Below are 92400 nucleotides of genomic sequence, written 5' to 3'. Positions count from 1 at the left end.
CCGCTTCTCGCTTTTCTTTTCCTTTTGTTTCAGCCGCCGCTTTTCGTCGGGGGTCAGGAGAGTAGTTCAGCTCTGATTTCGTGCAACTGTATTTTCATCTTTTTTTCATTTTTCCTGATTATGCACTGAAACGACCCACCTCTGAGACCCTCAAAACGGCCGCTGAAACCATCAAATCATCGCCATCTGAGCATGTGTTGATGTGATGATATGAGTGAAACAACACTGGATCCACGGGGTGATTAACACCGCTTGTACGTAGGGGAATCAACATCATAAGGACATGTGCTGACTGGCGTTCATCTCATAAGAGCTTTTGCGCACGGGTGATTACCACCTGCCGATTGCAGCGCCATCTGCATGAATGACCGCACTCATCACGCAGAAACCCTTCACATCTCATGCAGCATCATGAATGAGGCTGGTGGCAGGCCTGCTCTCGCCAGCTTTTATAGACTGCTTCTGCTCCTCGCGCTGTTTGCACACTCGGAAGCAGCGGCTCTCCAAACTGCCAACCGCACATGATGGTCTGTTTTACAGATAGCGGCACCTCTCCCAGCTCTAAGCTCAAATATAAGCACCATTCAGCTTTCCAGGCTCAGAGTGCCTATGGGAGGTCAATATCGGGCAGGCTGCCGGCCTAGCCGACCTCCGGAGGGGAAGAAGCCCGCCCAGATGCGACTGTGGCCAAAAAAATGCTGTCATTCGTGCCACGCCTGCTATTTCCTTGGCCTGCTACCCATCCCAATGAACACCCCGCATACCTTCACCACTGGCTCCGGAACTCCCGGCAAGTATTATTCCCTCCCTGCACTTGAAGCAGCCGGCATCGGCAAAGTCTCCCGTCTTCCGGTCTCCATCCGCATCGTGCTGGAGTCTCTGCTGCGCAATCTGGATGGCAAGAAGGTCACCGAGGCAGATGTGAAGAACCTCGCCAACTGGAATGCCAAGGCTCCTGGCGAATATGAGATCCCCTTCACCGTCGCCCGCATCGTGCTGCAGGACTTCACTGGCGTGCCTCTTTTGGTCGATCTGGCTGCCATGCGCTCCAAAGTGAAGCAGCTGGGCAAGAACCCCAAGATGGTCGAGCCCCTCGTGCCCGTGGACCTCGTGGTGGACCACAGCGTGCAGGTGGACTACGCCGGAACCCAGAATGCGCTGAACCAAAACCTGGCGCTGGAATTTGAGCGCAATAAAGAGCGCTATCAGTTCCTCAAGTGGGGCGAGCAGGCCTTCAACACCTTCAAGGTGGTGCCTCCGGGCATCGGCATCGTGCATCAGGTGAACCTCGAATACCTCGCCAAGGGCGTGCTGGAGAAAGACGGCGTCTATTACCCAGACTCCCTCGTCGGCACCGACTCTCATACGACCATGATCAACGGCCTCGGCGTTGTTGGCTGGGGCGTGGGCGGCATCGAGGCTGAAGCAGGCATGCTCGGCCAGCCGGTGACCTTCCTCGTCCCTGAAGTCGTCGGCGTTTATCTCACAGGCGCGCTCAAGGAAGGCGTGACCGCCACGGACCTCGTGCTCGAAGTGACCCAGAAGCTGCGCAAGCTGGGCGTGGTGGGCAAGTTCGTGGAATTCTACGGCCCGGGTGCTGTCAGCCTGCCCGTCACCGACCGTGCCACCATCGCCAACATGGCTCCTGAATACGGCGCCACGATGGGCTTCTTCGGTGTGGACGAAGAAACCATCGCCTACCTGCGCGGCACCGGCCGCAGCGAAGAGCTCTGCACCACCGTCACCAATTACTACAAGGCCCAGGGCATGTGGGGCATCCCCACGGAGAAAGGCGCGCTCGATTTCACCACCGAGATGGAGATGGATCTCAGCACGGTCGTCCCCTGCGTCTCCGGCCCGAAACGCCCGCAGGACCGCATCGAAGTGCCCACCTTGAAGGGCAAATTCCGCGACCTCCTCGGCTCGGAAGTGAAGGCAGGCGGCTTCGGCAAGGCCGACAGCTTCAAGCCCGCTGAAGTCGTGGTGAACAGCAAGGCCGATGTGAAGGACACCATCACCGACGGCAGCGTGCTCATCGCCGCCATCACCAGCTGCACCAACACCAGCAACCCAAACGTCATGCTGGCCGCCGGCCTCCTGGCCAAGAAGGCGAACGCCAAGGGCCTGACCGTGAAGCCCTCTGTCAAAACCAGCCTCGGCCCAGGCAGCCGCGTGGTGACTGATTACCTCAACAAGACCGGCCTTCAGGTCGAGCTGGACAAGCTGGGCTTCCAGACCGTCGGCTACGGCTGCACCACCTGCATCGGCAACTCCGGCCCTCTCGACGCCGGCATTGAAGACGTGGTGAAGAGCAAGGATGTCGTGGCCGCCAGCGTGCTGTCCGGCAACCGCAACTTCGAAGCCCGCGTGCATCAGAGCATCAAGGCCAACTTCCTCATGAGCCCCCCGCTCGTGGTCGCCTACGCGATCGCTGGCACGGTTGATATTGACCTGAGCAAGGACGAGATCGTCGCAGGCAGCGGCGTGTATCTGAAGGATATCTGGCCCACCCTCGCGGAAGTGCGTGATGCCATGGCCTCCGCTCTTTCCCCCGAGGTCTTCCGCAAGCTCTACACCGACTTCGCTTCGCAGAATCCGAAGTGGAATGAAATCCAGGGCAGCGTGGGTGACGTGTTTGAGTGGGACGGCAAGTCCACCTACATCCAGCATCCGCCATTCTTTGCTGACTTCAGCATGACCCCCGGCGACATCACCGAGATCAAAGGCGCACGCCCTCTCGGCATCTTCGGCGATTCCGTCACCACCGACCACATCAGCCCTGCGGGCGCGATCAAGAAGGCCAGCCCTGCCGGCCGTTTCCTGCTCGAAAACGGTGTCACCCAGGCCGACTTCAACAGCTACGGCAGCCGTCGTGGCAATGACCTCGTGATGACCCGCGGCACCTTTGCCAACGTACGCATCAAGAACCTCATGCTCGGCGGCAAGGAAGGTGGCGACACCCTCCTGCAGCCTGCCGGCACCGAAATGAGCATCTACGACGCTGCCGAGGCCTACAAGGCCGCTGGCACGCCCACGATCGTCATCGGTGCGGAAGACTACGGCATGGGATCCAGCCGCGACTGGGCTGCCAAAGGAACACGTTTGCTCGGCGTCAAAGCCGTCATCACCAAGTCCTTCGAGCGTATCCACCGCAGCAACCTCGTCGGCATGGGTGTCCTGCCCTGCAACTTCAAGGACAAGGCTGACTACGACAAGGTGAAGGACCTCAGCGATGCCACCTTCGACCTCCTGGGCCTGAGCAATGACTTCAAGCCCATGAGCGAAGCCACTCTCCGCGTCCACAAGGCCGACGGAAGCAGCTTCGACATCCCGGTCATCGTCCGCATCGACACCCCTGTGGAGATCGACTACTACCGCGCCGGTGGCATCCTGCCCTACGTGCTCGCGCAGATCCTGCGTGCGAACGCGTAACGTGTAAGACGAGCTTCCGAGCTCGTTTTGCCCCAGACACGACTTATCCGGCAGCCCACAAGGCTGCCGGATTTTTTGTGCCCATTGCATGTTGCAGCATCGGGATCACACTTTGGAGCATGGACACCTCGATTGTCTTTCCCATCATCCCCGCATCTTCCAAGTCGCTCTGGGTTCTCGCCATCATCGCGCTGGTTCTGATGCTCGGGGCGGCCCTCATGGGCTACCTGGCATGGTCCACGCGTCACGTCACCTGCACCGTCTCCCCGGAAGGCCTCCGCATTCAGGGGGACCTGTACGGCCGCCTGATCCCCCTGCGTGCCCTCCAACTGGACAAGGCCGTGGTGACCAATCTCAAGCAGGACAAGGAGCATCAAGCCAAATGGCGCACCAATGGCACCGGGCTGCCCGGTTATGCCTCCGGCTGGTTCAAGCTGCGCAATGGCGAAAAGGCCCTGCTCTTCATCACTGACCCCACGCGTGTGGCACGCATTCCCACCACAGAGGGCTACAGCGTGATGCTGAGTGTCAGCGAGCCCGCAGCCCTGATAGACGCGCTCAAGCGGCAAAACGGGCCTTAAAGAGGACTGACGGCAGTCACCGTCTCCGCACGTGCGATGAAGCTTCTAGCTTCCTACCCCCCATTCACCACCATGCCGCGCAGGGCGCTGGAGGACATCATGGGCTGCAGCAGCGCCAGACCGGCGCGGAGCTGGGCGGGGGTGGTCTTGGCGGGATTGTTGACGATGATCACATCCGTAGCCAGCGGTGCCAGCGGGGCGACGTTGGCAAAGCTCTTCAGCAGCGGCGAAGCATCCAGAATGATCCAGTCCACCTCCTTTTTGGCACGTTCAATCCAGCTGCGATAGCCGTCCAGAAGCTCGTTGGTCGCGTGAGCAGGCAGGTCACAGCCTGGCAGAAGGAACAGGTTGCTATGGCCGTAGCGCAGCGCCTCAAGATCATGGGCATAAGCACCATACCCCTGCACTGCACGAGGGAACCACTGGTGCAGAGTGGGGGAGGAGGGATTGCACTCCATCATGAACACCCGGCGGCCAAAGTGGCAGAAAGCGGCGGCCAGCACGGCGGAGACGAGCGTCTTCCCCTCTCCAGTGCTGGCGCTGGTGACGAGGATCACGCCCGCCGTGCCGCTGCGCGTGGCGGCCTGCAGCTCCAGCACGCTGGTGAGCTGATGCAGCGCTCCGGAGGCCCCCACGGGTTCCGGCTTCAGCAGCTCTGAGAGCATGGCTTCCGGGGTAGACCCGCCGACATAAGGCAGACGAGCTAGCACGGTGGTTTCCCCGTTGGCAGGTTTGATCACCGGCATCAGAGGACGGCTCTGCACTTGAGGCGGAGCTGGCTGATAAGGCACAGAGGCACGCTGCACCTGTGGAATGACATGTGTCGGTGCCGGAGCAGGTGTGGGTGCAGCGATGGCAAAAGGTGAGGCCTGAGGCGCCGGAGGCGGCTGCGGATAGCCATAACCAAAGGCTGTATGCCGCATCTGTTCATCCGGCGGGGTAGGAGCAGCATCTTTTGGACGGAAAAGCTTCCTCACATGATCGTCAAAGATGCCCCAGCCCACCGGCAGTCCGATCAGGGACAGGCCAAACATCAGCACGGCGGCCACGGCTGCGATGGGCTTGCTCGGCTTTACTGGCTTTTCCGGCACCGTGGCCACATCCGCCACACGCAGCATCCCGCTGTCGCGGAACTGTCCTGTTAGCGCCGCCTGGCTGCGGCGCATCTCGATCTTTTCATACAGCTCCCGGTCCATGCGCACCTGGTCACGCAGCAGGTTTTGCTGCACATTTTTGCCATTGATGTCCAGCGCCACGCCACGCGCCGACTCCAGCTGGCGGCGGTAATCGGCAATCTGCCGCTCCTGAGACTCCACCTCGGCATGGATCATGCCCACCACGCTGTTCACCGCCCGGTCCAGGGAGGCACGCAGTGTTTCGATCTCGTTGGCCAGCGCGATCATGCGCGGGTGCTTCCGACCGCAGGTGGCCTCCAGAGGGGCACGCTCGGCGATCTTGGCATCCAGCTGCTTGCGGATGAAGCTCACGTCTGCGTTGTCGGCAAAGATGCGCAGCTCAGTGAGATCGCGCCCCACCCGCTTGGCATCGGCCACGTCGTTGAGATCGCTCTTGGCCTTGGTCAGTTTCAGGTCAGCCTCGGTGATGGCTGCATTGAGCTGACGCACCTTGTCGCTGGAGACATCCTTGGTGTCCGTGTCTTCCATCAGCCCTTCTTTGCGGCGGTATTCGGCCAGCTTCTGCTCAGACTCACGCAGGTGCTTGAGCAGCTCTTCAGACTTGGCCTCAAGAAAGGTGGAGGCATCCGCGCTCAGCTGCCCTTCCTGGTCTGCCACGTAGTGCGTGTACTGCTCCACATAGTGGTTGGCCAGATCTGCGGCCAGTTGCGGATCACGGTCGCGGATCTGGATCCGCAGCACATGCGATTCCTTCAGCGGCTCAACACGCGCATTGGCGATCATGAGGTTGATAAAGCGCTCGCGCGGATCTCCCAGCTTGCCCGGCTTGTAAAGGCCCACCAGCTTCAGCAGCTCATCCTTGCGCCCGAGCGAGTGCGCCTCACGGTCCAGAAACGCATCACGCTCCTGCGCAGGAAAGTGATCATACAGATAGCTCAGAAAGCGCCGGGAGAGCAGCTCGGCACGATGGTTGTTGATGAGCTGCACGGCGCTCAGCTCTCCGGGGCCGCGGGCCAGCTTGCCGTCGATATCCACCACGCTGCCATCCTGAATGCGCAGCAGCATCTGCGATTCCGCCTCATAAATTTTGGTGCCCATTCCGAGGGCATAGAAAGTCACCGCAGCCAGCAGGGCTCCGAGCACCGCTCCTCGCAGCCAGCGCTTGCGAATGTAGCCGATGACGTCCACCAGGCTGATGAGAGACTGCACCTCAAAGTCCTGCGGATTCATCGGAGGCAGGAAGGCGCGCGGATCAAACACCGGCGACATACCAGGATGAGCGGGTACCGTCATCGAGGGAGCTACGGGGGAAAGACTCCGCTGCGGTGCCAGGGCGAGCATAGCCCCAAAACCGTCCGGCGGTGCGGCGGTTTTGCTGGGTTCTATGCTGTAAGGAATAGCCATGAGTTTATTCAGCAGAAGGGCGGAGAGCATTTTCATGCTCATTCTCGCATCTGCCAGAGGAATTCATCACCTTGCGGCGCGGCAGCCAGCGGCGAAGGGTGCGGAGGGTTTTGAAGGCGGCGGAACGCCAGCTTGTCGGATTAAAGGCTTCCACATCCAGCAGCCAGCGTGCGTCATCGGCCCACTGGCGCTTGTATTCGTAATCGCTGGGCAGCAGGTCATACACTTGCAACCCACGCTGGATACAGCAGTCAATGGCCCAGCGGATAACCAGCTTGCCAGGAGACATTTTGGCCAGCGACTGCTCCCAGCCAGACTGGTATTGGAAAAACTGGTCGCGTTCGATGAAACCGTAAAGTACGGCAATGAACTTGCCATCCATCTCCAGCATGGGCATCAGCGTGCGCTGCTGTGGCAGCCAGCGCTCCGCCAGCCGCTGGTGGAAACGCCAGGCTGTTTCCGTGGTGAAGCTGCTGATGCCGGAGGGCCACTGCATGGCGTGCAGCACCCGCAGCTCCTTCATCGCCTCGGATCGATCCACGCGCTCACCGGCCAGAGTCGCGGTGCCTGCGTGGTCGCTGGTGAACATACGACGGTAACGGCGCAGGCCATAGCGCCATTTGGAACTGTGACGCGTCTCGTACTCATCCCAGGTCGCAGGCAAATTGACGAACCGGCATACCTGCCGGTTCAGCACGCCTGCACCGCTGAAGTCTTTTTTCAGCGCCGCGATGATGTATGGAGTGTTGGGAGATTCCTCCGGCAGATGATTCAGGCGCACATTGTCGCACTCCGGCTTCAACAGCTTGAAAGCGCGGCAGAGCTGCGGCGTCAGTTCGGCCTCCTGCCCTGCGGGCACGATGAAGTCGAGCCGCTCTCCATGTGCCTCTCCAAACCCGGCCAGGAAAGTCAGTGTGAGCAGAGGCCGCCGTGCAGGATCTGCCTCATGCGCGAGCATGAGCGGCGCAATGGCATGCGGCACGCCCTCAGCATCACGCAGCAGCGCGAGCGCGAGCCTGGCGTCCTGGCGGCACTCTTCCCACCACAGGCTGACCCAGTCCCAGCGCATAAATGGCGAGCGCGTAGCCATCTGCTCCACCAGCGCATCCCAGTAGGGCTGCAGAGCGTGGAAGGCGGCTTCATCCCGCACAAAATCCAACGTGAGCTGCCCCCGACGTAGGGTCGTGGTTTCTCGCGCCGCCTCGTTCCGTGGTTTGGTTCTGACCTGGGCCATGCTCATTGCTGCTCTCCTCCCTGCCTCCCGGCTGTTTGCTTGCGGCGCTGTGCGGACTGAATCAGGGCGCCCAGCTGCTGGCGGGCCTCCAGCAGCGCACCAGTGTTGTCATCCCAATCGCCAAAACCACGGACAAACCGTTCCGTGAGGCGACGGGCTTCGTCCTCCAGACCCAGCTGACGGGCCAGCATGAGGTAGTCATAATCCTCCACGGTCTCCCGCAGCCATTTCAGCCGCATGGAGGCCACCGGCGCATGGCGGCCCTGGCGCTCTTCCGTAGCGGGGTAAATGAAAGAGCCATCGCCATTGTACACAGCACCGTCTGGCGCTTTGAAGGTGCCAGCGTCCTTCCAGACATCCACGCCTTCAGCCGCAAAGATGGTGTCCCAGTATTCCAAGCCCGTGATTCCATGCTTGGGAAGCAGCCAGCCCATGATACGGTGCGTCATTGGCGGGTAGTCCACGGCCCACACCGGCGGAAAGCTTTTCACGAGCTTCTCCGGCCTGCCGTGCTGCTGCTCCCAGGCGTCCGGCATCTGCACGAGTGCCGCGTAGGTCCACACCTCATCGCCCGACTGGTGACGCAGGGCGATGTCATGCCTGCCGCCGGCCCATTCCATATCCTTCCATACTTCGCTGAAGTGTGGTCCCCAGATGTCCACGGCACCGACGAGAGAACCCCATTCCGATTTTTCCGGCGAGGGCTGCTCCGTCACATGCAGCGGCACGCGCACGCCGTGCCTCTTTTCCACCTCATTGAAGAACTGGCCCCAGGAGCGCACCGTGTCATAGGCGGCCCGGTCATTGGGTTCATCCAGATCTCCCATGATGACGTATCCGCGCGACTCACAGCGGATCCTGGCCAGCACCTTCATCCACTGCGCCACGTAGCTCATCGCGGCCTCGCGGTCCTGACCCAGCGGATCTTTGAAGGGCCACTTGGGCCAGATTGGCAGGCCGATGGAGTTGCAGTGGCGGTGCAGCAGATGCTTTCTCAGCGCCCGCTCCACCTTCTCTTCATCCAGCTTTCCCGTATCGGCGTCAGGATAGCTGCCATAAATCTGATCCACGCTGAGACGGTGTGCGGCGAGCATGTCATAATAAGCGTCCAGCACACTGGCGTGGGCAGCAGAGGGCGGCTTGTCGTTGTAGTCCAGCCCATGCACCTGGGCCACATGCCGCACTGTGGTCATGATGGAGGTGCGCAGACTGGGCACCACCGGCAGGTCAAAGTCCCACACCTCAAGAGTGTATCCTGCCAGAGCCACCGTGCCGTCGGCAAATTCGAAGCGGACCTGGCCGCCGTAGGCACCAGACGCGGCCGTATAGGGCACAAAGACATCCACCCAGAAAGGCTGATTTACCACCTCCGCACCGCTTATCTCCTGCACTGGCATATCCAGCGGCACCAGAGCGTCAGGATAGTCGCCCGGTGGCAGTGGTGCACGGGGTGTGGAATGTGAAACGCGAACGTAATGCTCTCTCAACACCAGCGGGGCGGGCAGCAGGGCTCCCGAGCCCTCTTTCGCGATACCCGTGGCCTGCACCTTCAGTCCTTTGAGCTGCTCCGGAGTGGCGGTGACGATGATCTGCAGCGGTTCCCATTCGCCACGCGCGGCGTGGACGGTGTAGCCGGACGAAGCTGGCGCAGTCCCATTGCGCGAGATGCGTGTCATCCCATCACAAAAAGACACGCTCAACGGCTGACCGACAGTCAGCGCGGGAATGGCGAGAAACAGCAGAGACAGCGCTTTCATGCTCCCACCTCCACGAGTTCTGCATAGGTTTCTTCATACTGCCGCGCAGCATGCGCGATGGTAAAGCGCTCCAGCACCCGCTGGCGCGACTGCTGCGCCACGGCTTCACGCGCCGCCGCATTCATCTGCAACGTCTGCTCCCAGGCTGTGGCAAGCGCAGCGGGATCTCGCATCGGCACCACGCTGCCCACGCCCTCCAGCAACCGGGCACAGTCTCCCACATCTGAAGTCACACACGGGACACCGCAAGACATTGCCTCAATCACCGTCATCGGGCACGCCTCCGTGCGGGATGAGAGTGAGAACAAACTCAGCGCCGGGTACAAACGCCAGGGATCAGGACGAAAGGAGTCAAACCGCACCTGTTGCGGACTCGGCAGCTGGGCAAGCAGTCCGCGCTCCACCTCTCCCAGCTCCACCTCCACACCGCCGCAGAAGACGAAGTGCGTCTCGGGCACCCTGCTCTGAAGGATGGCGGCGGCACGCAGAAAGGTGGCCAGATCCTTCATCTCATGAAAACGCCCCACGTAGCCGATCACCGGCACGTTTGCCGGCAGTTTCAGTTCCGCCCGGGTGTCCAGACCTGCGTCCGAATCTGGCACAAAACGCTTCGCATTAATACCATTCGGAATCCACCGCATCTTTGCGGCAGGGTAACCCATGGCCGAATGATCCTCGATGGCTGCGGCGGAGCAGGAAACGATGCGTTTGGGGATGAATCGGGAGCTGAAGCCCAGTGCACGACGAAAGAACGCCATCCTCGCATCGCTGTCTCCTGGATTGCGATGGATCTCGCGGCAGTGAATGCCCCACACGACGTGGCGCACGCCACTCAGCCACGCCGTCCAGCCGCCCACTAGGTCAGAGTGGTGCATCCACGTCTGCACGACATCCGGGCGCTCTGCGCGCATCACGGCACGCAACCGCGCCAGCGTGCGGGGATTCAGATAGGATGTGCTTTCGAGGTCATGAACAGACACACCTGCCTCGTGCAGGCGCCTGAGCTGGTGAGTCCATGGACGGGCATTGATAGCCACCACCACACTGCGAAATTTCGCCGGGTCGAGTGACTCCGCCAGATTCATGAGCATGGCCTCAGCGCCCCCGCCACCAATGCTGTAGGTAAAGTGCAGCACCGTGGGCCTCTTGTCGCATGCCGGAGCGGGCAGAAGTTGCTCAGACACAAAAGCACGCACCGTCTGTCGGAGGGGGAGTTGCAACGCCTCACTCGCGTTTAGCGTGATCGTCCTCATAGCATCGCCCTCGCTTTCTGGTACCGCTGACGCCAGTCCTTGAGAGTTTCAAACGCGCCGGACACTGTGGCTTTGGCATCCCATACCGATTCTGGGGAGCCATAGCGCGGCAGTTGCAGCATGGGCACGTTGTCGGGCACACGGCCGGTGATCGTGGTGCAAGCGGCCTTGAATCCGGCCTCCCGCACCAACATCAGAGTTTCCCGGGTAAAGTCATCGCTGCTGCCATTGGGGTAAGCGAACAAGGTCGGCAGCTCGCCTGTCTCGGCATGGATACGATCCCGGCATGTGGCGATCTCCGCACGCATCGCCATGGTGTCGCAACGGGATAGAATGGGGTGTGTGTGTGTGTGCCCGCCAATGTCCACATGGCCGCTGAAGGACATCTCACAGGCCATCTCCCAGGTCATCGGGCGCATGGCAGCTGGCAGGTCGTCAAAGCCGGGCTCGTCCACTCCCAGAGCCGCTTCCAGGCGGGCCACTTCTCCCAGAAGATCGGCGTCCGGCAGCTCTTTGAGTTCCGGCAGCAGCAGTGTGAGCGACTGCTGCCGAAGGGTGTAAGTGCCTAAGTAGAGACGCAGCTTCTTACCGTTGATCTTCCAGTCGAGCAGCTCCTTTTTGGCACGTCCCAGCGCCAGATCGATCCGCTGAAACCAGAACATTTCTTCGCGGTCAAGGAAGCCTGTGGTCACAAAGATCGTAGCATGCAGCCCAAACTCTTTAAGAACGGGAAACGCCAGCTCGTAATTGGAGGCGTAGCCATCATCAAAGGTGATGACCACGGCATTGTCCGGCAGGGATTCCCCCTTGGTGCGTGCCTCGACCAATGCTGAAAGTGAAATGACTTGGTAGTCTTTTGCCAGCATGGCGCAGGTCTGGCGGAAAACTTCGACCGGGAGATAAAGCGAATCGTCAAGAACATGGGGATCCTGCCTACCTTCCCTAAAGCCATGAAATGTGAGTATGGTGGCCTCCTTGGCCCGCCGTGAACGTGCATAACAGGCCAGTCCGCTGCACACGAGGGCAGCAGCTTTGATTGAGCGCGAGATGAAACTGAACGGCATAATCAAAGGATAAGGGCATATTTAGCGCCCAGGCTGGAAACAGCCGGGCGGATTGGTGGTCATGAAGAGTGAGCCATCGCGACGAATCCCTAGAGTTTAGAATGTGATTTATTAACTTCAATAGAATTATCATAAATACCGTATCATTCTTACGCTTTCCTTACTTTTGAATTTTGTTCGCAAAACGAAAAAGCCGGAGGGGTACCCTCCGGCCTCGCCGTGTGCAAAATGACTCTATCGCCCGGATCAGAGCGGTCTGATCCAGATGTTCCTAATGCGAACCGGCGGCTCGTTTTTGTGGTCTTGGATACGGATCGGGGCTTTTTCAGGGAATTCCCCGCTGTAGTCCGTGATGTTCTTGTGCTTGGTGGGGCCCATGATCTTTGTATGGTTCTGCACACAGATGCCGTTCACAAAGGTGGTGATGTAGGCGGGCTCCACGACCTTGCCATTTTCCAGCTTCGGAGCGGTGAAGACGATGTCATAGACCTGCCACTGGCCGGCCGGACGCACCGCGTTCACCAGCGGAGGAGTCTGCCCGTACACGCCGCCGGTCATGCCGTCTGCGTAGGTGGGGTTGTTGTAGCAGTCCAGCATCTGGGACTCATAGCGGTCCATGAAGAACACCCCGGCATTGCCCTTTTTCTGGGAGTTGCCCTTCGTATTGGGCTCGCTCATCCACTCCAGGTGCAGCTGGCAGCTGGCAAACTCCTGCTTCGTCCAGCAGTCGCCGCCGGAAATCAGCATCACGCCGTCCTCGATCTTCCAAGGGCAGGGGATGATCTTTCCGGTTTCCTTACCCTTGGCATCCTTCTCCTTGGCCTGCAGGGCATCAGAGCTCTTGCCGTTGAAGATGATGATGGCATCCGCAGGCGCGTCGCCCGGCTTTTCGCCAGGGGCCACTGCTTCAGGGCGCGGACGGTCGATGTCATGCACCTTCCATTTGGAGCCCGGAATGACGGGCGTGTCGGAGTAGCCGATAGGAGAGGGTTTGTCTGCAGCGGCGGCAGGTTTGGAGTCGGCGGCAAAGGCCGGGAGGCTCGCGAGAGCCAGCAGGAGAGTAGAGGCGATGTTTTTCATGCGGGTAGCAGCAAACGAGAAGCCGCAGGGGATGTTGCAGGTCAAGCAGTGAAGTTCTTGAAATAACAGGTTGCCAATCTGTCAGGAAAGACGACTCTAACGGTCCCAATAAATCGCGGGATGGAGCAGCCCGGTAGCTCGTCAGGCTCATAACCTGAAGGTCGTAGGTTCAAATCCTACTCCCGCAACCAATTTCAAAACCCCTGCAATTCACTGAGTTGCAGGGGTTTTTGGTTTATGAACTCAGTGTGGACGCCAGCAGCACATCCCCTCCGGTCTTGGGAGCTGCGCCCAGGCTCGGGGTGCTGCCAAACCGGCGGTGCAGATACTCAATGAGCATGCGGTGAAATCTGCCACGCGCATCCGCAGTGGAAAAGGTGTGGTCCGCATTGGGGATGAAGTGGCACTGCAACCGGCCCTGCCTGATAAGCTGGTTCGCCTTGCGCCGGGCCTGGTACATCATGAGAAAGTGGCCCGGATCATTGTCCGAGACAAACATGGCCAGCGTACGCCCTGCTGAGGCGATGCGCTGCAGATCTCCCGCCAGATCCTGCCGAGCTGGGTGCCCGCACCCCAGGTACTGCTCCGGCGCAGCCGGACGGGCGGGCTGCAGGCTGGCCACCAGCTTTTTCCCCACTTTCTCGGCCAGCGGCTTGAGATGACTGGAGAAGCGCTTGATCGATCCCACAAAGCCTGTGCGCGTTTTTCCAGTGAGCAGCTTCTTCCAGTGGCTCCACTTGAAGAAGGCCCGTCCATACTCACGCCAGGCCACCAGTTGATCCATGCTGGTGTCATTGATGACCATCCCCTCCTTCCAGAAGAAGACTAGCGGATTGATCAGGATGCTCTCGATGATGGCGGGATCAGGAAGCTGCGCGGCAGATTGGAAGGCCACGTAGGCCCCGGAGCAGAGCCCCATGAGCACGATGGGCCTGCCAGGCTGGCGTGTACGCAGGTAGTCGCAGACCAGGCTCACATCACGAAAGGCAGTGGCGGCATAGGCATCGTTTTCATTCTCAGGATCTGCGGCCACGCTGTCGCCGATGCCATTGATATCGACTCGCAGGCTGGGGTAGCCCAGCTCTGCCAGCTGACGTGCCAGTGGCACATGCAACCGCCCTGGCCCGATGTGGTGAGCCGCTCCCGCATTGGCAATGACCAGCCACGGCAGTGAGGTCTCACGCCCGGCAGGCTCCGCCAGGATGCCAAACAAATCCGGTGCGCTGCTGATGCGGTGAATGCTCTCCCTCACCCCGCCGGTCTGCATGGACGTCACCAGCGCGGAGGGTGAAATGGCAGCGGCAGCGCGCATCGGCGGCACCTTGGCCTTCATCCATTCCGTGATGCTCTTGAGCGCCTCATGCGGCACCACGGTGTCGTGCGGCTCGGCCATCATCTCGTTGTAGCCAGACACCGCCACGGACTCCGCCGCCACTCCCTGCTTTGCCAGATGATCCAGCAGACCGCCATCGCCTGAGATGGGGGCGATCAGCGCATGCTGACAGCGCGGTGTGCAGGAGAGCAGATCAATCTTGCCCAGGTCCGCCGCCATCTCGCGGGTATAAACAAATCCCATCGCCTCGATGCTGCCTGCCTCGGCTTCAGATGCAGCCATCTGCGCGGTCTGCGCCAGCGCGGTGAGTTCGCGCACGTAGCGCCGACCTTTGACCATCGGCGCCCAGAGCACCAAATTTTCCACCTCATGCCGCGCCGAATACTGCACCGCCAGTGCGGCCCCAAAACGCAGGCCCACGAGGCTGATCTTCCGGCACCCTGCCATGCTGCGCAGCCATGCGGCAGCATCTTCCACATTCGTCTGCCATGTGGCCAGCCGCTGCGGATCCTCCACCACGCCTTCGGAATCTCCAGTGCCGAGATAGTCTGGGCGCAGCACCGTGAAACCCGCCGCTGCCAGCCGGTCTGCCAGATGCCGCAGCGTGCGGTGAGCATGCACCTGCTCATGCCCCAGCGGCGGGCAGATCAATACGCCGTGATCACCAGCGCCTGCGGCACGATGCAGCCACGCAAACAAGGACTGCCCTCCGCTCTCAAAATAAAAAGCCGTTCGCTCGATGTGGTCCATCCCTGCCTGCTCCTCCGGCATGCACGGGCATGGATCATCGGCGGCGGGGGTCATACGGGGCTTGGTGGAGAGGGGCTCAGTTCCACCGGAACTTCGCCCATCATGTTCAGGGCTTCAACATAAGCTCTCAGCATGCCAGCTCCGCCGGTGCGAGGCGTGAAAATCACCGCCCTCGGCCGGTTAGGCATGAGATGAAAGTAGTTGTCCGCAGGTAGGTGGCCTTTGGCAGAAAGCCGCACGCTGTGCAGGAAGCGCTCGCATTTCAGCGTCACACGGTAGCGCCCGTTTCCCAGCGCCTCCGCGACGGCCTGCAGCAGGCCCGCAGCCATGGGCTGCGCCTCGGGATCGCGCGCACGCGTGAAGTGGAAGGCCTCGCTCAGCACTTGCCGCTCCGCCGTGTACCACGTGGCGACCACCGCATGATGCACCGGCGGGCCAAAGCGGTACGCATAGTTCACGTCGTAAAACGAGCCCAGGATCTCATCCACGCTGCGTGTCTCCAGCGCACGCGGCCCCACCTTCAGCGCGATCTCATGACAGGCCACGCTGACATTGGGCTCCCGCAGCAGCTGCACCTCCAGAAAGCCCTCCACGCTGTCGGCGCTCTCATTGCTCAGATGCAAATGCAGCCCGTCCAGGCCTTCATCCGTCAGCGTCAGCTGCCGTGTCTGCCACAGGCGCTTGAGCTGGTAGTACGCCGCCTTGGGTGCACCGCTGCTGTCCACGATGCCCCATCCAGCCGCCGGCCAGAGATCCTGGTAGAACCACACCAGCGCACCCGCATTGCGGCTGTGGCCGCTGCGCCACTCCGCAAAGGTGCGCGCCATCATCTCACCGGGTGCCACACGGCTGAGCTCCAGATAGCGCGGCATGTCAAAGCAGCGCAGCGTCACCGGATCCACGCCAAAGACCTCGCGCAGATAATGATCCCGCACGTCTTCAAAATCCCAGCCTGCACCGGTGTCCCGTGGCACGCGCTGCTTCCAGCGCGGGTGGTGCATCACCGGCATGAGCCCGCCCATGATCTCATCTATGGCCTCCGGCTCAGGCACATTGGAGAAGCCCAGGCACTCGCTGGTAAACTTCACATCCGCCTGCCGCAGCTCGCGCAGGGAGCGCAGATACGCGCCGATGCCGTAAAAGTGCGTGATCCCCGTGCGCGTGTGGAAAGGCAAGACTCCGCCGCTGGGCGATGACGGCACATACACCGTGCCCGGATGATGCTGGCCGCACAGCGCAGGCAGCTGCTCGCCAAACCAGACATTGCGCCAGAGCTCGCGCGCCAGGCCCAGCATGGCCGCCTGCTGCTCGATCTCGCTGTTGCCACAATACACGGCCACACAGGGGTGCTGTGCCAGCCGGGCCAGCTGCTGCGTGGCCTCGGTGGTGATGTTCGCATTAAACGCCGCGTCCTCCACCGGGTAGTCCATGTTGGCAAACATTAAGTCCTGCCACACCAGGATGCCCAGTTCATCGCACAGGCGGTAAAAGGCATCGCTTTCGTAATTCATCGTGCCGCCAATGCGCAGCATGTTCATGCCTGCGTCTCGGGCGAGCATGAGCTCATGCATCAGCGACTCTCCGGTGCCGCCAGGGTGGAAGATGTCATGCGTCGTCCAGCACGCGCCACGGCAGTGCACGCGCTCTCCATTCACCTGCAGCGCAAAGCCGGGCTCATGGCTCGCCTCAATCCGGCGGAAACCAATCGCCTCCAGCGGAAACTCATGCGTTCCACTTTCCGTCTCGATCCAAACAGCCGCCGCATGCAGCGCCTGCGCGCCATGTGTGTGCGGCCACCACAGATCAGGCTGCGGCACGCGCAGCTCGCCGCTGATCACATCTTCCTGAATATGCAGCGCCGTTTCATGTCCTCCCACATGCAGCCGGGCTGAGACTATCTTCTGCACCGATGCCACACGCGCCTGAAAACGCACCACGCCATCCACGCCATCCAGCACGGACGTGCGCTTCACTTCACTGAGCCGCACCGGGCGGCACTCCAGACGCACTTCACGCCACGGACCGATGGCAGGCACGGGCGGAGACCAACCGGGAATGCGCCCCAGCAGACCGGTGCGCAGCCAGCGCAGCTGCTGGTTGTTCACCAGATTCGTCTTCCAGCGCGGACGCGGGCGCCGTTTCTTCAAATCAGCCGTCACCGAGCGGAAACAAATCGCCAGCTCGTTCTCCGCTTTCAGCTTCGTTGAGACATCGACCTGGTAGCTGCGGTACATGTTGTCCGCATTCAGAACACACTCGCCATTGAGCCAGACCTCTGCCAGCGTGGCCAGTCCGTCCAAGCACAGCATACAGGGATCCCCCGACGGCATGGCAAAGCTGGTGCGGTACCACCAGTCCTGCGCATCGATGTCCGGCGGGCTTTGGTGGTTCCACTCTCCACGCGCACGCAGTGCCCCGGCCACGGTGCCCGGCACCTGCGCCTCAAACCACGCCCCCTGCACCGCCGCAGGCTCCGGGCTGGCGCCGGGCGTCTGCGCGCAGCAGGTCCACGGGGCAAAAGGCACGGAGTCGGTCATGGCATGTTATGCGGGAAACGCACTCTTAAGCTGCTGCATGGCCTGCGTCCAGCGCTCCGCCATCTGGTCCACCGGAGTGAAGTCGATCGGCTTCTTGCGCGCCATGGCACGGGCCAGCTGAAACTGCAGCGCCTTGGCCGTGGTGGAAAGGCTCATCACATTCTCGATGGCTGCATCCAGCCCCGCCACGCCCTGGCCTTGCAGCCATTTCAGGTAGGTGCCTGCCAGCTCATAGCAGGAGCCAAACTGCCGCAGCGTGGCAAACGAGTATTGGTGAAAGGTGGTGATGGGTTCGTGGATCAGCCACTGCATGTCCGCCTCAAAGCGCGCGCGGAATTTCACAAAGGGGTTCTCCACCGGCAGGCGCTGCAGCTGGCGCTGCAGCAGCACCAGTGAGGCGCTTAGCAGGGCCTCTCCCTGCAGTGCAGGTGTGGGGGCTTTTTTCACCACCTCGCAGTAGGGCGGCAGGATGGCGGGATTTTTTTCCCCACGCAGGTGGAAGATGTTTTCAAAGTCATCTCCCTGCAGCTGGTAGCAGCCCTGTGCATGGAAATACACCAGGCGCTGCTGCTCCATGTCGATCTCCGCCACGGCTACAGTGGTTTTAACGTGCTCCAGCTGGTAGGCGCTGCCGGCGGTGTCCGGGAGGTAAAAGGAGTCCAGCTCCACCAGCAATGTGCGGCCCATGCCCAGCTGCTCCTGGATGTGCGCCGTCAGCGGCCGGTAGAGGGCCAGCTCCTGCACATCCAGCCCGTAGAGGTCATACAGATCCCCCAGCTGGTATTTGAAAAAGGTCCACTGGTCGCCCTCAAAGTCGATGCCCAGCGTGAAGGGCAGCGCCGCGATGGGCTCCAGCCCGAGCGCGTGGAGCACCTCGATCCATACATCCACGTAGCAGTTGGTCTCCGCCCACTCGCGCTCCTGCGTGTGCAGGCGGTGGCGTGTGTAGGTCTGCACGTCCAGCGCTGGAAAAGGCAGGCTCATAGCTCCAGGGCGTTCTTCACATCCGCAGGCCAGCGGTCGGGATCAAAGCCATGATGTTTGAAGAGCGCCAGCGTGATGCGCTCCAGCCCAAAGCCGATGCAGGCCGAGTGCGCGGGCTCTCCATTCGGGAGCTTGATGTCGAAGGCTTTGCCAAAGTAGTCCAGGTGGCAGTTGGTCGAGGCGATGGCCGTCGGCTTCTCCGCCGTGGCCACGGCAAAGGTGAACTCATGCTTGAGATCCTGATCCTTCTGCGAGGCCGCCATCACGCGGCCGCCACGGCCAAAGAAGGGATCATTGGCCAGCACGATGTCCACCTCCAGCCCCACTTCGGCCAGCGTGTCGCGGCCCAGCTCCAGGCAGCGCCTGCGGTGCTCCAGCGCCTGCTCGGCGGTGCCGATGCGCACAAACTCGCGCTGGCGGAAAAACTGCAGACGGCAGGGGTCGATGGAGGGCTCATGGCGGAACACCTGGGAGAGCAGGTCCACGATGCGGCCTTCGCTCGTCAGCGTACCGGTGGCCGTGGGATACAGCGGATAACAGCACGCGGGGGAAAGCATCAGCTCGCTCGGCTTGAGGTCCTGCGTCCAGTCCTCGCCGTTCTCACGCTTGGCCAGCATGGCGATGTGCTCGCGGTCGCGGCCCATGAAGCTGTGCACCGAGCCCATGAGGTCCGGGAAGTTTTCCATGTGACTGGTCTTCAGATAGTGCTCCCGGCTCAGCAGCCCCGGCAGGCGCATGACGTCCGCCTTGAAGCCCGACGCACGTTTGGTCACCAGACGGTCAAAGCCCTGCAGCACGGCGTCAAAGGTGCCGCCGTAGCCATACACGCCGCGCACTCCCAAGGAGATGAGCAGCCCGGCCTCGGTCACCTGGTCCAGAAAGGCCTGATAGGCCTCGGTGAGAGGAAGAGAAGAGGTGGAGGAGCAAGTCATGAGATCAGCCTTCCCGGTGCACCATCAGCATGGTGGCGTTCAGTTTCAGAATGCGGTCGTTGTTCACCATCAGCGCGGCACCGTAGGCATCCCGCAGGTGGCGGGCGATGCTGAATTTGGAGTCGTTGCGATAGCCTGAGATGCCACAGATCAGCATCGCGCGGCCCACGATGTCCACAAACTGCTGCGAGCAGGAGAGCTTCAGGTTGTTCGTGCGGATGGAGAAGCCGAAGTCCTCAAACACACCTGGGCAGTTGCGGCTGCGCAGTTCGTCGTATTCACGCGCCATGGTGGCCACATTGTGTCGCATCACCTGCAGCACCTGGTCCACTTCGCCGAGGCGAATGGCGGAGATGGGCGTCTCTCCCGGCGTCTTGCGCGCCTCGGCACGCACAAAGGCGCGCGCCTGGTTCACCGCATCCATGCAGATGCCGGACCACAGCGCCCCCCACACGATGTGGGAGTAGGGATGCATCGTCTGGCTGAGGATCTCGGTGAAGGATTCTGGAATGACCTGCTCGGCATTCCCTTCGGCGGTGAGTTCAAAGCCCGAGCTGCAGGTGCCGCGAAAGCCCATGGTGTCCCAGGTCGAGATGGGGACCGCCGTGTACTCGCCTTTGCGCACCATCACATGGGACTGCTCGTATGCCGGCGCATCCGGGGCGCGGCGGCAGGTCACCAGAATCTCATCCGCCGCCTCTCCATAAGAGATGACCGGGGCCTTCTTGCTGACCTTGAAACGATCTCCCGTGATCTCCACCGCGCAGATGCTGGAGCGCAGGTCGCCACCCGTGCCGATCTCCGTGGTGGCAGAGGCCATCAGACGCTGCTCCTGCACCAGCTGGCGCAGGTAGCCGCGAAAGTATTCGGACTGCTGCGCGTGGTGCACCACGCAGGCCACCTGGATCTTGTGCATGGCGTAGATCATGGCCGAGGAGCCGCAGTACTGGCCCAGCGCCTCGCAAATCTTGGCGGTCTGCTGCAGGTTCAGTCCCATGCCGCCATATTCCTGCGGCACGTACGCGCTCAGCAGTTTGGCACCACGCATGGCATCGATCGACTCCTGCGGAAACCGCGCCTGCTTGTCCACATCAGAAGCATGCACTCGGAGCACCGATTTGCCGATTGCATGCACCTCCTTGAGAATTTCGTCAAAATTGACGCTGGTCTGGGTAGTCGTGCTCACGGCAGTGGGTGGCAGGGGTGAAGGATGGCGGTTTCGATGAAATCACGCATGGGTTTAGTGGGAGGGAGGTTCAGGCCGCGAGCTGGGTGATCGCTTCCGCGATCGACTCCATGCTCCGGAAGGTGCGGCGGCCAATCATGGTATCGGGAAACTCTACGTTAAACTTGTCCTCCAGCGCCAGCATCACCGCTACAGTGGCCAAGGATGTCAGCCCTGCGTTGTAGAGATCATCGGCCCCGGACAGGTTCTCCACGGGGAACCGGCCGTGCTGGGCCAGGATTTCTTTGATGTCAGGGATGAGGGTGCTGACGGCTGCTTCGCTCATAATGATAAATTTATTGGATCTGAATATTTATAATAAAATTATGTTTCCTGGGATGGTCCAGTGATATTTATCGTTTTTAAAGTGCTCGACGCGACTGCGATAAAGCCTATGCAGAGGCGTCGGCCAATTAACGATTCGTAGGTGTTTTCACAGCGCAACGAGGTATTTATGCTCGTTCCTTTTTCAGAATTACCTCTCTATTTCATTGTAAAACAATACTGTATGAACTAAACAACCTGAAATCATTCTTTCCCGTAATGCCCCCCAGCGGCGATGGAGATTTAGACCGGTTCTCAAAAAGAATGTCATATTCGGGCTGTACATTTTAGAATTATGGTAATGAATAGGCGGTGGTGGCCCGCCCGTGCATCGAGCTCAATGTGGACAACGCGACTCATGATGAAGTGCGCGTTGCCATGGATTGCACCCCCACCAAAAAAGGTTTCCGTCGGCTGCAGGCCCTGCTTTGGCTTTACGAAGGCAAAAGCCGCGAGGAGGTCTCTGCGCTCTCACGCTTCAGCCTGCGGCATGTGCTGCGTTTGATTCAGGCCTTCAACCTCGCCGGTCTTGACGGACTCATCCCCGGGCGCAGCAGCGGACGGCGGCGCATCCTGCCCAAGGCACAGGTGGCCGAGAAGATCGTGCCGCTCATTGAAGATCCCTCCCTGGCCGGGCAGTCACACTGGACAGCGGTCAAGCTCCACGGCTGGATCAAGGAACACCTGCAAACTCAGCTCGGCTACAGCACCACGGTGCGCTATCTTCACGAACAGGACTACAAGCTCAAGGTGCCGCGTCCCTGGCCGCTCAAGCAGGACGAGGAACTGCGCGAGGCCTTCTGCGTCAAGCTGCGCGCTTGGCAGGAGGATCCGCAGACCGACGTGTGGTTTTGCGATGAAAGCGGCTTTGAAGGCGACCCGCGTCCGCGGCGCACTTGGACGAAGATCGGCAAGGTGCGCCTCTCGCCCTACCTAGGCGAACATATCCGCCACAACGTCTTTGGTGCAGTATGTCCTGCGGATGGGCGGCTGACCACGATGCTCTTCAACCTCTGCGACAGCGAAAGCTTCCAGGTGTTCCTCGATGCTCTGGCCCAGGAGAACCCGGCGGTGGAGGGGCGTCGCGCCATTGTGGTGCTCGACAATGCCTCCTGGCACAAGGTCAAGCGGCTCAACTGGTATCACTTTCAGCCAGAGTATCTGCCGGCGCGCTCGCCAGATCTCAACGCCATCGAACGCCTGTGGCTGCGCCTGAAGGCCGACTGGTTCAACGGCTGGATCGCCAAAAACTCCAGACAACTGCAGGACCGGCTTATGGAAGCCCTGCGCTCCATGATCGACCAGCCCTCCATCCTTCAGTCCCAGTGCCGCGCAAAGACCAGTTTATGACATCCTTTCTGAGAACCGGTCTAAGCTTCAAACCTATGATAACAAAAAAGGGTCCAAGCTTGTAGCATGGACCCTAAAGAGAGCAAAAATTCGACTTTTTTAAAATCAGCGAATCGGCGCTTTAGAAATCTTGTAGATCCAGTGCTCCACAACGCCATTGCGGACGCAGGCGTAGGCATCGGTGGTCTGGCGGGAAGCGCTGTAGCGAGAGCGGGAAATACGAGGAAGCGGCCGACCGTCATCGCTCAACTGCTGGTAGGAGGTGTCTCCACCCAAAGTGTAGAACTGCACCGGCACCATCCAGTAAACCTGGCCATTGTATTTGCCAAGCGTGGGGTAGCCGTATCTCTGCACATTGTCTGGAGAAATAGAGTACACGTGTCCGGCGCGCATGCTTTTTAGCAACGCAGGGTAGCGGCCTCGGAAGTCCATGGCGGGGCGCAATCCGGCCAAGGGGTGATTCATATTGACGTCGGTGGCGAAGTCTGAGGCCGTGGCAACGGTGACCGTTCCCATTCCCAGAACCATAAGCAGAGCAATCAGCAGGCTGTAGATTTTTGTTTTCATCGCTCTCTAGCTAAATAGTAATTCTGCCAGGTGCAAACAAAGATTTAAGCACCGTAGGCCCACACCCGAGCATGATTCAGGCCAAGCCCCTTGCCGAATCTTGCGGCTCTCAGCCCTCCTCTTTCGCCTCAAAATAATCGTCTTCGGCGATGTCGGGTATCCCAACCACCAGTACGCGCATCTTGCCACGGGCCCCATGCACCACACCGGGCGGGATATGCACCAGCGAGCCCTTGCTCACAGGCTGCTCCACGCCATCCAGCACCACCGTGCCTCCGCCTTCCAATACATAGTAGAGCTCCGTGGAGCGCTTATGGTAGTGCAGCTTGGCGCCGTCAATGTCCACCGCATGCGCCCACGCGGCGGGGTTTAGCTCCACGTCCTCCCGGCTGATCAGCCGGTCCCGCCAGCCGCAGGTGCTGCGCTCTCGCGGTGTATGGCCTTCGTGGCGGATGAGAAGCGGACCGGTAGCAGACATGTCAGAGAAATGGGCTCAAAAGCCTTCCGGCTTACTTGGGGCGATGGGTTTTGATCTCGTCCGCAAGGTGGCCAAAATCCCCCTTCTCGCAGAGACGCACAAAGCCTTCGGTAAAGCGCTTCAGCTCATCCCACACGCTGCGGATGTGCTCGGCCTCCTTGGCATTGATATGATTGTCCGAGGCCGCATGACTGATGGCGGTGAGCAGGTCGGCAAACTGCTGCACGATCTCCTGAGTGGCAGGCATGAGCTCCATGCCGCGCGGCCCGCCGGTGGTGGGGTTTTGCACGAAGACGCCGTTCGCCTTGTGGCACAGCCACTGAATGAGCTGCGGATCCTGAGTGATCTCATAGAGCTGGCGCACTCGGTCCAGCGGATTGGACGTGCCGCTGCCCTGCTGCTCATCGGGCTGCGACCATTTGTAAGCGAGCGATAAGGAGACACCCATCTGTGCCGCCACCTCTTTGAAGCTGGTCTTCTCGACGGCCTTGCTGATCACTTCATGGGATTCCATGCCTGATTTGTTTCAGCATTCCTCCCCTTTGGCAAGCGGCATCCTCACCGTTTTGCCATGGTAAAAAACCGTACCCTGCGTGCTGTATCGGCGTGCTCAGCCGCTTTTTGGCCCTTCGACGGATTCGGCATGAGTTTTCGTTTGCCGCACCGCGCTGACACCGGAGATTCGGCGGCCATGATTTCCCAGATCCTCGACTTCGTCCTCCATATCGACAAACACCTGCAGACCTTCGCGCAGGATCATGGTGCCATGATTTACGCGCTGCTGTTTGCCATCGTGTTTTGCGAGACTGGTCTGGTGGCCACGCCCTTCCTTCCCGGAGACTCTCTGCTCTTTGCTGTGGGCGCGCTCTCCGCACAGGGCCTCATCCGTATTGAGTTCATCATTCCCCTGCTCATGTGCGCCGCCATCATCGGCGACAACCTCAACTACTGGATCGGCCGCAAGGCGGGCGGCTGGATCGTGAATCAGCGCTGGTTCAAGCGCGACTACCTGGCCAAAACGGAGGCCTTCTTTGTGAAGCATGGTGGCAAGGCCATCATCCTGGCCCGCTTCGTTCCCATCGTGCGCACCTTCGCCCCTTTCACCGCCGGCTTTGGGCGAATGGACTACCGCCGCTTCCTCTGCTACAGCCTCGGCGGCGGCCTGCTCTGGGTGCTCAGCTTCACCATCGCCGGCTACTTCCTCGGCAGCATCCCCATCATCAAGAACAACCTCAAGCTGGTCTTTGTCCTCATCATCGTGGTTTCCCTGCTGCCCATAGTGTTTGAGGTACTCAAGCACAAGGCCGAGGCGAAAAGGGCGCAAGCGGCCAAAGGCGAGGACGTCTGAGTCTCTCTACGGCCCCGGCACCCTCGCCCCCGTGCTCGGATTGATGTAGTAGCCCGCCGCCCCGTTCACGCCGGGCACATACACCGGCTGCGTGGGCAGATTGCCATAGGAGCGCCGGCCTGGCCTGTACCCCGGCACTGCCATGCCGGGGTAAACGGGCATGTTGCCAATCGTCTGATAGCTCTGCACGCCGCCGTAGGCATTGATCACTCCCGTGGAACTGCTGCCGCCAAACGGGCCAGACACATTCTGCTGGTACATGAACTGATTCCCGCCCGGCATGGCCGTGGGCCCCGAGCCCTGAGCGTAGCCTCCACGCGGTACAGGCGCGCCACTGCTGCCCGCCATCTCGGCGATGCTCTTGCTGCGGGGAGCGCTGCCTGTGCCAGACGGTGGCGGACCGCTGGACGGATCGTAGTAGCTCGATCCATGCTGCGTGGGGGTGTCGCATGCCGCCAAGGTGAATGCCAGTAGCACCAGCACGCCGGTTCGTGTTTTCATGCCTGTATGCTAACATGAACGTCATTGCAGGTGGTGGAAAACTTTGCCAGCACCAGCAAACGCGGCACAGTGCTCCGCATGCAGCAGCCTGTCGTCGTCCAGCATCCTCTGGCCCAGTGTCACCTCGCCGCCATCCGTGCCGTGGGCACATCCTCGCACGACTTTCGGCGGCACCTCAATCACCTGGCGCGCATCCTTTTCATCCAGGCCACGAGCGGCCTGCCGGTGCAGCCCACGCAGGTGCAGACCCCGCTGGCCCAGACGCAGGGCGCGCAGCTCGCACGCCCGCTGGTCTGCGTGCCCATCCTGCGCGCCGGACTGGGCCTGCTGGATGGCATTCTGCCGCTGGTACCCGAGGCTGTGGTGGCCCATGTGGGCATCAAACGCAACGAAGAGACCGCCCTGCCCCACGCCTACTACGCCAACCTGCCCGCCAGCCTACCCGAAGCAGATGTCTTCCTGCTGGACCCCATGCTGGCCACCGGCGGCAGCGCCTGCGAGGCAGCACGCCAGCTCAAGGAGGCCGGGGCCGCGCGCATCACGCTCATCTGCGTGGTCAGCTGCCCGGAGGGCCTGGCCGCCATGGCGCGGACGCATCCAGACATCCCGGTCTTCACCGCCGCCATCGACGACGGCCTCAACGAGCGCAGCTACATCGTCCCCGGTCTCGGTGATGCAGGGGATCGCTACTTCGGCACCTGAGCCGCATAACTCATCGCATCCTGCGCGCACAAACCGGCCTCCAGCCTCCGTTTCTTTTCCCCATGCCAATCACCCTGCCACCTCTCTCCCGCCGCAGTTTTTTGCAGCACAGCGCCGCCGCCGTCCTGGGCTCCGCCGCCACGCAGCTCTCCGCCCTGGAGATTCCCGAGCAGATCTGGGTGCTTTTTTCAGACCCCCACATCGCTGCGGACGAGACGCTCAACGCACGCGGTGTCTGCATGGCGGAAAACCTGCGCCGCTGCGCCAACCAGGTGCTCAAGATCGGCCAGAAGCCCTTTGGCCTCATCGTCAATGGCGACTGCGCCTACCTCGACGGCAAGACCGAGGACTACGTGACCTTCACCCACTGCATGCAGGCCCTGCGGGAGCAGTCCATCCAGATCCACTGCACGCTGGGAAACCACGACCACCGCAACAACTTCCTCAACGTCATCGTCGGCCCGCCGCCACCCAATGCCGAGCGCCCCATGAACGTGCCGGACAAGCACGTGGCCACCGTCACCAGCGCGCAGGTGAACTGGGTGCTGCTCGACTCCCTGGACATCGTCAACAAAACCCCGGGCCGCCTCGGCGAGCAGCAGCTCGTATGGATCGAGCGCGAGCTGCGCAACGCGCCCAACAAGCCCACCTTCGTCGTCGCGCACCACAATCCCATGCAGGCCAGCATGCCCGACAATGTGAAAGGGACCTGCCTGCAGGACAGCGATCCCCTCTTTGACCTCATGGCCTCCTACCCCAAGGTCCAGGGCTTCATCTACGGCCACACCCACAATTGGATGAAATCCAAGCACGAGAAGACCGGCCTCCCGCTCATCAACCTGCCCCCCGTGGCCTACACCTTCAATCCCAAGCGCCCCAACGGCTGGGTCATCGTGCGCATCAACTCAGACCGCGCCGAATTCGAGCTCCGCGCCCTGAACCCTGCCCATGAAGAGCACGGGCAGAAGCATGTGATCCGGTTCGTCTGATCCCTCACTCCCGCCGCCCAGGGTCATGGCTTCACGCCCCACCCACCCAGCCATTCAAGGTCGGAGCACCAGCCGTCGATGAGACGGCGCCTGCTTCTTTTCTCCCCATCCAAAACGACCACGCAGTCCAGATCCGACGAGGTCAGCGCAGCCCACTGCGCATCAGGACTGAACTCCAGACACGCGGAAACCCAGTCCCCCTTGGCGTTCAGCACGCTGCCCGCGAGCTCTTTGTCATGGCCAAACCACACCTGGCCAAACGTCGTTTCAAATTTCCCCGCCACCACGCGCTGATCAGCCGTCACCTGCCGCAGATCTGGCTTGGAAGCAGACGACTCGCTGATGGCTGATGTGTCCACGTTGAGCACTTGGCCATTGAAGCTGAAGTTCGTTCCGAACTGCAGGGTATTGCGGCCAAGCCACTCCATCCGGATGCTAGGTGTCGAACTGTCTAGGATAGAGTTTCGCAGATCGACGTCTCTCACCGTTTTAAGGATGGCTTTCTTCTCGCGGCTCATTACCACCAAGTCCCGGCACCCATGAAAATCCTGGTCCATGCGCAGGATCGAAAGCGCAATGTGCCTGGCATCCGGAGACAACAAGAACTTGGCCTCGCAGACCGCCCAGTCCGCCTGCCAGGGCAGCATGTCCGTGATCCTCCCGTGTGTGGTCAGATGCAGAAGACGCGGCTGGGTTTCCGCCGTCACCACCCAGAACCCTTCCTCGTCATGCTGCAATACTGCCTCGATGAACGGCTCCGCCAGCTCGGCTGTTTTCGGTGCATCACCGGCAGTGTAGGCACACAAGCGGTCCCTGGGTCTATACCACTCATCCAGCACCGTCTTTCCATCCAGGGTCTTCAGCCGGTAACCATAGGACTCGCACCGGACGGTCTGCCGCAGAAAGTAAATCGTGTCCCCATCCGTACGCACGAGATCGCTCGGCTCTTCTGCCTTGAGAAGCCGCTCCATCTTTCCAGCCTTCAGGTCCAGCAGCTGCAGCCTGTCGTCATAACGGATCAGCACCACGTGCTGCTTGATGCGGTGGAGAAATCGCGGCGGCGGAGCATCGCAGCGCATCACTCGTTGCGGCGGCCCGGGATCGCCCGCAGTCCAAGCAAAAATGCTCTCTGTGCGCTTTCTCGATCCGCCTCCGAAGGGCTTTCCGTCCCTGTCCTCGGGCCTCACGAAAATCAGGAGTGGACCAACGCCCGTTTCGATCGAGAAGAGTTCCGGCCCTTCACTCGCCTGCAGGCTGAGTGACGTAAACCCGAGAAGCAGGCATATAAGCATCCTCCCCAGCCGAGGGCGGCACGGCTCAGGGGGCAAACCTCCAAGATGAGTTTGAAGATTCATGGCGGAATTCAGCCTGTTCAGTGCTCAAAACCACCGCGGGCCATCCGCTTGACTCGATTTAGAGCCGTCCTCACTCATCCACACCCGCAGCGTCCAGGGTGCGCATCATCGCATCCATGAACTCCTGCGCGGCGTCGATCGGAAGAATGATCGTGTCGCGGCGGCCGCGCACATCTTCCGTGATCTTGATGAACTTGCCCCGGTCGTTTTCTTTGAGATCGAGGAAGAAGATCTTCCGGTCTGTGACAATCTTCTCCGAATGCAGCGGCGGATTTGGCGGGCGCCGCTCGTCTTCAAATTCTGTGTTCCTCATGCCATTGACCTCCACTAACTGACAATACGCGTTTCTGGTTTTTTCGGGTGAATTATGAATCCAATTCTAGGGGTCGCACCGTAGATGTCAATGGCTGTGAGGGTTCATGTCCACGCTCTTTGGTGGGTTATCCCACTCAAGCCTGTCGTTAAATACCCTCTCTGAGTGACAGCCTGCATCCAAGATTTCAGCTTTCATTGGTCCAGAACCTCTTTGGCCGCTTGCAGGGCCTCCAAGGTCCAAACCACGGGATATAGCTGCTCATGATACCAGAGCCGTGCGAAATAAAGGCCGATGGGAGACGGGGGAAAGACGGTGCCGTTTTGTGTGGCGGCCACCAGCCATGAAGATGCAGCTTGCACCTGGGCTCGGACGGCGGCCCCGGCACTGCAAAGAGCCCTCAGGGCCACGGCTGTTTCTTCGATGCTGGGGGGTGATTGAGTATCTCCGCCAAAGGAGCCGTCTGCTTTCTGTGACGTCAGCAGGAATTTCCTGCCGCTCTGGATCAAGCCCTCAAAAAGCGTGCTCAGATGAGTGCTGCCGCTGAGATGATTCACCACCTGCGCCGTGCCATACACGGGGTTGTTCTCGTCGTGAGTGTGTTCGTTACCAAACCAAAGTGGAATCCATGAGCCGTCCGACAACTGCACACGCTTCAGGTAGGCGAGTGCCTGCTGGGTGGCTTTGCCAATGCGCAGCTGCATTTCGGTCGGCAGCTCCTCGTGCCAGCTCCACCAGGCACCCAGCGCATGCGCGGTGATCTCAGGTGTGCTGCGGTCAAATGGCAACGTACCCCAGCCACGGCAGAAGGTGGGGATGCCGCCGTCGCGGTTCTGCAGATTCAGCAGCCAGGTGATTCCCTGCTGGATGGCGGCATCGCAGGGGTGGCCGATCTTTTTGAGGGCGATCAGCGCGCTGGAGGTGTCATCCGCGTCCGGTACGCCGCCGGGCAGATCCGTCCAGGCCCAGCCTCCGGGCGGGGCATTCGTGAAAGGATGAACCACCCGGTACTGCTGCGCCTGCAGCCATGTGCGCAGTTCGGGCTGCACGTCCGGCTGCTCCAGACTCCGCAGAGACAAAGTCGTCCCCCACGTGGCCAGATTGGTGTCGATGGGCCAGCTGCCGTCCTCGCGTTTGGAACGGATGAGGAAATCGACGGCCTGCGGGATGCAGGGATGGTCCAGCTGCCCGCCGCCGGCCAGCGCCATGGTGACAAAACTGGTGAGCGGCGTGGCCTCCAGATAGCCGCCGCTGGAGGGCTGCAGATCCTTCAGCATGGGGCGGATGCGCGGCCAGGCCAGCGCACGCACCCAGCGCAGCGGATTCCACCAAGCAGGCGGGTTGTTTTTAAATCGGGTATAACCGATGGCGATGAGCGCCGGCAGCGCATAGCTGACCACTGGCAGCCCGATGGCGCCAAACCATGTCCTCGGCAGCGCGGCCAGCTCAAACGGCAGCGGCAGCACATGCCGCCATGGCCGCTCTCCCAAGGTGCCGCAGAGGCAGCATAGCATGAGGATTGGCACGGAAAAAGTCTTGTCCTTGCCGTAGCGGGAAATGACGGCCCGGGCGATGACCTCGGGCGCCAGGGAGCCCGTCTGTGTGATGATCCAGCCACTGGCCTGTTGAATGCTCGGTGCCGCGGCCCGACTCTGCTCCTCCGATCCGGCACTCCACAGATGCAGGGCACTCCAGCACAGCAGCGTGGTGGAGAGGTTGCTCTTGCTCAGTGTGGTGTCTCCCCATCCGCCTTGGGCGTTTTGGTGGGTGCAAAGCCACCGCGCGCCAGCAGCGATGGGCGCTGCATGCGCATGGCGATCCACCAAGGTCAGCGCCACGAGAGCCGTGGCGGTGGAGAGTGCGCTGCTGGAAAGACGGCCCTCCCAGTGGCCGTCGGCGGTGCGCAGCGCATCCAGATGCGCCTGCGTGCTGCCGATGGCGCGGTCGAGGGCGTCCATCATGGTGCCGGAGATCAGGCCTCGAGTTTCAGCTCAGGGCGGGCTTCGATGGCCTTCGTCAGAGAGGCCCAGCCGCCTTCGCGCTGCTGCTGGAACATGCTCAGGTAAAGCGCCACCTGCTTGGCAGGGTAGGCGGCCAGGAGGGCGGCCACAGCAGCCTCGGCCTTGTCATCTGCGATCTCTTCAGGCAGTTCGTTCACCTCACCCTTGCCGTCATGGCCGATGCCTGCGGCATCCAGGAAGGTGATGAGCATCTGTGACTGGCCTTTGAGCAGCCAGATTTGGAAAATCTGCGCCGTCACTTCCTCGTTCGACTTGGTGGCCAGCTGCTCCAGCACCCACTCGGCCTGCTTGGCACGGGACTTCTCCAGAATGAAGGCAGGGCGCAGCCTCTTGGCGGGTGCGAGCGAATCAATGACGGCCTTGTAGGCGGCACGCTGGTCGTTCTGCATGTAGGTCATGATCTGCAGGCGCAGCTCGGGGCCGATGGCTTTGAGAAGTTGGTTGGGTCGCATCTGGGTAGGGGGAAGAAACGGGGGGCTCTGCTAGCACCACGGCACCCTGGTCGCAACCGTTTTGCCTCATAGCAGGCGAATCGTCCTCGGGAATAGGCCCCCTGCACTCCTAGGAGCACACGCCCCCCCTACAATGGTCAGCACCACAGTGGCTCCCCAATCGCAAAAAGCAGAGCCACACGTATGAAGATGAAGCAGAGCAGGGAGCTCGGCAGCTCACGTCCCTGGATGTCGAGATAGCTGCTTTCATTCTTCTTGATCAGCCAGACGATGAGAGGCCCCAGAATGGGAAAGCCTGCCAGGCAGAGAGCATGCATCACGATGCCGAGGATTTTTTCATCCTGCGTGACTGCGGAAGGGGAGGTGGCGGTCCATGGCTGCAGGAGACTACCACGGCTCAAAAAGCGGCCAAATACAGACGCGGAGCCAGTCTCCCGGCTCCGCGCGTGATTTGGCAGGACTCGAAAGCCTCTTTCCGTTTAGATTTCCGGCAGCTTGAACTCTTCCACGTAGTTCTCCGTCGCCAGCTTATTGGCCTCTTCGGCAAACTCGCCGACGAACTTCTCGGAGACCGGGTCAAACTCCAGCCAGGGGCCGGCGCTGATCTTGTCCACGTTGAGGTCGATCTTGTTGTCCTCGAGGTTCTTCACGAAGTGCTCGTAGGTTTCCAGACCGGCCTTGTCGTTCTTGAGGCGCTCGCGCACTTCCTCGACGCTCGCGGCCTTGCCCAGGCGGTAGGAAATGTTTGCCAGATGAGCAAGCGAAGCGGCGTGGAAGCCGTGGGCGACATGCAGGTTCGGGTTGATGAGCTTGCCGGCACGCACGGAATTGATGAAGTTCAGCATGTGGTCGGCGCCGTCGTTGAAGTTGTCGAACTTCTTGACGGTGTTGCCCTCGTTGTCATAGGCCTTGGCTTCGATGACGTAGCCGCCTTCGCAGTGGATGACGTTGCCCACGCGTGCCGCAGCGGTCTTGCCGTTCACACGGAAGACAGGCTCCTGCTTCCAGTCCATGTCCTTCAGAGGAAGGCCGCGGTTGTCAAAGAGCAGCGGAGCAGGCTCGTAGGCCCAGAAAGCCATCTGGTTGTTGGCGGTTTCGCCATCATCTTTGTAGCCCCAGCGGCCGCCGAAGCTCATCACGCGCTTGGGCAGCAGTTCAGGATCTCCGAGCGCCCAGCGGCCCACGTCGAGCTGATGCGGTCCTTGGTTGCCGATGTCGCCGTTGCCAAAGGCCCACTGCCAATGCCAGTCATAGTGGAACTGGGTGCGGTGCACCGGCTGCATGCCGCGCGGTCCGGCCCAGAGCTTGTAGTCCACATCCACTTCCTGGGGAGCTCCGGCGGGGTCGGTCTTCACGTTGCGCAGATCATGGAAGGTGCCCTTGATCATGCCGTCCTTGGGGTCGATCGGCGCTCCTGCCAGGCCGGTGGAGATACGGGACTTGTAGTTCACGCCGCGGGAGAGCGTCACCTTGCCGATATGGCCTTCCTTCACCCACGCCGTGGCCTCCGCCCAGCCGGGGCTGGAGCGGCGCTGCATGCCGTGCTGCACCACGATGCCCTTCTTGGCCACCTTCTCAGCGGCATTCACCAGCTGACGGCCTTCCCAGATGTTGTGGCACACGGGCTTTTCCACATAGACGTGCTTGCCATGCTGCATGGCCGTCATGGCAATAAGGGTGTGCGTGTGGTTCGGCGTGGCGATCGTCACCGCGTCCACTTCCGGGTCCAGCATGAGCTTGCGATAGTCGGTATAGGCCGTGACGGTGTTGTTTTTCTTGGCCTGATTGGCCACGCCCTTGGCCAGCACATTGGCATCCACGTCGCAGAGGGCCACGATGCGCACGCCCTTGATTTCCTCCAGGCTCTTGATGTGACCTGCACCACGGCCGTTGAAGCCGATGACGGCGACTCGAACGTCACCATTGGCACCGATCGGTGCGGAGTAGGCTCGGGATGCGACAAGACCGGCGGCGCCGGCCACAGTGCCGCGAATGAAAGTTCGGCGGGTGGTTTGGTTTGGATGGTTTTGCATGGGAATGAGAAGGATGGGGTGTACCACAGCCACGTCCGGATGGGTAGGGCGGGGCTTGGAATTTCGTGAGCCTAGCGAAAACGCCAGACAAAAGGCAACCTTTCCTTCGATTGCCCCTCTCTTTGTGCCCTTTCCCCCGCTGTTTGTGATCTTTCCACACCAAGGCCTCTGAAAATCAGGATGCCTGCGCCTCTCAGAGGTCGTTGCCGCGAATCGCCGCTTCAGCTCAAGGCTGTGGTTTGGGAGCGGGCAGGCGGGCGGTGTCCGGCTCAAAATCCAACACGTCCTGGTGGGTGCGCAGGGCTTTGCGAGCCTTGTCAAAGAAGGAGGAGAGATCCTGAGCGTTCTGCTGCTGCTTGTCGTCGATGTAAGAGTGCAGCTTCTGCAACTGGGCGTCGGCATCCAGATTCACAGAGCCCATGACCTTCTGCGCCTGCTTGTAGGTGGTGGAAAACTTGCCCTGAGCCTGCTCAAAGGCCTCCTTGGCGCCTTCCTGACGCAGGTATTCCTTCTCAGCCTCGCGGAAGTCGCTGCTGAAGAGGCGTTTGAAGAAGCCGCCCTTGGGTTTTTCGAGGTGCTTGGAGGCCTGGGCGTCAAAGTAGTTCGCCAGCTCCTGAAATTCCTGCATGGGCTTTTGATACTGCTTTTTGAGGTAGCTGAGGCCGGTGGTGATGATGGTCAGCTTTTCCACCTCGGCCTTGGAGAGCGTCTGGCCGGCCTTCACCTTGTCCTCCAGCAGGTCGATGTACTGCATGGTGGTCTTGTTTCCCTCGAAAATGTTTTCAAATTCCTTGGCGGCGATGGCCAGGCGCTTGCGCTCTCCCTGGCGCAGCTCGTCGATCTTTTTTTCGTGCTCATCATTCAGCGCGGTGATCATCTTCTGGTGCTGCGCGGCCTGGGTGTCCAGAGTGCGCTGACATTCGGTCTCCTTGGCCTTGAGCTCCTCCAGATGATCCGCCTTCATCTGCTCGATCTGGGCATGGGTAGCCGCTAGATCCGTGCGAGCTTGGAACAGGAACCAGCCGAGCACGCCCGAGGCGAGAAAGCTCAGCACCAGCAATGCGGTAAGATTTTTAATGGCTGTCATGATAAGGGAAAGGATTGGTCAGACTGCAGGGTGCGCAAGTCTATTCAAAGCGCCGCTTTTGCGCCGCAGTATCCGGCACATGCACGCCTTCAGACTGTTCATCAAGCCGGAATCCTGTTAGGGCTGGCTGAATTTCTGCGTCTTGTCTCTCTGATGTCCTCTTCTGCACGCCCCACCGCCGTCCGTCATCAGATCCTCGCCACGGCAACGATCGTGGCTTTTCTCATGTATCTGGACCGCATCTGCCTGGCGGACATCATCGGATCTTCATCCTTCAAGCAGGAGATTCAGCTCAACGCCAACCAATCTGACTGGGTTAAGCTCGTCTTCTTCTGGGCCTATGCACTTTTTCAAGTGCCCGCAGGTTGGCTAAGTGATCGCTTCAGCAGCCGCATGCTTATCACGATCTACATTGCCACGTGGTCGGTCTTCACAGCAGTTACCAGCTTCGCCACCGGATTCTGGACATTGCTCCTTGCCAGACTGTTTTGCGGCCTAGCAGAGGCGGGTTACTATCCGGCTGGCAGCAGCTTGGTCACACGCTGGGCTCACGTCGGGGCGCGTGGATTCGCTAGCAGTGCAATTTCTTGGGGCGGACGCGTTGGCGGCGCTGTAGCACCGGGCTTAACGGCTTCCGTGATCATCATGTCTGGCAACTGGCGCTATGCAGGTTGGCTATACGGAGGTGCTGGCATCCTAGTAGCCTGGTGGTACTGGCGTGTGTTTCGTGACCACCCCCGCGAACACCCGGGTTGCAATGCAGCAGAGATCAACCTGCTTGCAGAAGGTCGTGGCGACTTTCAGCCTGCAAAAAATCCCCCGAAGCGCTTCCCTCTGGCTGCCGCGTGCCGCAGTGTGAACCTCTGGAATGCCAATGCAGTTCAGTTCTTCACGAATATCGGCTGGGCTTTTCTCATTTTATATCTCTCCGATTATTTAAAGGTCGTCATGCACGTGGCTGAAAAAGACGCGAGTTGGATTACCACAGGTGCGCTTTCCATCGGCATTCTGGCCCTGCCGCTGGGGGGGACACTAACGGATGCGCTCTCAAGACGTTTGGGGAAGAGGCTAGGCCGCATGCTGCCAATGTCAGTCACTAAATTCGCAGCTGCAGCCTGCTACCCGTTGGCATTATGGACTGATTCGCCTTGGGGTATGGCCTTCGCCTTTGGTCTTGTCACCTTCTTTGCCGACTTCGGCCTGCCCGCGATGTGGACGACGATGCAGGACATCAGCGGCAAGCATCAGGCACAGCTCTTTGGCTGGTCCAACATGTGGGGCAACGTAGGCGCTGGCCTCATGACTCTGATGTTCCGGCATGTGGTGAACTTGTTCGACACCAACCACGACTACCACGAAGGCGTGTGGATGTGCGCAGGGGCCTTTGTCCTCGCAGGCGTGTTTGCGCTGTTTGTAAACGCAGAAAAACCCGTGATCCGCGAGTCCGCCTAGGAGGGCCAGCTCAACGAATCACGGGTGAAATAGAAAGGGAATCAGGGGCAGGAATTACCAGCCGCCTTCGTCGTCTCCGCCGCCGCCGCGATGACCGCCGCGATCGCCACGGTCATAGCCGCCGCGCTTGCCGCCGCCGCCACCACCGCCGCCGCCGTAGCCACCACGACCACCACCGCCGCCGCCACCGCCGTAGCCACCACGACCGCCGCCGCCACCACCGTAGCCGCCACGGCCACCGCCGCCGCCATAACCACCGCCTGCGGGACGCTCTTCACGGGGACGAGCTTCGTTGATGGCAAGCTTTCGGCCCATGAATTCCTGGCCGTTTTGCGCGTTGATCGCGGCATTCATGGCTTCTGCGGAATCCATGGTAACGAAGGCAAACCCACGTGGGCGGCCGCTCTCGCGGTCCATCGGCAGGAAGACTTCGGTGACGCCACCGTATTGGGAGAACAGCTCACGAACGTCTTGCTCCTGAGCGGCGAAGGGCAGATTGCCCACATACATCTTGGTATTCATATCTTTGTTGGGTGCTTGTCGGCTGCCTCACGATCAAGACCAGCCCGCACAACAAGTTTGATGAACGCCAACGGATTCACAATCACCTGAAGAACGACTGAGCCTGACCCTTAACAGGTGACTTGTGCGGTCTTATCGCCAGAAACGGGCCAAAGGCAAACAAAAGTTTTCTACGGTTATGCCCTGTTGCCTACTACCTGATGGGGGCGATGAATGCCTCCCCTAAGCACCTGACAGGCACAAAGCCTCCTGCTCCATCCTGCTAACATGCAGATGTCTGACTGAGAAGGGGTTAGCCCTTGGGCGACCGCTTTAGCCGCCATTTTTCTTCAGCCTTTCCTCAGCATAGGTCAGGATGCGGCCCACTTTTTCAGCGTCCTGGGCCTCCTTGGCCTCTTCAAAGGCGGATTTGGCCTGCAGCATCTCACGCAGCAGAGGAAGGGAAATGATCGCCTGACCAGCCACCTGCAGCCTTTCGAAGCGCTCCCGCAGCGTTTCTAGATCCGTGCTGCCAGGCTCGAACTTGGAGAAGTCCACCTTTTCGACCTCGGCATCCAGTTCTTTAAAGTGGGAGTCTTTGATCAATTCATCCAGCTTGGCATCTGCCTCGGCTAGCTGGCCGCTTTTGATCAGGCCTTCGATTTCTTCGCCACGATACTTCATGGCTTCAGTAGGCGAGATGCCGAGGGACTCCACCGCAGCACGAAGTTTGTGCGCTTTCTCATCAACTCGTGCTTCCAGTCCTGCGCGTGGAGAAGGCTGCCCAGGCGGGTTGAGTTTCTGTGCCTTGGCCAGCTGTTCAGGCGTCAGGACATCGCGCACGGCGATCAAAGTTCTCAATTGCAGCTGTTTGATGGCCCCCTCGGCTTCCAGCAGCTTGGAAAGCTGCGCTGCGGCTGCCTCGGCAGTACTGGTTCTGTCTTTGAGCAGCTGGTTGAGGGCCTTCTTCTGCTCCTTCACAGCCTGCTCCAGAGGCTCGGCTTGGGCGCGTGCCTCGCTGAGCTGGGCGTTGAGCTTGGACTGCTGCTCTTCAGTCAGCGCCAGCTGGTCACGCACGGAGGTGATCAGGTCCGGGTGGAGCAGGCCGCTCTTGAGCCACTCCTCCACTTGGGCGGCGGGCAGAGCACAGGCGGTCAGGAGAAGCAGGGAGCAGAGGAGTGTTTTCATGGTAGGGAGAGGTTGAAGTGGTCGTTTAGCAGAAAGTCGGAAGGAGCTTCAAAGGACAGAGGAGAGGGTTCCAAACTGGCAAAAAGCTCGCCTGCCGGGGCTTCAAAGAGAGGCGGCAGTGCCTCGCTGAGCTTTGGCTCATGATGGAGGGAGCCACCGAGAAAAACCGCCAGAACGACGGCACAGGCTGCAGCTAGAGCAGCGGGGCTCCAGCTCCAGAGCGCGCTTGAGCGCCGCTGGATCGGGCTCTGCTCCAGCAGCGCCGGGCGCCAGGCGGGCGCATCTTGGCGGTCACAGCGGCGCGCCTGTTCAAAGCGGGCGCGCAGATCGTCATCGGGGTTGGCTTTCATGAGTGGTATCCGGTTGCAGCAGGCTGCGCAGGCGCGCCTTGCCGCGTTCATAATGTTGGCGCACGGAGCCGATGCTCACACGCATCACCTCCGCCGCTTCGGTGAGTGTCAGATCCTGATAGAAGACCAGATGCAGCACCTCCGCCTGCCGTGCAGGCAGCTGAGCCAGGCAGCGCCGCAGTTCCGCCGCGCGCTCGTCCATCTCCATTTTGCGGGAAGGGGAGGGCCGGGGGTCGTGCTCCTGGCCGGAGATCTGCAGCAGCAGCCTGCCCAGCAAGGATTCGCGATAGCGCAGCCGCCGAAACTCCTCGTGCGCAGTGAGGCGTATGACTCCGAACCACCAGGTTTTGAAAGCAGAGCGGCCGTCGTGCCACGCCTGCTCCCGCGCCAGCTTGAGATAGGCGTTTTGCAGCACGTCCTCCGCCCGCGCATGGTTTCCAGCGCAGCAGTGCAGCGCCCAGCCAAAGGCGTCGGGATGCAGAGTTTCGAGCTGGTCGGCGATGGAGCGTTCCATTCATTTCCCGCTGAGTGCCGCGGGCCATCGTGTTGTATGACACCGGCGTGGAAAAAACCAGCCGCATGCTGCCTCACCACTCACTTCAGCAGTGCAGCCAGTCCCAGCAGCAGCGTCAGCGCCAGCAGGCCCCCGGCAGCAGCCCATAGCTGGAAAGTCTGCTGCGGCAGAAACGCCACGGCATACGTCATTCCCACCTGCAGCCAGCTGAAAAGGATGAAGGCGGTGGGGCTCACGGTTTTGGTGTGGGCCTTTTGCGCCTCCTCCATGGTCAGCGGTGCCGCTTCAGAGGTGGCCAGAGCCTTGGCCTGCTGCAGCACCACCGGGCGATGGGCCGGCGCCTCCACATGCAGGATAGTCTTTTGGCCCGGTCTGGCAGCCTCTTCTTTGGGTACCTCCGCCTGCGCTTGTTTGGAAATGATCTTCGGGCCGCTGTCTGCACTCTTGGGGAGAACGGCGGACACTTTGGGCATGACCGACGTACCTGGCATGAAAGGTCTGGCTACTACAGCTTGGGCAGATGCCGCAGCGCTGTTGTTCATGAGGAGCATGCGGCCATTAATGCTCAGGCTCAGCGGAGGCTCCAGCACCGCCTCCTTCTCGCCCGCACGTCCTAGCCAGCCCACAGTAGCGCAATCATCCAATAGCTGAAGCTGCACTTTGCCTCCAGGTGCCGCCCAAAGGGCCAGCAAGCAAGGCGGGCAGCCCGCATCTGAAATCACCAACTGGCATTCTGCGCCAGAACCCACCAGCAGCGGCTCATCCTGACGCAGGATCACCGGCATCTCTCCTTCGGTGAGCCCCTGCACCACCATGGCTCTCTCCTCAGAGGCAACCGCATCCGCCACCGGTCTGGCAGGCCGAATGATTTGCACCTCGGTGCCGCCCAGCGTCGTCTTCCATGGCAGTGGCTGCGCGTAGGGCACGCCGCCATTGACGGGGTACACCACCGCAACCTCGCAGCGGTTCACGAGCTGGGCGGTCAGTTCCACTTCTGCCACAGCCTCTCCGCTCACCTGAATGCTGCAGGCCGCTCCACGGCCGATGCTAATGGTCTCTCCGTCCTGCACCAACAGGCAACGGCGGCGGCCGTTCAGATCATAGGATACGGGGATTTTCATGCAGGCAGGGCTTTCTTACGCTGCATCCACGTGCAAGTCGAACAAACGATCATCCCCTATGCAGGCTACAGGATCAGCCGGAAAAATCCGTCGCCCCAGCCACGTCGCCCCAGCGCTCTGCCTCGCGTGTGAGGGCTGCGGCTTTGTCCCGCATCTTCTTCACCACATACTTGCCCAGCGGCAGGCGTGGCGGGGGCTCGCCATCCAGCACCATTTTCACAATGGCTTGCGCGGCGCGCGCCGGATCGCCGGGCTGCTTGCCGTTCACGGTTTCGAGAAAGGTGGCAAATTTCCGTGCGCTGCCATCATAGTCGGCGATCTGCGTGGCGGCCTTTTCCAAACCGCGTGCGATGAAATCCGTGCGGAACGGCCCCGGCTGCACCTGCGTCACGTGGATGCCCAGAGGCGCCAGCTCCAGCCGCAGGCTCTCGCTCATCATCTCCAGCGCCGCCTTGGCCCCGCCGTAGATGCCGAAGCCCGGGTAGTTCGAAATGGCCGCCGCTGCGCTGATGTTCACGATGTGCCCGCGCTTCTGCACCCGCAGCATCGGGAGCGCTGCGCGGATGACGTTCAGCGGGCCGAAGAAATTCGTCTCCAGACTGCGGCGGATCTGCTCGTCGCTGCATTCCTCCACCGCACCGATCAGGCCATAGCCCGCGTTGTTCACGATGACATCCAGCGCTCCCGCCGCCGCGATCACTTCGCGGATATTCGCCTCATCCGTGATGTCCAGCGCCATGACCTCGCAGCTGCCTGGCTTTTCCAGATCCGCGATGCTGCGCACATCACGCGCTGTGGCGATGACCTTCTGCCCGGCCGCCAGCGCCGCCTCTGCAATCGCCCGGCCAAAGCCGCTCGAACATCCGGTGATCAGCCATTTTTTGGAACTCATGCGCGTTTTGTTTTGGGAGTGTGGTGTGGAAAGTCAGCCAGCAGATACGGCACTCGGTGCTGCGTGGACTCTCCCAAACCTCAGCCGGGGAAAATCTCCCGCATTGCTTTCTCTCGGTGCGCAAAGACGCGCTTGAGCTCCGGTGCCACCAGCCATGGATGCGCCAGCTCTCCCAGCGGGCCGAAAGGCATCACATACGTCACGCGGTCGGTCGTTTGCGTGCGGCCATCGCCGAGGTCCTCAAAGTCATGCTCATGATGCCATACCGCATACGGCCCCACGCGCTGCTCATCCACAAAGCGCCTGCCCTCCACCACATGCGTGATCTCCGTGAGCCATGTCATGGGAATTCCCAGCAGAGGCCGCAGCCGGTGCGTGATCATGAGCCCGGGCCGAATGGCGTCCGGCAGATCTTTCTCTTCCGTGGAGAAGCCCATCCCAGGCGGCGTGATGCGGGAAAGGTTTCGCGGATTGGAAAAAAACGCCCACACCTCCGGCAGCGGCGCGGGGATGATCTGCTGATGAAACAAGGTGTGCACAGCCATGCAGGATCGGGTTACGCGCATGGCTGCCAGGTAGATTCCACAAGGAGCACGCTAGTCCTTTGCCGGTCTCGCCAGCCGGATCGGTCCACGCGCGGCCAGCGGATCCGCAGGCACGCCCTTCTGTGTGCAGACCAGCAGCCCTTCATCCACTAGCACTGCCGCCACCTCGCGCACCGGCTGCATCAGCGGGCGCCAGTCCCGGCTGAGCTGCCGCGCCGCCTCTGAGGGGCAGTAGGTGGCCCCCTCGCCCCGGCCCGCCGCCAGACGCAGCAGGCATTCACGAATGGCGGCCGCATCCACCACCGCAGGCTTTGAGCATGCTTGTGCAGGTTTCATCATGGATTCTCAACCATTCAGCCGCCAGATAGTGACGTTCAGCACCGCAGCAAAGGACACCCACATCAGATACGGCACCAGCAGCCAGCCTGCGGCATTGCGCACGCGATGGAATGCAACCAGCGTGACCGCAATCATGAGCCACAGCGCCACGATCACCGCCACTGAGACTCCCAGCCAGTGGAAGCCGAAGAAGATCGGCGTCCAGGCTGCATTCAGCGCCAGCTGCACAAAGTAAAACAGCAGGGGCTTTGAAAAGCCAGCGCGCTTCCACACCAGCCACGCCGCCACCGCCATCAGCGTGTAGAGCAGCGTCCACGTGGGGCCAAACACCCACGCCGGCGGATTCCATGTGGGTTTGTGCAGCGCCGCATACCAGGCTCCTGGCATGGAGCCCGCAACCACGCTCAGCAGCGGAGCACAGAAGGTGACGACGACGAATCCGGCCAGCGCGAGGCCGGATTGCAGTTTGGAGAGAGGCTTGCTCATGAGTAAATGGCTGCTGCCAGATACGTCTCTGATCGCCGTCCAGAGTGCGGTTGCACGTAAAAATCTCAGGATTATCCAAAGCCAATGCATGCACCCTGCATGTTCAAGCGCGTTGGTTTCAGCATGTTGCGTCTCATGTCGAAATACCTGCTGCCACTCCTCGCCCTCTCGTTTTCCGCTCATGCGGAGCCGGTGAGCTTCAGCCGCGAGGTGCTACCGCTGCTTTCGGACAACTGTCTCTCCTGCCACGGCCAGGACGCGGGCCATCGCAAGGCCGACCTGCGGCTCGACACGGCGGAAGGCGCACGCGAGGTGCTGAAGTCCGGCGACTTCATGGCCCGAATCGTCAGCACCGATCCCGAGGAGATCATGCCGCCGCCCAAGTCACACAAGCCCGCGCTCAAGGCCGAGCAGATCGCGCTGCTAAAACGCTGGATCGCCGAAGGGGCGAAATGGGGCAAGCACTGGTCTCTCGAAAAACCATTGAAGGCCAAGATCGAAGGCCATCCAGTGGACTTCTTCGTCAAAGCCCGCCTCGCGAAAGAAGGCCGTACGCTTTCCCCCAAAGCCCCAGAGTACGTTCTGCGCCGCCGCCTCTCCTTCGACCTCACCGGCCTGCCTCCATCCAGCATCCAGAATCAAGCATCCAGCATCGAGCATCTAGCCGACAGCCTCCTCTCTTCCCCGCATTTCGGCGAGCGCATGGCCATGTGGTGGCTGGATGCCGCACGCTACTCGGACACTGATGGCTTTCAGTCCGACGCCTCGCGCACCAACTGGCCCTGGCGCGACTACGTGGTGGAGTCGTTCAATGCGAACAAGCGATTCGATCAGTTCACGCTCGAGCAGTTTGCCGGCGATCTGCTGCCCAATGCCACACCTGAGCAAAAACTGGCCACCTGCTTTCACCGCAACCACATGACCAACGGTGAAGGCGGCCGTGACAAGGAGGAATCCCGCATCGACTACGTGATCGATCGCGTGAACACCACCGGCACCGTCTGGCTGGGCCTCACGCTCGGCTGCACGCAGTGCCACTCGCACAAGTTTGACCCCATCTCCCAGCACGACTACTACGGCCTCAACGCCTTCTTCAACAGCATCGACGAAGACGGCTCTGCAGGCACCAAGGCGCAGCCGTATTTCAGTTATCAGTCACCGTATGCGAAGCGCGCGGTGGAGGAGTCCCAGAAGCTCGTCGATGCCCGCAAGCCCGTGGAGGCCAGAGCCAGGGCGGATGCGGAGAAGCCCTTCTCCCAATGGCTGACCGAGCGTCAGAAAGAAGTGAAGGACGGTTTCCAGGCCTGGCATGTCATTCACGGTGCGGTGGAGTCCGAGGAAGGCTCCAGGCTGGCTCAAGCGAAAGACGGCATCGTCTCTGCCAGCGGGCCAAATCCCAAACAAGACGACTACCGCCTCATCTCCGTCCTCAAGCTGCCGCGTCTCACCGGCTTGAAGCTCGAAGTGCTGCCGCAAAACGGCGTGCTCTCACGCGGCAAAGATGGCGAATTCATCCTCACCGACATCAAGGTGCAGGTGCGACGCAGAGGCAGCTCCCAGATCCGCGACATCCTCGTTAAAAGCGCCGTGGCCGACACCAAAGTCGAAGGCAAGGCCCGCGAGTATGGCGATGTGAAAGGCACGCTGGATGACGACCCGCGCAATGGCTGGACCACCAAGGGCTTTCCCAAAGACCAGCCGCACACCGCGCTCTACGGCCTCGCCGAACCCCTCGAACTCGAGAGCGATGAGGAGCTGATTTTGGAACTTCGCCAGCGCTCGACGAATGGCGATGCCAACATCGCCAGCTTCCGCGTCTCCGCCACCGACCAACCTGGCCCCGCTGTGCGCGAGCTTGGTCCCACGCCTCTCGAACAGCTTGCCGCTGGCAAAGTCGAAAGCGAGCGCCTGATGGCGCAGTTTCTGGAAGACTACACTCCCTACCAGTTTGCCAAGGCTTCGCTGGATCGCGCCACCGCGCAGCTCAAGGAAGTTCAGGCCGCTGCCGGCAAACTGAATGTCATGGTGCTGGCCGAGCGCAAAGAGCCGCGTGTGACGAACGTGCTCGTGCGCGGTGTCTGGGACAAGAAAGGCGATGTCGTCCAGCGCGATGTGCCCGCCGCTATCGCCCCCTGGCCCGCAGGTCTGGCGCGGGATCGTATTGGCCTCGCGAAGTGGATCACGTCCAAGGACAATCCGCTGACCGCGCGTGTGTTTGTGAACCACATCTGGCAGATGTTCTTTGGGGCTGGTCTTGTGCGCACGCCGGATGACTTTGGTCTGCAAGGCCAGCGCCCCACGCACCCCGAACTGCTCGACTGGCTGGCCGTGGATTTCATGGAAAACGGCTGGGATGTGAAGAAGCTGATCAAGCTCATCGTCACCAGCGCGACCTATCAGCAGTCCTCCGACCGCACAGACGCCTTCGATCCTCAGAACCTCCTGCTCTCACGCGGCCCACGCTTCCGCCTGCCTGCCTGGATGATCCGCGATGCCGCGCTCGCTTCCTCCGGCCTTCTCAATCCCGCCCTCGGCGGACCACCTGTACGCCCCTACCAGCCGGATGGCGTGTGGGAGGAGATCTTCATGGGCCGCTTCACCTACGAGCCCAGCCAGGGCGCGGCTCAGCACCGCCGCACGCTGTATGCCTTCTGGCGCCGCAGCATCGCCCCCACCTTCCTCTTCGACAGCGCCCAGCGCCGCGTGTGCGAGGTGGCCATGACCCGCACCAACACACCGCTGCAGGCACTCACCCTGCTCAATGACGAGACCATGATGGAAGCCTCCCGTGCACTGGCCAAACGCATGCTGGCCGCGAAGACGGAAGACCGCCTGCCGCTTCTCTGCCAGTCCGTCCTGACCCGCCAGCCTACCGCCAAGGAGCTGACCGTACTCGAGCGCGAACTCGACAGCGCACTGGCCCACTACCGCGCCCATCCCGAAGACGCCCGCAAGCTGCAAACCACACCCGAACTCGCCGCGCACACGCTCGTGGCCAGCCTGGTGCTCAACCTCGACGAAGCCATCACCCATGAGTGAATCCTCCCTCAACACCACACGGCGCTACTTCCTCGGCCAGTGCACCGGCATCTCCGTCGGCGCGATGGCGCTGCACGCGCTCGCTGAGCAGCCGGAAGTGCCGGGCCTTCCCTCGCTACCTCATTTCGCACCCAAGGCCAAGCGCGTCATCTTCCTCACGCATTCGGGCGGGCCTTCGCAGCTGGAGCTCTATGATCATAAGCCCGGTCTCATGCGGCTGGCGGGAACGGAGCTGCCGGAATCGGTGCGGCAGGGCCAGCGCCTCACCACCATGACGGCGAACCAGAAGCAGCTCATCCTGCCGGGGCTCACCCAGTTCAGCCGCTGCGGCAAAAGCGGCGCCACCATCAGCGAATGGCTTCCGCACCTGCAGGGCGTGGCGGACGATCTCTGCTTCATCAAGTCGATGACGACAGACCAGATCAACCACGCGCCGGCCATGACGCAATTTCTCACCGGCCACCAACTCCCTGGTCGCCCCAGCATGGGCTCATGGATCAGCTACGGCCTCGGCAGCCTGAACCGCAACCTGCCCGACTACCTCGTGCTCATCTCCAAGATGCAGCGCCCGAGCGACCAGCCGCTCTACGATCATTACTGGGGCAGCGGTTTCCTCCCATCGCGCTATCAGGGTGTGAAGCTGCGCAACTCCAAAGACCCCGTGCTCTATCTCACCGACCCCGAAGGCCTGCCACGCCATCTGCGCCGTGGCATGCTGGATGGTCTCGCGGAGCTGAACCAGATGCGCTTTGAGAAGACGCACGACCCCGAGATCACCACCCGCATCCGCCAGTATGAAATGGCCTACCGCATGCAGAGCAGCGTGCCGGAGCTGACCGACCTCAGCGACGAGCCCGATCACGTCTTTGACATGTACGGCCCCGACTCACGCCGCGCCGGAAGTTATGCGGCCAACTGCATCCTCGCCCGCCGTCTCGCCGAGCGTGGCGTTCGCTTCATCCAGCTTTTCCATCCTGACTGGGACCACCACAGCCGGCTCCCGAGCTGGTGCACCGCCCGCTGCCGCGACACCGACCAGCCCAGCGCGGCACTCATCAAAGACCTCAAGCAGCGCGGCCTTCTCGATGACACCCTCGTGCTCTGGGGCGGCGAATTTGGCCGGGGCGTCGCAGGCCAGGGCAAGTGGGACAGCCCCGAGGCTGGCCGCGATCACCACCCGCGTTGCTTCACCATGTGGATGGCCGGCGGCGGGATCAAGCCTGGCATCACCTACGGTGCTACGGATGACTTCAGCTACAACGTGGCCGAAAATCCCGTCCATGTCCGCGACCTGCACGCGACCGTGATGCACCAGCTCGGCATCGACCACGAGCGCTTCACCTTCCGTGCGCAGGGTCTCGACTTCCGCCTCACCGGCGTCGAGCCCGCGAAGGTGGTGAAGGGCATTCTGGCGTAGCCTATTCGTACTCGTCCTCGATCCTTCAGCTCCGCAAATCACCCCTCTCCACCGCACCTCTCCCGCACCCGCCGCGCCTGCTGCTGGATCGCGCTTCTCTGTTCCATGCTCAGTCGCGCCAGATTTTTCAGCTGCATGCTCATGCGCTGGTTCTTCTTCAGTCGCGGTTCATGCTGCAGCAGGTAGTCCCAGTACAGAGTGGTAAAGGGGCAGGCCTTGGGGCCGGTGGACTGCGCGGGGTCATACTTGCAGCCCGTGCAGTAGTTGCTCATGCGCTGGATGTACTTGCCGCTGGCCACGTAGGGCTTGCTGGCCATCAGGCCACCATCGCCATACTGGCTCATGCCGAGCGTGTTCGGCAGCTCCACCCACTCCACGGCATCCACATACACCGCCAGATACCACTCGTGGACCTGATGCGGGTCCACGCCATAGAGCAGTGCAAACAAGCCGGTCACCATCAGCCGCTGAATGTGGTGCGCATAGCCGTAACGCAGCGTCTGGCCTATGGCCTGGCTCAGGCAGTTCATGTCCGTCTCTCCCGTCCAGTAAAAGCCCGGCAGCTTCTCGTGCGCCTGCATTTCATTCAGCCGCACATAGTCTGGCATTTTCAGCCAGTAGATGCCACGCACATACTCACGCCAGCCCAGGATTTGCCGGATGAAGCCCTCCACTGCCGCCAGCGGTGCCTTGCCGCTGCGCCACGCTTTCTCTGCCGCCGCGATGACCACGCGCGGATCTAGCATTTTGAGATTCATCGCCGCGCTCAGTCGTGAGTGGTACAGCCACGGCTCATTCGTCCACATGGCATCCTGATACTGCCCAAAGTCCCGCAGCCGGTGCGTGATGAAATCGTCAAGCGCCTCCAGGCTCTGCGCCGCCGTCACCGGCCAGTCAAAATCCTTCAGCGTGCCAGGATGCTTGGCAGAACGCTCCTGCACCAATGCGATGACCTCGCGCGTGATCTCATCTGGCAGGAACCGTTTTGGTGGCACACGCAGCAGGTCCGGCCCTTCTTTGCCGAAGGTGCCACGGTTGTCGTGATCAAAGTTCCACTGCCCTCCCGCCGGGCCGTCCTTCTCCATCAGCACCCCCGTGCGCTGGCGCATCTCTCGGTAGAAGAACTCCATCCGCAGTTGTTTGCGGCCCGCCGCGTGCTTGGCAAATTCCGCCGGTGTGCAAAGAAAGTGGCGGTCATCCCACACTTCCAGCGGCACGCCAAGCTCGGCGGCAGCGGCTTCCAGATCCCGCTGCACTCCCCATTCTCCGGCCTGTACCATGACAAGCCCGGAGGGCTTCAGTGAACGCACGCTGGCACGCAACGCCTCCACCAGCGTCTCGTGCTTTCCGAGTTCATGATAGTCCACACGCCATCCCTTTTCCCGCAGCGCCTCACGAAAGTGCCGCATGGACGCGAGAAAAACGGCGATGCGCGCCTTCACGTTCCAGACCTTGGTGGACTCCGCCGCCACCTCCGCCATCCACACCACATCCCGCTTGGGGTCGCAGCCGTCAAAGGCGGCTGACTGCAGATCTAGCTGGTCTCCCAGCACAAGGATGAGACGGGGTCGGGATGGCATGGCGCATGCCCATTACGCACCGTGGCGACATCAGGCCGCAGGCAAACGTACCGTGAAGCAGCTGCCCTGCCCGACCTGGCTCGTCACGCAAACACTGCCGCCATGCACCTCCGCTAGGGCCTTTACGATCGAAAGCCCCAGCCCGCTGCCGCCATGCACTCGGGATCTTGCCTTGTCCACGCGGTAAAAGCGCTCAAACAAATGCGGCAAATGCTCTGGCGCGATGCCCCCTCCGGTATCGATGACCTGCACCTCGACCCAGGGCGGAGACTTGGACACGCGTACTGTCACCTGTTCGCCAGCAGGCGAATAACGCAGGGCATTTTCCACGAGATTTGTCATCACACGCTCCAGCGCCAGGCGGTCCCCGTTCACGCTCAGCGGCTCATTTGTGGCATCCATGTGCTGCAGGGCGATGCGCTTTTCTCCCGCCAGAGCCTGCAGCCTCTCAGTCACGCTGGAGCACAGCTCGCTCACATTCACCAGCTCCCTCTGTGTGATCGCATGGCCGCCATCCACATGCGCCAGCGCCAGCATGTTTTCCGTGAGGCGCGAGAGACGCTCGATCTCCTCTTTGTTGCTCACGAGCACCTCCCGGTATTCCTCCGCGCTGCGCGGCCGGCGCAGCGCCACCTCGATCTCTCCGCGCAGCACCGTCAGCGGCGTGCGCAGCTCATGCGAGGCATCGGCGGTAAAGCGCTGCTGCGCGGCATGCGCTCCCTCCAGCCGATCCAGCAGTTGATTGAAGGAGTTTGCCAGAGCAGCCAGTTCAGCATCATCCGCAGGCACAAACAAACGCCGCAGGCCCAGCTCCGCGCTGCTGAGTCCGCGTGCCGCCTCCTCCAGGTTGGCCACCGAGCGCAGCCACTGGCGGCTGAGATGCCATGCCGCGGCTCCTCCCGCAACCAGCATGCCCATACCACAGCCTACCAGCCATGCCAGCAGCCGCCCTTCACGCGCGTGAACCGTGTCCAGCGGCATGAGTGCCTGCGCGTACAGCGCCACTGGATCCCCCCACTGCTCTCGACGCGGATGCGTGGCCACGCGATAGGCACGCCCGTTCAATGGCAGCGTTTCGATCACCGCATTCCCGGCAGGATGCTCCGAGCGCCGGGCTTCATCACTCAGCGGCAGCACGGCGGCCAGATTGCTCGACTTCCCTGCAAAACTGCCGTCCGCCGCAAACACCTGGAGCATGAAATGCCGCTCCTGCACCTGCAGCTCCTGCTCGATCCACGGCTCCATCCGCAGCCTGCCAGGGGTCACCAGCCGCCCCAGCAGGGTGGCCTTGGAGCGCAGAAAATCATCCACATCATTTGTCATCGCCTCCCGCGCCGCCAGCCATACGACGACACCAAACATCACCAGCGCCGCAGCCAGCAGCGCGGTGAACCCCACGAACAATCTGGCGCGGAGAGATTTCATGTCTTCTGCAGCAGGTAGCCCGCGCCGCGCACGGTTTGGATCAGCGCCGGGGAGAAGCCGCGGTCAATCTTCTCACGCAGGTGATACACAGTGACCTCGATCACGTTGCTGGGCGTGTTGGGCAGGTCTTCCCAAACCGTTTCCGCCAGCTCGCTGCGCGTCACCACGCTGCCCGCCCGCCGCAGCAGGTGCGCCAGCACGCCAAACTCCTTGGAGGACAGCGTCACCAGCTTGCCCCCGCGCGTCACGCGCCGTGCGCGCAGGTCCACCTGCACGTCTGCCGCATGCAGCAGCGCCTGCTCTTCGGTGAGGCTCCGCCGCAGCAGGGCGCGCACCCGCGCCAGCAACTCCGCAAAGGCGAAGGGTTTCACCAGATAATCATCCGCACCAAGGTCCAGCCCCTGCACGCGGTCCACCACGCCGTCGCGCGCCGTGAGCATCAGCACCCGGGTGCACACGCCCACACTCCGCAGTGCCCGCAGCACCGAGAATCCATCCCGCTGCGGCAGCATGACGTCGAGGATGATGAGGTCAAACGTCCCCTCACGCGCCTTCGCCAGTCCAGAATCGCCATCACCCGCTGTCTCCACGGTAAAGCCCTCCTCGCGCAGCCCGCGCTCGATAAAGCGGGCCACCTTGGTTTCATCTTCGACGACAAGCAGGCGCATAAAAGCAACAAACGCGGCGATGCCGTTCGTGAAACTCATTATTTCTTCTGCAGCACCATTAGAAACTGTCCGCCCTGCGGATTGGTTTGCAGTTTGGTGGGCCGGGTGGAGTTCGGGTTGTCGTTGGCAGAGCACCACTTCAAGGTTTTGCCTTCAAGATCAAAAATGCCCTCGTACTTTTTCCCCGAGAACTGCCCTTCCGTGCCTGTGGCGTCGATTTTCCGGCCCGCAATTTTGTAGGTGCCCGCTCCCATTTCACGGTCGCCCTGCGGGTTTGAGGCGGTGATCTTGTCCTCCGTGATCACCAGACGGATGTCGCCATGGCGTGAGCCGTCGCTGTCCGCCATGTAGCCCTCCCAGGTGCCGAGCAGCGCCTTCTTCACATCCTCCTTGCCAGACTCTTTTTCCGCAGGCTTGGCGGCTGCGGCATGTTCTTTCACAAACGCCTGGTCAGCTTCGCTCAGGCGTGCCAGCGGGAGCTGCAGGGTGGAGCCGTTGGCACCACGCACGACCACCGTGTCTCCCAGCGCTTTGACAAACTCCGCCTCCAGCGTCCGCCCCGTCTGCGCCTCCGTCCACGTGCGGGCTTGCAGTGTCGAAAGAGCGCACAGTATCAGGCAGGTGAGCAGGGCCGGAGTTTTCATGACGATGCCACGAAGCATGCCCTTCGCCGCAGGCGGAGATAATGAAAATCTCTTAATCTTACCCTGCTCAAGGCTTGGTGACCTGCAGGCGCAGGAAGTAGCGCGGCTGGCCGCTGGCGCTGTCCGGCATGCCGATCTCCACCGGCAGGCGTCCGCCGGAAGCCGTGCCGAGATTGATTCGTGATGTGCCACCCACCTGCCATGTCCATGCACCAGGGCCTGCTTTCTTGGCCAGGTCAGTCCAGGTCCCGCCTGGCGATGCGCTGCCCTGCACCGTGTAAACCGCATCGCCCACGGCGGGTTCCGGCACATCCAGATGCAACCACGCACGGCTGCTCAGCACCACGGCATAACCCGTTCCTGCGGCACCGTTGCTGCCTGCGGCGATCTTTGGATCGCGTCCCAGGGCATATTCAATGAGATTGGCCACGCCGTCGGCATCTGCATCAGCAGTGGAAAGCGACGCTGCCCCGCCACCAGGAAAATTGGTCGTCTGCCAGCTGGCAAAAGTCTGCGCCGGCGTGGTGTCTCCGCTCTGCCAGATGCTGCCGCCCGCCCCGGCGGTGATGAAGGTGTGCTTGAAAAACACCGCTGCATTGCGGTCGCTCGTGGTGGGCGCGGTGAAGGAATACCAGTTCGTGCCATCGAGGGAGAGAACATCCACATCGGCGCTGCTGGAGTCGAGGTTCACACCGGCGGTGAAGTAAATGCCGTCTCCATACGCCATGGCGGGGTTCTCTTCGCGCACTGACCGTGTGGTGGTGAAAGTCTGTGCACCATCCGTGGAGCTCCGCAGGGAGGAATACCAGCCGCTGGCCACAAAGCGGTCGTTCAGCCATGCAATCGTTCGCAGGTCCTGCCAGCTGGCCACGCCAGCACCGGTCGAACGGTCGATCCAGCTGCCTCCATCGCTGGAGGTGAAGACCACTGTGCCGCCATTGGACCCTGCATATCCCGTGAATGCAAACACGCTGCCATTCCACGCGATGCCATCGAGCGTCTGCGTGGTGATGCCATTCACCGTGCCTGTGCTCCAGCTGATGCCGTCGTTGGAAACTAGCACCGCCCCGTTGTTCCCCACTGCGACCGTGCGCGAGCCGCTGCTGGCCACTGCATAGAGCTGCTTGCTGCTCGTAGTGCCGCGATAGCGCTGCGTCCACGTGATGCCATCCGCCGAGGTGTACACCAGGCTCACCCAAGCAGAGACGCTGAAATTGTAATCCTCTCCAACAAGAATGAATTTGGCACCGTCCCACGTCGCCCCGTAGAAATACATGTTTGTCGCATATTCAGTGACGCTGCGTGTCGTCCAGGTGATGCCGTCCGTGGAGGTGCGAATGACACCACCGTCCCCTGCCGCCACCACGATGGATCCATTGGTGGCCAGCGTGTTCAGGCTGTTCGTCGTGCCGCTGGTCCGTTGCGTAAAGCTGCTCACTGGATCAGACACATTGATCGTCTGCGTCAGCGTGGAGAGCCCCCCACGACCGTCGCTCACTCGCAGGGTCAGCGTGTAGCTGCCACCAAAGGCAAAGGCCGGTGTTGTCTCTGCGCCGTCCTGGATGGCCAGTTGGGAGCCCAAGTCCCAGGCATAGACGAGAGCGTCGTTTTCGGCATCGGACGCGGAGGCGCTGAAGTCCACCAGCTGCCGTGCGATCCCTGTGGATGGATGCGAGAGAAACGAGACGGCAGGAGCGGAATTTGTGGGATGAAAAGCCGCGCAGGCACGTGTGACACCGCTGTTTTCCACCGTGATGAATCTGCCAAAACCAAAGGCCAGAGCATTGGCACCACCCACCGCCGTGTTACCCCCATTCACCGTCGTGCGCGACCAGTGTGTGCCATCGGTGGAAACCAGCAGCGCGTAAGGTGTGCCGGACTCATCCATGGCTTTGGCGGTGACAAAGAAAGCGCCGTCATCGCTGATGGCCATGTTGTATGTCGTCCACCGTGTCGTGCCTGGCAGCGCCGCATTCTGCCAGGTGATGCCGTGGTCCGCGGAATACATCACACCTGCATACCAGCCCAGCGCATACATGACACCACCGGCCCCGATCACGCGGAAGGTGTCCACTCCCAATGCGCTGCCCTGTGTCCAGGTGCTTCCGTTGAGAGAAGTCCACACGACTTCAGGCCGGGACTGCGCTGCATTCATCGCCACGGCGATCCAGGTGCTGCCATCATAAGCCACATGCCGGAAATTGGGACTCGTTCCCACCGTGGTCAGAGACCAGGTCTTGCCGTCGTTCGAGCGCAGCACCACGCCGCTGTCCGCCACTGCGATGAACTGTCCACCGCCATACGCCACCTCCCGTACCTGCGGAACGCCATTGGGAAAGGTGGCCTGATTCCAGATACGCCCGTCGGATGACCAGCAGATCTGCGCCGCTGTGGCGTTCACAATTTTGCCCGCCATGACGAAAAGATTGTTCCCAAACGCAAGGCGTGGCTGGCTGTCAAAGTTGGGCGGCACTCCGACACCGGACCACGTGGTCCCGTCCCAGCTGTTAAAGACGCTGCCCCAGTACTCGGCCGTGACAAAGCGGCCCTTCCCCCACACGATGTCCTGCAGGTTCTGCGTGGTGCCGATGCTGTATTGCGTCCACGTGTCGATCGGGTCGGTCACGGTCACAGTTTTGCTCACGCTGACGGTGCCGCCTTTCATATCGCTCACCGTCACAGTCAGGTTGTAGGTGCCGCCCACCGTCCAGGTGTGCGTGTGACTGGAGGCGTTGTCGTTCACCGTGCCGTCAAAGGCATTCCAGGAATAGGCCAGCGTGTCTCCGTTGGAATCATTCGCGCTGATGGTAAAGGTGGCGCTGCTGCGTGCCGCCACGGTGCTGGGTCCGCTGATGCTCCCGGCGGTCGGCGCTGCATTGCCCGGAAAGGAGCCCACGTTCACCGTCACATCCAGATAGCTGTCCGCACCAGAACCGCCCACCGCTACCGGTGTGATGTACACGCCCGCAGTCGCATCAGCGTATGTGCGCCCGAGATCCACTGGCGCGTCCGAGGTGTCTCCACTGGTGGCGGGAGTGGTGTCCAGCAGCCAGCAGCGTGTCTGCCCGGCTTGCTGCCAGTTCAGGTAAGCTCCGCGTTGGAGATGTACATTGCTGGTGAAGGCGGGCTTGTAGCCGATCCAGTAGTACTCCTCACTGCCTGCGGTAGCCACCTTTGTCACACGCAAACCTCGCAAGGCTCCGGTGGTGGCGCTGCTGTCCTCCCGGTAGATTCGGTAGGTGCCGGAGCCCGTAGCCGTGGCATCCACCCACTGGCTGCTGGTCAGCCAGTTCAGCTTCGATTTTCCCTGCGGGTGGTAGTGCCCCTGCGGCGCCGGGCCGCTGCCCATGACGTCAAACGGGTCACCATACTCCACACTGCTGCCGGTGCCTGTCACAGACCCGTCGCTGGTCTGCCAAAAGCTCGCATGCCCCAGGCCATAGTTGTGGCCCCACTCGTGGGTGTAGAGGCTGGTGTAGTTCGCGTTCTGCACCCAGAGATTTCCCCCGCCTGCCAGACCTGCGTATAGAACACCGCCGCTCACCATGCCGATGCTGTTGAAAAACACGCCTACGATGTCGTAGTTGCCCAGGCCGCCAGCATCGCCGTTTCCAGTAGTGTCCACCGGGCCGATGTTGATGGCGGCATCTCCACCGCTCTTCGTGTTGCGGAATGTGTTTCGGGCATCCCGGATCAGCTCGCTGTTCAGCCCGTTGCCGCTGTTGGAGTAATAGGCCGCCGTTTTTGGCATCGTGTACAAGTTGGCGCTCACGGTTCCCTCCACCCATGTTTTGCCGTAGGACATGGCGTTGATCATGGCGCTGGATGCACCGTTGATCTCCGTGGCCGCCGCCGCCTGCGTCACGGGCTCGGCAGTGTTGTCAGTGAAGTTCACGCGGATCAGGAAGAGCGTCTTCTTCGTCTCCGTCCACGTGGAGGCCTGCTCGGTGGCAAAGGTCTGCACCGCGCTCAGATCGATCTGGCCGTTCGGGTCCGTGCTGTCCGGCAGCACCAGTACCGAGGAGGCCGCCACCTTTCCCGGCAGCGCATCCAGCCGCGCCAGCGCAGTGGTCACCGCCGCCAGTTCAGTACCGCTGGCAAAAGCGTACGTCTTGCCGCCGGCCACAGCATACACGGCTTCGGCCCCCACTGGTGCTCCGGTTGCGGCACTGCGCCCTGCCACACTCTGCCCAGGAGTGAAAAGCCCCAGCTCGCTGCTGTCCACGCGCTGCAGTGCACCGTCCCGGATCGCTGCCATGCCATCCAGTGAGATCCCCTGCACCGGCAGGCTTTTCTTGCTCATCAGGCCCAGGTTCTGGCCGTAAACAAACGCCTCCAGCCGCTGGCCGTCGCCCAGAGTCACCGCTGCCACATAGTCAGGCGTCCCAGCCGGGCGCTGGGTGCCGGGCGGCGTGCACACAGGGTAGTACTCGTAGCTGGCCACTGCGCTGAAAGGCTTTTCCACCCACGGCTTCACTTCCTCAGGAAGTGCTGCCCATTGAGCAAAGCTGAGGCCTTCGGCGATGGCCTGCTGCGGATTTTCACGGATCAGCCGGGCCATGCGCTGCCTGCGCGCTTGCGCCGCCGCCACGCCATGCGCGGTCCATGGTCCGCGCTCCTGGGCTGCAACGGCTGGTGGCGCTTCTTGGAGCCATGTTTGAAACACAGCCTGCGTCTGCGCATCATCGCTCACATTCTTACCCCGCAGCGCGCTACGCTGCAGCCCAGATCCTGTCGTCGCCATGCTGGCTTCTGACGATCCTGTCGGCGAGCCCTCCTGGCGCAACGAAACCAGGACGACTAAAACCAGAACAACAAGGGGCAGCGTGATCGCCAGTGTCCTCAAAACACGGCGAGGCAGGAACGTTCGGTGCATGGGCATGGAGGGAAAATCCTCCAATTCGCGCAATTCTCAAACCCCATCAGGAACCTTCAGGGTCTGAGAATCAGTCTCATGCGTTATTCGTTGCGTGCAGGGTGCTCACGCCGCCATCGGCACACCATACGGCAGCCCATCTGGAATCGGCGCAAACTCGCGGATCTTCTTCCACAGGGAGGAGTAGTCCTTGTTCACGTCTCCGGAAAGGCAGTCGGTGATCTCATCTCCGGCATCGGGATACTTCATCACCACGTCCTTGAAGGAGAAATTTGGATCGTAGAAGGCATAGACGAGCTTGCGCATGTTGTCGATGCCCTGGCGCATCAGCTCTGAGTACTCGCTGAAGCGCTGCGGCGAGAGGTCCCTGGCCTCCAGCGCTGCGTGCACCGCGTCTCCCGCCAGCACGCCGCTCTTCAGCGCCAGCATCACGCCGCTGCTGAAGACGGGGTCCAGAAACGCAAAGGCATCTCCCACCAGCAGCAGGCCCGGAGCTGCACCGTACTTGGAATGTCGGGAGTACTCGCTCGTGATCCAGTATTCCCCCGTGCTGCTCCCGGCGGAGAGGTGGTCTTTGATCCACTGGTTCTCGCCGATCTCGCGCTCAAACATCGCCTTCGGATCGCGCACGCCATCACGGCTGAGATACTTGCCCTCGGCCACCACGCCCACGCTAACCATGTCATTGTGCATGGGGATGTGCCAGAACCAGCCTTTGTCCGGCACGAACGCGATCGTCGTCGCACCTTCATCGATCCCCTCTTCACGCTTTGATCCCTTGTAATACGTCCACACCGCCACCTTGTTCAGGTAGGGGTCTCCCACGCGCCAGCCTTCACGCACTGAGGCAAAGGCCTCCTTGCCGGAGGCGTCGATCACCAGCTTGGCCAGCAGGTGCTCCGTGCTGCCATCCTTGTTCTTCACGGCCACGCCGATGACCTTGCCGTTGTCGTCTTTGAGAAGCTGCGTCACCGTCGTCTCTTCGCGCACCTCGGCACCCCGGCCGCGTGCGTGGTCCATCAGCATGTGGTCAAACTCCGAACGCATCACCTGCCAGGTCTGCGCCACGGTGTCGCGGTCATAGCGGTTGTAAAAATAAAAGGGCTGGGAACGGCGGCCGTCCGGCTGCACAAAGCTCACGCTGAACTTCTTCATGAAGTGTGACTTCTTCATCGTCGGGATCAGCCCCAGGCGGTGCAGCGGGCCAAAGGTGAAGGGGATCAGCGACTCGCCCACATGGTAACGGGGAAATTTCTCCCGCTCGATCACGAGAACCTTGTGGCCATACTCCGCCAGGATGGCCGCAGTGCTGGTGCCGGCCGGGCCGCCGCCGATGATGAGGACTTCGTATTCGGTGTTCATGAGATGTTGGAAATTTTGACTGGGTTGGCAAAAAGTCACCTCCAAACACCAGCCAGAACTGCTGGTTTTCAGGGGTTTCAGTCCAGTACTACGATGCCTCTTCCCATGCCGTCCATACTCCTTTGGCATCGTTTTGATGCCGATTGGCGATAGGCTGTTGCGCGCCAAAACAAAACTTTCCTCTCCAGCCCCCGTTTGATACAAACCAGCCATGAACACGCCCCTCATTCCTTCGGCCAGCCGCCGTGACTTTCTCTCCCGCAGCGCGCAGGCCGCCGCTGCAGGCCTGCTCGGCTCCGCCTTCGGCGCCAGCTCCCCCGCCACCTCCGAAACCCTCGTCCAGCAGCTCTACGGCAGCATGGACGAGGCCCAGCGCAAGGCCCTCTGCTTTGCCTGGAGCGATCCCCGCCGCCTCAAGGTGGACAACAACTGGCACATCACCCCGCAGAAAATCCGCGACGTGCTGAAGCCCGACCAACAGGACCTCGTGCGCCAGATCTTTGACAAGCTCCACAGCGACGAGTACAAATCCGAAGTCTGGCGTCAGTTTGACCAGGACAACAAAGGAGACGGCGGCTTTGGCAGCGCCTCCATCGCCATCTTTGGCCAGCCCGGCACCAATCAGTTCGAGTTCGTCCTCACCGGCCGCCACTGCACCCGCCGCTGCGATGGCGACAGCGAGAAAGGCGCGGCCTTCGGCGGCCCCATCTTCTACGGCCACGCCGCCCAGGGCTTCAATGAAAAGCCCACCCACCCCGGCAACGCCTACTGGTACCAAGCCCAGCGTGCCAATGAGGTCTTCCAGGCCCTCGATGGCAAGCAGCGCGAGACCGCCCTCCTCGGCGAATCCCGCGACGAAGACGGCAGCGACACCGTCAAGCTCTCCGGCAAGATCAAGGGCCTCGAAGGCATCTCCGTCGGCGATCTCAGCGCCGACCAGAAAGACCTCGTCAAAAAAGTCCTCGCCGATCTGCTGAAACCCTTCCGCCAGTCCGAGCGCGAGGAGTCCATGAAATACATCGAGGCCGGCGGCTTCGACAACCTGCACATGGCCTTCTTCAAAAACCAGGACGTCGGCAAAGACGGCGTCTGGGACGTCTGGCAGATCGAAGGCCCCAACATGGTCTGGTTCTTCCGTGGCGACCCCCACGTCCACTGCTGGGCGCATATCCGGGAGCCGAAGGGTGTGTGATTACTTCCCCTTCTTCACCTCACTCAGCAGCCTCAGCGCCACCTCCACCAGCTTCTCGCCGCTGCCCGCCTCGTTGCGGGCGCTGACCACTTCATAGTTGCCCTGCGGGTAGGCGTCGCGGTTGGGGATGTAGCCGATGCTGCCATTTGCCAGCTCGGCGATGAGCGTGGTTTTAAATGGAGACGCCTTCTTCAACGCCAGCCCCAGCTCCACAAAGATCTCTCCGGGCAGCGCCACGATGGCGAGATCATCGCTCAGCGCGATGACCTGCACCTCGGCCAGCAGCGGGATATTTTTCTCCTTCTTCTCCTCCGTCTCCAAAATGCACACTGTCTCCGCCATCGGCACGGTGCCGTAGTTCTTCGTGAACATGTTGGCCGCCATGTCCTTCGCCTTGGCGATCTGCTCCGGCGTGTAGCTGCGGCGCTGCAGCGTCACCTGTTCCGAGCGCACGCGCGGTGCGTAGGCCGTGGTCGGCTGCAGTTTGGACCACGCGGCATCGGCGGCATCCGCAAGCGCGGTGCCCAGCTCCAGTGTGCTGCGGCGTTTGCCAGTGATGTAGTCGCCGTGGTTGATGTTGCCGCAGCAGCCGTTGGCGAAAACGGAAATCATGCCCAGGCCGTGGCGCTCGGTGATCAGCCGTGTGAACACGCCGGGATAATCCGCCGAGATCTTCGTGCCGCCGCCCACGGACGTGGGATGCATGGCGAAGTTCAGAAACGAGGCCAGCGGCGCGGCATCTGCACCTGCGCCATGAAAGGCCACCACGCCCACATCGGGATCGATCGGTCCCGCCGGCTTGTCTGTGGCAGGATTGAGCTTCTGCGGCTGCCAGATGGCCTCCTTCACCCCCTCCCGCAGCACGCGGCGGTTGAAGCTGATGCCATCCTCTTTTCCCACGGCAACCGAGGCCTTCGCAGGCGTCAGCTTCGCCTTTGCCTCCTTCACCGACTGCGCCACGAGCCCGGGCAGCGCGCTGATGTAGGACACTCCGGCAGGGGAGTTCACCTTGGTGATGTCATCCATCAGCGAGCCACGCGGCTGCTGCGGCCCGGAATGCGTGTGCGTGCCGGAGATGAGCACATGATCTCCCTCGATGCCACACTGCTCCTGGATGACCTTCCGCATTTCCGCCACCAGCGGCCGCACCGTGCCCGAGAGATCCAGCACCACGATCACCGCATGCGTTCCATCTTTTTCAAACACCATCGTCTTCGCATACAGCGGATCCAGCACACCCTCCGAACCACGGAACTTGTAGTACCCACCCAGCGGCGTGCCGTTCTTGGGCGTGATGTCCACCTGCGCGGCACCCACGCGGAAGTCACCGGCATGGATTTGAGAAACAACCAGGAAGCAGCAGGCGAGAAGAAGGCGGTTCATCTCAGTCATACGCTGTCCGTGCTCACTTCTTGGCCCAGATCGGCGTTTGAGAGCAGGCGCTTTCGATGCCAGCACTGGACGCAAATATTCGCGACTATCTGAAATCACGGTGTTAAAGCCGCGACCCTGTTCGTCGCTTCACTCATCATCCTCTGCATGTTTCTTGTCCTATCTCCCTTCCGTTTATCGATTGCTTGCTTCTCAGCCATGCTTTGCATGACAGTGGCTGCGTTGTCCGGAGCAGAACCCGCCGCCACCTGGCAGCAGGCCGGATGGGGTGGCGGAGGCTTTTACTATGCGACCGTTCATCACCCAGGACGCGAAGGTGTCATTTACATGGGAGGTGACGTCAACGGAGTGTACAAAACTGAGGACAACGGCAGGCACTGGCATGTCATCAACAACGGCATTGCCTCCTATGCGGTGTATGCGATGGCCGTGAGTGCGAGAGAGCCCGAGGTGGTCTATGCGGCCACGGAGGAAGGCCTCTCCAAAAGTGTGGATGGCGGCGGGCACTGGCGCACGCTGCCGCATACAGGAAGAAAGGAGCTGCGCATCACCGGTGAACGGAAGCTCAGCATCCGATGCATTGCAGTGGATCCGCGCGATGGCAAGGTGGTCTATGCAGCAAGCCCCGGCGGCAAAATCTACAAGAGCACGGACGGCGGCGAAACGTGGGCTGTCTCGTATGAGAAAAAAGCCGCCGGAGCAGCCGATGGTTCGCTGCGCATTCAGTATGGCAAGGTCACCGGAGACTACTTTGGCGATTTCGCACTGTCCGTGGCGGCCCCGCCAGGCGCCGAAGGCATTCAGGGCATCGGCTTGACGATGAGGGGCGAGGGTGTGATGCCCAAGGACTGCTTTCTCATCCTGAAGACATCCTCCGGCCAGGCCTTTCGAAGCCCAAATCTGATCCAGTCCTTTCAGACGACTGAGATGCACGATGTGGTGATGAAAGCCTCCGACTTCGCACCGGATGCCGACTTCGTGAAAAAACATCCCGAGGCTGCTGGCACGGCATTTACGGACAAAGACTGGGCTCAGGTGAACCGGCTGGATTTCTCCTGCTCCGGCGCACTGCCCACAGAGGCATACGTCGTGCATTTTGGCCGTTTCTTTTTCAAGCACGGCAGCGGCGGCGAGATCACCATCCGTGACTTCAAGGCGGATCAGACGATGCAGACCTTTGGCAGCGTCCGCGCAGGAGCTCCGCCCGCCGGGCCGGTGCACAGTGTGGCCATCGCCAGCACCGACTCATCCCTTGTGGTTGCTGCCACGGATGACTCGGGCCTGCTCCTCAGCCACGATGCAGGCAGGACATGGAAGCACCTGCCCACCCCATCAAAGGCAGCACATGCCACTTTTGATCCGGCCAATGCTGATGTGATGTATGGCGCGTTCTTTAAGAACGGCCTCATGAAGTCCACCGACGGCGGCAAACACTGGACGAAGATTTCCAAAGGCATCCTCAACAACAGCGAGATGCTGGAGATGGCCGTGAGCCCGGCGAATCCGAACGATGTGCATGCCATCGGCGCGGTGGACTGGAATGGCTCCTACTACGCCTCGCACGATGCGGGGGCATCCTGGGTGCGGGTGAACAAGCTGCGAACGGACACCAAGACCAATCCCACACTCGACGGTTTCAACGGCGGCACGGCCAGCCTGAGCGCACCGCGCAATCTTTCCATCAGCCCGCATAACCCGAAGGAGATCTTCATCGCGGCGAACTGGCGTCCCTGTCTCAGCACTGACGGCGGCGCCACCTGGACTGAGCGCTCTGCGGGAGCGGACATCTCATGCATCACTGACATCCGGTTTCTCCATGGCAGAACCTACGTCACCGTCATGGATGAAGGCACCCTTATGTCAGAGGACGGCGGCGCCATCTGGCGTCAGCTCTGGCCGGTCAGGCACACGCCTGGTGTCAGCGGGCATGACTGGCGCGTCTCAATTGACGAGATCAACGGAGCCACGCGCATTCTCAGCACCGCAACACCCTGGTACAAGGTGCCGACTTGTGTGATTCGAAGCGAGGATGGCGGCGCTACTTTCCAACCCATCACCACCGGCCTGCCCAGCTACACCATCCGGCCCAACACCATGTGGGGCCAGGGGCATCCGCGTGCACTTGCCGTGGACCCCAAGAATCCGCAAAACATCTATCTCGGCATTGACGGAGACGCCGTCGAGGGCAGGAACGGCGGCGGTCTTTTCAAATCACAGGATGGCGGCATCACGTGGTCGCATCTGCCGCAGCAGCCTGCCAGCCGCCGCATGTTCTATGGGCTCGTGGTGGATCCCACGAACTCAGGCCGCTTGTTTTGGGGAGCCTGCGGCGCCAATGGCGGCGTGCACCGCAGCCAGGATGGGGGCTCGACCTGGGAGCACGTCTTTAAAGATGAAAGCTTTATCTGGAACCTGCACTCTCATGCAGACGGCACACTCTACTGCGGGGGGCAGCAGCTCTGGCACAGCTCCGACCAAGGCCGCACTTGGACGCAGCTCACCCATCTTGCCAGCAAACGTGCCATCGTGGGAATTGAAACGCATCCGACAGACCCTCAAACGATGTGGGTCTCGGCCGTGAGCTGGGGCAATATGCCCGACGGCGCCATCTATAAAACCACAGATGGCGGCACCACCTGGCAGGACATCACTGGCGGCATCCCATATGTGAAACCGCTCGTCCTGCGCTTCAATCCAGCTGCCGGCGAACTTTGGGCTGGCGGTGTCGGCCTGTACAAAATCAGACAATAAGAGTGGTGCCAGAATCGTGGGTGACATGAACTCTTGAAAGAGTTCCTTCACCGTGCCGATCTGTTTTCATGTCTGTATTGGATCGCTTCAATCTCACCGGCCGCCGTGCACTCATCACCGGTGGCTCCCGCGGCCTCGGCCTGGAAATGGCACGTGCCCTGGGTGAAGCCGGAGCTGAGGTCATCATCTCAGGCTCAAATGCCGAGCATTTACACAAAGCCTGCGAAGAACTGCGCGGTGCCAATATCCACGCCTCCGCACTCCAGGCCGATCTCTCGAAGCCCGAGGAAGCCGAACGCCTCTGCGACACATTGCTCCGCGATCACACCCCCATCGACATCCTCATCAACAACGTCGGCGGCCGTCGCATCAACACACCCACTGAAGACCTCGCGCTGGAGGACTGGCAGCGCATTCTCGATCTGAATCTCACCCAGGCCTTCATCCTCACCAAGCGCATCGGTGGCGCCATGATCCCGCGCCAGTGGGGCCGCATCATCAACATCGCCTCCATCAATGCCCTCTGGCCGGGCAAGGCCATGCGCGGCCGCAGCTACGAAACCTCCAAAGGCGCTCTCACCATGTTTACCAAAGCCGTCGCCGCCGACTGGGCCATGCACGGCATCACCGTCAACGCCATCGCCCCCGGCCCCTTCCTCACCGATGCCAACAAACGCTGGATCGGTGAGCGCCCCGAGTTTGAAGGCGAAGTGGCCACCAGCATCCCCATGGGCCGCTGGGGCAGCCCCGAGGAGATCGGCCCGCTGGCACTCTACCTTGCCAGCGATGCCAGCAGCTACATGACCGGCAGTGTTCTCGTCATCGACGGCGGCAAGCTGCTGTGGTGAACCCTCTCAACGCGATATGACCTCCCCCAAACACCCACTCCACGGCGTCCTGCCCGTCTTCCAAACCCCGTGGCATGCCGATGAAACCCTCGACCTCGAAACGCTCGAGCGCGAGATCTCCTGGCTCTATGACTGCGGCTCCCACGGCATCGTCATGGCCATGGTCTCCGAAACCCTCCGCCTCGACAGCGAGGAGCGCGAGCAGCTCGCCGCCGCCGCATGCCGCTTTGGCAAAGCACGCGGAGCCGTCGTCATCAGCGTGGGTGCAGAATCCTCCAAGACCGCCGAGCGTTATGCAAAGCACGCCGAGAGCGTCGGTGCCGATGCCGTCATGGCCATCCCGCCCGTCTCCATCGGCATCGGCGAGAGCGAGTTACTTGCCTACTACACCCGCATCATCACAGCCATCCAGATTCCCGTCATCGTTCAGGACGCCAGCGGCTATGTGGGCAAGCCCATGCCCATCGCCATGCAGGCGCGGCTGCTCGATGAGTTCGGCCCCGAACGTGTGCAGTACAAGCCCGAGGCCTCGCCCATCGGCCCCAAGCTCTCCGAACTCCGCGATGCCACCCAGGGCCGCGCCCGCGTCTTCGAAGGCACCGGCGGCATCGCCCTCGTGGATTCTTTCAAGCGTGGCGTCGTGGGCACCATGCCCGGCGCAGATCTCATTCGCGGCCTCGTTCCGCTGTGGAAGGCGCTCACCGCAGGAGACACCGAAAAAGCCGACCGCATCCATGGCCCCCTCTCCGCCCTCATCTCCATGCAGACCAGCCTCGACGGCTTTCTCGCTGTGGAAAAGCATCTCCTTGTCCGCCAGGGCATCTTCAAAAACACCCTCGTCCGCGGCCCCGTGGGCTTCAAACTCGACGATGAAACCAGGCGCGAAGTGGACCGCCAGTTTGACCGCATGATCGCGGCTGCATCATGAAACGCTGGCTCAAGCGCCTCGGCATCATCCTGCTTGGCTCACCGCTCGTTCTCGCGGCGGTGATGTTCTGGAACGTATGCCACACCGCCATACCAGAACCCACCACCTTCAGCAGAGTCACACCTCCATCCAGCTACCAGCCGCAGCGCCTGCGCGTCGTCACCTGGAATCTCTGGGGCATACTCTGGAAGACACCCCGCCGTGCCGAACGCATGCAGGTCATTGCGAGGGAGATCGTGAAGATGAAACCGGACATCGTCGGTTTTCAGGAGGTATTTGTCCAGGCAGACCGCGAACTGCTCGCCTCAGCCCTGCGGGAAACCGGCCTGCCGTATGCGCGTTATTTCCCCAGCGGCCTCGTCGGCAGCGGGCTGCTGCTGGTCAGCCGCTATCCCATCGAGTCAGACGGCTTCATCCGCTACGCCGATGGCGGCCGCCCCGAAGCAGTGCATCATGGCGACTGGTGGGCGGGCAAGGGCCTTTCCCTTTCGACCCTGCAGCTTCCGGACGGCACGCTGCTCTATCTCGCCAACACCCACATGCACGCGCGTTATCAGGGGCAGTATCATGCCACTCAACTCTCCCAGGGCCGCCAGCTCATCCCCTGGGCCAAACGCGTCAAAGAAACCGGCGCACCCGCCCTCTGGCTGGGCGACTGGAACAACAAGCCTGACAACGACGTGCTCGTGCCGCTGGCCGAAGCAGGCGGCTGGAATCTCCTCACGCCTGACAAAGCCGCCATCGACCACATCTTCGGCAGCGGCGATGCCTGGCAGTGGCACGTACTTGGCTACGGCAAAGTGAAAGGCTTCCTCCAGAGCGATCTCAAGGTTCCCTGGAGCGATCACGCCGCACGCTGGATTGAAGTCGAGCTGCACAAGCGCCCCTGATTTGTCCCACCCATCATCCCGCCATGATCATCGACGTCCACTCCCACGCCTGGAACTTCCCAGCAGACTTTTCAGACGACTTTATCCAGCAGGCTGGTCGCGCACGTCCCGGCGTGAAGGTGGACATCAGCGCCAGCTACGACGCCTACCGCGCCAGCGCTCCCGAAAACACCCGAACCATCGTCTTCGGCGGCAAGGCCAGGCTCAGCGGCCTCTGGGTGGATGACCAGACGGTCGCCGACTACATCGCGCACGATCCCGCCCGGCTCATCGGCTTCCTTGCGCTTGATCCCACGCAGGAAGACTGGGAGCGCGAGATGCGCTTTGGCCACCAAGAGCTGGGCCTGCGCGGCATCAAGCTCATGCCCATGTACGCCGGATTCAGCCCCGATGATCCGAGCCTGGAGCCCCTCTGGCAGTATGCGGAAAAAAACGGCCTGCCCGTGCTGCTGCACACCGGCACCACCTTCATCGCCCAGGCGCCGCTGGCATGCACCCTGCCCCGCCTCATCGAGCCCGTGGCCTTGAAGCACCCGGAATTAAAAATCATCCTCGCCCATCTCGGTCATCCCTATGAGGGCGAATGCCTCGTCACCATCCGCAAGCATGCCAATGTCTATGCCGATGTCAGCGCGCTGCACTACCGCCCTTGGCAGCTATATAACTCTCTCATGCTCGCCCAGGAGTACGGCGTCTGGCACAAGCTCCTCTTCGGCACCGACTTCCCGTTCACCACGGTGAAGGCTTCCATCGACGGCATCCGCCAGCTCAACGACATGCTCGAAGGCACCAAGCTCCCACGCTTGGATGTGAACCAAATCGAAGCCATGATCTACCGCGACAGCCTCCACCTCCTGGGGCTGGATCGCTGAAGCAGGCGTAGCAGACGCTTCTACCAGCACTCACAACCCCTAGCACTGTCCGGCACCTGTCACGGAGGCTGCAGGTGCGTCTTTCAGTGCGCGCTCATTCATGACCTATGGAGATTTGAATCAAAAACCGGTGGAGGAAGCTTGCAGCCCCACTAAAAAGCACTCGGATTCACACCTCTGCTTGCGAAATATGGCTCAGCTTTCCTGGATCATGAAAATGATGACTCCCCTGTTCACAGCGTTCCTGCTGATGGGGGCAGCTGGACTGCATGCAAAAGAAACTGAGAAAAACAAAGCAGCCAGCGAGACTTCCAAAGGCGCTGCGCCCAAAAGTTCTGCCAAGGACAGCGCCAAGAAAACGACCTCGAAAAATAGCACCTCCGGCAAAAAACCGAAAAGCACCGCGAATAAAAATCCATCCAAAGACAGCGCCAAGAAAGGGGCCTCAAACCACAGCTTTGCACAGGAGACACCAAAAAGCACTGCAACCCAAGAGTCTTCAAAAGACTCCGCCGCAAAGAATCCCCCCCCCGGCGAGTCCCCCAAACCTGCTGCTGCCAAAGAGATGCCTACAGAAGCCTCCGCGAAGAAGACCGAAAATGAGGCTGCCGCAAAGGAAAAGCCCAGAACTGCTGCCAAGGAAAGCCTGAAAGAGACCATTGCCAAGGCTGAAAAGGGCGAGGCTGAGGCTCAATACACTCTTGGCATCCGCTACATGAAAGGCAATGGAGTGACCGAAGATGCAGCAGAGGCGGCCAAATGGTTTCTCGAAGCCGCAGAGCAGGGCCATGCCGGCGCGCAGCGCGAGCTGGGCATGTGCCATCTGCTGGGGCAGGGCATGCCGCAGGATCCTGAGGCTGCAGTAAAATGGCTGCGCAAGGCGGCGGAGCAAAAAAACGTGGCTGCCATGAAGCACCTGGGTGCCTGCTACAGCCTGGGCTCAGGAGTGGCAAAAGATGAACGCGAAGGTTTGCGCTGGTTTCGCCAGGCGGCTGAGCTTGGCGACTCTGACTCACAGCTGGAGATGGGCATGGCCTATTTTGAGGGAACGGGCGTGTCACAGGATGCCATGGAAGCCATGCGCTGGTTCCGCATGGCAGCTGAGAAGGGCGACCTGAACTCTCAAAAGATACTTTCCACAACCCTGGCCCAAGGCCAGCGCGTTCCGCAGGATCTCAAGGAGTCGGTTAAATGGACGCGTAAGGCGGCAGAGAGTGGCGACGCCGATTCTCAGATGCGTCTGGGACTTGCGCTTTCCTTGGGGGCAGGAGTGGAGATGGATGCTAAAAAATCCCTGATCTGGCTGCGCAAGGCGGCGGAGCAGGACTACGCGCCAGCGTTGGTGGAAATGGGCGTGAGCTACATGCTGGGCGCTGGAGTGGAGCGCAACGAAGCGGAAGCGCTGAAGTGGTTTCGTAAAGCGGCGGACCTGGGAGACGCGGATGCTCAGATGAAGCTGGGGGCAGCTTATTTTGAAGGCACCGGCGTGGAGCAAAACCTCGCCGAGGCGGCCCTCCTTTTCCGCAAGGCTGCAGACCAGGACTTTTCACCGGCGCAGGTGGCGCTGGGTGGCTGCTATCTGAAGGGCACCGGAGTAGATCAGAATCTGGAGGAGGCCATCAGGCTCTTCCGAGCCGCTGCTGATAAAGGAGACGCGGCAGGACAGTTTGCCCTGAGCCTCCAGTATGAGCGGGGACAGGGTGTGGAGCTTCAGCTAGTGGAGGCGCTGAAGTGGTGCCGGCTTGCTGCCGCACAGGGGCACGAAATAGCCGAGGTGCATGGAACCACGCTGGAGTCCACCATGACGCGTGAGCAGATCATTGAGGCCACACGACTTGTCGAGGCGTGGCAGCCAGTGCCGAATTCAGCCCCCAAGCCGCCACCCATACCCGTTCAGCCGAAGTAACACGCAGAGCCACACCCTGACGCCGCCCTTTGCATGTTTATCTGATCTTGGGTTGCGTGGAAGTTTCAGTCCCCAGCCAGCGTTTATCCAAAAATCCTCCGTGCGGCAGCTTCGGTGTGGGTGGCTCCCCGCCATGATGCCGCCGGTTGATCAACAGCCCGTTAGCCGCGCATTACCATGAGCGAACCACCCATCGACTTTACGAGAACGGGCGAATCACCTGCGGAAGCGGAATCTGCGCCACTCACAGAACACATTCCACAGCCGGAGCAGGAAGCCAGCGCCAGTCCTTTTATCGGCAGTGTGCTGTCCTTGGCAGGTCTCATATTGCTGGCCTTCATCCTGCGGCTCGCTGTGCCACAGGAGGACAATGCCGTGGAGCTGGGCCTGCTGCTCATCGCCGTGGGTTTTGCGCAGGTGTGGCTGATCTTCTATTTTCTCAAAAACTTCCGCCGGTGACATGGGGCCAGAGCAGCTGTTTGGCACAAAAGGCCGGCCCTTCCGGCGTACTGTCTGGCGCATGTTTTCTCGTTCACGCATTCTCTCCCTGGCAGCAGGCCTGGCGCTCATGGCTTCGGCCTCCGCCAAAGAGCCCTTCAAGCCCAATCTCGGCCCAGCTCTCCCGCGCATCACGGTGAGCTGCGGTGACGTAACGCTGCTGCTCCGCCAGGCTTCGCAGTGGACGCCCGGGCGCATTGATTTTCGCGGCAGCGCCATGACCACGGAGAGCAGTGCCTACGGCACTGTCTTCTCCTTTCCAGACGTCGGCTTCATCGGAACCGCGCATCTGGAAAACGAGCCCGAAAAGCTGCAATCGCTCGCCTTTTACCTGGATGACCAGCGCGTGGAGGCACCCACGACGGAGCTGAAGGGCACCTCGTTCCGTCTGGAGCGCCACTCCCGCATCCGCGCCTTTGATCTCACCAACATCACCGAGATCAAGGATCACCGCCTGTATGAGACCACCACCGTGCATACGGACGAGGCCGTGCCGCTGAAGCTGGTGTACCACTTCATGCATGCGTGGCGCCCCACCGTGAGCGCCTTCCTGGCCGGCAGCGATGATGTGCCAGAAACTACCATCTCCGGCCCGCTCCGCGACGACGCGGAGGTGGCGAGGAAATTCTACATCAACCAGCGCGTGGACTGGATGGCCGTATACGAGCCGCAGAGCGGCCAGTACGCCGTGTGCCGCCTGCTGCAGGCCCCTGAGCAGGGCGGACACATCTCCACCATCTGGAACGTGCCGCCCACCTACCGGAAGTACTATCTGAAGTGCTTTGAGGGAAAGACCGTGCCCGCCGGATTCACCGGCACCTGGCGAATGGTCACCGCCTTTGGCAGCGCCACGCCAGAGCAGTGGGAGGCCGGCGCACGCAACCTGGCCGCCGCTCTGCGCACGGTGAAGTGAGCCGATATTCCGCCGCGCCTGCGTGCTTCTGATTGAAAGCCGCGGACCTGCGGGGTTACATGGCGTCCCAGCCCACCCCTCCGCATGCCATCCCTCCGTCTCCTTCTTTTCTGTTTCGTCGCATGTGTCAGCCAGGCCGCGGAGCCGGAGAAGCTCATGCTCGCGCATTACATGCCCTGGTATGCCACCCAGCAGGTGAGCGGCAGCTGGGGCTGGCACTGGACCATGGGCCACTACCACCCCGAGCAGCGGAAGTGGGATGGCAAGCGCGAGGCCGCCTCGCATGACTACCCGCTGATCGGTCTGTATGACTCGGGCGACGATGAGGCGCTGGAGTGCCAGGTGCTGCTCATGAAGCTGGCCGGTCTCGACGGTGTCATCATCGACTGGTACGGCACGAGCACGCACAACGACTACGCCGTGAACCATGAGCACACGCTCATGCTCATCCCCTGGCTGAAAAAGGCGGGCCTGCGTTTTGCCATCTGCTATGAGGACCAGGCTATCGGGCAGATGAAGCTGAAGCCCGGCGACGATGTGAAGCAGGGCCTGCAGGATTTGCAGTGGGCCGAGAAGCATTGGTTCCATGATGCCTCCTATGTGAAGCAGGACGGCCGCCCCGTGCTGCTTGTCTTTGGGCCGCAGCATTTCAAGCAGGCGCAGTGGGACCAGCTGCGTGCCGCGCTGCCTTCCAAGCCCATGCTCTTCGGCCTGCCACATCTCTCCAAGACGCACGGTATGGACGGCAGCTACGGCTGGCCGCCGGTGAGCGGAGGCAAGGCGATCTCCACCGAAAAGTGGCACGCGGAGCTGGAGGCGCTGTATGCGCGCGGCACAGCCGGTGAAGCGATCATCGCCAGCGCCTTTCCGGGATTTAAAGACATCTACAAGCAGGCCGGCGTGCACGAGAGCTACGGCAGCATCGCCCCGCGTTCCGGGCAGACCTTGGCGGAGTCATTGGACATGGCACAGAAGAGCGGCGCAGCGCTCATCCAGGTGGCCACCTGGAATGACTATGGCGAGGGCACCGTCATCGAGCCCACGCATAATCTGGGCTACCGCTACCTGGAGATGCTGCAGCAGCGCAGTGCTGCACCGAAATGCAGCGCGGCCGATCTGCGCCTGCCCGTGATGCTCTATCAGCTCCGCAAGCGCAGCAGCAGAAATGCGAAGCTCGGCAAAGAGCTGAACCAAGCCGCAGCATTTCTGTTTGAAGCCAAAGGCACCGAAGCCGAGGCCGTGCTGGCCGGAGTCCGGGACGCGCTGGGACAGCAACCGGCCCGCTTCTCCGACACACCTGACGAGGCGGATGAAAACTACCGCCTGCACACCGAGCTGCTGTATCGGGAGGAAAAGGACATCACCCCTGCAATGAACCAGCGCTGCCGTCTGGACGTGTATGCCCCTGCAAAGCAGAAATCCTTTCCTACGCTCGTGTGGTTTCACGGCGGCGGTCTTACCGCAGGCGAACGCTTCATCCCCTTGCAGTTGCGTAATCAAGGCATCGCCGTGGTGGCGGTGAACTATCGCCTCAGTCCCGGTGTCAAAGCCCCCGCCTACATTGAGGACGCTGCGGCGGCCATCGCGTGGACGTTCAAGCACATCCCCGACTTCGGTGGCTCAGCGGATCAGATTTTCGTTGGCGGCCACTCGGCCGGAGCCTATCTCTCGCTCATGACAGGGCTCGATCGCAAGTGGCTCGCAGCTCATGACATCGACGCCAGCCGCATCGCCGGATTGATCCCGCTCAGCCCGCAGGTCATCACCCACTTTGCCATCCGCGACGAACGCGGCATCGCAGAGCTCCAGCCTCTGGTGGATGACATGGCGCCGCTCTATCACATCCGTAAAGATGCCGCGCCCATCCTGCTCGTCACCGGCGACCGTGAGAAGGAGATGATGGGCCGCTATGAAGAGAACGCGTACTTTTGGCGCATGCTCAAACTCGTCGGCCACAAGGACGTGACATTTCATGAGCTCGCTGGCTTCAGCCATGGCGGCATGCCTGAGCCCGCCTTCCCCCTGGTGCTGAAGTTCATTCAGGAACACCGCTCGAAGCAGCCCTCGCCTGCCGCCTCGGGAATTCCGCAGTGAGTTTGGGACCTTGGCGTGCGTTGATATTTCACCATGCGCCCAACCACCACCGCACCGTTATTCGCCGCCGCATTCCTGACGCTTTCCTCGCTGCAGGCTGCAGATGTCCATATCGTGCAGGACGGCCAGCCGCGTGCGGAGATCATCATCACAGAGAATCCCACACGTATGCAGCGGGTGGCCGCGCAGGAGTTTCGCACGAACATCGAGAAGATCAGCGGTGCGCGCCTGCCCATAGTCACGCAGCCCAGCGGCAAGGCAGTGAAGGTTTTTATCGGAGCCAGCAAGCTCAACCCGGTGAAGGCGGAGGGTCTGAAGGATGGTGCCTACCGGATGCAGTCCGGCGCCGACTGGCTGGCGCTGGTGGGAGACGACACGGACTTTGTGCCCACGGATCCCTGGGCCAGACACAATGGCGACATCCCCCGTGCGCAGGCGGAGTTTCAAAAGATTGTCGCCGCGCCGTATGGCATGCCAAATCCCGGCTTGTACAAAAACAAGCTGCGCCTGCCCGGAGACACCGGCAAGGCGGACGGAGCCGCCACCGCCAAGAACGAGACCCTGGACATCTGGGGTCTCGATGAACGCGGCAGCTTCAATGCGGTAACCGCTTTTTTCCACAAGCTCGGCGCGCGCTGGTACCTGCCCGGAGAGCTTGGCGAGGTGATGCCATCCATGAAAACCATCGCACTGCCACCGATGGATGAAACCGTGAAGCCAGACTTCCCACTGCGGCAGTTCAATTTCCGCTTTGCCACCGCAGGCTATGACACCTCCATGTGGATGATGCACCTCGGCACGCGCAATGACGACCGCTGGCTCATCGCCCACGGCATGGACGGCATGACGGGGAATGACGCCACCTTTGCCGCGCATCCGGAGTGGTTTGCGCTGTATGGTGGGAAACGTGACTACACACGCGGCAGCAGCACCAACCAGCTCTGCTACTCCAATGACGAGCTCTTTCGCGAGACTGTGCGCTACGCCCGCGCCCTGCTGGACACCTACCCGGTGAAGTCCGTCTCCATCATGCCGCCGGACGGCTACACATCCATCTGCCAGTGCGAGAAATGCAAAGGCAAGGACTCGCCGGAGCGCAATGAACGCGGCCTGCTGAGCGATTACGTGTGGGACTTTGTGAACCGCGTGGCCAAGGAGATCGGGAAATCACATCCGCAGGCCAAGGTACTGAACTGCGCTTATGGAGTGTACACGCTGCCGCCGCTGAAGATCGGCAAGCTGGAGCCCAATGTGGTCGTGTGCATCGTGGGCGGCCGCCGCCCGCTGAACAAGGCCGCCCGCAAGAGTGATGAGCAGTCAGCCCCGGAAGCCCTCCGCGCCGCCTGGGCGAAGAAGACGGACACCCCCCTCATGATCTTTGAAAACTATCCCTTCACCGATCGCGGCTGGTACCTGCCCGCCTTCGCACCGCATGCGCTGGGAGATTCCGTGAACGCGACGAAAGGCCTCTCGCAGGGGGAGGACATCTGGCTCTCCGCGCGTCAGGACTTCAAGGAGGTGGGCATCGGCTTCAACCACTTCATGGTTTACTTCACCGCGCGCATGTACTGGGGCGGCAGGAATGCGGATGTGGACGCCATGTTCCGCGAATACTGCCAGCTCTTTTACGGTCCCGCCGCGCAGGAGATGCAGGCCTTCTTCACTTACTGCGAGGAGCACTGGAACGCGATGGAGGACGACAAGGCGCAGGCGGATGCCGCGCTGGCGCTCTTTGCCAAAGCACAGGCGCAGGCCGACGCGGTGAGCGTGCATGGAAAACGCATCGCGCTCATCGATGACTTTCTCAAAGGCCTGCGGATGAAGTGCCAGCAGCTGGCCCAGCAGCGCGGGCCGGTGCCCATCGTGCGGCTTGTGGGAGAAGCGAAAGACATCGTCATCGATGGAAAGCTCGACGACGCCTACTGGCAGAACTGCCCCGCCGCCTCCACCGGAAAACTGCGCGAGCTGCAGACCGGACGCGTGCCCACCTTTGGCACCAGCTTCAAGGTGGGCTGGCAGCGCGGCAGCCTCTGCGTGGCCATCCGCTGCGACGAACACCCCGGCGACAAGCCGAACAACACCACCACGCGCGATGATGACCAGGCGCTCTGGCATGGCGATGCCGTGGAGATCGAGCTCGCCACGGAAACGCACTCCTACTACCAGATCGCCATCAGCCCGGCGGGGCACATCGTGGACCTGGACCGTGGCGCGGCACGTGACCGGTGGTTTGAGTGGGACGCGAAAGCGGAGGTGGCCACGCACATCGCGGACGATCATTGGACGGCGGAGATCCGCATCCCCGTGACGCAGGACGAAAACGATCCGCTGCATCAGGTCATCGGCCGCGAGCCCACGCCCAGCCTGCCCTGGCACATCAATGTGTGCCGCCAGCGCATTCGTGAAGACGGGCAGGAGCTCAGCGCGCTCTCCCCCACCGGCACGGAGGGCTTTCATGAGCCGCTGAAGTTCGCGCATTTCTACCACGGCAACTCACGCGCATTTCCAGAGGACCCCGCTGTCACGGACTTCGCACTCAGCTTCCGCGATGCCACGCAGAAGCGCCAGGCGGAGGCCTTCCTCAAGCTGGCGGAAGGGAAGATCACCCCCTTCCAAAAAGCCACCGCTCTGGAGCAGGCCGCAGCTTACAGCCGTGGCGAAGCCGCGCCCATCATCGAGCGCATCCCGGTGGAGGCGGTGAAGAAAGCCGCGCAGATGCAGTTCCTGCTCGCCCAGAGCAAGGCACCGGAAGTCATCGCGCAATTTGCGGACGAGGACTTCAACAAGTGGCCCTTCTGGAAGCGCGGCGCGGGCTATCACACGCGCGGCTACGCCTACTCCATCGTCAAACAGGGAGACAAGGCCGAGGCCGACCTCAGCGCCGCCCTGCCCTGGACCAGCGAGCCGCGCACGCGCGATGCCCTGCTGCTGGCCCTGGGACAAAACCGTGAGCGCAACCTGCACGACGATGCACAGGCCCTGGCCGCTTATGAGGCCATCGTGGCAGAGCGTGCACACATCGGCGGAGCAGATGAATACGGCGCGCTTCAGGGCATCGCCCGCATCCTGACTCGGCGCGGCAAGTACGATGAAGCCATGGCAGCCCTGAACCGCGCCGAGCCGGACAAGCTGCGTGGCGTGTGGCGGGACAACATTCAGAAATCCATCGACGAGGTGCAAAAAGCACGAGGACAGTGAGTCATCGCGTACATGATCTGCCATGCGCCTGCTCTTTCTTCCGCTGCTCCTGCTCTCCGGCGCCGCCGCTATTGCGGCAGATGCGCCCACGCTGCATCCAAAAGCCTCTGCGCTGCCATTCACGCATCAGGGCCCCTTTGTCACCACGGCAGACGGCGGGGTGCTGTGCATCGATGCCAGGAATGCACTTCGCAGCACTGATGAAGGCCACACCTGGAGCAGCACGCCTTTGTTTGCCGAGGCAAAGAAGTACAACGTGAGCAACGAGCGCACTCTGCTGCGCACGCGTGAAGGGGTGATCATCTCCGCCTGGATGAACGGCGCGGAACGTCTGGCACCCAAGCGCTGGGGCTGGGGTAATCCTAGCGTGGATTGGAAGGCCTTTGTGCTGCCCACCTACTCCTGCCGCAGTACCGACGATGGCAAAACCTGGGAGACGCCCGTACTGCTCAGCACGCCATGGTGCGGCTGCATCCACTCCATGATCCAGATGAAGTCCGGCCGCATCGTGCTGGTGGGGCAGGAGATCATCCCGCAGTGGCGGCACGCCACGGTCATGTGGGCCTCGGATGATGTTGGGAAAACATGGCAGCGTGGCGATGTGCTGGACTACGGCGTGGGTGCGCACGACCACGCGGGCTCCATCGAGGGCAGTGTGGTGGAAAGAAAAGACGGCTCGCTCTACCTGCTGCTGCGCACGGAGTCGGGCTTTCTGTGGGAAGCCACCTCGCGCGATGGCCTGAAATGGGAGGGGCTGAAGCAGACGCCAATCGCTTCCGTCACCTGCTGCCCGCAGATGGCGCGCCTGAGCGATGGCCGCATCGCCCTGCTGTGGAATGCGCCGCCGCGCCATGATCCGAAGAATGGCACCAGCCGCGTGGAGCTGTCGCTCGCGTTTTCAGACGATGAAACGGCTACTTGGACCAAGCCGGTGATCGTGGCGGCGAATTACGTGGCAGGTGGCCGCGTCTCCTATCCCTACCTCTACGAGCGCAAACCCGGCGAGCTATGGATCACCACCATGCAGGGCGGCCTGCGGATGAAGGTGAACGCAGCCGACCTCGGCGCGGGGGAGATCCCCGTCTTTGTCCCGCCACCCAAACCCGTGCCAAAGCCGGGAGGCATTGTCATGTTTGGCGACTCCACGACGGCACCGCGCGGCAGCCTCAAGGTCTATGCCACGCGGGTGGAACAGGGGCTGCAGAGCATCGGCTCCTCGATGGGGGTTTACAATGCCGGCATCGGTGGCAATACCACGCAGGATGCGCTGAAGCGTCTGCAAAGCGACGTCCTGAATCACCAGCCGCGTGTGGTGGTGATGCAGTTTGGCATCAATGACTCCGCCGTGGATGTGTGGAAAAAGCCGCCCGCCACCACCTCGCGCGTGCCTTTGGAAGACTTCATCCGTAACTACCGCACCCTCATCCAGACCGCACAGAAGCAGGGCGCCAAGGTCATCCTCATGACGCCCAACCCGCTGCGCTGGACCTCCAAGCTGCGCGAGCTCTACGGCCACCCGCCCTACGATCCCGCGGCTGAAGACGGCTTTGAGTCCGCCGCTCTCGTCCGCTACAATGAAGCCGTGCGCCAGCTGGCCGCCGAGCTGAAGCTGCCGCTGCTGGACGTGCACGCCGCCTACCCGGCCTTTGCCGCGAAGCACCAGACCACCATCGACGAGATGCTGCTGGACGGCATGCACCCCGGAGACCTTGGCCACCAGCTCGTGGCAGAGCTTCTCGTGCCCGCCATCCGCGAAGCCGTTCGCGGCAGGTAGCACCGGCATGGAGACAGGCTGCTTCTCTGCGCAGTCGAGCACATCCCCCGCCCTATCTGGCGCAGAAGCTGCGGCACCTTGGGCGTTGCGTAGGAGCGCACCTTCGTCTAGCTCTTCCGCTCTCAATTCCGCCCCCTCCAAATCATGTCCGCCAAGATCATCTACACCCTGACCGACGAAGCTCCACTGCTGGCCACTTTTTCCTTCCTGCCCATCGTGCAGGCCTTCACCAAGCCGGCCGGAATCACGGTGGAAACGCGCGACATCTCCCTGGCGGGCCGTATTTTGGCAAACTTCCCCGATTTCCTGACCGACGCACAGAAGCAGTCCGATGACCTCGCATACCTCGGCAAACTCTGCCTGGAGCCCACCACCAACATCATCAAGCTGCCAAACATCTCCGCCTCCGTGCCGCAGCTGAAGGCCGCCATCGCCGAGCTGCAGAGCAAGGGCTACGCCGTGCCAAACCTCCCCGAAAACCCGCAGACGGACGCCGAGAAGGACATCAAGGCCCGCTACGCCAAGGTCATGGGCAGCGCCGTGAACCCTGTGCTGCGCGAGGGCAACAGCGACCGCCGCGCCCCCAAGGCTGTGAAGGACTACGCCAAGGCCCACCCCCACTCCATGGGCAAGTGGAGCGCCGACTCCAAGACCAGCGTGGGCACCATGGGCAAGGACGACTTCTTCTCCAATGAGAAATCCGTCTGCGTGCCCGCCGCCACGGACGTGAAGATCGAATTCATCGGCGCGGACGGCACCACTAAGGTGCTGAAGGACAAGACCCCGCTGAAGGCCGGCGAGATCCTCGACGCCACCCGCATGAGCAAGAAAGCGCTCGTGGCCTTCATCGAGGCCCAGCTTGAGAAAGCCAAGGCCGAGGGCGTGCTTTTCTCCCTGCACATGAAGGCCACCATGATGAAGGTCAGCGACCCCATCATCTTCGGCCACGCCGTGCGCGTGTTCTTCAAGGACGTGCTGGCCAAGCACAGCGCCACGCTGGCTGAGATCGGTGTGGAGCTTAACAACGGCTTCGGCGACCTCGTGGCCAAGCTCTCCAAGCTGCCTGCGGAGAAGAAGGCCGAGATCGAGGCCGACATCCAGGCCGCCTACGCCAGCCGCCCCGCGCTGGCCATGGTGAACAGCGACAAAGGCATCACCAACCTGCACGTGCCGAGCGATGTGATCGTGGATGCCTCCATGCCCGCCATGATCCGTGGCGGTGGCAAGATGTGGAACGCTGCCGGCAAGGAGCAGGACACGCTCGCCGTCATCCCGGACAGCAGCTACGCCGGTGTATACCAGGCCGTGATCGACTTCTGCAAAAAGAACGGCGCTCTGGACCCCAAGACCATGGGCAGCGTGCCCAATGTGGGCCTCATGGCCCAGGCCGCCGAAGAGTACGGCAGCCACAACAAGACCTTTGAAATCCCCGCCGACGGCACCGTGCGTGTGACTGACAGCGCCGGCACCGTGCTGCTGGAGCACGCCGTGGAGGCCGGAGACATCTGGCGCGCCTGCCAGACCAAGGACGCCCCCATTCAGGACTGGGTGAAGCTGGCCGTGAACCGCGCCCGCGCCTCCAAGACCCCAGCCGTCTTCTGGCTGGACAAGAACCGCGCCCACGACGCACAGATCATCGCCAAGGTGGAAAAGTACCTCAAGGATCACGACACCACCGGCCTGGACCTCCGCATCCTCCCGCCCGCCGAAGCCTGCACCTTCTCCCTGGAGCGCATCGTCAAAGGAGAGGACACCATCTCCGTGACCGGCAACGTGCTGCGCGACTACAACACCGACCTCTTCCCCATCCTGGAAGTGGGCACCTCCGCCAAGATGCTCTCCATTGTCCCGCTCATGAACGGCGGCGGCCTGTTTGAGACCGGTGCCGGCGGCTCCGCTCCGAAGCACGTGCAGCAGTTCCTCGAAGAAAACTACCTGCGCTGGGACAGCCTCGGCGAGTTCTTCGCCCTTGCCCCCAGCTTCGAGCACATCGCCGAAAACTTCAGCCTGCCCAAGGCCAAGGTCCTCGCCGACACCCTCGACGCCGCCACCGGCAAGTTCCTCGAAAACGATCGCAGCCCCGGCCGCAAGCTCGGCACCATCGACAACCGCGGCAGCCACTTCTACCTCGCCCTCTACTGGGCCCAGGCCCTCGCCGCCCAGACGGCAGACGCCGAACTGCAGGCCAAGTTCAAACCCATCGCCGAAGAGCTGACGGCCAACGAATCCAAGATCGTCGCCGAACTCCTCGCTGTGCAGGGCCAGCCCGCCGACGTGGGCGGGTATTACAAGCCGGACACCGCCAAAGCCGATGCCGCACTGCGTCCGAGCGCGACGTTCAATGCGGTGCTGGCGAAGGTGTAAGAGCCTTCCAGCATTGACAAGATGATGTGCGGATGAGTCTGTGAGGCACAGGCTCATCTCCATACAAATGGCATGAGCGGCACCCAGTCAAAACGACTGGGCTAATCCGGCACTTGCCGCCCGGGTTGCGTGATGGTATGCATTATGGTATGGCGACTATGACCCACCGTGCTACGTTTGCCCTCGACGAAGGAACCACCACGCGCATCAAGAGCCTTGCGAAATTGTGGAAAGTTTCTCAAGCCGAGGTGGTAAGACGTGCTGTATCGCTGGCAGACAAGCCTGCAACACGTCCTGATCCAGTGGCCATGCTCCAGCAACTGCACAACTCCGGGGAAGGCCTTTCTGCCAAAGCTGCCAAAGCATATCTGGCCGAAGTGCGCGAAGATCGCAAAAAGGGGCGTGGGGCATGATCTGTCTCGACACCAATTACTTGATCCTTGGACTCATGCCGGGCAGCCGCGAGAGCCAGGAATTGATCCAATGGGCGCAAGCGGGCGAGACGCTCATCACAGCCATGCCTGCGTGGTATGAGTTCACCTGCGGGCCGGTCACTGCAAAACAGGTCGCCGCCATCCGCTCTTTTCTCCATCATTTGATCGCATTTGATGAGCCCCTGGCGGCTGAAGCAGCTCGTTTGTTCAATGCGGCAGGTCGGAAACGAACTCTCCGCATAGATGCCATGATCGCCGCCACAGCCATCGTGGCAGGTGCTTCATTGGCCACGAACAATCTCAAAGACTTCAGCGCTTTCGTGCCTCATGGGCTGAAGTTGGTGTAAAAACTGCCCACGCCTGCCGCAGAGTGATCACCACCTGATCTTCAGCCCCATCTCATCCTTCATCGTCAGCAGCGCCTCCGCATTCCCAATCGCATCGTCCACGGGATGATGCGTATGCTTGGTCCGACGCAGGTGCTTAAAGCTCTGGAAGGTGTCTTTCACCATGCCCTTGTACAAGCTGCCGAGATTGGTGGACGAGAAGCCGAAGGGATTGGCTCCGGTGAAGTGGTGGAAGTACCAGTTGATGAATCCCCAGTCGAATCCGTTGTTGTCGGCGATGAAAATGAGGCGGTCTTTGGAAATACCACGCAGCCATTCGGCAAAGCTCTGCATCACCTCCGCAGGTTCCGGAAACTGGAGCGTCTGCTCCCGCGTGAATCCGCTGACCGCCAGCGCCTCCGGAATATAGCGCTCCGAGATGGGGCGCAACTGTCCGTAAAACGTGCGGCTCAGCCCCGGCTCCACCACCACCGCACCAAAACAAATCATCGAGTAATCTCCCGGAATCGGACCGTCCGACTCCACATCAACCATTATGTAGCTCATACGTTGGGCACCATGGCCCAAAATTGAAGCTGGGTAAAGCAGCCTGCTGCTGGGTGGGCTGCATCCGATGCATTAAAGCGTGGCCGCAGGCTCCAGCTCCTGCTTTGCCAGCGTGTGGGCAAACGGACTGGTGGAGGCGAGGTTGTACTGACGGATGGCCGTGGCCCAGAAAGGTGCCAGCTCATGATCAGCGGCGCTCCAGATGCGGTAGTGCAGGTTGGTCACGATGTCGGTGTCGTGCATCAGCGCCTTGAGCTCTTGAGCGTTGAGAGACTGCGGCCCCTGCGTGATGAGGCGGTGGCTGATCTCCTTGAGGTAAGTGTCTGACACACCAATGGTGCGGCGACGGCGCAGCAGGCTGACGTGCAGCCCGTTCACGTAAGGGTCAAGACACACCTGCATGAGGCCGTAGTGGCGCTCAAGCTCAGGAGAGAGCGGAATCCGGTCCTTAATTTCCTCCAGATTCTGCTGCATGGTCTTCAGCACAGTAGGTGGCTCATGCTCCTCCGGGGTGAGGAAGAGCCCCAGACGCCGCCCGCTGCGTGAGCTGGAGACCATGGCGGCCATCAGGATGGAAATCGCCAGCGAGAAGAGAATGGGGCTGATCCAAATGAGGAACTTGGTGGAGACATACCAGCCGATGACTGCCCAGGCAATGCCCAGCAGCGTGACGCTCAGGAAGGTGAAAATGATCTCGCTCCAGTTCACGCCACCGTCGATTTTGCGGCGCTGCGTGACCCAGCTCACGCTCTTGCCAATGACGGTGTAAACCACAAACCGTGAATGGAAGATCATGAGCACGGGTGCCATGAGAGTGAAGACCACGGTGTCCATCAGGCTGCTGAAGGCGGTAAGGAAGCGCAGACGCAGCGGTTTGAACATGCGGCCGGTGATCACCTCATCCAGCAGGATGACCGTTTTCGGCAGGAAGATGAGCATGGCGGTGACGCCCAGCAGGATGTGCTCCGCCAGGATGGCCTGCGGTTGCACGTGCGGAGTGGGCGTGGCGGCCAGCAGGGTGGCCAGCACCAGGAAGAGGAACCACAGCAGGGAGCTCACGTAGCTGAGGATGCCGTGCAGGAAATTGATGCGGCTCATCGGGTGCCAGCCTTTGGCAAACAACAGCCAGAAGTGCTGGATGTTCCCCTGGCACCAGCGGCGGTCACGCTTGAGCATGTCCACCAGCGTGGGCGGGCCCTCCTCATAGCTGCCACGCGTGGTGGGCAGCAGGCGCACGGCGTAGCCCGCCTTGCGCATGAGCGCGGCTTCCACAAAGTCGTGGCTGAGAATATGACCGCCAAAGGGAGCGTTTTCCGGCAGCGGCGGCAGGGCGCAGTGCTCGATGAAGGGCGCCAGTCGCAGGATGGCGTTGTGCCCCCAGAAGTTGGCTTCGCCGCACTGCCAGTAGTCCAGTCCGGCCATGAACGGCGGGCCATACAGCGCCTGGGCGAACTGCATCACCCGGCCCAGCAGCGTGTCCGCAGCGATCTGCTTCGGAAAGGTCTGCACGATGCCGATGCCGGGGTTTTTCTCCATGATGCGCACCATGCTGGTGAGCAGCGCGCCGGACATGAGGCTGTCCGCATCCAGCACGACCATGTAGCGGTAGCGTTTGCCCCAGCGGCGGCAGAAGTCGGAGACGTTGCCGCTCTTGCGGTTGATCTGCTTGCGGCGGCGACGGTAGAAGATGCGGCCAAAGGCCTTGAGCTGGCGGCAGAGCTCCAGCCACGCGGTCTCTTCCTCGATCCACTGGCTGGCCTTGTCGGAGTCGCTGAGAATGAAAAAGTCAAAGTGCTTGGACTGCCCGGTGGCCTCCAGGGAGAGGTAGATGGAGCGCAGGCCCTCATACACGCGCGTCACGTCTTCGTTGAACACGGGCATGATGATGGCCGTGCTGGCGGTGATGGGCTGCTCGTAGTCGTCGGCGCTCAGGGAAAGCCAGAGATTAAGCGGGTCCGGCTTGGGGCGGTTCATCAGCCACACGCCAAAGAGCGCGGTCCAGAAGCCCACGTTGAGCTGATAATACAGCGGGATGAAAACAAACAGCAGCGCCCACTCAGAGATGCGCATGCCGTTTTCAGAAAGGAAAATATAGGAGAGCCACGCACCTACGATGGTGCCCAGGCCCACGAGGGAGAAGAAGGTGGCGCGGCGTGTGCGGGACACATGCTTGGGCGGCATGCCCGCTGTCATGGCGATGTTCGCCGTCTGGCTGCCGATGGGTGCTGCGCTCATCCGAAGAGGGAGTAAAGGTAGCCCAGCACGCTGCCCACGATGATGATCAGGACGGAGTAGCGCAGGATGGGATGACGGCCGAGGCGGTCAAAGGTGTCGTCAGCTACATCGGTAAACATGCCAAGGTCGATGTCTCGCGGCGTCATCTTGCTGACCTGCATGCCGGGGCCGGAGGTGCGAATGGCTGAGCGCATGGCTTCGGCCATGTCGTCCGGCATGTTTTTTTCATCTAGGAAGAACTGCGGCCAGCGCGAGGGACCGCCCGCCAGGTGGAAGCCCAGGCGGCCCGTGGCCTCCAGCTGCGCCTCGCTGAGATTGAGATCGCTGTAAATGGAGCCCAGCCACTCCCGCAGCATCAGGCGCGCCTGCTCGATGGAGTGCGCCGTGGGTGTGCGGGTCGGGTCCTGCGCATGCGCCTTGGCCGCATTGCGCAGCGTCTCCAGGATGAGCTGGGTACGGCGGATCCGGTTGTGCAGCTGGTACGAGCGGAAGTAATCGGCGAGGCGCGCGTACGCCTCATTCCATTCTTCCTCGGTGCCCGTTGCTGGGGCGAACTGAATGTTGACTGCTTCCATGTAGGTTCAAATCCGAGCCACATGGAGAATGCGCACTTTTGATGCCGTGAAAAGCGCAGGATTGCGGATTCCGCATTTTTCAAAGCACGACCCGGCGTACCTCAAACAGGAGCGCCTGAGCTTGCCAGAGAAGTGTGGACGCCTTACGCGATCACTTCCTGGATCAACCGCCCCCCGTTGACGATGTCCACAGGGCGGACGTTTTCCACCACGATGCGCTTGCTGGCATTGATGCCGAGCAGGCGGTACATCGTGCGGGCCAGATCCTCGGGACCCACAGGGTTTTCATCGGGCTCGCCGCCGAGGGCGTCGGACTTCCCATAGACAAAGCCTTTCTTCACCCCGCCGCCGGCCATGGCCACGGAGAAGACGCGCGGATAATGGTCGCGCCCATTCGTGCTGTTGATGCGCGGCGTGCGGCCAAACTCAGAACTGACCAGCACCAGCGTGGTGTCCAGCATGCCACGTTCATCAAGGTCCTTGATGAGACGGGCAAAGGCCACGTCAAACTGCGGGGCCTGGCTCTCGAAAGCACCTTTGATGTTGGAGTGGTGATCCCAGCTGCCAAAGTTCACAGACACCATGCGCACCCCGGCTTCCACCAGACGGCGGGAGAGCAGGAAGCGCTGGCCGGCGGCATTGCGGCCGTATTCATCGCGCAGCTTGGCGGGCTCGGCATCAAGGTTGAAGGCCTCCCGTGCCTTCTGCGAGCTGATCAGGCTGTAGGCAGCCTGGTAAAAGTTGTCCATGGCGCTGAGTCCGTCGGATTTCTCGGTGGTGCGAAAGTGCTCGTCCACAGAGGAGAGCAGGCTGCGACGGCGCTCGAAGCGTTTGGCGTCGATGTCCTTGGGCGAGGCGAGGTCGCGCACGGTGAAGCCTTTGTCAGCAGGATCGCTGCCCAGGGCAAAGGGACCAAAGGCGCTGCTCATGTAGCCGCTGCCTTGATCAGGCGCGATCATGCCCGGCACAGCCACGTAAGGCGGCAGATTGTTCCGAGAGCCCTGCTCATGGGAGATGATGGAACCGAAGCTGGGAAACTTGATGGCCGGGCTGGGGCGGTAACCGGTGAACATGTTGTGCGTACCGCGCTCGTGCGCCGCCTCTCCGTGCGTCACGGAGCGGATAAGCGTGATCTTGTCCAAGATCTTGGCGATGTTCACAAACTGCCCGCCGACATACTCGCCCGTCACCCCTTTCACCGGGCTGAAAGGGCCGCGATAATCCGGAGACGCAAACGGCTTGGGGTCCCAGGACTCATGCTGCGCCATGCCGCCGGGCAGGTAGATGTGGATGACAGAGGTGGCGATGGGCCGGAACGTCTCCACCGCCGGCATGGCCAGCGTCTGCTCCGCCGCCTGCAGCTTGAGCATCTGCGGCAGTGTAAGGCCCAGCCCCGCCATGGCGCCGACCTGCAGAAAATCACGCCGTCCCTGGGCGGTGGTGAAGAGGTTGCTGTGATTGCCGGTGCAAAGACGATGCATTTTCATGGTGCGGAGCGGAGTCAGTAGGTTTCCGCACTAACCTACCATGACATCAGCTCCCTTATTACGCCCATGGTCCACTCTGCCAACAGCGGCACAATGATGCGCAAGGCAGGCACAACTGCGGAAGGGTTATTGTTTTGTTGGAGGAGGGCTTGCCCTCGCTCAGTAACGCCCTTCTCGGATTTCGCGATAGGCTTTCGTCCAGCGGATGCGTTTAACCGCATGCAGCACAGGCGTGCATTCTTCCGTCGTTTTAAAACGAAAGGAATGACTCCAAGGCTTGGAAGGATCCTGCTGCACGGATTCCACGTTTGAGAGCCTGAAGATCAGTCCCCATGAATGCGGCTTCCCATCAACGCCGAGTTCATCGTAGTCCCAGCGTTCGTATTGTGCTTGTTCCTCGAACGGAAGTTCGTCCTCCAATTCGGAATGCCTCAGAAGGGCGCTCGGGGCTCCCACACGACTGATCACCGCATCGAATGTCATTCCAGGCTTCAAGGATTTCAGAATCCGGTCTCTATCGGGAATGCATTCAGGCAGCTCACGAAAGCGGGCTCCTGTCCCGATATCGGTCTCGCAAAACCATCTGCAAGCCAGACCTCTTGGCTTCACTCCGGTCACAAACATGGTCAGGTGTATCCACTCGCGCGCCGGATCATACTGCCACTCACCGCCGTTCATTTCGAGCGCAGGATAAACTCCTCGTTGATACACGGGACCGCGAAAATCCTGCAGCTCCTTGAGGACTTCCGCAGCTTTTTTGACGTTGTCCTGACGCAAGATCCGTAGCGCGATTTCGAAGTTGCTATATAAGTCATCCATATCGGGCGGCGAAAGGCTTCCCCCGTCAGCGCATTCAATGGCACATTCGAGCGCAGCACGCTCCCTGCTGACCTGCGTCAGTATATCCAAGGCCCAGCACTGGTCTGAGGGCCGCAGCAGTGGCACCAGTTCGGGCGGCAATTCCACCTCACTGAGGAGACGCGCGCCATTCAGGTCGAGGACCAAATACCGTCCCGATCTGGTCCGACAGATGAAGAACGTCTGGGAGCCAATCTGCTCAAACCGTATTCGTGCACCAATCGTCCAGAAGGTGCCCACCGACGTGATCATAACGTGTTTGTCGGACCACACCTCCCACGGGCCCTTCCAGAGCGCTGGGCGCATAGGACGACTGCAAAGCGCGTGCTCAATGGCAACAATCAGCACCTCCTCGCCGGCCGGGTTGATGACGTGCAAACGCGGATGATCGCGTCCGAGATGCAGGACGGACCAGCCGTTGTCAGATATGAACAGCGCCCTTGCGAAAATTCCGCGCCCGAACTGACGCTTCCAGAGAACTTGCCCACTTTGCTTTTCCTCGAGCGAGAAAGCGGCCTCTTTGATAGGTCTGACTCCGTTTGTTACCGCACTGACTGGGGGCACGAACTCCATTTTCAAAAGGAGGCTCTTGTTGTCTGAAAACGCGAAGATGGGATTGGTGTTGAATATCGGGCCGGACACAGAGAGACGTGGTTTTGGTCGTTGATAGGACTCCCTCCGCACGAAGACCTCGCCACAGCAAAGCTTTTACGCTGGATTCATGGCACCTAGATCAGCCCAGTGGTAAGATGTGACCGCGAAGTGTTTTCGCACAAATCACCGAGGATGTGGATGAGATTAGCTAATCTGTTTGTCCTACCGTTAACCGCAAGGACTATTTTTCCATCTGGCCAAGCCGTGGCGGACAGAATTGTGGAGAACCGGGCTACGCCATGGCCACCGTGCCACCAGGGCGGGTGAATCCATATTTTTCCAGCTGCTCCTCGATGATGCGCTCGCAGGAGGCCAGCTGACGTTCGCGTTCGCGGCGGCCTTCATCGGCGATGGCCTGGAGGGCGTCGATGTCGTAAAGGTACACACCTTCGATCTCATTCACCGCAGGGTCCACATCTCGCGGCACGGCGATGTCGATGATCAGCAGCGGCTCCCAGCGGCGCTTGCGCATCACCTGCTCGATCTGCTCAGGCTTGATGACAAAGTGCGGCGCGCTGGTGCTGGAAATGATCACATCCACCTCATGCAGGGCGTGCTCCCATTCATCAAACTTCATCGCGCGTCCCTTCATCTCCGTGGCCAGTTCCACCGCCTTGTCGTAGCTGCGGTTGGAGACGATGATGCTCTTGGCACCCCGTGAGAGCAGGCTCTGCGCGCAGGTGCGGCTCATTTCGCCGGCACCCACCAGCATGACACGGCACTCCTTCAGGTCGTGCACCTTCTCCGCCAGATCCACGGCCACGCTTCCCACACTGGTGGACCCGCGCTGAATGGTGGTCTCATTGCGCACCTTTTTGCCGACGGTGAAGGCCTGCTGGAAGAGCTTGTTGAGGGAGCGGGCGGTGGTGCCGGTGTCCAGAGCCAGCTTGTACGCCGCCTTCACCTGGCCAAAGATTTCCGTCTCTCCCAGCACCATGGAGTCCAGCCCGCTGACCACGCGGAAGAGATGCCGTGCGGCCTCGGCGGAGTCGAGATTGTAGAGCACCAGCGCCTCGGCATGCTCGGGCTGCAGCTCAAAGCGGCGCACCAGGTAGTCGCGCAGCGCGGCGTGGCCGTCCCGGCCGCTGGGCAGACCGTGCGTGGCATAGAGCTCCACACGGTTGCAGGTGCTGAGCACCACACACTCTTCAAAGCCCGGCAGCCCGCGCACCTGCTGCACGGCATCCGGCACCTGGGCCTCGGGGAAGGCCAGACGCTCACGCACCTCCACCGGCGTGGTTTTGTAGTTCAGGCCCACACAGACGAGGCCGCTGCGGTTGTGGCTGTCAGTCGGCTCAGGCATGCGTGACGATCCACAAGGAAATGAACGGCAGGATGAAGCCGATGACCGCCAGCCAGGCCGTCCGGCGGGGCGAGGTGAAATGTTTCCACATCAGCAGGGAGATCACCGCATACAGCCCCCACACGATCCAGGCAAAGACCACATGCCCGGTCTTGGTCATGGGCAGGTGCAGGGCAAAGGAGATCCCCAGTGCGATGCTCAGCAGCAGCAGCCCCAGGCGCACGATGCGCTGGATGGCCTGCGCCAGCCCCTGGATGGGTGGTAGCTGATAGAAAAGGCCGCCGATCTGGTGACGCTTGAGCATGCGCTCCTGGACGAGGTACATCACCCCCGTGATGCAGGCCAGGGCAAAGGAGGCGTAAGAAATAAGGGCCAGGGCGATGTGCAGCTCCACCATGGCATTGATGGGCCCCTTGGGCGGGTAGGCGGCAAAGCCAAGTGCCAGCGCCAGCACGTGCAGAATGCTGACCAGCGGCGCGGTGAAGACCCCCAGCAGGGAGAGGCGGAAGGCCGGGCCCACCAGAAAGTACAGCAGCACCATGCTCCAAGCGATGAAGATCAGGATATCCGGCAGGCTGCGGATGGGGCACTGCCGCACCTCCTGCCCGCGCAGGTAGATAAAGCCCGTCTGCAGCACAAACCCCAGCGCGATGAGCACCACCTGGCCACGCGTGCGTTTCCAGGCACCAGATTTCAGCGCCATCAGCGCCTGCACCACAGCGCTCGCAAAGACGAGCGTGGCGGCAAGCAGAAACTGGAGGGAGGCGGGCATGAAGATAGGTGGGGGAGGCGGATACTCGTGGCCCAACGCCGTTTCTGCAAGGATGAAGGCGATGGTTGAGATTGTCTCTCTGGTGCGCGGATGCTCCTATTTTGTGGTGGCTGGCGGTCAGCCTCGGCAGGCGCCATGCACGGAATTTGCGTCAAGGGCACACTCGGAAGTTTCAGACTAACAACGCAATTCCCCTGAATCCTCCCCGGCCCCGCATGAAGCTTGCGCATCCCCGCATCTCCTCCATGATCGGCAGGCATGGCTCCCGACATCCTCGACAGCATCCGCAGCACCATCCGTGACGTGCCAGATTTCCCCACGCCCGGCATCCTTTTCAAGGACATCACCCCCGTGCTGGCGAATCCGACACTGCTGGCGCAGGCGATCGATGGCATGATCGAGGCCACGGGGCTCACGGAGGTGGACAAGGTAGTGGGCATCGACGCACGCGGCTTCATCTTTGGCGCGCTGATCGCCGAGCGCCTCGGGGCAGGCTTCATCCCGGTGCGCAAAAAGGGCAAGCTTCCCTGGAAGACCCGTGGCGTGGACTACACGCTGGAATACGGCACCAACTCCGTGGAGATGCACCTGGATGCCATCGCCCCAGGGGAGACCGTGCTGCTGGCGGATGACCTGCTGGCCACGGGCGGCACCGCAGGCGCAGCGCTGGATCTCATCCAGCAAGCCGGCGGGCAGGTGGTCGGCAGCACCTTTTTCATCGAGCTCTCCTTCCTCGGCGGCCGCCAGCGCGTGAGCACCTCCGGCCCGGTCCACGCCCTGATCACCTACTGACTCCTCCGCCGAGATGACCGAACGCGACTACCTGCGCCACCTGAACAAGATCGCGCAGAAATTTTTCCCGCCTGAGGACAAGCTGCCACGCGGGCGCACAGAGACGCTGCGCCAGGCCAAGCGCTTCCTCAAAATCAAAGAGCAGCGCATCAAGCAGCGCCACCGCACCGGCAGCTTCAGTGGTGCGGAGATCTGCCGCATGCGCTCGGACATGATCGATCTCCTCGTGCGCATCCTGTGGGATGAAAGCGTGGCAGCACTGCCGGCAGAGGCCCGCGCCAAGCTGAACGTGAGCGTCATCGCCCACGGTGGCTACGGGCGGCGGGTGATGAGCCCCGGCAGCGATGTGGATCTGACCTTCATGTTTCCAGGAAACAGCGGCAAGGTCTCCAATGATGTGGTGCAGCTCATCCGCGACTACCTGCTCTATTTCTACGATCTGAAGTTCAAGGTGGGCCACGGCTCCCGCTCCGTGGGCGAGTGCATCAAGCTGGCCAATGAGAACATGGAGACGAAGACCGCGCTGATGGAGGCACGCTTCATCACCGGGCAGAAGCAGGCGTGGGAGGAATTTCGCGCCCGTTTTGACAAGGAGTGCATGGAGGGGCAGGAGGCGGACTTTTTGAAGCTCCGGCAGATTGACCTGAGCACCCGGCACACGAAGTACGAAAACACCCCCTTTGTGCAGGAGCCGCATGTGAAAAACGGCTGCGGCGGCCTGCGCGACTACCAGAACCTCATCTGGATGACCTACGCGCGCCACCGCACGCTGAACCCAAAGGATCTGGTGACGCTGGGCCTCATCTCCAAGAAAGGCTGGAAGGAGGTGGAGCAGGGGTATGACTTCATCCTGCGCGTGCGCAATGAAATGCACTACACCGAAAAGCGCGCCGAGGACCTGCTGACGCTCCGTCTGCAAGGCCCCGTGGCCACCAATCTCGGCTACCGCCACAAGCGCATCCTCCGCCGCATCGAGGCGCTGATGCACGAGTACTACACCGCCACCCGCGACATCCTGCAGCGCAGCAACGAGGTGATGGACCGCTTTCACCTCCAGGCGCTGGAGACCAGCAGCAAAGGCAAGCTCATGAACTTCATGGCCCGGCGCAAAGCGGAGAAGCAGCAGGAGAGCTTTGACGGCTTCCAGCGCAAGCACGAGCGCGTGTACGCAGAGGGTCCCTCCATTTTCAAGGACGATCCGGAGCGGATGATGCGCCTCTTCCTCCATACACAAAAGCGTCACCTGCGCCTGAGTCCGGACCTCTTCCAGCTCATCCAGGACAACTTCCGCCTCGTGGACACGAGCTTCCGCTACAGCAAGACCAACCGCGAGACTTTTGAGACCATCCTCTCCCACAAGGGGGATGCCGCACGAACCCTGCGGCAGATGCATCGCGTGGGCTTTCTGGGACGCTACATGCCGGAGTTTGGTGCGCTCACCACCCTCGTGCAGCATGAGTTCTTCCACCTCTACACCGCAGACGAGCACACGCTGCGCACCATCGACAAGCTTGATGAACTCAGCGACCCCAACCTCAAGGGCGTGGAGCTTTTCCAGCAGCTCTTTCACGACCTGCACCAGCCCTACGTGCTCTACCTCGCGCTGCTGCTGCATGACGCCGGACGCGCCGCCAACAAAAAGACGCATAGCGACGAAAGCACCACCCTGGCCGCTGCCGTGGCGCGCCGCCTGCAGGTCAAGGGAGAGCGCCGCCGCCTGCTGCTCTTCCTGGTGGACAATCACCTCCTGATGTACCGCACCGCCACCACCAAGAGCTTGGATGACCCGCAGGTGATCGAGGAATTCGTCAACATCGTCCGCACCAAGGAGAATCTGGACACGCTGCTGCTCATGACCTACGCGGACTCCAAGGGCACCAGCGACAAGAGCTGGTCCGGCTACAAGGAGGCGTCCATCCGCCAGCTCTACCACAGCGCGCTGCGCTTTATGAATGCACCTGCTGACTTCATGCGCCAGGTGCAGGTGCCCCTGGTGGATCTGAAAAAGCAGGTGCTGCGCCTCATGGGCTCCGGCTACGAGGCGGAAGTGGACGCGCACTTCCGGCACATGCCGCCTTCCTACTTCAATTTCCGCGAGGCTGAGTTCATCGCCAGACACCTGCGCCAGTTCCGCCTCTTTTTTGAGCAGCTCATCCACGAGGAAGCTGCCGCCGGCCTCCTGCCGGTGATGGTCTGGGAGGACCACGTGGATCAGGGCTACAGCGAGCTCACCGTCGTCTGCTGGGACCGCCACCTGCTCCTGGCACGCATCTCCGGTGCCCTCGCGGCGGAGAGCATCAACATCCTCAGCGCAGACCTCTACCAGCGCGCCGATCACCTCGTGCTGGACACCTTCCGCGTCTGCAACACGAACTTCGCCGCCGTCACCACCAAGAGCGCACGCAACCGAATCGAGGAATCCGTGCGCAAGGCCTTCAGCGGCCGCACCTTTGACTTCGGCGAGGCCATCGCCCAGAAGCTTGGCAAGTCCGCCACCATGCTCGATGCCATCGGCGATGAGATCCCGCAGCGTGTCTATGTGAACAACAACCTCTCGCCGGACCACACCGTGCTTGAGCTGCAGCTCGTTGACCGCCTGGCCCTTCTCTACGATCTCTTCATGGCCATCGGCCGCCTCGGGCACAACGTCACCCACGCGCGCATCAGCACGGAAAAGGGCGTGGCCATCGACGCCATCTACGTGCAGGACGCTCAGAGCCAGAAGATCACCGACCGCGAGCAGCTCGACGAACTGGCCGATGCGGTGAAAGTAGCCGCCGGACTCCTCCCAGCCCCGCGCCCCCGGCCCTCTCCCACGCCTGAGGTCAGGCCAGAAACCAAGCTTGAGGCAAAGCCTGCGCCGATCCGCTGATACATTCCGCCTGCTGCATCGTTCGGAGAGCGCTCACATGAAGCTCTTCTTGCTGCCGCTGCTCCTCATTTCCGTCATCTCGCCGCTCTATGCCACTGCAGCGGATGCCACCAAGCCCAACATTCTCATCTTTTACCTAGATGACATGGGTTGGGCGCAACCAGGCGCTTATGGCGGAAAGATGGCCCCCACACCCAATATGGATGCGCTGGCCGCCAGCGGAGTGCGCTTTACGCAAGGCTACTCCTCCGGCTGTGTATGCTCTCCAGGCCGTGTGGGACTCATGACTGGCCGCTATCAGGCGCGCACCGGCCATGATGCCAACCCCACCAAAGCAGGCCGTGAACTTCTGCTGAGCGAGACCACCCTCGCCCAGCACCTGAAATCCGCCGGCTACAGCACCGGCATCGTGGGCAAGTGGCATCTCGGAGACACCAGCGCGGAGTTTCTTCCAGCAGCGCGCGGCTTTGACTACTCAGTCGGCACGGTGGGGAATCTCGGCGAAGGCAAAGGACCTTCCTTTTATCGAGGCAAAGACCTGATCAATGAGCTGCCCGGAGAGCCCATCACCTCGCCCGTGTATGCGCGGGAGTCCGCAGGCTTCATTGAGGCGAATCAAGGCAAGCCCTGGTTCCTGCTCATGTCCTTCAATGCCGTGCACTCGCCACACGTGGCCTCGGAGAAGTGGCTGGAGAAGTTCAAACACCTCTCCAAGCACGATGCCGCCTACGCGGCGCTCGCCGCCGAGGCGGACGAAGCCATCGGCACCGTCATGGCCAGGCTGCGCGCGCTCAAGCAGGAGGAAAAAACCCTCATCTTCCTCCTCAGCGACAACGGCGGTGCCTACCAAAACGCCGAGATGGGCGGCCTGCGCGGGCACAAGTGGTTCGTCTGGGAGGGCGGCATCCGCGTCTCCTGGCTGGCCGCATGGAAGGGCCACATCCCCGCTGGCCGTGTGAGCAACGAGCCCGTGATCCAGCTTGATATTCTGCCCACCGCACTCGCCGCCGCTGGTGCCACCACCAGCATACCGCTCGATGGCGTGAACCTCCTCCCGCTGCTGGAGGGCAAGACCGACAAGCTGGCCCCCCGCGAGCTCTACTTCCGCTTTGGCGTGCAGCAGGCCGTACGGCAGGGAGACTGGAAGCTCGTCAAGGCCGGCAAGGATATGCAGCCCATGCTCGTGAACCTAGGTCGTGTTTGAAAACCTGTCGATTGGCAAATTGGGTGCATCGAGGCAAGAAGACATGTCGATGAAAACCCAACGCTTTGCATGGTGGGAGC

At 61.5% G+C, this 92400-nt stretch carries 74 protein-coding genes and 1 tRNA gene; 28 read left to right on the top strand and 47 right to left on the bottom strand.

Translation table 11 applies throughout. The features are described from left to right. Window positions 1-747 precede the first annotated feature (747 nt). Together acnA and HNQ65_RS24735 are read left to right on the top strand one after the other, a co-directional pair. Window positions 748-3432, top strand: coding sequence for an aconitate hydratase AcnA (gene acnA, locus HNQ65_RS24740; RefSeq protein WP_184344194.1), 2685 nt, complete (start codon window positions 748-750; stop codon window positions 3430-3432). A gap of 119 nt (window positions 3433-3551) precedes the next feature. After that, window positions 3552-4013 carry a PH domain-containing protein gene (locus HNQ65_RS24735; protein ID WP_184344192.1) on the top strand — a complete coding sequence of 154 codons (462 nt, stop codon included), beginning with the start codon at window positions 3552-3554 and terminating at the stop codon, window positions 4011-4013. Window positions 4014-4066: 53 nt separating this feature from the next. Here HNQ65_RS24735 and HNQ65_RS24730 read toward each other — a convergent pair whose 3' ends face one another. From HNQ65_RS24730 to HNQ65_RS24705, 6 genes are all read right to left on the bottom strand, one after another. Further along, the gene (locus HNQ65_RS24730; protein WP_221306289.1) at window positions 4067-6589 is read right to left on the bottom strand and encodes an exopolysaccharide transport family protein; all 2523 of its coding nucleotides are present in this window, start codon (window positions 6587-6589) and stop codon (window positions 4067-4069) included. Beyond that, complete coding sequence (locus HNQ65_RS24725; RefSeq protein WP_184344188.1) at window positions 6558-7787, bottom strand: GNAT family N-acetyltransferase; 1230 nt, start codon at window positions 7785-7787, stop codon at window positions 6558-6560. The genes HNQ65_RS24730 and HNQ65_RS24725 overlap by 32 nt, the downstream gene beginning before the upstream one ends. A 2-nt stretch (window positions 7788-7789) precedes the next feature. Continuing rightward, window positions 7790-9544: a glycoside hydrolase domain-containing protein gene (locus HNQ65_RS24720; RefSeq protein ID WP_184344186.1), complete on the bottom strand. Its 1755-nt coding sequence runs from the start codon at window positions 9542-9544 to the stop codon at window positions 7790-7792. After that, entirely contained in the window at window positions 9541-10728 is a 1188-nt protein-coding gene (locus HNQ65_RS24715) for a glycosyltransferase (RefSeq protein WP_221306288.1), read from the bottom strand. Before HNQ65_RS24715 ends, HNQ65_RS24720 begins: the two co-directional genes overlap by 4 nt. 65 nt (window positions 10729-10793) lie before the next feature. Beyond that, window positions 10794-11663, bottom strand: a complete 870-nt coding sequence (locus tag HNQ65_RS24710; protein ID WP_184344182.1) for a polysaccharide deacetylase family protein — start codon at window positions 11661-11663, stop codon at window positions 10794-10796. A gap of 444 nt (window positions 11664-12107) precedes the next feature. Beyond that, window positions 12108-12941 carry a 3-keto-disaccharide hydrolase gene (locus HNQ65_RS24705; RefSeq protein WP_184344180.1) on the bottom strand — a complete coding sequence of 278 codons (834 nt, stop codon included), beginning with the start codon at window positions 12939-12941 and terminating at the stop codon, window positions 12108-12110. Between the two features lie 114 nt (window positions 12942-13055). Between HNQ65_RS24705 and HNQ65_RS24700 the strand changes: the two genes are divergently transcribed. Next, window positions 13056-13132: transfer RNA gene (locus tag HNQ65_RS24700), tRNA-Met, on the top strand. Window positions 13133-13176: 44 nt separating this feature from the next. On the opposite strand, the gene HNQ65_RS24695 is transcribed toward HNQ65_RS24700, so the two are convergent. The 6 genes from HNQ65_RS24695 to HNQ65_RS24670 all read right to left on the bottom strand — a co-directional run bounded on the left by HNQ65_RS24695 (window position 13177) and on the right by HNQ65_RS24670 (window position 20988). Next, the gene (locus tag HNQ65_RS24695; protein WP_184344178.1) at window positions 13177-15078 is read right to left on the bottom strand and encodes an alpha/beta fold hydrolase; all 1902 of its coding nucleotides are present in this window, start codon (window positions 15076-15078) and stop codon (window positions 13177-13179) included. Continuing rightward, a complete protein-coding gene (locus HNQ65_RS24690) occupies window positions 15075-17561 on the bottom strand; it encodes a glycoside hydrolase family 2 protein (RefSeq protein WP_184344177.1) in 2487 nt (828 codons plus the stop codon). Before HNQ65_RS24690 ends, HNQ65_RS24695 begins: the two co-directional genes overlap by 4 nt. Window positions 17562-17567: 6 nt before the next feature. Then, a complete protein-coding gene (locus tag HNQ65_RS24685; protein ID WP_184344175.1) occupies window positions 17568-18545 on the bottom strand; it encodes a DUF1839 family protein in 978 nt (325 codons plus the stop codon). Continuing rightward, the gene (locus HNQ65_RS24680; protein WP_184344173.1) at window positions 18542-19477 is read right to left on the bottom strand and encodes an amino acid--[acyl-carrier-protein] ligase; all 936 of its coding nucleotides are present in this window, start codon (window positions 19475-19477) and stop codon (window positions 18542-18544) included. Before HNQ65_RS24680 ends, HNQ65_RS24685 begins: the two co-directional genes overlap by 4 nt. Before the next feature lie 4 nt (window positions 19478-19481). Then, window positions 19482-20663, bottom strand: coding sequence for an acyl-CoA dehydrogenase family protein (locus HNQ65_RS24675; RefSeq protein WP_184344171.1), 1182 nt, complete (start codon window positions 20661-20663; stop codon window positions 19482-19484). 70 nt (window positions 20664-20733) lie between these two features. Next, on the bottom strand, window positions 20734-20988 hold the full coding sequence (locus tag HNQ65_RS24670; protein ID WP_184344169.1) for an acyl carrier protein: 255 nt from the start codon (window positions 20986-20988) through the stop codon (window positions 20734-20736). A gap of 416 nt (window positions 20989-21404) precedes the next feature. Here HNQ65_RS24670 and HNQ65_RS24665 point away from each other — a divergent pair, with 416 nt between their 5' ends. Continuing rightward, window positions 21405-22376 (top strand): IS630 family transposase, encoded by a 972-nt coding sequence (locus tag HNQ65_RS24665; protein ID WP_221306287.1) that lies wholly within the window; start codon window positions 21405-21407, stop codon window positions 22374-22376. A gap of 105 nt (window positions 22377-22481) precedes the next feature. On the opposite strand, the gene HNQ65_RS24660 is transcribed toward HNQ65_RS24665, so the two are convergent. From HNQ65_RS24660 to HNQ65_RS24650, 3 genes are all read right to left on the bottom strand, one after another. After that, complete coding sequence (locus HNQ65_RS24660; protein WP_184344165.1) at window positions 22482-22943, bottom strand: hypothetical protein; 462 nt, start codon at window positions 22941-22943, stop codon at window positions 22482-22484. A gap of 109 nt (window positions 22944-23052) precedes the next feature. Continuing rightward, window positions 23053-23421 (bottom strand): cupin domain-containing protein, encoded by a 369-nt coding sequence (locus tag HNQ65_RS24655; protein WP_184344163.1) that lies wholly within the window; start codon window positions 23419-23421, stop codon window positions 23053-23055. A gap of 31 nt (window positions 23422-23452) precedes the next feature. Continuing rightward, the gene (locus tag HNQ65_RS24650; RefSeq protein WP_184344160.1) at window positions 23453-23935 is read right to left on the bottom strand and encodes a phage regulatory CII family protein; all 483 of its coding nucleotides are present in this window, start codon (window positions 23933-23935) and stop codon (window positions 23453-23455) included. A 177-nt stretch (window positions 23936-24112) separates the two neighbouring features. On the opposite strand from HNQ65_RS24650, the gene HNQ65_RS24645 reads away from it, so the two are divergent. Further along, window positions 24113-24769, top strand: coding sequence for a DedA family protein (locus tag HNQ65_RS24645; protein WP_184344204.1), 657 nt, complete (start codon window positions 24113-24115; stop codon window positions 24767-24769). Between the two features lie 6 nt (window positions 24770-24775). Here the strand turns inward: HNQ65_RS24645 and HNQ65_RS24640 are convergent, their stop codons facing one another. Next, window positions 24776-25270, bottom strand: coding sequence for a hypothetical protein (locus HNQ65_RS24640; protein WP_184344158.1), 495 nt, complete (start codon window positions 25268-25270; stop codon window positions 24776-24778). A 78-nt stretch (window positions 25271-25348) separates the two neighbouring features. On the opposite strand from HNQ65_RS24640, the gene upp reads away from it, so the two are divergent. Further along, the gene (gene upp / locus HNQ65_RS24635; protein WP_184344156.1) at window positions 25349-25972 is read left to right on the top strand and encodes a uracil phosphoribosyltransferase; all 624 of its coding nucleotides are present in this window, start codon (window positions 25349-25351) and stop codon (window positions 25970-25972) included. 62 nt (window positions 25973-26034) lie between these two features. Continuing rightward, window positions 26035-26961, top strand: a complete 927-nt coding sequence (locus HNQ65_RS24630) for a metallophosphoesterase family protein (protein WP_184344137.1) — start codon at window positions 26035-26037, stop codon at window positions 26959-26961. 23 nt (window positions 26962-26984) lie between these two features. On the opposite strand, the gene HNQ65_RS24625 is transcribed toward HNQ65_RS24630, so the two are convergent. The 7 genes from HNQ65_RS24625 to HNQ65_RS24595 form a co-directional block, all read right to left on the bottom strand. Then, the gene (locus HNQ65_RS24625) at window positions 26985-28043 is read right to left on the bottom strand and encodes a hypothetical protein (RefSeq protein ID WP_221306286.1); all 1059 of its coding nucleotides are present in this window, start codon (window positions 28041-28043) and stop codon (window positions 26985-26987) included. A 343-nt stretch (window positions 28044-28386) separates the two neighbouring features. After that, window positions 28387-28689, bottom strand: coding sequence for a DNA-binding protein (locus tag HNQ65_RS24620; protein ID WP_343076582.1), 303 nt, complete (start codon window positions 28687-28689; stop codon window positions 28387-28389). Between the two features lie 134 nt (window positions 28690-28823). Continuing rightward, on the bottom strand, window positions 28824-30590 hold the full coding sequence (locus HNQ65_RS24615) for a prenyltransferase/squalene oxidase repeat-containing protein (RefSeq protein ID WP_184344131.1): 1767 nt from the start codon (window positions 30588-30590) through the stop codon (window positions 28824-28826). 11 nt (window positions 30591-30601) lie between these two features. Then, entirely contained in the window at window positions 30602-31102 is a 501-nt protein-coding gene (locus HNQ65_RS24610; protein ID WP_184344129.1) for a hypothetical protein, read from the bottom strand. Between the two features lie 137 nt (window positions 31103-31239). Then, a complete protein-coding gene (locus tag HNQ65_RS24605) occupies window positions 31240-31503 on the bottom strand; it encodes a DUF4870 domain-containing protein (protein ID WP_184344127.1) in 264 nt (87 codons plus the stop codon). A gap of 78 nt (window positions 31504-31581) precedes the next feature. Next, window positions 31582-33135 carry a Gfo/Idh/MocA family protein gene (locus HNQ65_RS24600; RefSeq protein ID WP_184344125.1) on the bottom strand — a complete coding sequence of 518 codons (1554 nt, stop codon included), beginning with the start codon at window positions 33133-33135 and terminating at the stop codon, window positions 31582-31584. Between the two features lie 226 nt (window positions 33136-33361). Further along, on the bottom strand, window positions 33362-34222 hold the full coding sequence (locus HNQ65_RS24595; protein ID WP_184344124.1) for a hypothetical protein: 861 nt from the start codon (window positions 34220-34222) through the stop codon (window positions 33362-33364). Window positions 34223-34375: 153 nt separating this feature from the next. Here HNQ65_RS24595 and HNQ65_RS24590 point away from each other — a divergent pair, with 153 nt between their 5' ends. Beyond that, on the top strand, window positions 34376-35674 hold the full coding sequence (locus HNQ65_RS24590; protein ID WP_281382152.1) for an MFS transporter: 1299 nt from the start codon (window positions 34376-34378) through the stop codon (window positions 35672-35674). A gap of 54 nt (window positions 35675-35728) precedes the next feature. Here HNQ65_RS24590 and HNQ65_RS24585 read toward each other — a convergent pair whose 3' ends face one another. From HNQ65_RS24585 to HNQ65_RS24545, 9 genes are all read right to left on the bottom strand, one after another. Beyond that, window positions 35729-36196 (bottom strand): RNA recognition motif domain-containing protein, encoded by a 468-nt coding sequence (locus HNQ65_RS24585; RefSeq protein ID WP_184344120.1) that lies wholly within the window; start codon window positions 36194-36196, stop codon window positions 35729-35731. Window positions 36197-36508: 312 nt separating this feature from the next. Next, window positions 36509-37363, bottom strand: coding sequence for a Spy/CpxP family protein refolding chaperone (locus HNQ65_RS24580; RefSeq protein WP_184344118.1), 855 nt, complete (start codon window positions 37361-37363; stop codon window positions 36509-36511). Then, a complete protein-coding gene (locus HNQ65_RS24575; protein ID WP_184344116.1) occupies window positions 37360-37713 on the bottom strand; it encodes a hypothetical protein in 354 nt (117 codons plus the stop codon). Before HNQ65_RS24575 ends, HNQ65_RS24580 begins: the two co-directional genes overlap by 4 nt. Next, window positions 37694-38227, bottom strand: a complete 534-nt coding sequence (locus tag HNQ65_RS24570; protein WP_184344114.1) for an RNA polymerase sigma factor — start codon at window positions 38225-38227, stop codon at window positions 37694-37696. Before HNQ65_RS24570 ends, HNQ65_RS24575 begins: the two co-directional genes overlap by 20 nt. Before the next feature lie 80 nt (window positions 38228-38307). Further along, the gene (locus HNQ65_RS24565) at window positions 38308-39348 is read right to left on the bottom strand and encodes a hypothetical protein (RefSeq protein ID WP_184344111.1); all 1041 of its coding nucleotides are present in this window, start codon (window positions 39346-39348) and stop codon (window positions 38308-38310) included. A gap of 73 nt (window positions 39349-39421) precedes the next feature. Continuing rightward, entirely contained in the window at window positions 39422-40240 is an 819-nt protein-coding gene (locus HNQ65_RS24560) for an oxidoreductase (protein ID WP_184344109.1), read from the bottom strand. Between the two features lie 80 nt (window positions 40241-40320). Then, window positions 40321-40785: an SRPBCC family protein gene (locus HNQ65_RS24555; protein WP_184344107.1), complete on the bottom strand. Its 465-nt coding sequence runs from the start codon at window positions 40783-40785 to the stop codon at window positions 40321-40323. Between the two features lie 51 nt (window positions 40786-40836). After that, window positions 40837-41124: a DUF3253 domain-containing protein gene (locus tag HNQ65_RS24550; protein WP_221306285.1), complete on the bottom strand. Its 288-nt coding sequence runs from the start codon at window positions 41122-41124 to the stop codon at window positions 40837-40839. Window positions 41125-41130: 6 nt separating this feature from the next. Further along, window positions 41131-41610: a TspO/MBR family protein gene (locus tag HNQ65_RS24545; RefSeq protein WP_184344105.1), complete on the bottom strand. Its 480-nt coding sequence runs from the start codon at window positions 41608-41610 to the stop codon at window positions 41131-41133. Between the two features lie 135 nt (window positions 41611-41745). Between HNQ65_RS24545 and HNQ65_RS24540 the strand changes: the two genes are divergently transcribed. Continuing rightward, window positions 41746-44649 (top strand): PSD1 and planctomycete cytochrome C domain-containing protein, encoded by a 2904-nt coding sequence (locus HNQ65_RS24540; RefSeq protein WP_221306284.1) that lies wholly within the window; start codon window positions 41746-41748, stop codon window positions 44647-44649. Beyond that, window positions 44642-46066 (top strand): DUF1501 domain-containing protein, encoded by a 1425-nt coding sequence (locus HNQ65_RS24535; RefSeq protein ID WP_184344103.1) that lies wholly within the window; start codon window positions 44642-44644, stop codon window positions 46064-46066. The genes HNQ65_RS24540 and HNQ65_RS24535 overlap by 8 nt, the downstream gene beginning before the upstream one ends. 38 nt (window positions 46067-46104) lie before the next feature. Here HNQ65_RS24535 and HNQ65_RS24530 read toward each other — a convergent pair whose 3' ends face one another. From HNQ65_RS24530 to HNQ65_RS24505, 6 genes are all read right to left on the bottom strand, one after another. Continuing rightward, the gene (locus HNQ65_RS24530) at window positions 46105-47646 is read right to left on the bottom strand and encodes a cryptochrome/photolyase family protein (protein ID WP_184344101.1); all 1542 of its coding nucleotides are present in this window, start codon (window positions 47644-47646) and stop codon (window positions 46105-46107) included. 30 nt (window positions 47647-47676) lie between these two features. Beyond that, window positions 47677-48558, bottom strand: coding sequence for a sensor histidine kinase (locus HNQ65_RS27125; RefSeq protein WP_408004810.1), 882 nt, complete (start codon window positions 48556-48558; stop codon window positions 47677-47679). 509 nt (window positions 48559-49067) lie between these two features. Continuing rightward, window positions 49068-49778 carry a response regulator gene (locus HNQ65_RS24520; RefSeq protein ID WP_281382150.1) on the bottom strand — a complete coding sequence of 237 codons (711 nt, stop codon included), beginning with the start codon at window positions 49776-49778 and terminating at the stop codon, window positions 49068-49070. Further along, on the bottom strand, window positions 49778-50383 hold the full coding sequence (locus HNQ65_RS24515) for an SHD1 domain-containing protein (RefSeq protein WP_184344097.1): 606 nt from the start codon (window positions 50381-50383) through the stop codon (window positions 49778-49780). The genes HNQ65_RS24520 and HNQ65_RS24515 overlap by 1 nt, the downstream gene beginning before the upstream one ends. A gap of 67 nt (window positions 50384-50450) precedes the next feature. Next, the gene (locus tag HNQ65_RS24510) at window positions 50451-55259 is read right to left on the bottom strand and encodes a PKD domain-containing protein (RefSeq protein WP_221306283.1); all 4809 of its coding nucleotides are present in this window, start codon (window positions 55257-55259) and stop codon (window positions 50451-50453) included. A gap of 105 nt (window positions 55260-55364) precedes the next feature. After that, window positions 55365-56621 carry an NAD(P)/FAD-dependent oxidoreductase gene (locus HNQ65_RS24505; RefSeq protein WP_184344093.1) on the bottom strand — a complete coding sequence of 419 codons (1257 nt, stop codon included), beginning with the start codon at window positions 56619-56621 and terminating at the stop codon, window positions 55365-55367. Window positions 56622-56832: 211 nt separating this feature from the next. Here HNQ65_RS24505 and HNQ65_RS24500 point away from each other — a divergent pair, with 211 nt between their 5' ends. Further along, window positions 56833-57813 carry a DUF3500 domain-containing protein gene (locus HNQ65_RS24500; RefSeq protein ID WP_184344091.1) on the top strand — a complete coding sequence of 327 codons (981 nt, stop codon included), beginning with the start codon at window positions 56833-56835 and terminating at the stop codon, window positions 57811-57813. Here HNQ65_RS24500 and HNQ65_RS24495 read toward each other — a convergent pair whose 3' ends face one another. After that, entirely contained in the window at window positions 57814-59196 is a 1383-nt protein-coding gene (locus HNQ65_RS24495; RefSeq protein ID WP_184344089.1) for a neutral/alkaline non-lysosomal ceramidase N-terminal domain-containing protein, read from the bottom strand. It lies immediately after the preceding gene. A 207-nt stretch (window positions 59197-59403) separates the two neighbouring features. Here HNQ65_RS24495 and HNQ65_RS24490 point away from each other — a divergent pair, with 207 nt between their 5' ends. The 5 genes from HNQ65_RS24490 (at window position 59404) to HNQ65_RS24470 (ending at window position 65494) form a co-directional block, all read left to right on the top strand. Next, on the top strand, window positions 59404-61956 hold the full coding sequence (locus tag HNQ65_RS24490) for a WD40/YVTN/BNR-like repeat-containing protein (RefSeq protein ID WP_184344087.1): 2553 nt from the start codon (window positions 59404-59406) through the stop codon (window positions 61954-61956). Window positions 61957-62024: 68 nt separating this feature from the next. Then, window positions 62025-62804: an SDR family NAD(P)-dependent oxidoreductase gene (locus HNQ65_RS24485; RefSeq protein ID WP_184344085.1), complete on the top strand. Its 780-nt coding sequence runs from the start codon at window positions 62025-62027 to the stop codon at window positions 62802-62804. Between the two features lie 16 nt (window positions 62805-62820). Beyond that, window positions 62821-63732 carry a dihydrodipicolinate synthase family protein gene (locus HNQ65_RS24480; RefSeq protein ID WP_184344082.1) on the top strand — a complete coding sequence of 304 codons (912 nt, stop codon included), beginning with the start codon at window positions 62821-62823 and terminating at the stop codon, window positions 63730-63732. Then, window positions 63729-64622: an endonuclease/exonuclease/phosphatase family protein gene (locus HNQ65_RS24475; protein ID WP_184344080.1), complete on the top strand. Its 894-nt coding sequence runs from the start codon at window positions 63729-63731 to the stop codon at window positions 64620-64622. Before HNQ65_RS24480 ends, HNQ65_RS24475 begins: the two co-directional genes overlap by 4 nt. Window positions 64623-64645: 23 nt before the next feature. Then, window positions 64646-65494, top strand: a complete 849-nt coding sequence (locus HNQ65_RS24470; protein WP_184344078.1) for an amidohydrolase family protein — start codon at window positions 64646-64648, stop codon at window positions 65492-65494. 195 nt (window positions 65495-65689) lie between these two features. On the opposite strand, the gene HNQ65_RS24465 is transcribed toward HNQ65_RS24470, so the two are convergent. Beyond that, window positions 65690-66055: a hypothetical protein gene (locus HNQ65_RS24465; RefSeq protein WP_184344076.1), complete on the bottom strand. Its 366-nt coding sequence runs from the start codon at window positions 66053-66055 to the stop codon at window positions 65690-65692. 4 nt (window positions 66056-66059) lie between these two features. Here HNQ65_RS24465 and HNQ65_RS24460 point away from each other — a divergent pair, with 4 nt between their 5' ends. The 9 genes from HNQ65_RS24460 to HNQ65_RS24420 all read left to right on the top strand — a co-directional run bounded on the left by HNQ65_RS24460 (window position 66060) and on the right by HNQ65_RS24420 (window position 79022). Beyond that, a complete protein-coding gene (locus tag HNQ65_RS24460) occupies window positions 66060-67400 on the top strand; it encodes a tetratricopeptide repeat protein (protein ID WP_184344074.1) in 1341 nt (446 codons plus the stop codon). 177 nt (window positions 67401-67577) lie between these two features. Beyond that, window positions 67578-67859, top strand: a complete 282-nt coding sequence (locus HNQ65_RS24455; RefSeq protein WP_184344072.1) for a hypothetical protein — start codon at window positions 67578-67580, stop codon at window positions 67857-67859. A gap of 61 nt (window positions 67860-67920) precedes the next feature. Next, window positions 67921-68811, top strand: coding sequence for a hypothetical protein (locus tag HNQ65_RS24450; RefSeq protein ID WP_184344070.1), 891 nt, complete (start codon window positions 67921-67923; stop codon window positions 68809-68811). A gap of 84 nt (window positions 68812-68895) precedes the next feature. Beyond that, window positions 68896-70905, top strand: a complete 2010-nt coding sequence (locus tag HNQ65_RS26605) for an alpha/beta hydrolase fold domain-containing protein (RefSeq protein ID WP_221306282.1) — start codon at window positions 68896-68898, stop codon at window positions 70903-70905. A gap of 33 nt (window positions 70906-70938) precedes the next feature. Then, window positions 70939-74103 carry a DUF4838 domain-containing protein gene (locus HNQ65_RS24440; protein ID WP_184344068.1) on the top strand — a complete coding sequence of 1055 codons (3165 nt, stop codon included), beginning with the start codon at window positions 70939-70941 and terminating at the stop codon, window positions 74101-74103. A 22-nt stretch (window positions 74104-74125) separates the two neighbouring features. Beyond that, the gene (locus tag HNQ65_RS24435) at window positions 74126-75877 is read left to right on the top strand and encodes a GDSL-type esterase/lipase family protein (protein ID WP_184344066.1); all 1752 of its coding nucleotides are present in this window, start codon (window positions 74126-74128) and stop codon (window positions 75875-75877) included. Between the two features lie 144 nt (window positions 75878-76021). After that, the gene (locus HNQ65_RS24430) at window positions 76022-78241 is read left to right on the top strand and encodes an NADP-dependent isocitrate dehydrogenase (RefSeq protein WP_184344064.1); all 2220 of its coding nucleotides are present in this window, start codon (window positions 76022-76024) and stop codon (window positions 78239-78241) included. A gap of 158 nt (window positions 78242-78399) precedes the next feature. Further along, window positions 78400-78654 (top strand): ribbon-helix-helix domain-containing protein, encoded by a 255-nt coding sequence (locus tag HNQ65_RS24425; protein WP_184344062.1) that lies wholly within the window; start codon window positions 78400-78402, stop codon window positions 78652-78654. Continuing rightward, entirely contained in the window at window positions 78651-79022 is a 372-nt protein-coding gene (locus HNQ65_RS24420; RefSeq protein ID WP_184344060.1) for a type II toxin-antitoxin system VapC family toxin, read from the top strand. Before HNQ65_RS24425 ends, HNQ65_RS24420 begins: the two co-directional genes overlap by 4 nt. Window positions 79023-79049: 27 nt before the next feature. On the opposite strand, the gene HNQ65_RS24415 is transcribed toward HNQ65_RS24420, so the two are convergent. The 7 genes from HNQ65_RS24415 to ccsA all read right to left on the bottom strand — a co-directional run bounded on the left by HNQ65_RS24415 (window position 79050) and on the right by ccsA (window position 87452). Then, complete coding sequence (locus tag HNQ65_RS24415; protein ID WP_184344058.1) at window positions 79050-79568, bottom strand: 3'-5' exonuclease; 519 nt, start codon at window positions 79566-79568, stop codon at window positions 79050-79052. Window positions 79569-79640: 72 nt separating this feature from the next. After that, window positions 79641-81803, bottom strand: coding sequence for a glucans biosynthesis glucosyltransferase MdoH (gene mdoH, locus HNQ65_RS24410; protein WP_184344056.1), 2163 nt, complete (start codon window positions 81801-81803; stop codon window positions 79641-79643). Further along, the gene (locus HNQ65_RS24405) at window positions 81800-82378 is read right to left on the bottom strand and encodes a hypothetical protein (protein WP_184344054.1); all 579 of its coding nucleotides are present in this window, start codon (window positions 82376-82378) and stop codon (window positions 81800-81802) included. Before HNQ65_RS24405 ends, mdoH begins: the two co-directional genes overlap by 4 nt. Window positions 82379-82521: 143 nt before the next feature. Next, window positions 82522-83865 (bottom strand): DUF1501 domain-containing protein, encoded by a 1344-nt coding sequence (locus HNQ65_RS24400; RefSeq protein ID WP_184344052.1) that lies wholly within the window; start codon window positions 83863-83865, stop codon window positions 82522-82524. Window positions 83866-84024: 159 nt separating this feature from the next. After that, window positions 84025-85365 carry a hypothetical protein gene (locus HNQ65_RS24395; protein WP_184344050.1) on the bottom strand — a complete coding sequence of 447 codons (1341 nt, stop codon included), beginning with the start codon at window positions 85363-85365 and terminating at the stop codon, window positions 84025-84027. 244 nt (window positions 85366-85609) lie between these two features. After that, entirely contained in the window at window positions 85610-86680 is a 1071-nt protein-coding gene (gene hemA, locus HNQ65_RS24390; RefSeq protein ID WP_184344048.1) for a glutamyl-tRNA reductase, read from the bottom strand. After that, window positions 86673-87452 carry a cytochrome c biogenesis protein CcsA gene (gene ccsA, locus HNQ65_RS24385; RefSeq protein WP_184344046.1) on the bottom strand — a complete coding sequence of 260 codons (780 nt, stop codon included), beginning with the start codon at window positions 87450-87452 and terminating at the stop codon, window positions 86673-86675. Before ccsA ends, hemA begins: the two co-directional genes overlap by 8 nt. 258 nt (window positions 87453-87710) lie before the next feature. Here ccsA and HNQ65_RS24380 point away from each other — a divergent pair, with 258 nt between their 5' ends. Genes HNQ65_RS24380 through HNQ65_RS24370 form a run of 3 tightly spaced genes read left to right on the top strand, consistent with a single transcriptional unit; the run spans window position 87711 to window position 92320 of the window. Beyond that, window positions 87711-88244 carry an adenine phosphoribosyltransferase gene (locus HNQ65_RS24380; protein WP_184344044.1) on the top strand — a complete coding sequence of 178 codons (534 nt, stop codon included), beginning with the start codon at window positions 87711-87713 and terminating at the stop codon, window positions 88242-88244. A 13-nt stretch (window positions 88245-88257) separates the two neighbouring features. After that, complete coding sequence (glnD, locus tag HNQ65_RS24375; protein ID WP_184344042.1) at window positions 88258-91116, top strand: [protein-PII] uridylyltransferase; 2859 nt, start codon at window positions 88258-88260, stop codon at window positions 91114-91116. 37 nt (window positions 91117-91153) lie between these two features. After that, on the top strand, window positions 91154-92320 hold the full coding sequence (locus HNQ65_RS24370; RefSeq protein WP_184344040.1) for a sulfatase-like hydrolase/transferase: 1167 nt from the start codon (window positions 91154-91156) through the stop codon (window positions 92318-92320). Window positions 92321-92400: the final 80 nt, after the last annotated feature.

It is taken from the genome of Prosthecobacter vanneervenii, assembly GCF_014203095.1.
Classification (GTDB): Bacteria; Verrucomicrobiota; Verrucomicrobiia; order Verrucomicrobiales; family Verrucomicrobiaceae; genus Prosthecobacter; species Prosthecobacter vanneervenii.
The sequence above is the reverse complement of the archived record's forward strand: the minus strand, read 5'-3'. Positions and strand labels throughout refer to the sequence as shown.

Coding starts and splice junctions, on each gene's coding strand:
- acnA (WP_184344194.1), top strand. CDS start 748: ATGAACACCCCGCATACCTTCACCACTGGCTCCGGAACTCCCGGCAAG.
- HNQ65_RS24735 (WP_184344192.1), top strand. CDS start 3,552: ATGGACACCTCGATTGTCTTTCCCATCATCCCCGCATCTTCCAAGTCG.
- HNQ65_RS24730 (WP_221306289.1), bottom strand. CDS start 6,589: ATGAAAATGCTCTCCGCCCTTCTGCTGAATAAACTCATGGCTATTCCT.
- HNQ65_RS24725 (WP_184344188.1), bottom strand. CDS start 7,787: ATGGCCCAGGTCAGAACCAAACCACGGAACGAGGCGGCGCGAGAAACC.
- HNQ65_RS24720 (WP_184344186.1), bottom strand. CDS start 9,544: ATGAAAGCGCTGTCTCTGCTGTTTCTCGCCATTCCCGCGCTGACTGTC.
- HNQ65_RS24710 (WP_184344182.1), bottom strand. CDS start 11,663: ATGCTGGCAAAAGACTACCAAGTCATTTCACTTTCAGCATTGGTCGAG.
- HNQ65_RS24705 (WP_184344180.1), bottom strand. CDS start 12,941: ATGAAAAACATCGCCTCTACTCTCCTGCTGGCTCTCGCGAGCCTCCCG.
- HNQ65_RS24695 (WP_184344178.1), bottom strand. CDS start 15,078: ATGACCCCCGCCGCCGATGATCCATGCCCGTGCATGCCGGAGGAGCAG.
- HNQ65_RS24690 (WP_184344177.1), bottom strand. CDS start 17,561: ATGACCGACTCCGTGCCTTTTGCCCCGTGGACCTGCTGCGCGCAGACG.
- HNQ65_RS24685 (WP_184344175.1), bottom strand. CDS start 18,545: ATGAGCCTGCCTTTTCCAGCGCTGGACGTGCAGACCTACACACGCCAC.
- HNQ65_RS24680 (WP_184344173.1), bottom strand. CDS start 19,477: ATGACTTGCTCCTCCACCTCTTCTCTTCCTCTCACCGAGGCCTATCAG.
- HNQ65_RS24670 (WP_184344169.1), bottom strand. CDS start 20,988: ATGAGCGAAGCAGCCGTCAGCACCCTCATCCCTGACATCAAAGAAATC.
- HNQ65_RS24665 (WP_221306287.1), top strand. CDS start 21,405: ATGGATTGCACCCCCACCAAAAAAGGTTTCCGTCGGCTGCAGGCCCTG.
- HNQ65_RS24660 (WP_184344165.1), bottom strand. CDS start 22,943: ATGAAAACAAAAATCTACAGCCTGCTGATTGCTCTGCTTATGGTTCTG.
- HNQ65_RS24655 (WP_184344163.1), bottom strand. CDS start 23,421: ATGTCTGCTACCGGTCCGCTTCTCATCCGCCACGAAGGCCATACACCG.
- HNQ65_RS24650 (WP_184344160.1), bottom strand. CDS start 23,935: ATGGAATCCCATGAAGTGATCAGCAAGGCCGTCGAGAAGACCAGCTTC.
- HNQ65_RS24645 (WP_184344204.1), top strand. CDS start 24,113: ATGATTTCCCAGATCCTCGACTTCGTCCTCCATATCGACAAACACCTG.
- HNQ65_RS24640 (WP_184344158.1), bottom strand. CDS start 25,270: ATGAAAACACGAACCGGCGTGCTGGTGCTACTGGCATTCACCTTGGCG.
- upp (WP_184344156.1), top strand. CDS start 25,349: ATGCAGCAGCCTGTCGTCGTCCAGCATCCTCTGGCCCAGTGTCACCTC.
- HNQ65_RS24630 (WP_184344137.1), top strand. CDS start 26,035: ATGCCAATCACCCTGCCACCTCTCTCCCGCCGCAGTTTTTTGCAGCAC.
- HNQ65_RS24615 (WP_184344131.1), bottom strand. CDS start 30,590: ATGATGGACGCCCTCGACCGCGCCATCGGCAGCACGCAGGCGCATCTG.
- HNQ65_RS24610 (WP_184344129.1), bottom strand. CDS start 31,102: ATGCGACCCAACCAACTTCTCAAAGCCATCGGCCCCGAGCTGCGCCTG.
- HNQ65_RS24600 (WP_184344125.1), bottom strand. CDS start 33,135: ATGCAAAACCATCCAAACCAAACCACCCGCCGAACTTTCATTCGCGGC.
- HNQ65_RS24595 (WP_184344124.1), bottom strand. CDS start 34,222: ATGACAGCCATTAAAAATCTTACCGCATTGCTGGTGCTGAGCTTTCTC.
- HNQ65_RS24590 (WP_281382152.1), top strand. CDS start 34,376: ATGTCCTCTTCTGCACGCCCCACCGCCGTCCGTCATCAGATCCTCGCC.
- HNQ65_RS24585 (WP_184344120.1), bottom strand. CDS start 36,196: ATGAATACCAAGATGTATGTGGGCAATCTGCCCTTCGCCGCTCAGGAG.
- HNQ65_RS24580 (WP_184344118.1), bottom strand. CDS start 37,363: ATGAAAACACTCCTCTGCTCCCTGCTTCTCCTGACCGCCTGTGCTCTG.
- HNQ65_RS24575 (WP_184344116.1), bottom strand. CDS start 37,713: ATGAAAGCCAACCCCGATGACGATCTGCGCGCCCGCTTTGAACAGGCG.
- HNQ65_RS24570 (WP_184344114.1), bottom strand. CDS start 38,227: ATGGAACGCTCCATCGCCGACCAGCTCGAAACTCTGCATCCCGACGCC.
- HNQ65_RS24565 (WP_184344111.1), bottom strand. CDS start 39,348: ATGAAAATCCCCGTATCCTATGATCTGAACGGCCGCCGCCGTTGCCTG.
- HNQ65_RS24560 (WP_184344109.1), bottom strand. CDS start 40,240: ATGAGTTCCAAAAAATGGCTGATCACCGGATGTTCGAGCGGCTTTGGC.
- HNQ65_RS24555 (WP_184344107.1), bottom strand. CDS start 40,785: ATGGCTGTGCACACCTTGTTTCATCAGCAGATCATCCCCGCGCCGCTG.
- HNQ65_RS24550 (WP_221306285.1), bottom strand. CDS start 41,124: ATGATGAAACCTGCACAAGCATGCTCAAAGCCTGCGGTGGTGGATGCG.
- HNQ65_RS24545 (WP_184344105.1), bottom strand. CDS start 41,610: ATGAGCAAGCCTCTCTCCAAACTGCAATCCGGCCTCGCGCTGGCCGGA.
- HNQ65_RS24540 (WP_221306284.1), top strand. CDS start 41,746: ATGTCGAAATACCTGCTGCCACTCCTCGCCCTCTCGTTTTCCGCTCAT.
- HNQ65_RS24535 (WP_184344103.1), top strand. CDS start 44,642: ATGAGTGAATCCTCCCTCAACACCACACGGCGCTACTTCCTCGGCCAG.
- HNQ65_RS24530 (WP_184344101.1), bottom strand. CDS start 47,646: ATGCCATCCCGACCCCGTCTCATCCTTGTGCTGGGAGACCAGCTAGAT.
- HNQ65_RS27125 (WP_408004810.1), bottom strand. CDS start 48,558: ATGCTGGTTGCGGGAGGAGCCGCGGCATGGCATCTCAGCCGCCAGTGG.
- HNQ65_RS24520 (WP_281382150.1), bottom strand. CDS start 49,778: ATGAGTTTCACGAACGGCATCGCCGCGTTTGTTGCTTTTATGCGCCTG.
- HNQ65_RS24515 (WP_184344097.1), bottom strand. CDS start 50,383: ATGAAAACTCCGGCCCTGCTCACCTGCCTGATACTGTGCGCTCTTTCG.
- HNQ65_RS24510 (WP_221306283.1), bottom strand. CDS start 55,259: ATGCACCGAACGTTCCTGCCTCGCCGTGTTTTGAGGACACTGGCGATC.
- HNQ65_RS24505 (WP_184344093.1), bottom strand. CDS start 56,621: ATGAACACCGAATACGAAGTCCTCATCATCGGCGGCGGCCCGGCCGGC.
- HNQ65_RS24500 (WP_184344091.1), top strand. CDS start 56,833: ATGAACACGCCCCTCATTCCTTCGGCCAGCCGCCGTGACTTTCTCTCC.
- HNQ65_RS24495 (WP_184344089.1), bottom strand. CDS start 59,196: ATGAACCGCCTTCTTCTCGCCTGCTGCTTCCTGGTTGTTTCTCAAATC.
- HNQ65_RS24490 (WP_184344087.1), top strand. CDS start 59,404: ATGCTTTGCATGACAGTGGCTGCGTTGTCCGGAGCAGAACCCGCCGCC.
- HNQ65_RS24485 (WP_184344085.1), top strand. CDS start 62,025: ATGTCTGTATTGGATCGCTTCAATCTCACCGGCCGCCGTGCACTCATC.
- HNQ65_RS24480 (WP_184344082.1), top strand. CDS start 62,821: ATGACCTCCCCCAAACACCCACTCCACGGCGTCCTGCCCGTCTTCCAA.
- HNQ65_RS24475 (WP_184344080.1), top strand. CDS start 63,729: ATGAAACGCTGGCTCAAGCGCCTCGGCATCATCCTGCTTGGCTCACCG.
- HNQ65_RS24470 (WP_184344078.1), top strand. CDS start 64,646: ATGATCATCGACGTCCACTCCCACGCCTGGAACTTCCCAGCAGACTTT.
- HNQ65_RS24460 (WP_184344074.1), top strand. CDS start 66,060: ATGCCTACAGAAGCCTCCGCGAAGAAGACCGAAAATGAGGCTGCCGCA.
- HNQ65_RS24455 (WP_184344072.1), top strand. CDS start 67,578: ATGAGCGAACCACCCATCGACTTTACGAGAACGGGCGAATCACCTGCG.
- HNQ65_RS24450 (WP_184344070.1), top strand. CDS start 67,921: ATGTTTTCTCGTTCACGCATTCTCTCCCTGGCAGCAGGCCTGGCGCTC.
- HNQ65_RS26605 (WP_221306282.1), top strand. CDS start 68,896: ATGCCATCCCTCCGTCTCCTTCTTTTCTGTTTCGTCGCATGTGTCAGC.
- HNQ65_RS24440 (WP_184344068.1), top strand. CDS start 70,939: ATGCGCCCAACCACCACCGCACCGTTATTCGCCGCCGCATTCCTGACG.
- HNQ65_RS24435 (WP_184344066.1), top strand. CDS start 74,126: ATGCGCCTGCTCTTTCTTCCGCTGCTCCTGCTCTCCGGCGCCGCCGCT.
- HNQ65_RS24430 (WP_184344064.1), top strand. CDS start 76,022: ATGTCCGCCAAGATCATCTACACCCTGACCGACGAAGCTCCACTGCTG.
- HNQ65_RS24425 (WP_184344062.1), top strand. CDS start 78,400: ATGACCCACCGTGCTACGTTTGCCCTCGACGAAGGAACCACCACGCGC.
- HNQ65_RS24420 (WP_184344060.1), top strand. CDS start 78,651: ATGATCTGTCTCGACACCAATTACTTGATCCTTGGACTCATGCCGGGC.
- HNQ65_RS24415 (WP_184344058.1), bottom strand. CDS start 79,568: ATGAGCTACATAATGGTTGATGTGGAGTCGGACGGTCCGATTCCGGGA.
- mdoH (WP_184344056.1), bottom strand. CDS start 81,803: ATGAGCGCAGCACCCATCGGCAGCCAGACGGCGAACATCGCCATGACA.
- HNQ65_RS24405 (WP_184344054.1), bottom strand. CDS start 82,378: ATGGAAGCAGTCAACATTCAGTTCGCCCCAGCAACGGGCACCGAGGAA.
- HNQ65_RS24400 (WP_184344052.1), bottom strand. CDS start 83,865: ATGAAAATGCATCGTCTTTGCACCGGCAATCACAGCAACCTCTTCACC.
- hemA (WP_184344048.1), bottom strand. CDS start 86,680: ATGCCTGAGCCGACTGACAGCCACAACCGCAGCGGCCTCGTCTGTGTG.
- ccsA (WP_184344046.1), bottom strand. CDS start 87,452: ATGCCCGCCTCCCTCCAGTTTCTGCTTGCCGCCACGCTCGTCTTTGCG.
- HNQ65_RS24380 (WP_184344044.1), top strand. CDS start 87,711: ATGGCTCCCGACATCCTCGACAGCATCCGCAGCACCATCCGTGACGTG.
- glnD (WP_184344042.1), top strand. CDS start 88,258: ATGACCGAACGCGACTACCTGCGCCACCTGAACAAGATCGCGCAGAAA.
- HNQ65_RS24370 (WP_184344040.1), top strand. CDS start 91,154: ATGAAGCTCTTCTTGCTGCCGCTGCTCCTCATTTCCGTCATCTCGCCG.